The 113317-nt window shown below is 65.4% G+C and carries 104 protein-coding genes; 42 read left to right on the top strand and 62 right to left on the bottom strand.

Translation table 11 applies throughout. From position 1 onward, the window contains the following. Positions 1 to 52 precede the first annotated feature (52 nt). Positions 53 to 2020: an AAA family ATPase gene (locus GV068_RS19135; protein ID WP_159701490.1), complete on the bottom strand. Its 1968-nt coding sequence runs from the start codon at positions 2018 to 2020 to the stop codon at positions 53 to 55. 581 nt (positions 2021 to 2601) lie between these two features. Here GV068_RS19135 and GV068_RS19130 point away from each other — a divergent pair. Continuing rightward, entirely contained in the window at positions 2602 to 2871 is a 270-nt protein-coding gene (locus GV068_RS19130) for a hypothetical protein (protein ID WP_159701487.1), read from the top strand. A gap of 46 nt (positions 2872 to 2917) precedes the next feature. On the opposite strand, the gene GV068_RS19125 is transcribed toward GV068_RS19130, so the two are convergent. Together GV068_RS19125 and gstA are read right to left on the bottom strand one after the other, a co-directional pair. Then, the gene (locus GV068_RS19125) at positions 2918 to 3463 is read right to left on the bottom strand and encodes a DUF1697 domain-containing protein (RefSeq protein WP_159701484.1); all 546 of its coding nucleotides are present in this window, start codon (positions 3461 to 3463) and stop codon (positions 2918 to 2920) included. Between the two features lie 56 nt (positions 3464 to 3519). Beyond that, the gene (gstA, locus tag GV068_RS19120; RefSeq protein ID WP_159701481.1) at positions 3520 to 4125 is read right to left on the bottom strand and encodes a glutathione transferase GstA; all 606 of its coding nucleotides are present in this window, start codon (positions 4123 to 4125) and stop codon (positions 3520 to 3522) included. Positions 4126 to 4287: 162 nt separating this feature from the next. On the opposite strand from gstA, the gene GV068_RS19115 reads away from it, so the two are divergent. Then, on the top strand, positions 4288 to 4617 hold the full coding sequence (locus tag GV068_RS19115; protein WP_229464337.1) for a hypothetical protein: 330 nt from the start codon (positions 4288 to 4290) through the stop codon (positions 4615 to 4617). Continuing rightward, positions 4614 to 5471 (top strand): HDOD domain-containing protein, encoded by an 858-nt coding sequence (locus tag GV068_RS19110; protein WP_159701478.1) that lies wholly within the window; start codon positions 4614 to 4616, stop codon positions 5469 to 5471. Before GV068_RS19115 ends, GV068_RS19110 begins: the two co-directional genes overlap by 4 nt. Positions 5472 to 5611: 140 nt before the next feature. On the opposite strand, the gene GV068_RS19105 is transcribed toward GV068_RS19110, so the two are convergent. Continuing rightward, positions 5612 to 6010 carry a hypothetical protein gene (locus GV068_RS19105; protein ID WP_159701475.1) on the bottom strand — a complete coding sequence of 133 codons (399 nt, stop codon included), beginning with the start codon at positions 6008 to 6010 and terminating at the stop codon, positions 5612 to 5614. Positions 6011 to 6626: 616 nt separating this feature from the next. On the opposite strand from GV068_RS19105, the gene miaB reads away from it, so the two are divergent. The 10 genes from miaB to GV068_RS19055 all read left to right on the top strand — a co-directional run bounded on the left by miaB (position 6627) and on the right by GV068_RS19055 (position 17523). After that, a complete protein-coding gene (gene miaB, locus GV068_RS19100; protein ID WP_159701472.1) occupies positions 6627 to 7985 on the top strand; it encodes a tRNA (N6-isopentenyl adenosine(37)-C2)-methylthiotransferase MiaB in 1359 nt (452 codons plus the stop codon). Next, a complete protein-coding gene (locus GV068_RS19095) occupies positions 7982 to 9073 on the top strand; it encodes a PhoH family protein (protein ID WP_159701469.1) in 1092 nt (363 codons plus the stop codon). The genes miaB and GV068_RS19095 overlap by 4 nt, the downstream gene beginning before the upstream one ends. Then, entirely contained in the window at positions 9054 to 9521 is a 468-nt protein-coding gene (gene ybeY, locus GV068_RS19090) for an rRNA maturation RNase YbeY (RefSeq protein ID WP_159701466.1), read from the top strand. Before GV068_RS19095 ends, ybeY begins: the two co-directional genes overlap by 20 nt. A gap of 125 nt (positions 9522 to 9646) precedes the next feature. Next, positions 9647 to 10525, top strand: coding sequence for an HlyC/CorC family transporter (locus GV068_RS19085; RefSeq protein ID WP_159701463.1), 879 nt, complete (start codon positions 9647 to 9649; stop codon positions 10523 to 10525). After that, positions 10525 to 12099 (top strand): apolipoprotein N-acyltransferase, encoded by a 1575-nt coding sequence (gene lnt / locus GV068_RS19080; RefSeq protein WP_159701460.1) that lies wholly within the window; start codon positions 10525 to 10527, stop codon positions 12097 to 12099. The genes GV068_RS19085 and lnt overlap by 1 nt, the downstream gene beginning before the upstream one ends. Positions 12100 to 12194: 95 nt before the next feature. Continuing rightward, positions 12195 to 13109, top strand: a complete 915-nt coding sequence (gene glyQ, locus GV068_RS19075; RefSeq protein ID WP_027866669.1) for a glycine--tRNA ligase subunit alpha — start codon at positions 12195 to 12197, stop codon at positions 13107 to 13109. A gap of 17 nt (positions 13110 to 13126) precedes the next feature. After that, the gene (gene glyS / locus GV068_RS19070; protein ID WP_159701457.1) at positions 13127 to 15223 is read left to right on the top strand and encodes a glycine--tRNA ligase subunit beta; all 2097 of its coding nucleotides are present in this window, start codon (positions 13127 to 13129) and stop codon (positions 15221 to 15223) included. A 15-nt stretch (positions 15224 to 15238) separates the two neighbouring features. Beyond that, positions 15239 to 15793: a D-glycero-beta-D-manno-heptose 1,7-bisphosphate 7-phosphatase gene (gene gmhB / locus GV068_RS19065; RefSeq protein WP_159701454.1), complete on the top strand. Its 555-nt coding sequence runs from the start codon at positions 15239 to 15241 to the stop codon at positions 15791 to 15793. A gap of 90 nt (positions 15794 to 15883) precedes the next feature. Next, a complete protein-coding gene (locus GV068_RS19060; protein ID WP_201303400.1) occupies positions 15884 to 16576 on the top strand; it encodes a lysophospholipid acyltransferase family protein in 693 nt (230 codons plus the stop codon). Between the two features lie 44 nt (positions 16577 to 16620). Next, a complete protein-coding gene (locus tag GV068_RS19055; RefSeq protein ID WP_159701448.1) occupies positions 16621 to 17523 on the top strand; it encodes a M48 family metallopeptidase in 903 nt (300 codons plus the stop codon). 50 nt (positions 17524 to 17573) lie between these two features. On the opposite strand, the gene GV068_RS19050 is transcribed toward GV068_RS19055, so the two are convergent. The 6 genes from GV068_RS19050 to GV068_RS19025 form a co-directional block, all read right to left on the bottom strand. Further along, positions 17574 to 18122 carry a YcxB family protein gene (locus GV068_RS19050; protein ID WP_159701445.1) on the bottom strand — a complete coding sequence of 183 codons (549 nt, stop codon included), beginning with the start codon at positions 18120 to 18122 and terminating at the stop codon, positions 17574 to 17576. A 51-nt stretch (positions 18123 to 18173) separates the two neighbouring features. Continuing rightward, the gene (waaA, locus tag GV068_RS19045; RefSeq protein ID WP_201303315.1) at positions 18174 to 19442 is read right to left on the bottom strand and encodes a lipid IV(A) 3-deoxy-D-manno-octulosonic acid transferase; all 1269 of its coding nucleotides are present in this window, start codon (positions 19440 to 19442) and stop codon (positions 18174 to 18176) included. Positions 19443 to 19452: 10 nt separating this feature from the next. After that, positions 19453 to 20433 carry a lipopolysaccharide heptosyltransferase I gene (gene waaC, locus GV068_RS19040; RefSeq protein WP_159701442.1) on the bottom strand — a complete coding sequence of 327 codons (981 nt, stop codon included), beginning with the start codon at positions 20431 to 20433 and terminating at the stop codon, positions 19453 to 19455. Between the two features lie 16 nt (positions 20434 to 20449). Further along, entirely contained in the window at positions 20450 to 21832 is a 1383-nt protein-coding gene (locus GV068_RS19035) for a phosphomannomutase/phosphoglucomutase (RefSeq protein ID WP_159701439.1), read from the bottom strand. A 209-nt stretch (positions 21833 to 22041) separates the two neighbouring features. Then, positions 22042 to 22359: an H-NS family nucleoid-associated regulatory protein gene (locus GV068_RS19030; protein WP_159701436.1), complete on the bottom strand. Its 318-nt coding sequence runs from the start codon at positions 22357 to 22359 to the stop codon at positions 22042 to 22044. 79 nt (positions 22360 to 22438) lie between these two features. After that, entirely contained in the window at positions 22439 to 23539 is a 1101-nt protein-coding gene (locus GV068_RS19025) for a glycosyltransferase family 4 protein (RefSeq protein ID WP_159701433.1), read from the bottom strand. 309 nt (positions 23540 to 23848) lie between these two features. On the opposite strand from GV068_RS19025, the gene GV068_RS19020 reads away from it, so the two are divergent. Further along, positions 23849 to 24706 carry a symmetrical bis(5'-nucleosyl)-tetraphosphatase gene (locus GV068_RS19020; protein ID WP_159701430.1) on the top strand — a complete coding sequence of 286 codons (858 nt, stop codon included), beginning with the start codon at positions 23849 to 23851 and terminating at the stop codon, positions 24704 to 24706. A gap of 30 nt (positions 24707 to 24736) precedes the next feature. On the opposite strand, the gene ilvD is transcribed toward GV068_RS19020, so the two are convergent. From ilvD to GV068_RS18985, 7 genes are all read right to left on the bottom strand, one after another. Beyond that, positions 24737 to 26599: a dihydroxy-acid dehydratase gene (gene ilvD, locus GV068_RS19015; protein ID WP_159701427.1), complete on the bottom strand. Its 1863-nt coding sequence runs from the start codon at positions 26597 to 26599 to the stop codon at positions 24737 to 24739. Positions 26600 to 26692: 93 nt separating this feature from the next. Then, positions 26693 to 27430, bottom strand: coding sequence for a lysophospholipid acyltransferase family protein (locus GV068_RS19010; protein WP_159701424.1), 738 nt, complete (start codon positions 27428 to 27430; stop codon positions 26693 to 26695). Between the two features lie 30 nt (positions 27431 to 27460). Further along, complete coding sequence (locus GV068_RS19005) at positions 27461 to 28741, bottom strand: dihydroorotase (protein WP_159701421.1); 1281 nt, start codon at positions 28739 to 28741, stop codon at positions 27461 to 27463. Positions 28742 to 28752: 11 nt separating this feature from the next. Continuing rightward, entirely contained in the window at positions 28753 to 29730 is a 978-nt protein-coding gene (locus tag GV068_RS19000; RefSeq protein ID WP_159701418.1) for an aspartate carbamoyltransferase catalytic subunit, read from the bottom strand. Next, on the bottom strand, positions 29714 to 30250 hold the full coding sequence (pyrR, locus tag GV068_RS18995; protein WP_159701415.1) for a bifunctional pyr operon transcriptional regulator/uracil phosphoribosyltransferase PyrR: 537 nt from the start codon (positions 30248 to 30250) through the stop codon (positions 29714 to 29716). The genes GV068_RS19000 and pyrR overlap by 17 nt, the downstream gene beginning before the upstream one ends. Further along, positions 30237 to 30629, bottom strand: coding sequence for a Holliday junction resolvase RuvX (ruvX, locus tag GV068_RS18990; RefSeq protein WP_159701412.1), 393 nt, complete (start codon positions 30627 to 30629; stop codon positions 30237 to 30239). The genes pyrR and ruvX overlap by 14 nt, the downstream gene beginning before the upstream one ends. Before the next feature lie 15 nt (positions 30630 to 30644). Further along, positions 30645 to 31259, bottom strand: a complete 615-nt coding sequence (locus GV068_RS18985) for a YqgE/AlgH family protein (RefSeq protein WP_159701409.1) — start codon at positions 31257 to 31259, stop codon at positions 30645 to 30647. 288 nt (positions 31260 to 31547) lie between these two features. Between GV068_RS18985 and GV068_RS18980 the strand changes: the two genes are divergently transcribed. Beyond that, positions 31548 to 32999, top strand: a complete 1452-nt coding sequence (locus GV068_RS18980) for a deoxyribodipyrimidine photo-lyase (protein WP_159705240.1) — start codon at positions 31548 to 31550, stop codon at positions 32997 to 32999. A gap of 138 nt (positions 33000 to 33137) precedes the next feature. On the opposite strand, the gene GV068_RS18975 is transcribed toward GV068_RS18980, so the two are convergent. From GV068_RS18975 to GV068_RS18950, 6 genes are all read right to left on the bottom strand, one after another. After that, entirely contained in the window at positions 33138 to 38309 is a 5172-nt protein-coding gene (locus GV068_RS18975) for an Hpt domain-containing protein (protein ID WP_159701406.1), read from the bottom strand. 15 nt (positions 38310 to 38324) lie between these two features. Continuing rightward, positions 38325 to 40565, bottom strand: coding sequence for a methyl-accepting chemotaxis protein (locus tag GV068_RS18970; RefSeq protein ID WP_229464335.1), 2241 nt, complete (start codon positions 40563 to 40565; stop codon positions 38325 to 38327). A 51-nt stretch (positions 40566 to 40616) separates the two neighbouring features. After that, positions 40617 to 41156, bottom strand: coding sequence for a chemotaxis protein CheW (locus GV068_RS18965; RefSeq protein ID WP_159701400.1), 540 nt, complete (start codon positions 41154 to 41156; stop codon positions 40617 to 40619). Next, positions 41153 to 41545, bottom strand: a complete 393-nt coding sequence (locus tag GV068_RS18960) for a response regulator transcription factor (protein ID WP_159701397.1) — start codon at positions 41543 to 41545, stop codon at positions 41153 to 41155. Before GV068_RS18960 ends, GV068_RS18965 begins: the two co-directional genes overlap by 4 nt. A 26-nt stretch (positions 41546 to 41571) precedes the next feature. After that, on the bottom strand, positions 41572 to 41967 hold the full coding sequence (locus GV068_RS18955; protein ID WP_159701394.1) for a PleD family two-component system response regulator: 396 nt from the start codon (positions 41965 to 41967) through the stop codon (positions 41572 to 41574). Between the two features lie 143 nt (positions 41968 to 42110). Continuing rightward, complete coding sequence (locus tag GV068_RS18950; protein WP_029755924.1) at positions 42111 to 42263, bottom strand: rubredoxin; 153 nt, start codon at positions 42261 to 42263, stop codon at positions 42111 to 42113. A 91-nt stretch (positions 42264 to 42354) separates the two neighbouring features. Between GV068_RS18950 and GV068_RS18945 the strand changes: the two genes are divergently transcribed. Beyond that, positions 42355 to 43170, top strand: a complete 816-nt coding sequence (locus GV068_RS18945; protein WP_159701392.1) for a hydroxymethylpyrimidine/phosphomethylpyrimidine kinase — start codon at positions 42355 to 42357, stop codon at positions 43168 to 43170. 13 nt (positions 43171 to 43183) lie between these two features. After that, the gene (hemL, locus tag GV068_RS18940) at positions 43184 to 44476 is read left to right on the top strand and encodes a glutamate-1-semialdehyde 2,1-aminomutase (RefSeq protein WP_159701389.1); all 1293 of its coding nucleotides are present in this window, start codon (positions 43184 to 43186) and stop codon (positions 44474 to 44476) included. 71 nt (positions 44477 to 44547) lie between these two features. Here the strand turns inward: hemL and corA are convergent, their stop codons facing one another. The 8 genes from corA to mpl form a co-directional block, all read right to left on the bottom strand. Continuing rightward, the gene (gene corA / locus GV068_RS18935) at positions 44548 to 45513 is read right to left on the bottom strand and encodes a magnesium/cobalt transporter CorA (RefSeq protein WP_159701386.1); all 966 of its coding nucleotides are present in this window, start codon (positions 45511 to 45513) and stop codon (positions 44548 to 44550) included. 98 nt (positions 45514 to 45611) lie between these two features. Beyond that, positions 45612 to 46331: a monofunctional biosynthetic peptidoglycan transglycosylase gene (gene mtgA / locus GV068_RS18930; RefSeq protein ID WP_159705237.1), complete on the bottom strand. Its 720-nt coding sequence runs from the start codon at positions 46329 to 46331 to the stop codon at positions 45612 to 45614. 17 nt (positions 46332 to 46348) lie between these two features. Beyond that, complete coding sequence (aroE, locus tag GV068_RS18925) at positions 46349 to 47158, bottom strand: shikimate dehydrogenase (RefSeq protein ID WP_159701383.1); 810 nt, start codon at positions 47156 to 47158, stop codon at positions 46349 to 46351. Beyond that, entirely contained in the window at positions 47155 to 48009 is an 855-nt protein-coding gene (locus tag GV068_RS18920) for a TonB family protein (protein ID WP_159701380.1), read from the bottom strand. The genes aroE (GV068_RS18925) and GV068_RS18920 overlap by 4 nt, the downstream gene beginning before the upstream one ends. Before the next feature lie 134 nt (positions 48010 to 48143). Next, a complete protein-coding gene (locus GV068_RS18915; protein WP_159701377.1) occupies positions 48144 to 50195 on the bottom strand; it encodes a ribonuclease catalytic domain-containing protein in 2052 nt (683 codons plus the stop codon). A gap of 2 nt (positions 50196 to 50197) precedes the next feature. Next, entirely contained in the window at positions 50198 to 50779 is a 582-nt protein-coding gene (locus GV068_RS18910; protein ID WP_229464332.1) for a chorismate lyase, read from the bottom strand. After that, the gene (locus tag GV068_RS18905; protein WP_159701374.1) at positions 50776 to 51351 is read right to left on the bottom strand and encodes a YqiA/YcfP family alpha/beta fold hydrolase; all 576 of its coding nucleotides are present in this window, start codon (positions 51349 to 51351) and stop codon (positions 50776 to 50778) included. The genes GV068_RS18910 and GV068_RS18905 overlap by 4 nt, the downstream gene beginning before the upstream one ends. Further along, positions 51348 to 52715, bottom strand: coding sequence for a UDP-N-acetylmuramate:L-alanyl-gamma-D-glutamyl-meso-diaminopimelate ligase (gene mpl / locus GV068_RS18900; RefSeq protein ID WP_159701371.1), 1368 nt, complete (start codon positions 52713 to 52715; stop codon positions 51348 to 51350). Before mpl ends, GV068_RS18905 begins: the two co-directional genes overlap by 4 nt. Positions 52716 to 52911: 196 nt before the next feature. On the opposite strand from mpl, the gene GV068_RS18895 reads away from it, so the two are divergent. From GV068_RS18895 to GV068_RS18860, 8 genes are all read left to right on the top strand, one after another. After that, a complete protein-coding gene (locus tag GV068_RS18895; RefSeq protein WP_201303314.1) occupies positions 52912 to 53541 on the top strand; it encodes a hypothetical protein in 630 nt (209 codons plus the stop codon). Further along, entirely contained in the window at positions 53538 to 54098 is a 561-nt protein-coding gene (locus GV068_RS18890; RefSeq protein WP_159701368.1) for a TlpA disulfide reductase family protein, read from the top strand. The genes GV068_RS18895 and GV068_RS18890 overlap by 4 nt, the downstream gene beginning before the upstream one ends. A gap of 134 nt (positions 54099 to 54232) precedes the next feature. Further along, positions 54233 to 54670 carry a type II 3-dehydroquinate dehydratase gene (aroQ, locus tag GV068_RS18885; RefSeq protein WP_159705228.1) on the top strand — a complete coding sequence of 146 codons (438 nt, stop codon included), beginning with the start codon at positions 54233 to 54235 and terminating at the stop codon, positions 54668 to 54670. Between the two features lie 95 nt (positions 54671 to 54765). Next, a complete protein-coding gene (gene accB / locus GV068_RS18880) occupies positions 54766 to 55236 on the top strand; it encodes an acetyl-CoA carboxylase biotin carboxyl carrier protein (protein WP_159701365.1) in 471 nt (156 codons plus the stop codon). A gap of 106 nt (positions 55237 to 55342) precedes the next feature. Then, positions 55343 to 56758 (top strand): acetyl-CoA carboxylase biotin carboxylase subunit, encoded by a 1416-nt coding sequence (accC, locus tag GV068_RS18875; RefSeq protein ID WP_159701362.1) that lies wholly within the window; start codon positions 55343 to 55345, stop codon positions 56756 to 56758. Next, on the top strand, positions 56755 to 57711 hold the full coding sequence (gene prmA, locus GV068_RS18870; protein WP_159701359.1) for a 50S ribosomal protein L11 methyltransferase: 957 nt from the start codon (positions 56755 to 56757) through the stop codon (positions 57709 to 57711). Before accC ends, prmA begins: the two co-directional genes overlap by 4 nt. Before the next feature lie 3 nt (positions 57712 to 57714). After that, positions 57715 to 59025 (top strand): zinc-ribbon and DUF3426 domain-containing protein, encoded by a 1311-nt coding sequence (locus tag GV068_RS18865; protein WP_159701356.1) that lies wholly within the window; start codon positions 57715 to 57717, stop codon positions 59023 to 59025. A 10-nt stretch (positions 59026 to 59035) separates the two neighbouring features. After that, positions 59036 to 59977 (top strand): carbohydrate kinase family protein, encoded by a 942-nt coding sequence (locus tag GV068_RS18860; protein ID WP_159701353.1) that lies wholly within the window; start codon positions 59036 to 59038, stop codon positions 59975 to 59977. A gap of 84 nt (positions 59978 to 60061) precedes the next feature. Here GV068_RS18860 and GV068_RS18855 read toward each other — a convergent pair whose 3' ends face one another. The 3 genes from GV068_RS18855 to GV068_RS18845 all read right to left on the bottom strand — a co-directional run bounded on the left by GV068_RS18855 (position 60062) and on the right by GV068_RS18845 (position 63396). Next, positions 60062 to 60589 (bottom strand): YggT family protein, encoded by a 528-nt coding sequence (locus tag GV068_RS18855; RefSeq protein ID WP_159701350.1) that lies wholly within the window; start codon positions 60587 to 60589, stop codon positions 60062 to 60064. An 87-nt stretch (positions 60590 to 60676) separates the two neighbouring features. Beyond that, the gene (locus GV068_RS18850) at positions 60677 to 62011 is read right to left on the bottom strand and encodes a transcriptional regulator (protein WP_159701347.1); all 1335 of its coding nucleotides are present in this window, start codon (positions 62009 to 62011) and stop codon (positions 60677 to 60679) included. 488 nt (positions 62012 to 62499) lie between these two features. Then, positions 62500 to 63396 (bottom strand): LysR family transcriptional regulator, encoded by an 897-nt coding sequence (locus GV068_RS18845; protein ID WP_159701344.1) that lies wholly within the window; start codon positions 63394 to 63396, stop codon positions 62500 to 62502. A gap of 133 nt (positions 63397 to 63529) precedes the next feature. On the opposite strand from GV068_RS18845, the gene GV068_RS18840 reads away from it, so the two are divergent. Continuing rightward, entirely contained in the window at positions 63530 to 63964 is a 435-nt protein-coding gene (locus GV068_RS18840) for a DoxX family protein (RefSeq protein ID WP_159701341.1), read from the top strand. A gap of 42 nt (positions 63965 to 64006) precedes the next feature. Here the strand turns inward: GV068_RS18840 and GV068_RS18835 are convergent, their stop codons facing one another. Next, on the bottom strand, positions 64007 to 65653 hold the full coding sequence (locus GV068_RS18835; RefSeq protein ID WP_159701337.1) for a glycosyltransferase family 4 protein: 1647 nt from the start codon (positions 65651 to 65653) through the stop codon (positions 64007 to 64009). A 111-nt stretch (positions 65654 to 65764) separates the two neighbouring features. Here GV068_RS18835 and GV068_RS18830 point away from each other — a divergent pair, with 111 nt between their 5' ends. Continuing rightward, complete coding sequence (locus GV068_RS18830; RefSeq protein ID WP_159701334.1) at positions 65765 to 66109, top strand: outer membrane protein; 345 nt, start codon at positions 65765 to 65767, stop codon at positions 66107 to 66109. A 13-nt stretch (positions 66110 to 66122) separates the two neighbouring features. Here the strand turns inward: GV068_RS18830 and GV068_RS18825 are convergent, their stop codons facing one another. The 12 genes from GV068_RS18825 to GV068_RS18770 all read right to left on the bottom strand — a co-directional run bounded on the left by GV068_RS18825 (position 66123) and on the right by GV068_RS18770 (position 81801). After that, positions 66123 to 66854 carry a hypothetical protein gene (locus tag GV068_RS18825; protein WP_159701331.1) on the bottom strand — a complete coding sequence of 244 codons (732 nt, stop codon included), beginning with the start codon at positions 66852 to 66854 and terminating at the stop codon, positions 66123 to 66125. Between the two features lie 113 nt (positions 66855 to 66967). Continuing rightward, on the bottom strand, positions 66968 to 68665 hold the full coding sequence (locus tag GV068_RS18820; protein WP_159701328.1) for a PQQ-dependent sugar dehydrogenase: 1698 nt from the start codon (positions 68663 to 68665) through the stop codon (positions 66968 to 66970). A gap of 63 nt (positions 68666 to 68728) precedes the next feature. Further along, positions 68729 to 70063, bottom strand: coding sequence for a glycoside hydrolase family 5 protein (locus GV068_RS18815; RefSeq protein ID WP_229464330.1), 1335 nt, complete (start codon positions 70061 to 70063; stop codon positions 68729 to 68731). Between the two features lie 173 nt (positions 70064 to 70236). Beyond that, a complete protein-coding gene (locus tag GV068_RS18810) occupies positions 70237 to 71346 on the bottom strand; it encodes a ribonucleotide-diphosphate reductase subunit beta (RefSeq protein ID WP_159701325.1) in 1110 nt (369 codons plus the stop codon). Positions 71347 to 71460: 114 nt separating this feature from the next. Beyond that, positions 71461 to 74385, bottom strand: coding sequence for a ribonucleoside-diphosphate reductase subunit alpha (locus GV068_RS18805; RefSeq protein WP_159701322.1), 2925 nt, complete (start codon positions 74383 to 74385; stop codon positions 71461 to 71463). Positions 74386 to 74863: 478 nt separating this feature from the next. After that, positions 74864 to 76342 carry a sigma-54 dependent transcriptional regulator gene (locus tag GV068_RS18800; protein WP_159701319.1) on the bottom strand — a complete coding sequence of 493 codons (1479 nt, stop codon included), beginning with the start codon at positions 76340 to 76342 and terminating at the stop codon, positions 74864 to 74866. A 32-nt stretch (positions 76343 to 76374) separates the two neighbouring features. Beyond that, positions 76375 to 78027 (bottom strand): PAS domain-containing sensor histidine kinase, encoded by a 1653-nt coding sequence (locus GV068_RS18795; RefSeq protein WP_159701316.1) that lies wholly within the window; start codon positions 78025 to 78027, stop codon positions 76375 to 76377. Positions 78028 to 78035: 8 nt separating this feature from the next. After that, a complete protein-coding gene (locus GV068_RS18790) occupies positions 78036 to 78287 on the bottom strand; it encodes a PP0621 family protein (RefSeq protein WP_159701313.1) in 252 nt (83 codons plus the stop codon). Next, positions 78284 to 79087 carry an inner membrane protein YpjD gene (locus GV068_RS18785; RefSeq protein ID WP_159701310.1) on the bottom strand — a complete coding sequence of 268 codons (804 nt, stop codon included), beginning with the start codon at positions 79085 to 79087 and terminating at the stop codon, positions 78284 to 78286. The genes GV068_RS18790 and GV068_RS18785 overlap by 4 nt, the downstream gene beginning before the upstream one ends. 66 nt (positions 79088 to 79153) lie before the next feature. After that, on the bottom strand, positions 79154 to 79972 hold the full coding sequence (locus tag GV068_RS18780) for an ABC transporter ATP-binding protein (protein WP_159701307.1): 819 nt from the start codon (positions 79970 to 79972) through the stop codon (positions 79154 to 79156). A gap of 1 nt (position 79973) precedes the next feature. Continuing rightward, positions 79974 to 80822, bottom strand: coding sequence for an ABC transporter permease (locus GV068_RS18775; RefSeq protein ID WP_159701304.1), 849 nt, complete (start codon positions 80820 to 80822; stop codon positions 79974 to 79976). A gap of 7 nt (positions 80823 to 80829) precedes the next feature. Next, the gene (locus GV068_RS18770; RefSeq protein WP_159701301.1) at positions 80830 to 81801 is read right to left on the bottom strand and encodes an ABC transporter substrate-binding protein; all 972 of its coding nucleotides are present in this window, start codon (positions 81799 to 81801) and stop codon (positions 80830 to 80832) included. A gap of 250 nt (positions 81802 to 82051) precedes the next feature. On the opposite strand from GV068_RS18770, the gene ffh reads away from it, so the two are divergent. Together ffh and GV068_RS18760 are read left to right on the top strand one after the other, a co-directional pair. After that, positions 82052 to 83419 carry a signal recognition particle protein gene (ffh, locus tag GV068_RS18765; RefSeq protein WP_159701298.1) on the top strand — a complete coding sequence of 456 codons (1368 nt, stop codon included), beginning with the start codon at positions 82052 to 82054 and terminating at the stop codon, positions 83417 to 83419. Between the two features lie 234 nt (positions 83420 to 83653). Then, the gene (locus GV068_RS18760; RefSeq protein ID WP_159701295.1) at positions 83654 to 84031 is read left to right on the top strand and encodes an SWIB/MDM2 domain-containing protein; all 378 of its coding nucleotides are present in this window, start codon (positions 83654 to 83656) and stop codon (positions 84029 to 84031) included. Positions 84032 to 84303: 272 nt separating this feature from the next. Here GV068_RS18760 and GV068_RS18755 read toward each other — a convergent pair whose 3' ends face one another. From GV068_RS18755 to GV068_RS18740, 4 genes are all read right to left on the bottom strand, one after another. Further along, on the bottom strand, positions 84304 to 85668 hold the full coding sequence (locus tag GV068_RS18755; protein ID WP_159701292.1) for an alkaline phosphatase: 1365 nt from the start codon (positions 85666 to 85668) through the stop codon (positions 84304 to 84306). Between the two features lie 10 nt (positions 85669 to 85678). Continuing rightward, a complete protein-coding gene (locus GV068_RS18750; protein WP_159701289.1) occupies positions 85679 to 87133 on the bottom strand; it encodes an alkaline phosphatase in 1455 nt (484 codons plus the stop codon). 82 nt (positions 87134 to 87215) lie between these two features. Beyond that, the gene (locus tag GV068_RS18745; protein ID WP_229464578.1) at positions 87216 to 87827 is read right to left on the bottom strand and encodes a lytic transglycosylase domain-containing protein; all 612 of its coding nucleotides are present in this window, start codon (positions 87825 to 87827) and stop codon (positions 87216 to 87218) included. 11 nt (positions 87828 to 87838) lie between these two features. Then, positions 87839 to 89557 (bottom strand): proline--tRNA ligase, encoded by a 1719-nt coding sequence (locus tag GV068_RS18740; protein ID WP_159701283.1) that lies wholly within the window; start codon positions 89555 to 89557, stop codon positions 87839 to 87841. Between the two features lie 204 nt (positions 89558 to 89761). Here GV068_RS18740 and GV068_RS18735 point away from each other — a divergent pair, with 204 nt between their 5' ends. The 3 genes from GV068_RS18735 (at position 89762) to GV068_RS18725 (ending at position 92553) form a co-directional block, all read left to right on the top strand. Further along, on the top strand, positions 89762 to 90415 hold the full coding sequence (locus GV068_RS18735) for an RNA pyrophosphohydrolase (RefSeq protein ID WP_159701280.1): 654 nt from the start codon (positions 89762 to 89764) through the stop codon (positions 90413 to 90415). A 105-nt stretch (positions 90416 to 90520) separates the two neighbouring features. After that, a complete protein-coding gene (locus GV068_RS18730) occupies positions 90521 to 92056 on the top strand; it encodes an aspartyl protease family protein (protein ID WP_159701277.1) in 1536 nt (511 codons plus the stop codon). 68 nt (positions 92057 to 92124) lie between these two features. Further along, positions 92125 to 92553: a DUF1841 family protein gene (locus tag GV068_RS18725; RefSeq protein ID WP_159701274.1), complete on the top strand. Its 429-nt coding sequence runs from the start codon at positions 92125 to 92127 to the stop codon at positions 92551 to 92553. A 59-nt stretch (positions 92554 to 92612) separates the two neighbouring features. Here GV068_RS18725 and GV068_RS18720 read toward each other — a convergent pair whose 3' ends face one another. The 3 genes from GV068_RS18720 to GV068_RS18710 all read right to left on the bottom strand — a co-directional run bounded on the left by GV068_RS18720 (position 92613) and on the right by GV068_RS18710 (position 94917). Further along, positions 92613 to 94085 (bottom strand): SulP family inorganic anion transporter, encoded by a 1473-nt coding sequence (locus tag GV068_RS18720; RefSeq protein ID WP_229464574.1) that lies wholly within the window; start codon positions 94083 to 94085, stop codon positions 92613 to 92615. Between the two features lie 135 nt (positions 94086 to 94220). After that, positions 94221 to 94559 carry a cytochrome c gene (locus GV068_RS18715; RefSeq protein ID WP_159701269.1) on the bottom strand — a complete coding sequence of 113 codons (339 nt, stop codon included), beginning with the start codon at positions 94557 to 94559 and terminating at the stop codon, positions 94221 to 94223. Positions 94560 to 94569: 10 nt separating this feature from the next. After that, entirely contained in the window at positions 94570 to 94917 is a 348-nt protein-coding gene (locus GV068_RS18710) for a cytochrome c (protein WP_159701266.1), read from the bottom strand. A gap of 176 nt (positions 94918 to 95093) precedes the next feature. Here GV068_RS18710 and GV068_RS18705 point away from each other — a divergent pair, with 176 nt between their 5' ends. From GV068_RS18705 to GV068_RS18685, 5 genes are all read left to right on the top strand, one after another. After that, the gene (locus GV068_RS18705) at positions 95094 to 95948 is read left to right on the top strand and encodes a MoxR family ATPase (protein WP_159701263.1); all 855 of its coding nucleotides are present in this window, start codon (positions 95094 to 95096) and stop codon (positions 95946 to 95948) included. Next, positions 95945 to 96535 (top strand): GNAT family N-acetyltransferase, encoded by a 591-nt coding sequence (locus GV068_RS18700; protein ID WP_159701260.1) that lies wholly within the window; start codon positions 95945 to 95947, stop codon positions 96533 to 96535. Before GV068_RS18705 ends, GV068_RS18700 begins: the two co-directional genes overlap by 4 nt. 2 nt (positions 96536 to 96537) lie before the next feature. Continuing rightward, positions 96538 to 97707, top strand: a complete 1170-nt coding sequence (locus GV068_RS18695) for a VWA domain-containing protein (protein WP_159701257.1) — start codon at positions 96538 to 96540, stop codon at positions 97705 to 97707. Between the two features lie 93 nt (positions 97708 to 97800). After that, positions 97801 to 99003 (top strand): cation:proton antiporter, encoded by a 1203-nt coding sequence (locus GV068_RS18690; protein ID WP_159701254.1) that lies wholly within the window; start codon positions 97801 to 97803, stop codon positions 99001 to 99003. After that, positions 98993 to 100132, top strand: coding sequence for a YbdK family carboxylate-amine ligase (locus GV068_RS18685; protein ID WP_159701251.1), 1140 nt, complete (start codon positions 98993 to 98995; stop codon positions 100130 to 100132). The genes GV068_RS18690 and GV068_RS18685 overlap by 11 nt, the downstream gene beginning before the upstream one ends. Here the strand turns inward: GV068_RS18685 and GV068_RS18680 are convergent. Next, positions 100129 to 100473 (bottom strand): antibiotic biosynthesis monooxygenase, encoded by a 345-nt coding sequence (locus GV068_RS18680; protein ID WP_159701248.1) that lies wholly within the window; start codon positions 100471 to 100473, stop codon positions 100129 to 100131. The two genes, GV068_RS18685 and GV068_RS18680, sit on opposite strands and share 4 nt — an antisense overlap. Further along, a complete protein-coding gene (locus GV068_RS18675) occupies positions 100454 to 100801 on the bottom strand; it encodes an NIPSNAP family protein (protein WP_159701245.1) in 348 nt (115 codons plus the stop codon). The genes GV068_RS18680 and GV068_RS18675 overlap by 20 nt, the downstream gene beginning before the upstream one ends. 72 nt (positions 100802 to 100873) lie before the next feature. Here GV068_RS18675 and GV068_RS18670 point away from each other — a divergent pair, with 72 nt between their 5' ends. Both GV068_RS18670 and GV068_RS18665 read left to right on the top strand, forming a co-directional pair. Beyond that, positions 100874 to 101554, top strand: a complete 681-nt coding sequence (locus tag GV068_RS18670; RefSeq protein WP_159701242.1) for a helix-turn-helix transcriptional regulator — start codon at positions 100874 to 100876, stop codon at positions 101552 to 101554. Between the two features lie 75 nt (positions 101555 to 101629). Next, entirely contained in the window at positions 101630 to 102607 is a 978-nt protein-coding gene (locus GV068_RS18665; RefSeq protein WP_159701239.1) for a bifunctional 2-polyprenyl-6-hydroxyphenol methylase/3-demethylubiquinol 3-O-methyltransferase UbiG, read from the top strand. 12 nt (positions 102608 to 102619) lie between these two features. On the opposite strand, the gene GV068_RS18660 is transcribed toward GV068_RS18665, so the two are convergent. After that, positions 102620 to 102955 (bottom strand): hypothetical protein, encoded by a 336-nt coding sequence (locus GV068_RS18660; protein WP_159701236.1) that lies wholly within the window; start codon positions 102953 to 102955, stop codon positions 102620 to 102622. A 192-nt stretch (positions 102956 to 103147) separates the two neighbouring features. Here GV068_RS18660 and aroE (GV068_RS18655) point away from each other — a divergent pair, with 192 nt between their 5' ends. Genes aroE (GV068_RS18655) through GV068_RS18645 form a run of 3 tightly spaced genes read left to right on the top strand, consistent with a single transcriptional unit; the run spans position 103148 to position 105623 of the window. Next, positions 103148 to 103966: a shikimate dehydrogenase gene (aroE, locus tag GV068_RS18655; protein WP_159701233.1), complete on the top strand. Its 819-nt coding sequence runs from the start codon at positions 103148 to 103150 to the stop codon at positions 103964 to 103966. 33 nt (positions 103967 to 103999) lie between these two features. After that, positions 104000 to 104725, top strand: a complete 726-nt coding sequence (locus GV068_RS18650; protein ID WP_159701230.1) for a ribonuclease activity regulator RraA — start codon at positions 104000 to 104002, stop codon at positions 104723 to 104725. A 1-nt stretch (position 104726) separates the two neighbouring features. Further along, positions 104727 to 105623: an SMP-30/gluconolactonase/LRE family protein gene (locus tag GV068_RS18645; RefSeq protein ID WP_201303313.1), complete on the top strand. Its 897-nt coding sequence runs from the start codon at positions 104727 to 104729 to the stop codon at positions 105621 to 105623. Here GV068_RS18645 and GV068_RS18640 read toward each other — a convergent pair whose 3' ends face one another. From GV068_RS18640 to GV068_RS18620, 5 genes are read right to left on the bottom strand one after another with little or no spacing between them, the layout of a single operon-like run. Then, positions 105624 to 106472 carry a fumarylacetoacetate hydrolase family protein gene (locus GV068_RS18640; protein WP_159701196.1) on the bottom strand — a complete coding sequence of 283 codons (849 nt, stop codon included), beginning with the start codon at positions 106470 to 106472 and terminating at the stop codon, positions 105624 to 105626. It abuts the gene before it with no gap. Continuing rightward, entirely contained in the window at positions 106469 to 108715 is a 2247-nt protein-coding gene (locus GV068_RS18635) for an alginate lyase family protein (protein ID WP_159701193.1), read from the bottom strand. Before GV068_RS18635 ends, GV068_RS18640 begins: the two co-directional genes overlap by 4 nt. 3 nt (positions 108716 to 108718) lie before the next feature. Next, the gene (locus GV068_RS18630; protein WP_201303312.1) at positions 108719 to 110974 is read right to left on the bottom strand and encodes a polysaccharide lyase 6 family protein; all 2256 of its coding nucleotides are present in this window, start codon (positions 110972 to 110974) and stop codon (positions 108719 to 108721) included. A gap of 25 nt (positions 110975 to 110999) precedes the next feature. Then, entirely contained in the window at positions 111000 to 112277 is a 1278-nt protein-coding gene (locus GV068_RS18625; RefSeq protein WP_159701187.1) for an MFS transporter, read from the bottom strand. 46 nt (positions 112278 to 112323) lie between these two features. Beyond that, on the bottom strand, positions 112324 to 113295 hold the full coding sequence (locus tag GV068_RS18620; protein ID WP_159701184.1) for a sugar kinase: 972 nt from the start codon (positions 113293 to 113295) through the stop codon (positions 112324 to 112326). Between the last annotated feature and the right edge of the window lie 22 nt (positions 113296 to 113317).

Raw genomic sequence — 113317 nt, 5'->3', positions numbered from 1 at the left:
CCGCCGGCTTGCGCACGGCGGGTTAAAGAACAGCAAGGAAAATCGTCAGTAATTAAGCGGCAACCTCTTCCACGCACAGCTTGAGGTTGGCGTGGCGGCCATGCAGCTGCGAGTGGATCAGCTCGCTGCGCTCTTCCAGCAGATCGAACACCGCATCCTTCGACAGCACGTACTCGTCCATCAGGGTGTCCTTCAGCGATTCGATCACCAGCTTGTAGTCGCGGATCGCGTTCAGGGTGTAGCTGTACAGTTCGTCCGCTTTCTCTTCCACCAGGCGCAGGGTGTGCTCGCCGCCCATGTCCTTCTGCAGCTGCGAGTAGTCCAGCTTCGAGCGCGAATACATCGACAGGCGGCCGACCATCAGGTTCAGCATCTTGGTGATCTTCTCGATGTCGTTCTGGCTGCCCACCGAGATGCCGCGCGGGCCGTAGAACAGCTCTTCCGCCGCCACGCCGCCGTACAGGCCGACCACGTCGCGCTCCAGCTCTTCCAGGGTGCGTAGCGACATGTCTTCACCCGACTGCAGCACGTAGCCCAGGGCGCCGATCTTCGACACGGCTTCGGTGCTGATCTTCAGCAGGTGCGACTTTTCCTTCACTTCGGCCAGGCTCATGCCGGCGCGCAGGTAAGGGTCGATCTGCATGAAGAAGTGACCCAGTTCGTGCAGGGCGATGCGCTCGCGTTGCTTGGTCTTCTCGGCCGTGGTCGCGCGGTCGGTCAGGCCGATGGTGGCGCGCTCGTAGGCACGGAACAGCAGGTTGGTGTTGATGATCGCCTTTTCCTGGATCGACAGCATCGACGCACGTTCGACCACGGTTTCCAGCAGCGCCGGGCTCAGGTTCTGGGTGATTTCCGCCACCTGGTCCAGGTTGGTGTCGTTCCAGTCCACCAGGCCATCTTTTTTACGCGACAGGAAGCTGCGCAGCAGTTCCTTGCGCTCGCCCTTGTTCGGCAGGCGGAAGTTGATCTTGACCGAGAAGCGGCGCAGCATCGCTTCGTCCATCTCGGTGTTCGAGTCGTCGAAGTTCGATGCGACCACCCAGATCACGCCCTGGCCCTTGTCGCTCTTCACGCCGTCCAGCAGGCCCAGCAGGGTGTTGGCGGTGTCGTCTTCCCACTTCTTTTCGCTGCGGCCGCGCGGCATGAACAGGCTCTGGGCTTCATCCAGGAAGATGATGCACTTGCCCTTGGCGCAGGCCTTCTTGTACAGCGCGTTCAGCGCTTTCGAACCGCCGCCGACGTAGCCCGATTCCAGGGCCGAACCCGAGGCCGAGATCAGCGGCATGTCCAGGCGCTTGGCCAGGTAGCCGACCAGCTTGGTCTTGCCGGTACCGGCGGGGCCGGTCAGCATTACGTTGAACGGCTTGTCGATGTTGTGCGACTGGTATTCATCGCGGTTGCGGATCATGTCTTCCAGGTGCAGGACTTCCTGCTTGATGTCTTCCATGCCGATCAGGTCGTCCATGCTGCCCTTGAGCTTGTCCGGGGTAATGACCGAGGCGCTCGCGCCCATGCCCGGGACGCCGAACTTCAGCAGGTAGAGCACCAGCAGCACGACGGCGATGTTCAGGCCATGGTTCTTGAAGAAGGTGCCGGTCTTGTCGAGGAAGCTCTCGCCTTCGTCCATCACGGCCTTGTGAGTGGCCAGGAATTCGTCCTGGGCGATCGAATAGGGAATCGCGTTCTTCAGCAGCACTTCGCGCTCGAGCGACAGGTGCGAGGTGCTCGGCACCTTGACCACGTGCAGGGCGTCGGCGCCCTTGTACTTGTAGACATAGCGCGGCGATTCGGACAGCGGCTTGGCGATCACCAGGTATTCCAGGCGGTCTTTATTGGCAGCCAGGTCGGTGATCTCGGCGATATTCTGCGAATGCACGACCGGATTCATCTCCTGGGGCACATTCGACTTCCAGATTGCCACAGCCGCGATCACGCCCAGCAGCGCCGCCAGGGCGATGCGCACGTAGATACTCTTGAACGCGTTCTTGAAAGCAACTTGGAGTTGGGCGAAATTAGGCATCGTTTGATCTCTTGCTAAGTTTGAGTCGGACAGCGCTACTTCTGGGTTGCCGTACCGTCGTGGTCTCGCGGGATCGGCTTGCGGCGCGTGGCGGCCGCTCAGTGTCCAAACGTGTGCGTTTGGTATTGTTTTGATGCCCGAAGGCAATGGGATAAGGAGACTATACCCTCAAAAAAAACCGAGGTGTATACCGTGCGTCGAAAAAAATGACGATCGCGACGATAGTAGATAAATGAATAATGGAATTTATTGGCAGATTATTAGGAAAGATTATCGAACATTTAAATTATTTCGAGTTTTTGTCAAAACGGCATGGCAAAGCTGGCATCAACTTGCAATAATGTCAGGGACGGACGAGGTTAATTCGCGACACTGAAAGATTCTTTGATTGATCGCAACATGATCCGATCTGCCAGTATCCTGATGACTTCTTTAAGCAACTCAGCAGTTTCAATTGAACGCGGCAATTCGTTCGGTTTTGATATGCTGAATCCATCAGGTGCCCTAACGCGACCATTCTTATATGTGCGCGCATGGGCCCGATGCAAGTCTCGGCAAGAGCAACAGCAAGAGGAATGGCCATGAAAAGATATGCACTGGCAGCGGCTGCGGCAATATGCCTCGGCAGTCCCGCCCAAGCCGCCGTAATCGATCTCGCCACCAGCAGCCAGGCCGCAGTACGCGTGCAGGCGCCGGTGCGCAGCCTGTCCGTCACCCAGCGCCAGGACGTCGTACTTCCACCGGCGAACATGTCGGAATTGCCGGAACCGGAAGTCTTCGCGATGATGCTGCTGGGCCTGATCCTGATCGGCTACAAGGCGGGTCGCGACAGCAGCGAAAAGTTCAAGTGATGTAGTAGTAAGGCCGGGCGCCCTGCCCGGCCGTGCCGGCAGACCCTCAGGTCGCGGCGCACAGGGCCTGCAGCTTTACCAGCGAATTCCAGTTGCGGGACGTGGTCCCATCTCCAAGAAGTTTCCCAAGCGCCGTAGCCGCTGCGCTATCCAGCATCCCTTCCGGACACCAGACATAGACCGCGCTGTCGCCCACCTCCAGGCGTTCGCCGCCCCAGTCCCGACCGTCGAGCGCGGCCAGCTTGTCGCGCTGCGCCGCGTCGCCCAGCAGGAACACGTAGAGGCGCGAATAGTCGCTCGCCACCTCCACCAGCGGGTTGGCGGCCATGACGGCGGACAGCTCCTCGTGCGCGAGCACGAACACGCGCGCCGCCACGCCCAGCTTGAGCACCAGCGCTTCCTCGATCGCCGCGGCGGCTTCCTGGGCCGTGGAGCCGGCGGCGCGGAACACCACGTTGCCGCTGTTGAGCAGGGTGCGCACGCCCGTATAGCCGAGGCTCTCGACCAGCGCGCGCAGGTCCGCCATCGCGATCCGCTTGGCGCGTCCAACATTGATTCCTCGCAAAAATGCGACGTAGCATTGGCTGTTCATGGCGGAGATCCTAGCTGAGGCGTTGTGGGCGTGGCGCAATCTTTACACGGCCTGTGTCAGGCCAGGCCTTCGGCGCGCAGCGCTTCCTGCACGAAGGGGATGGCGCCGACGCGCGCCTGGTAGGCCTGCAGCGCCGGCCAGTCGTCCAGGCTGAACTTGGCGAACTGGGCCCAGTTCAGCACGGTAAACAGATAGGCGTCGGCAATGGTAAAACCGCTGCCGGTAAGGAACTCGCCACCTTCCAGCTTGCCGGCCACATAGCCCAACGGACGCGCCAGCGCGGCCCAGGCGGCGTTGCGGCCTTCCTCGGTCACGCCCGGAGTGAAGATCGGCGTGAAGCGCTTGTGCAGTTCCATGGCGGTGTAGTTCAGCCATTCCAGCACCTGGTAGCGCTCGAAACTGCCGTGCGCCGGGATTAGCTGCGCGCCCGGTGCCTGGTCGGCGATGTATTGCAGCAGCACCGCGGCTTCGGTCAGCACCTTGCCGTCGTCCAGCAGCAGGGCCGGCACCGAACCCTTGGGGTTGATCTCGCGGAAGTCGCCGCCGCTGGCGATGGCCTTGGTTTTCAGGCTGACGCGTTCGATCGAGAACGGCAGGCCGGCGGCGGTCAGGGCAATGTGCGGCGCAAGGGAGCAGGCGCCGGGGCTGACATACAGTTTCATGGTGTCCTTGTGATGAGGCGATGGAGGTCGCGAATTGCAAGCGTACAACATTTGTCGCGTCCGCTGCACGAACGCCACAGTTCCTGCGCCAGCGCGTACCGGCCAAGGAAGCGGGTGTTAAGATCGAGCGCTCATTGAAAGAAGGAAATAAGAGGAAAGAACATGAGCGATAGCTACGAACTGGTAGCGCTGGCGCACCTGTATCCAGGCATGGTGCTCGCCGATGCGCTGCTCGACGCGCACGGGAACGTGCTGCTGGCCGAAGGCATGGCGCTGAATGAGGCGACCATCGGGTCGCTGGCCCGGCACGGCATCGCCGCGGCGCCGATCGTGCGCGCGGCGCCGGTGAGCGCGCCGGATCCGGCAGCGATCCAGGCTAGGGTCGATCATGTGTTCCGCCACAACGACCGCGACGACCACGGCGATTGGGCCACCGGCCTGCTGCGCCGCTACGTCGAGGATTACCGCCTGCGCCGCGAGGTGGCGCCATGAACGTCCCGGACACGAGCAAGCTCGACAGCGCCGACATCCTCGGCGGCGTCGACGACCTGCCCTCGTTGCCGGCCGTCGTCATGGAACTGCTCGGCAGCATCGAGCAGGAAGACATCGACATCGGCGTGCTGGCCAGGAAGGTGGCGAACGACCCGGCGCTGACCGCCAAGACCCTGCGCCTGGCCAATTCTTCCGCCTACGGATTGCAGGTAAAGGCGACCACCATCCAGCAGGCCATGACCTTCCTCGGCTTCCAGGCCACGCGCAACCTGATCACCACGGCCGCGCTGACCGGATGCTTCCCGGCCGGCCGCTGCCCGGGCTTCAACGACAAGGCCTTCTGGCGCCATTCGATCGCGACCGCCGCCTGCGCCCGCGCGCTGGCGCGCCGGGTGCGCTTCAACGCCGACTACGCCTTCACCGCCGGCCTGCTGCACGACATCGGGCGCCTGGTGCTGGTGGCGCGCTTCCCGGAGCGCTACCAGGCGGTGCTGTCGCTGCGCGACAAGAATGACGGCGAGCTGATCGACGCCGAACGCACCCTGCTGGGCCTCGACCACGTCGATGCCGGGGTGGCCCTGGCCGCCCACTGGAATTTTTCCGACACCATGCGCCAGGCGATCGCTTATCACCACACGCCGGAAGCGGCGGGCGCCGGTTTCCTGGCGACCATCGTGCACGTGGCGAGCGGCGTCGTGCATGCGCTGGACCTGGCCGGCAATCCGGACGAGCTGGCGCCGCGGGTGTCGTCGGTGGCCTGGACGGCGCTGGGGCTGACGGAAGAAGCGTGGCTGCAGGTCTTCCACGAGACGGAGCTGCAGTACGAGGAGATGTCGGCCATCCTGATGGCCTGATGGGATGCAAGGAACGCCAAAATGCGCAGCGAGGCGCATGATGGAAAGCCGGTCGAGCCGGCGCGGCAGGCGCTCAGGGCGCCGTGCCGCAGCCCGCTGGCACCGAAGGCATGACAGTCGCGGCCGTCATGCCCACGGCATCAGTGGGCATAATTGCCGGTCGACGGATTGGCTTCGTTACCCTGCTGTTGCGTTTGCTGCTGTTGCTGCTGTGCTGCGGCTGCGGCTGCCTGAGCTGCCTTCTCTTCTGGCTTCGGGCGGCCTTGTGCGTCCGACAGGCGGTACTTGGTGCGGCGATCGCCCATCAGGTCGCGCAGGTCGCGGATACTCATGCCGGTCACTTCGTGCATGCGGATCAGCAGCGAAGCGCCGACCGGCAGGCGGTGGTGGCGAATCTTGCTGATCACTGGCGGGGCCACCTCGAGCATGCGCGACAGCGCAGCATCGTTCTTCAGTTGCATCTTGCCGAGCAGGATGTCGAGCAGGTGGTTCGGATTGTAGCTTTCTTGCGAAGACAGAGCATGATGTTGTTGTGCCATGATGTTTACCTCTTCAGTTTGGTTAAAATAGTTCCTTCACGAACTTTTGTTAAAGACTACATTTCGTCAACTTAAGTTCCCGGACTACCTTTAGGAAATTAAACAGGCTCAGCCTGAAGAACCCCTTAAGACGCGTACCGGACTGCATGCCCCCGCGTACCCCCTCCGCATGCGCACTTGTCTTTCAAACAAATTATCAGCCTCATACATCGACAGTACATCCGAGCCGCGCATGTGACTCATTGTCAGAAATCAAGCTATCGTGCGGAAAGCTTGTCACATAGGCATTTCAGCACATGGGGATTATTTGTGGCGCACGCAAGAGATTTCTTTAATAAATTTTCCTGATTAGAAGTTAGCCCAAAGCTCTTGATTTACAAGAGGAAAATCTTGAGTTCCACATGACAATTTTTAATGGATGGAGACGATCCGGTAGCCATCCTATATTTAACAATCTGAGCAAGCTTGCAATTACTTTAGGTTAAGAAACGCTTCGTTCCGGCCGGCACCAAAAATGGGCGGCAAGATGTCCTTTGCGGGGCCGAAACGGGATTTACGGTAAACTGGCCCTCTGTTCTTCCCAAGCACCCGCTCTCCCCTTTCCATACAGCACTTCATGCAGAAAAAAGTATTCATCAAGACCTTCGGCTGCCAGATGAACGAATACGATTCGGACAAGATGGCGGACGTCCTCAGCGCGTCCGACGGGCTGGTCCGTACCGACTCGCCCGAAGACGCCGACGTCATCCTGCTGAACACCTGCTCGATCCGTGAAAAAGCGCAAGAAAAAGTGTTCTCCGACCTGGGCCGATTCAAGGCGCTCAAGCGCGACAAGCCCGAACTGGTGATCGGCGTGGGCGGCTGCGTGGCGTCGCAGGAAGGGGCTGCCATCGTCAAGCGCGCGCCGCACGTCGACGTCGTCTTCGGTCCGCAAACCCTGCACCGCCTGCCCCAGCTGATCCGCGAACGGCGCAGCAGCGGCGCGACCCAGGTCGATATCAGCTTCCCGGAAATCGAAAAGTTCGACCACCTGCCGCCGGCCAAGGTGGAAGGCCCGGTGGCCTACGTGTCGATCATGGAAGGCTGCAGCAAGTACTGCAGCTATTGCGTGGTGCCCTACACCCGCGGCGAGGAAGTCTCGCGCCCCTTTGGCGACGTGCTGACCGAGTGCGCCGGCCTGGCCGCTCAGGGCGTGCGTGAAATCATGCTGCTGGGCCAGAACGTGAACGCTTACCGTGGGGCAATGGAGAACGGCGAGGTCGCCGACTTCGCCCTGCTGCTGGAATATATTGCCGACATCCCGGGCGTGGAGCGCCTGCGCTACGTCACCAGCCATCCGAAGGAATTCACCCAGCGCCTGATCGACGCCTACGCGCGCATCCCGCAGCTGGTGAACCAGATCTACCTGCCGGTGCAGCACGGCTCCGACCGCATCCTCGGCGCCATGAAGCGCGGCTACACCGCCCTGGAATACAAGTCGATCATCCGCCGCATCCGGGCGGTGCGCCCGGAGATGGTGTTCTCGTCCGACTTCATCGTCGGCTTCCCGGGCGAAACCGATGCCGACTTCGAGGCCATGATGAAACTGGTCGAGGACGTCGGTTTCGACAACAGTTTCAGCTTCATCTTCAGCAAGCGTCCGGGCACCCCGGCCGCCAATCTCGAGGACGATACGCCGCACGAAGTGAAACTCGCGCGATTGCAGCGTCTGCAGGCCTTGATTGACGCGAATACGCGCAAATATAGTGCAGCAATGGTCGGTAGCGTGCAGCGCGTCCTGGTCGAGGGTCCCTCGAAGCGATATCCGGAGCAGCTGCAGGGCCGTACCGAAAACAACCGCGTGGTCAACTTCATCGCCGACGCCGGCGCCAGCCTGATCGGCCAGCTCGTCGACGTGCGTATCAGTGCGAGCCATGATTACTTCCTGCGCGGCGAACTCGTCGCCAACCTAGACACGATTGCCAAAGCCAGTTGAAAAACACACCACAACAGCCTTCCTATTTCATCCCCGATCCGCTCGACAACACGCGGCTTGCCCACCTGTGCGGCCCACTCGACGAGAACCTGCGCCAGATCTCGGCCGCGCTTGACGTCACCGTCTTCCGGCGCGGCGAAAAATTCATCGTCAGCGGCAGCAATGCCGAGCGCGCGGTCGAACTGCTCGAGCGCTTCTACGCCGTGGCCAACAAGGTCGTACCGATCGAGGAAGTGCAGCTGGCCCTGGTCGAGCAGCGTTCCGGCCTGAAGCCGCGCAGCCCGCCTGAGGCGGAGGCGCCGGCGCCCGCGGAGAAGGAAGTCAAGGACGGCGACATCGATGCGGACAGCACCGAGGCGTCCGAACTGGTCAGCCCTACCCTGAAGACCCGCCGCAGCGACCTGCGCGGGCGCACCCCGCACCAGATCCAGTACCTGAAGTCCGTGCTCGAACACGACATCAGCTTCGGCGTCGGCCCGGCCGGCACCGGCAAGACCTACCTCGCGGTGGCCTGCGCGGTCGACGCGCTGGAGCGCGACGCGGTCAAGCGCATCATCCTGACCCGTCCGGCGGTGGAAGCGGGCGAGCGTCTCGGCTTCCTGCCTGGCGACCTGAGCCAGAAGGTCGATCCCTACCTGCGCCCGCTGTACGACGCGCTGTACGACCTGCTCGGTTTTGATCGCACCCAGAAGCTGTTCGAGAAGCAGGTGATCGAGATCGCCCCGCTGGCCTACATGCGCGGGCGCACCTTGAACCACGCCTTCGTGATCCTGGACGAAGCCCAGAACACGACCGTCGAGCAGATGAAGATGTTCCTGACCCGCATCGGCTTCGGCAGCAAGGCCGTGATCACCGGCGACGTGACCCAGGTCGACCTGCACAAGTCCCAGCGCTCGGGCCTGGTGGACGCGATCCACGTGCTGAAGAACGTGCGCGGCATCGCCTTCACCCATTTCGCCAGCGAAGACGTGGTGCGCCACCCGGTGGTGGCGCGTATCATCGACGCCTACGAAAAGAATTCCTCGATCGAGGAACTGGCCGCCCTCCCCAAACCGCTACCTGTGAAAAATGCAAGAAAAAAAACATAAGCTCGATCTCGACGTCCAGTACGCCGACACCCGCCTGGAACAGGAGATCACGCAGGACATGCTGCAGCGCTGGGTGGAAGCGGCGCTGCTCGGTCCGGCCGAACTGGCGATCCGCTTCGTCGATCTTGATGAAGGGCAGTCGCTCAACCGCCAGTACCGCGGCAAGGACTACGCCACCAACGTGCTGACCTTCGCCTACAACGAAGGCGAGGAACTGGGCGAGGACGACCCGACCCAGGCCGACATCATCCTGTGCACCGACGTCCTGCAGCGCGAAGCCGAGGAACAGGGTAAAACCGTCGAGGAGCACGCGGCCCACCTGGTGGTGCACGGCGTGCTGCACGCCCAGGGCTACGACCACGAACACGACGAGGAAGCCGAGGAGATGGAGCAGTTCGAGAGCGACATCATGGAAGTGCTCGGCTACCCGGATCCGTACGCCGACTGAAACACGGGGGCGGGCGCGATCCCGCCCTTTCCGTACGTCAACATGCCGTGATCGGCGTGCATTGTGGGCCATCGCCCCTTTTGGTGTATCCTATACCCCATCGTAACAACGGCTTCACGCCAACTATGCCCGAGTATCCCAGTGACGTCCGATCGGACGCCAAACCCCACCGGTCGCTGTTCGAACGGCTGACCGCACTCATCTCCCCCGAGCCTGAAAACCGCGCGGAACTCCTCGAAGTCCTGCACGAAGCCCACGAGCGCAACCTGATCGACGCCGACGCACTCTCGATGATCGAGGGCGTGTTCCAGGTCTCCGACCTGTCGGTGCGCGACATCATGGTGCCGCGTTCGCAAATGGACGTGATCGACATTACCGACCCGATCGAGCAGTGGCTGCCGATCGTGCTCGAAACCCAGCACTCGCGCTTCCCCGCCATCGAGGGCGAGCGCGACAAGGTGGTCGGCATCCTGCTGGCCAAGGACCTGCTGCGCTACTACGCCGAGGACTCCTTCGACGTGCGCAAGATGCTGCGCCCGGCGATCTTCATCCCGGAATCGAAGCGCCTGAACGTGCTGCTGCGCGACTTCCGCGCCAACCATAACCACATGGCCATCGTCGTCGACGAGTACAGCGGCGTGGCCGGCCTGATCACCATCGAGGACGTGCTCGAGCAGATCGTCGGCGACATCGACGACGAGTACGACGTCGACGAGGACGAAGACAACATCCTGTCGATCAAGGAGGGCCAGCTGGGCCCGCGCTGGCGCGTCAAGGCGCTGACCGAGATCGAGCAGTTCAACGAAGAGGTCGGCGCCGACCTGTCCGAAGACGACGCCGACACCATCGGCGGCCTGGTGGCCAGCCACCTCGGCCGCATGCCGCACAAGGGTGAAGTGTTCGACCTCGAGAACCTGCGCTTCGAAGTGCTGCGCGCCGACGCGCGTCAGATTCACGTGCTGCTGGTCGAAAAGCTGCCGGACCGCGACGACAACCACGACTGATGCTGCGCCGCCGTACCCAGCCCGTAACGACTCCTGACCCGGCACTGCGCGGCACCAGGCCTTCCCCGAAGGCCCTGGTACTGATGGCGCTCGCGGGCAGCACCTCCCTGCTGTCCTTCGAGCCCTTCGGCTGGTGGCCGGTGCAGTTCCTGGCCCTCGCCTGGTTCTTCTACCAGGTCGGCATGGGCACATCAAGCCGCCGCGGCGCCTGGCTCGGCTGGGCCTTCGGCTTCGGCTGGTCGGTGGCCGGCATGCACTGGCTGTACATCGCCATCACCCGCTTCGGCGGCCTGCCCGCTATTCTTGGCGCGATCGCCATCGCCGTGCTCGGCCTGTACATGGGCCTCTTCGGCGCCTTTGCCGGCGGCGTGTCCAGCTGGCTGCGCCGCAAATGGTCGCTGCCCGTGTCCAGCTTCGTGCTGCTGGTGCTGCCCGTCGCCTGGGGCGTGTCGGAATGGATGCGCGGCTGGGTCTTCACCGGTTTCCCCTGGGCGTCCGCAGGTTACGCCCACAACGTGTCACCGCTCGCCGGCTACGCGCCGCTGGTCGGCGTCTATGGCCTCGGCGTGCTGGCGGCCGTCTGCGCGGGCTGCCTCGTGATGCTGACCCAGCGCGCGCGCTGGCCCGCCATCGGCCTGTTCGCGGCGCTGATGGCGGCCGGCTTCGGCCTGAAGCAGGTCGCCTGGACCCACGAGGTCGGCCAGCCGCTCAGCGTGCGCCTGCTGCAGGGCGACGTCGCGCAGGACCAGAAGTTCGACATGGCCTACCTGACCGACATCGTCACGCGCTACCACGGCATGATCACCGCCGCCCCGGCCGACCTGATCGCCACGCCGGAGACCGCGATTCCCGTCACGCCGCAACAGCTGGCGCCGGACTACCTGCGCGGCCTGCAGTCGTTTGCCAAGCAGACCGGCAGCCACCTGATGCTCGGCATCCCGATGATGGACAGCCCGACCAACTACGGCAACAGCGTGATCGCCTTCGGTCCGGGATCTGCGCCCTACCGCTACGACAAGCACCACCTGGTGCCCTTCGGCGAATTCATCCCGCCGGGCTTCCGCTGGTTCACCGACCTGATGCACATCCCGCTGGGCGACCAGACCCGCGGCGCAGCGCTGCAGGCCCCCTTCCCGATCAAGGACCAGCTGGTGCTGCCCAACATCTGCTACGAGGACGCCTTTGGCGAAGAGATCGCGGCCCAGCTGCGCAATGCGCCGCGCCCGGCGACCCTGCTGCTGAACGTATCGAACCTGGCCTGGTATGGCGAATCGGTGGCGATCCCGCAGCACCTGCAGATCTCGCAGATGCGCGCGATCGAGACCGGCCGCCCGATGCTGCGCTCGACGAACAACGGCGCCACCGCCGTCATCGATGGCCGCGGCAAGGTCGTCGCGCGCCTGCCCTTTTACCAACGCGGCGTGCTGGCGGCGACGGTGCGCGGCACCGAAGGGCTGACGCCCTACGTCCGCGCCGGCAACCTCGCCTTCCTGCTGCTTGGCGCCCTGATGCTGCTCGGCGCCTGGCTCGCCGGCCGCCGCTACAAAAATAACAGCGCCAAATCGAATGGCTGAGTCGAATCGGCCCCAGAGGGCCGTGAAAATTCAGTAGAATTGGTCATTTGGCAAATTTAACCGCGCGCGGCGGCCTCGCCGCAGCGCCCTCAACCATGCTCACATTCCAACAAATCATCCTCACCCTGCAGACCTACTGGGACAAGCAGGGTTGCGCACTGCTGCAGCCCTACGACATGGAAGTCGGCGCGGGCACCTTCCACACCGGCACCTTCCTGCGTGCGATCGGACCGGAACCCTGGCGCGCCGCCTACGTGCAGCCTTCGCGCCGGCCGAAGGATGGCCGCTACGGCGAGAACCCGAACCGCCTGCAGCACTACTACCAGTACCAGGTGGTGCTGAAACCCGCGCCGGAAAACATCCTGGATCTCTACCTCGGATCGCTCGAGGCGCTTGGCCTGGACCTCAAGAAGAACGACGTGCGTTTCGTCGAGGACGACTGGGAAAGCCCGACCCTGGGCGCCTGGGGCCTCGGCTGGGAAGTCTGGCTGAACGGCATGGAAGTCACCCAGTTCACCTACTTCCAGCAGGTCGGCGGCCTCGATTGCAAGCCGGTGCTGGGCGAGATCACCTACGGTATCGAACGTTTGGCCATGTACCTGCAGGGCGTCGAGAACGTGTATGACCTGGTGTGGACCGAGTGGGAAGAAAACGGTGTGAAGAAGACCCTGTCGTATGGGGACGTGTTCCACCAGAACGAAGTCGAGCAGTCGACCTACAACTTCGAGCACGCGAACACCGAGCTGCTGTTCCAGGCCTTCTCGAACCACGAGGCGGAAGCCAAGCGCCTCGTCGAGCTGCAGCTGACGCTGCCGGCCTACGAGCAGATCATGAAGGCCTCGCACAGCTTCAACATGCTCGATGCGCGCGGCGCCATCTCGGTGACCGAACGCGCCGCCTACATCGGCCGCGTGCGCACCCTGTCGCGCCTCGTGGCGCAGGCCTACTACGATTCGCGCGAGAAGCTGGGCTTCCCGATGCTGCCTGGCGCCGACAAGGCCGCTGCCTGAACAGACAAGACTAGAATATGAACCAGACTCTCCTCGTCGAAATCCAGACCGAAGAACTGCCGCCGAAAGCGCTCGTGAAGCTCGGCGCCGCTTTTGCGAACGGCATTGCCAATGGCCTGAAGGCGCGCGACTTCCTTGAAGCCGACAGCGTCGCCACCGCCCATGCCACCCCGCGCCGCCTGGCGGTCACGATCACCAATGTGCGCGGCACCTCGCCCGACAAATCGATCCGCGAAAAAGTGCTGCCGGTGTCGGTCGCGCTGGACAAGGACGGCAACCCCAGCGCGCCTTTAGCCAAGAAGCTGGCCGCACTGGGCTTCCCAGACTTGAAGATCAGCGACCTCGAACGCGCCCAGGACGGCAAGGCCGAATCCTTCTTCTACACCTATACTGCCAGCGGCAGCCAGCTGGCCGCGGCCCTGCAGGAGGTCCTGCAGGACACCGTCGGCAAGCTGCCGATCCCGAAGGTCATGAGCTACCAGCGCCCGGATGGCGCCACCGTGCAGTTCGTGCGCCCGGTGCACCTGCTGCTCGCGCTGCACGGCGAGCAGGTGCTGCCATTGTCGCTGCTGGGCCTTGAAGCAGGCCGCCAGACCATGGGCCACCGCTTCCTGTCGCACGGCGGGCAAATCGCCGTCGCACACGCCGACCAGTACGCGCAGGTGCTGGAAAGCGAAGGCAAGGTGCTGTCCTCCGCCGAAGCGCGCAAGGAAAGCATCCGCCAGCAGCTCTTGGCGAAAGCGGGCGGCGACCAGGTCCTGATGCCGGAATCGCTGCTCGATGAAGTGGCCGCGCTGGTCGAATGGCCGGTCGTGTACGAATGCCGCTTCGAGGAAGAGTACCTGGCGGTGCCGCAGGAATGCCTGATCCTGACGATGCAGACCAACCAGAAATACTTCGCCCTGACCGATGCAAACGGCAAGCTGCGTTCGCGCTTCCTGATCGTGTCGAACCTGGAGACAAGCGATCCGTCCGCCATCATCGGCGGCAACGAGCGCGTGGTGCGCCCGCGCCTGTCGGACGCCAAGTTCTTCTTCGAGCAGGACAAGAAGAAGACCCTCGAGTCGCGCCTGCCGCAGCTCTCGAACGTGGTCTACCACAACAAGCTGGGCACCCAGGCCGAACGTTCGGAGCGCGTTACCAAGCTGGCCACCAGCATCGCCAAGCGCCTCGGCTTCGACGTGGCGCTGGCCGAACGCGGCGCGCGCCTGTCCAAGGCCGACCTGCTGACCGACATGGTCGGCGAGTTCCCCGAGCTGCAGGGCATCATGGGCACCTATTACGCCCGCCATGACGGCGAGCACGAGGAAGTGGCCAAGGCCGCCTCCGAGCACTACCAGCCGCGCTTCGCCGGCGACCTTCTCCCGTCGACGAATACCGGCCTGGCGGTGGCGCTGGCCGACAAGCTGGAAACCCTGGTCGGCATCTGGGCCATCGGCCTGCAGCCGACCGGCGAGAAGGATCCGTTCGCGCTGCGCCGCCACGCCCTGGGCGTGATGCGCATGCTGGTCGAGAAGCGCCTGCCGCTGTCATTGTCGGAACTGCTGGGCGATGCGAGCGCCGTGTTCGCAGGCCAGGCCGCGTTCAAGGATCCGACCGCCGAGGTCAAGGACTTCATCCTCGACCGCCTGCGCGGCATGCTGCGCGAACGCGGCTTCTCGCCGAACGAGGTCGAAGCCGTGCTGGCCCAGAACCCGGACCGCGTCGACGACGTCGTCCAGCGCCTGGAAGCGGTGCAGGCCTTTGCCGCGCTGCCGGAATCGAGCTCGCTGGCCGCCGCCAACAAGCGCATCACCAACATCCTCAAGAAGAACGAGGACGCGATGCCGCAGGATGCGTCGATCAAGCAGGATCTGCTGGTCGAGCCGGCCGAGAAGAACCTGGCCGCCAAGATGACCTCCCTCGAGGGCGAGGTCACCAGTGCGTTCGAGAAGAGCGACTTCACCGGCGCGCTCAAGACCCTGGCGCTGATGAAGGAAGAAGTCGACGCCTTCTTCAACGACGTGATGGTGATGGCGGACGACGTCAACCTGCGCAACAACCGCCTGGCGCTGCTGTCGCAGCTGCACGGCATGATGAACCGCGTGGCCGACATCTCCAAGCTCGCGGCCTAAGGGCAAGGCTCCACCATGAAACTCATCATCCTCGACCGGGATGGGGTCATCAACCACGACTCGCCGGACTTCATCAAGTCGCCGGCGGAGTGGATTCCCATTCCCGGCTCGCTGGAAGCGATCGCCCGCCTGAACCAGGCGGGCTACCGGGTCGTGATCGCCTCGAACCAGTCGGGCATCGCGCGCGAACTGTTCGACATCACGACCCTGAACGCGATCCACCAGAAACTGCACGCCAGCGCCCAGCTGGTGGGCGCCGACATCGACGCCATCTTCTTCTGCCCGCATGCGGCGGTCGATAACTGCGACTGCCGCAAGCCGAAGGCCGGCATGTTCGAAGAGATCAGCAAGCGCTTCAAGCTGAGCCTGAAAGGCGTGCCGACTGTCGGCGACTCGCTGCGCGACCTGCAGGCCGGTTTCAAGATGGGCTGCGTGCCCTACCTGGTCCTGACCGGCAAGGGTGAAAAGACGCAGCAGACCGGCGGCCTGCCGCCCGGGACCCAGGTGTTCCCCGACCTCGCGTCGATGGTGAACTCCTTCCTCAAGACCGCGGCACAGCGGCCTGAGTAGACAAGACGACCTTCCAAAACCAGCATATTGTCCGGAGCCCCTTTGCGTAACTTGATCCCGTTCCTGCGTTCCCTGCTCTTCACGATCATCATGATCGTCTCCACCGTGGTGTGGGCCTGCGTGTGCTTCCTGGCCGCGCCCCTGCCCTACAACAAGCGCTTCTGGGTGACCTCGCGCTGGAACGTCTTCATCATCTGGTGTGCCAAGGTGATCTGCGGGATCCGCTACGAATTCAAGGGCTACGAGAACCTGCCCGACGCACCGGCCGTCGTGCTGTCCAAGCACCAGTCGGCGTGGGAGACCATCTTCCTGCTGCCGAACCTCACGCGCCCGCTGGTCTTCGTCTTCAAGAAGGAAATCCTCTACATCCCCTTCTTTGGCTGGGCGATGGGCCTGCTGCGCATGATCCCGATCGACCGCAAGCAGGGCAAGAATGCATTCGCGCACGTGGTCCGTCACGGCAAGCGCCGCCTGGCGGACGGCCAGTGGATTATCATGTTCCCGGAAGGTACCCGCATCCCTGTTGGCCAAAAAGGCAAGTACAAGAGCGGCGGTACACGCCTGGCTGTCGAAACCCAAACGGTGGTCGTCCCGATCGCGCATAATTCAGGTGAGTGCTGGCCGAAGAATTCCTTCATCAAGCGTCCCGGCTTGGTGACGGTCTCGATCGGAAAACCGATTTCGCCAGAAAACCACACCCCCGACAGCATGATGCAAGAGGTCGAAAATTGGATAGAATCCGAAATGCGCGTTATCTCGCCCCACGTCTACAGAGGTGGCTGAGCGACGTCAGCGCCCAGATCAGGAATTCGAAACCGCAGCACGACATGAGCACCTCCAAGATCGACGGGCACCAGCTGGAACTGTTCGCACAGGACTTCTTCGCTGCGCTCAGGCCTTCGGATAAACCGGCGCCGCCCTCGCAACCCCTCTTCAAGGCGCCGCCTCCGGCGCCCCGCAACCTCTTGCCGTCCCCGCCCGTGGCCGCTGGAGAACCGCCACTCAAGCGCATCGTCCTCGGGGCGCACCACGTCGACTACGCCCTGCGCCGCTCCTCGCGCCGCTCGATCGGCTTCATGATCGACGACGACGGCCTGCGCGTGACCGCGCCGCGCCGCTGCACCCAGGTCGACATCGACAACGCGATCCGCGCCAAGCAGCGCTGGATCCTGACCAAGCTGCTGGAGCGCGGCGAGCGCCGCGCCAGGCACCAGGAACGTCCGCCGGTCGAATGGAAGGACGGTGCCCGCCTGCCCTACCTGGGCGGCGAGATCACCTTGCGCCTGGAAGAAGCCGCGCGCAGTCACTGCCAGTTCGACGCCGTGGGCGGCGAACTCTGGATCGGCGTGGTGCCCGGCTTGTCGGAATGGCAGCTCAAGGAGCGCGTCAAGCTGTGGTTCCAGGCCGAGGCCAGGAAGCTGTTCAAGGAACGCCTGGATTTGTTCGCGCCGCAGCTCAACGTGAGCTACCGCGAGTTCTCGCTGTCGTCGGCAGGCACGCGCTGGGGTTCGTGCACGATCGAAGGGAATATCCGCCTGAACTGGCGGCTGATCCACTATCCGGCCTCATTGGTGGACTACGTCGTGGTTCACGAGCTGGCGCATCTGCGCGAGATGAACCACAGCCCGGCCTTCTGGGCGACGGTGGCTGAGGTGTATCCGGATTACGACGGGGCGCGGCTGGGGCTCAAGAAGCGGTCGCACGAGATGCCGGTGCTGTTCGCAGACTGATTAGCGCGTGGGCGTAATTCCGGGCGTTGCCCGAAATGAGCCCGCCCACCCTACAAGAGCGAGTCCCGGCGTGCAGCCGCCAACTCTTTCATCGCCTCCATCTGCGCCTCCGACAGCGCCCGATACGGAATCGGCAGCGTCCCACGCTTCAATATCATCATGAACCCGCGCGAGTAGGTGCGCACGCCGATCACGTCTTCCCACCCGATCAGGGTAACGCCGCCGCTGGTGCGCACGATGCCGTGCTGGTCGATGGTGAACTCGTAGGTGCGCCTTCCGCGCCCGAGCGCGATGAAATGGAGCGCCGCGCCCAGGGTGCTTTTCAGGCGAAGGTAGAGGCTGGTAGGGAAACGGATGCGCCGGCGGCGGATCAGGAAGCCGCCATGCTCCCACATGAAGCTGGTGTACTCGCCCAGCGAATAGCGGACGAAGAAATGCAGTTCGGATAAAGGAATGGGAGGCGCAGCGGCTGGCGCCGGTGCGACCGCCGGTCCATCACTCACAGGCACGTGCAGCACTTTGTCGTCGTCCTGCTCTTGCACCAGCACGGCGACGGGTTTATTGCTGTTGACCGGCCTCGGGTGATTAAACGACAACATAGCGCATCCCCTGGTTATTATCCGAGCTCGAACCGCCAATGGTAGCAAAACCTACCCGATTAGTTGTCGCAAGAGTTCAACAGTGCGCAGGGTCGCGCCGCGGTGCCGGCCCGCGAAGGCGAGCGCGTGGCGACCCATGTTGGCGCGCGCGGCCTCGTCGTCGAGCAGGCGCAGGGCGGCCGCGATGAGCGCGTCGGCGTCATGCACGCGCAGCGCGCCACCATCCGCCACCGCTTCATCGGTCGCCTGGGCGAAGTTGAAGGTGTGTTCGCCCACCAGCACCGGTTTGCCGAGCGCGCAGGCCTCGATCAGGTTCTGGCCGCCCAGCGGCATCAGGCTGCCGCCGATGAAGGCGCAGTCGCAGGCGGCGTAATAGGCGAACATCTCGCCCATCGAATCGCCCAGCAGCACGTCGGCCTTCCCGATGCCGTTCTCGAGACGCGAGCGGCGCAGCACGGCCAGGCCGCGCGCCGCCACCATCTTCTCGACCTCATCGAAACGCTGCGGATGGCGCGGCACGATCGCCAGCAGTGCTTGGCGCGGTTTGTCCGCCACGCGCTGCCAGGCATCCAGGATCAGCGCTTCCTCGCCCTCGCGCGTGCTCGCACACAGGAACACGGGACGGTCCTTGCACTGCGCGCGCAGCCAGGCGCCCTTCTCCAACGCCGCCTGCGGCGGCACCACGTCGAACTTGATGCTGCCGGTGACCGCCACCTGCGGGGCGCCGAGCGAGCGGATACGCTCGGCGTCGGCATCGGTCTGCGCAGCGACCAGCGTGATCGCCTGGGCGGCGTCCATCATCAGGGCGCCCATCTTCTGGCCGCGCCGCAGCGAGCGCTCCGACAGGCGCGCATTCACCAGGGCCACCGGCACGCCGGCGCTCTTGCAACTGTGGACCAGGTTCGGCCACACCTCGGTCTCCATCAGGATGCATACGCGCGGATTGAAACGGCGCAGGAAGCGGCCGACCATGAAGCCGGTGTCGTAAGGCAGATAGGACTGGACCACGCGCTCGCCGTGGTGGCCGAACAGCGACTTGCCGGTGGCGCGCCCGGTCGGCGTCATGTGGGTCAGCAGGATGCGCGACTTGGGCCAGGCGGCGAGCAGCGCCTCGACCAGCGGTTCGCTGGCGCGGGTCTCGCCGACCGAGACGGCGTGCACCCACAGGGTCAGGCGGTTTGAGGCCGGGACGTCGGGAAAGCCCAGGCGCTCGGCCCAGTGCATGCGGTAGCCGGGCTCCTTGCGCCCGCGCCACCAGAGACGCCCGAACACGAGCGGCAGCGCCAGCCACCAGGCCAGCGAGTACAGGACACGACTCAAGGTTTCACCTTCACCGCGCCTCCAGCAGGCGGCGTGCCGCCGCGATGACTTCCGAAGCGGATGGCGGGGCCCCCAGGTCGCCCAGGTTGACGATGCGATCGGACCAGTTGCCCTCGGTCTTCCACTTCGGCGAATCGCAGTAGATTTCGACCGTCGGGCGCACGAAGGCGGCCGCGATGTGGGTCAGGCCGGTATCGACGCCGACGGCGAGGCGCGCGTGCTGGGCCAGCGCCACCGCATCCATCATCGACAGCTTCGGCAGCACGCGGGCGTTCGGCAGGCCGGCCGCCATCGCTTCGGCCTCCTGCTGCTCCTGCGGCGAACCCCAGGGCAGCAGCACCGGCATCGGCGCCAGCGCCTGGCCGAGGGCAATCCAGTTCTCGCGCGGCCAGCGCTTGGCGTCGCGCGCGGTCCCGTGGAAGAACACGGCGTAGTCCTCCGCCGGCAGGAAGCCTGGGCGCGCGGCCGCCTGCGGCGCCGGCAGGCCGAAATCGGGCGCGACGTCGACCTTGTAGCCGAGCGCCGCTCCCGCCACCATGCGGCCGCGCGCCACCGCATGGGTGCGCGGGCTCAGGGGAATGCTGTGGGTATGGAAGATGCGCGAGATGCCTTCGTAGCCCGAGCCTTCGCTGCCGTTGGCCAGGCCCACCTTGCGCCCGCCGCGCACCGTGCGCGCGGCGCCCATGATGATGCCGGTCTTGAGCAGGCCCTGGGTGTCGAACACGACATCGTATTCTTCCTCGCGCAGGGTACGGAAGAAGGCCTTGATCTCGGCCCGCGTGTCGGCCTTGCCCAGGCTCTTGCGCCAGCGGCGCAAGCCCCACGGGATGATTTTGCGGACGTGCGGGTTCAGGCGCACCAGGCTGGTATAGCCCTCTTCCACCACCCAGTCGATGGTGGCGCCGGGATGGTGGCGCAGGAGGTCGGCCACCATCGGCAGGTTGTGCAGCACGTCGCCCAGCGACGACACGCGCACCAGCAGGATCTTCAAGTGCTTTTCCCGGGAATCAGAACGGCAGCTCGGCGTCCGGCTTGGCAGCCAGGATCACCTTCTTGAATTCGCCCTGGATGCGCGCCAGCGCTTCCGGGTTCTCGCCCTCGAATCGCAGCACCACCACCGGGGTCGTGTTCGAAGAACGCGCCAGGCCGAAGCCGTCCGGGTATTCCACGCGCAGGCCGTCGATCGGGTTGATCTTTTCCGAGGTCGGGAAGGTGGCGTTGGCGCGCAGGCTGTCGATCAGGGCGAAGTTCTCGCCTTCCTTCAGGTGCAGGTGCAGTTCCGGGGTGCTGCTGGCGATCGGCAGGCTGTTGAGCAGGGCCGATGGATCCTGCTCCTTGGTCAGGATTTCCAGCATGCGGGCGCCGGCGTACAGGCCGTCGTCGAAGCCGTACCAGCGGTCCTTGAAGAAGATGTGGCCGCTCATCTCGCCGCCCAGCGGCGAACCGGTTTCCTTCAGCTTGGCCTTGACCAGCGAGTGGCCGGTCTTCCACATCAGCGGCTTGCCGCCGTGCTTTTCGATCCAGGGAGCGAGGTGGCGGGTGCATTTGACGTCGTAGAGGATCTCGGCGCCCGGGTTGCGCGACAGGACGTCGCCGGCGAACAGCATCATCTGGCGGTCCGGGAAGATGATCTGGCCATCCTTGGTGACGATGCCGAGGCGGTCGCCGTCGCCGTCGAAGGCCAGGCCGATCTCGGCGTCGGTGTCCTGCAGCGCCTTGATCAGATCCTGCAGGTTTTCCGGGTGCGCCGGATCCGGGTGGTGGTTCGGGAAGTGGCCGTCCACTTCGCAGAACAGTTCGACCACCTCGCAGCCCATGCCGCGGAACAGGTCGGGAGCAAATGCGCCGGCCACGCCGTTGCCGCAGTCGACCGCGATCTTGATCGGGCGCGCGATCTTGACGTCGCCAATGATGCGCTCGAGGTAGGCGCTGCGGATGTCGTGGGTGCCATAGGCGCCGCGCTGCTCGGCGACCTTGCCGTCATAGCTTGCGATGCTGTCGTGCAGGGCCAGGATGGCGTCGCCGTAGATCGCCTCGCCTGCCATCACCATCTTGAAGCCGTTGTAGTCCGGCGGGTTGTGGCTGCCGGTGACCATGATGCCCGAACGGGTGTCGAGCACGTTGGTGCCGAAATAGACCATCGGGGTGGCGACCATGCCCAGGTCGATCACGTCGACGCCGGCGTCGCGCAGGCCTTCGGCCAGCGCCGCGGTCAGGCCGGGACCCGACAGGCGGCCGTCGCGGCCGATCACGACCTTGCGCTCTCCCTTCGCCAGCGCAGCGGCGCCAAAGGCGCGGCCGATGTGGCGTGCAATGCCTTCGTCCAGCGTCTTGTCGATGACGCCGCGAATGTCATAAGCCTTGAAGATCGTTTTGGAGAGAGCAACCATGATGTCCTTGGAAAAGCGGAGGCGCGGCGTGCAGGAGCAGCCGTGGGACGCGGGCACTTGGTGCGCGGCGTCGGCGCCGAATTAGCGGGATGACAACTTAAGGGAATGACAAATGCGAGTATTGTAGCGGCAAGCGGCGTCCTTGGGGAATCGGACGGGCCGCTTGCGCGGGCACGGCAGGGCCGGAATTTACCGGCCGTGAGAAAGGCTCAAACGCGCAGCTTGTCGAGCGACTTGCCGCCTTCGACCCATTCCTTGACCCATTTCGGCTGGCGGCCACGGCCGGTCCACTGCTGCGAAGCATTGTCCGGATGGCGATAACGCACTGCCACCGAATTACCCTTGGTCGAGTTGCCGCGGCCAGCGGTAGCCAGCAGGTCCTTGAGGGGCAGGCCGACGCCCTGCGCGATCGCCAGAATCTGTTCGCGCGCCTTTTGCACTTCTTGCGCTTCGCGCTTCTTCATCTCCTGCTTGATTTGTTCCTGCAGGTTGCGCAAATCGCCTACGGACATATTAGACAGATCCATCTTGATTCCCTCGTAAGTAAAGGTTAAAACAGCACGGCGAGATACTCACCAAATCTCGCAGCATATTAACACCAATATTTTAATTCCGCTTTTTCTTGTGCAGGAAAAGCCAACGGGGCGACTTAAATCGAACGATACGCGCATATAACCAGAGGTAACTGATTATAAACAACAAGCTGAAGAAAATGAGCACGCCGGTGTTTTTCCAGAACACGGTCGCCGGAATGACCGCCATCAAGGAAAACAGCCATAAATATGGTGACGTGCGCGCGTTCCGTTTCATCAGTGCGCGCGCTTCGCGTGGCCCCACCGTCCATTGCACGATGCGGCGGAATATCAAACTGTGCAGATGAATTCCATCCGGCAGCGCCGGCGATTTACCGCGCACGAACATGCGGCGGTATGCGGAGAATATCGTTTCGAATGCGGGATAAAGCAGCAGCAGCGCGGCGTACCAGGTGGACACGCCGGGATTGCGCATCACCAGCAGCAGCGCCAGTTCGCCCAGCATGAAGCCGATGAAGTAGGCGCCGCCGTCGCCGAGGAAAATCAGGCCCACCGGATAATTCCAGATCAGGAAACCGGCAGTTGCGCCGGCGACGATCAGCGCCGTCACCAGCACGAACATATCGCCCACCTGCAGCGCGACATAAGCCAGCGACAGCAGCATGCAAATGCTGACCATGCTGGCGAGCCCATTGAATCCGTCGATGATATTCACGGCATTCGCAATACCGGCGACAGCGAGCACGGTCAGCGGCAGCACCACCCAGTTCAATTGCAGCGGCAGCACGCCCCATGGCAGATCGAGGCGCACCAGTTTTGCGCCGAGCAGGTAATACGCGAATAAGGCCGCGAGCATCGTGAGCAGCAGGCGGCGCGCTGGTGAAACGTGGCCCGTGTAGTCTTCGACGATACCGCCCGCCATCGCAATGCAGGCGCATCCGAGCAAAGGTCCGAGCCAGGGTCCGAGCGATGGTTCGCGCCATGCCGAAATGGCGGCGGTGATTAAGACCGCGAGATAGATCGGCACGCCGCCGATACGCGCGACCGGATGCGTGTGGAACTTCTGGACGCCGCCATAATCCATGTCGAGCGCCGTACCATTGCGCTTCGCATACTTAATCACTAGCAGAGTCAGCAGCGCACAGGATACGAAACTGACGAAAAAGGAGAACATTTATTATTCTTTCGGTGCACACTGTGAGTCTTTTTCCGCAGTCGACTCCGCAGAAAAAATGACGGCACTCTTATCGTTGGAATGGTGGCCCATTGTACCGGATTAAGCGAGCGGATCAGGAGCGAAATGCGATTCTGCACCGGGCCTTCAACTGGATCAAATTCGCGCTGCATCGATTGGCGTATCGCGCGCAGTTTCGCGCGCGCGGGCGGCGTCTAATATGTCCGCGTCGCTGCGTCCCTGCGCGAAATCATTTAGTATCCGCAAATGCCCGCGGCATCCCGCACCACCGAACCAGATAAGAACAACATGAGAACTTACGCCATCGGCGACCTGCAGGGCTGCGCCCACGAAGCCCAACTCCTGATCGAACGCATCATCGAAGACGCGCATGGCCACGGCCCCGCCGAACCGCGCATCCTTTTTGTGGGCGACCTGATCAACCGCGGTCCCGATTCCTTGACCGCGCTGCGCCGCATGAAGGCGCTGTCCGAAGCGCATCCCGGCCGCGTCGAAGCGCTGCTCGGCAACCACGACCTGCACCTGATCGCGGTGGCGGTCGGTGCGCAGCGCGCCAGCCGTTCCGATACGCTGGAGGACATCCTCGCCGCGCCCGACCGCGATGAGCTGATCGCCTGGCTGCGCCAGCGCCCGCTGGCGATGTTCGTCGACGCCCACCTGCTGGTGCACGCCGGCGTCGCGCCGCAGTGGGATGCGCAGCAGACGATGGCACTGGCGCACGAAGTGGAAAGCACGCTGCGCGGCGACGGCTGGATCGATTTTCTCAGCCAGATGTACGGCAACGAGCCGAACCAGTGGGACGACAGCTTGAGCGGCATCGCGCGCCTGCGCTGCATCGTCAACGCGCTCACCCGCATGCGCCTCTGTGCGCCGGACGGCAGCATGGATTTCCTGCACAAGGAAAGCGAGCGCGGTCCGGAGGGTTCCGGCCTGGTGCCGTGGTTCGACCTGCCGCAGCGGCGTACCAGCGACGTCACCGTGGTGTTCGGCCACTGGTCGGCGCTGGGCCTGGTGCTGCGACCGAATCTCGTGGGACTCGACAGCGGCTGCGTGTGGGGAGGGAAGCTGACGGCGGTGTGCCTGGACGACCGCTCGCTGCTGCAGGTCGATTGTCCCGAGTACCGGGAACACAGCGGGAAAAAGTGAAACGGGCGGCGACGCCGCCCGTCCGTGGATTTATCGCTTGAGCTGGGACAGGTCGCGCACCGCGCCGCGGTCCGCCGACGTGGTCAGCGCCGCGTAGGCCTGCAGCGCCTGCGACACGTAGCGCTCACGTCCCACCGGCTGCCACGCGTCCGCGCCGCGCTCTTCCATCTTCGCGCGGCGGTGCGCCAGTTCCTCGAAACTGACGCGCAGGTTGATGGTGCGCGCCGGGATATCGATGTCGATGATGTCGCCCTCTTCCACCAGCCCGATCGCGCCGCCTTCGGCCGCTTCCGGCGAGGCATGGCCGATCACCAGGCCCGATGAGCCGCCCGAGAAGCGCCCGTCGGTGAACAGCGCGCAGGCCTTGCCCAGCCCCTTGGACTTGATGTACGAGGTCGGGTACAGCATTTCCTGCATGCCAGGACCGCCCTTGGGGCCTTCGTAGCGGATGATGACGACGTCGCCTGCGTGCACGGTGTCGCCCAGGATGCCTTCCACCGCCGCGTCCTGGCTTTCGAACACGCGCGCCTTGCCGGAGAACTTCAGGATGCTCTCGTCAACACCGGCCGTCTTCACGATGCAGCCCTTCTCGGCGATGTTCCCGTACAGGACCGCCAGGCCGCCGTCCTGCGAGTAGGCGTGCGCGCGGTCGCGGATGCAGCCATTGCTGCGATCCAGGTCGTTGGTGTCAAAACGCTCGGACTGCGAGAAGGCGACCTGGGTCGGCACGCCGCCCGGCGCGGCGCGGAACAGCTGGTGCACGCTTGGATCGTCGCTGCGCTTGATGTCGTATTTTTCGATCGCCTCACCCATCGTGGCGCTGTGCACGGTGGGGAGCGAGGTGTCCAGCAGCCCGGCGCGCGCCAGTTCGCCCAGGATGGACACGATACCGCCGGCGCGGTGCACGTCCTCGATGTGGTACTTGTCGGTCATCGGCGCCACCTTGCACAGGCAGGGCACCTTGCGCGAGATGCGGTCGATGTCGGCCATGGTGAAGTCCACCCCCGCCTCGTGCGCCGCCGCCAGCAGGTGCAGCACGGTGTTGGTCGAGCCGCCCATCGAGACGTCCAGCGCCATTGCGTTTTCCCAGGCGGCCTTGGTGGCGATCGAGCGCGGCAGCACCGAATAATCGTCCTGTTCGTAGTGGCGCTTGGCGACTTCCACGATCAGGCGGCCGGCGCGCAGGAACAGTTCCTTGCGGTCGGCGTGGGTAGCGACGATGGTGCCGTTGCCGGGCAGCGACAGGCCCAGGGCCTCGGTCAGGCAGTTCATCGAGTTCGCGGTGAACATGCCCGAGCAGGAGCCGCAGGTCGGGCAGGCCGAGCGCTCGATCTCCGCCACGTCGGCGTCCGACACGCTGCTGTCGCCGGCCTTGATCATGGCGTCCACCAGGTCCAGCTTGATGATCTTGCGGTCGTTGTTGACCACCTTGACCACCTTGCCGGCCTCCATCGGGCCGCCGGAGACGAACACCACCGGGATATTCAGGCGCATCGCGGCCATCAGCATGCCCGGCGTGATCTTGTCGCAGTTCGAGATGCAGACCATGGCGTCGGCACAGTGGGCGTTCACCATGTACTCGACCGAGTCGGCGATCAGATCGCGCGAAGGCAGCGAGTACAGCATGCCGCCGTGGCCCATGGCGATGCCGTCGTCGACCGCGATGGTATTGAATTCCTTGGCCACGCCACCGCTTGCCTCGATCTCGCGTGCGACCAGCTGGCCCAGGTCCTTCAGGTGCACGTGGCCGGGGACGAACTGGGTGAAGGAGTTCACCACGGCGATGATCGGTTTCTCGAAGTCGCCGTCCTTCATCCCGGTGGCGCGCCACAGGGCGCGGGCGCCGGCCATGTTGCGGCCCTGGGTGGTGGTGCGGGAACGGTAGGTGGGCATATTGGTCTCCTCTGGACGGCACGAAGCAAAGCACCAGCGTGCCGCCTCTGCTGTGAGTTGTCCAATATATGATTTATTGCTCTGTGATACGTTTTACATATCAGAGCGCAGCGCGGCCGCCACGGCGTCCTGCGCCGCCTGCGCCAGCTCGCGGCGGTGTGCGCCGGCGGCATCGATCGGCGCCAGGCATTGCAGGCGAGCGGCCACGGGCGGCCCTTGCAGGATCGTGAACAGACTGTCCACGAAGGTGGTCTCGCCGACGTAGTCGACCGACGGGTGGAAGGCGCCGGCCGCGTCGACGTAGGACAGCGCATAGGGCTGCACCGCCACCCTGGCGTCGACGGCGGCCTCGAACAGGTTGGCGTGGAAGGGCAGCACCTGGCCTTGCTGGGCGGTGGTCCCTTCCGGGAACAGGGCGACGCGCTGCCCCTCCTGCAATACCGTGACCAGGCCCTTGAAGATGTGGCGCAGCTCGCGCCGGTTGCCGCGCGCAATGAAGACGGTGCCGGCGGCGGCCGCCAGCCAGCCCAGCACCGGCCAGGAGCGGATCTCGGCCTTGGCCACGAAACGGCAAGGGTGCAGCGCGTTGATGACGAAGATGTCGAGCCAGGAGACGTGATTGGCGACGATCAGCGCATGCTCGAGCACGGGGGCGCCGGACGTCTGCTCGACGCTAACGCGGCACAGCCCGAGGAGTTTACGCGACCAGCGCCGCGTCAGGCGCTCGCGCGTGCGAAGCGAGACGAGCGGGAAAGCCAGCGCGCTCGTCGCCAGGCCCGCCACCAGGTGGACCACGACGCGCGCCAGGCGCAGAGCTAGCCGGATCTTCACGACAGGCGAACGACGAGCGGCCCGCCCTGCTTAACGCTGGAAGGCCACGCGGCCGCGCACGACCGTGGCGCGCACCTGCCCGGCCAGCTCGTAGCCGAGGAAAGGCGTGTGCTTGCCCTGGCTGGCCAGTGCCTTGCGCTCGACCTTCCAGCGCGCGTCCGGATCGAACAGCACCACGTCCGCCGCGGCGCCGACCGACAGCGTACCGGCCGGCAGGCCGGCGATGCGCGCCGCCTCGACCGTGACCTTGGCCAGCGCCTGCGACAGCGCTTCACTGCTCTTCTGCTCTTCCGCCCATTTCAGGCTCAGGGCCAGCAGCAGCTCCAGGCCGGTCGAGCCCGGGGTCGCCTCGGCGAAGGGCAGCAGCTTCTCGTCGTCGTCGACCGGGGTGTGGTCGGAACAGACCGCGTCCACGGTGCCGTCCAGCAGCGCATTGCGGATCGCGTCGCGGTCGCGCTGGCTGCGCAGCGGCGGGTTGAAGCGCGCATTCGGGTCGAAGAAGCCGATATCCGCGTCGGTCATGTGCAGGTGGTGCACGCCGACGTCGCAGCTGACCGCCAGGCCTTCCTTCTTGGCCGCGGCCACCAAGGCCAGGCCGGCTGCGGAGGACATGCGGCACAGGTGCACGCGGGCGCCGGTGGCGCGCATCAGCTCGAAGATGGTGTGCAGGGCGATGGTCTCGGACATCACCGGCACGCCCGACAGCCCCAGGCGCGAGGCCAGCGGGCCGCTATGGGCCACGCCGCCGCGGCCGATGTGGGCGTCCTGCGGACGCAGCCAGACGGTGTAGCCGAAGGTCTTCGCGTACTGCATGGCGCGCAGCAGCACGGTGGTGTCGAGCACCGGTTCCTCGGCCTGCGAGAAGCCGATGCAGCCGGCCTCCGTGAGCTCGGCCATCTCGGTCAGCGCCTGGCCCTTCAGGCCCATGGTCAGCGCGCCCAGCGGGTGCACATTGGCCTGGTCCAGGATGCGCGCGCGGTGCTTGAGCATCTCCACCAGGCCCGGCTCGTCCAGCACGGGATCGGTGTCCGGCGGGCACACCAGGGTGGTCACGCCGCCCTGCATTGCCGCCTTCATCTCCGATTCGAGCGTCGCCTTGTATTCGTAGCCCGGCTCGCGCAGGCGCGCGGACAGGTCGACCAGGCCGGGGGCGACTACCAGGCCGCTCGCATCGATGGTCTGGTCGGCGCTGAAGCCGTCAGGGGCAGTGCCGAGGGCGGCAATCACGCCGTCGGCAATGAACAGGTCCTGGGTGGCGTCGATGCCGTTCGCCGGGTCGATCACTCGCCCGTTCTTGATATGAAGTTTCATCCGTGCGATTTTCAAGTCCTGCCTCCCGCCAAAATACTCATCACAGCCATGCGCACCGCAATGCCGAAGGTCACCTGGGGCAGGATCACCGCCTGGCTGCCGTCCGCCACCGCCGAGTCGATCTCGACGCCGCGGTTCATCGGGCCCGGGTGCATCACGATCGCGTCCGGCTTGGCCAGCGCGAGGCGCTCCGGGGTCAGGCCGTAGCTCTTGAAGTATTCCTGGGCCGACGGTAGCAGCGCGCCGCTCATGCGTTCGTTCTGCAGGCGCAGCATGATGATGACGTCGACGTCCTTCAGGCCTTCGTCCATGTTGGTGAAGGTGCGCACGCCCATCTCGGCCAGGCCGCCCGGCAGCAGGGTGTGCGGGCCGATGGCGCGCACTTCCGGCACGCCGAGGGTCGTCAGCGCGTGGATGTCCGAACGCGCCACGCGGCTGTGCAGGATGTCGCCGACGATCGCCACCCGCAGGTTGGTGAAGTCCTTCTTGTAGTGGCGGATCGTGTACATGTCGAGCAGGCCCTGGGTCGGGTGCGCGTGGCGGCCGTCCCCGGCGTTCACGACGTGCACGTGCGACTGGTTCGTCTCGATCAGGTGCTTGGCGATCAGGTAAGGCGCGCCCGACTGCGAGTGGCGCACCACGAACATGTCGGCGTGCATGGCCGACAGGTTGTCGATGGTGTCCAGCAGCGACTCGCCCTTGCTGGCCGAGGAGGCCTGGATGTTCAGGTTGATGACGTCGGCCGACAGGCGCTTGGCCGCGATCTCGAAGGTGGTGCGGGTGCGGGTGCTGTTTTCGAAGAACAGGTTGAACACGCTCTTGCCGCGCATGAGCGGCACCTTCTTGACCTCGCGGTCCGAGATGCCCACGAAGCTCGACGCGGTGTCGAGGATGTGGTTGATCACCGACTTCGGCAGGCCCTCGATGGTGAGCAGGTGCTGCAGCTCGCCGTTCTTGTTCAGTTGCGGGTTGTTAAACAGTTTCGGCATTGTCGGACGAGTCTTCTTCAATGGTCAGCGAGAGTTGGCCGTCGTCGCCGCGCTGAAGGCACAGCGACTGGTGCGGGGCCAGTTCGGCGCGGGTGCCGACGTAGTCGGGCGCCACCGGCAGCTCGCGCCCGCCGCGGTCGGCCAGGGCCGCCAGCCGGATGCAGCTTGGCCTGCCGTAGTCGAACAGCACGTTGATCGCAGCGCGCACGGTGCGGCCGGTCTGCAGCACGTCGTCCACCAGCACCACGGTGGCGCCATCCACCGCGAAGCGGATGTGGGTCGGCTTGACGTCCGGATGCAGGCCCTTCTTGGCGTAGTCGTCGCGGTAGAACGAGACGTCGATGGTGCCGAAGCGGGCGGTGAGATCGAGGTCGCGCGCGAGGCGCTCGGCCAGCCAGGCGCCACCGGAGTGGATACCGACGATGGCGGCGTCGGGCACGCCGTCCAGGCCCGCGCGGACCTGGCCCAGCAGCTCGCGGTACAGCGCTTCCGCGTCGTACGCTTGATTAGATGTTGGCATGGGAGTCAAAGTATTGTTGCAAAATGATGGCGGCCGCCTTGGCGTCGATGATCTCGCCGCGCTTTTGCGGGATGACGACGGACGAATAGCGCTCGTCGACGAGTTCGACGGGCAGGCTGAAGCGGCCGTGGAGCTGGTTGGCGAAGCGCCGGCTGCGCAAGGTCATGTCGTGCTCGGCGCCGTCGGGATGGAAGGGCTCGCCCACGATGAGGCGGGCCGGCTTCCATTCATTGATCAGGTCGCCGATGACCTGGAAACGGGTGGCGTTGTCGATCGCCTTGATGACGGTCAACGGTTGGGCTTGCCCAGTCAAGGTGTTGCCCATGGCAATACCTATACGCTTGACTCCAAAATCGAAGCCAAAAACAATTTCGGCCATCAGGGCATGCACCCCTTACGCATGGCCGGCTTCGGTCGCGAGCATGAGCGGGTCGATTCCCAGCAGTTTGATGGCGGCGGTATAGCGTTCCTCGATCGGCAGGTCGAACAGGACCTTGGCGTCGGCGCCCACGGTGAGCCAGCCGTTGCGCAGAATTTCTTCCTCGAGCTGGCCCGGGCTCCAGCCGGCGTAGCCGATCGACACCAGCATGCGGTGCGGGCCGCTGCCGCTGGCGACGGCTTCGAGCACGTCGATCGAGGTGGTAAAGGCGACGTCGTCGGTGACGGTGACCGAGGACGAGTAGCGTCCGCTGGGCGTGTGCAGGACGAAACCGCGGTCGTCCTGGACCGGGCCGCCGAACATGATCGGCTGCTCCACCACCGAGGAACGCAGCCCCGGCGCCAGCTTCAGGTCGACGCGATCGAACAGGACTTCCATCGTCATGTCGGTCGGCTTGTTGATCACCACCCCGAGCACGCCCTTTTCGTTGTGCTCGCAGATGTAGACGACGGTGCCGCCAAAGATCGGATCCTGGATCGAGGGCATCGCGATCAGGAAGTGGTTGGCAAGGTTCAGTCCGGAAGAAGCCGGGCTGATGTTACCGAGCGTATCGTCGTGTTCCGGTGGCATGCCGGGCATCGGTAGAGTACTGCCAACTTTGCTTTTTTTCATACGCTTACTCTCACATGGGCCCACTCTGGTTGATAACCGTTTGAAACGTCCAAGTGTCCACAAAACAACATTACGCTTTTCGATAGTTTACACCGAATCGCACCGAGACCTCATGGAAGCGCCCCGATACGCTCCCGGTGCACGCCCGCGGGCGTCCCGTCTCTGTCCCGCCAAGCTGCATCCCGGGTCGGTTAGGAAGAATCCTACCCAGTAAAATCGGCCGCCACTTTGACCCTGCACACGATGATGAATATGAGCAATTCTTTGGTCTGGTTCCGGCGCGACTTGCGGGCATTCGACCATGCAGCCCTGCACCGGGCTTTGACGTCGTCCAATCGTGTGTATTGCGTTTTCGTGTATGACAGCGACATTCTGGACCGGCTGCCCCGTGACGACCGCCGTGTGCGGTTCATCCATGCCAGCCTGGCCAGCCTCGACGCCGAACTCCGTCGGCTCGGCGGTTTTCTGATTGTGCGGCAGGGCCGCCCGCTTGAAGTGATCCCGGCGCTCGCCACCGAACTGGGTGTCGACGCGGTGTTGGTATGTACCGATTATGAACCCGACGCGGTGGAACGCGACGCACGGATGAAAGACCGGCTCGGTGCGGATGGCCGGACATTCCAGAGTTGCAAAGACCAGGTGATTTTCGAACAGGACGAGGTGCTGACCCTGGCCAAGGGGCCGTTTTCGGTGTTCACGCCCTACAAGAATGCCTGGCTCAAGCGCCTGGCGGCGATGCCGGAGACGCTGGCGGCCTACCCGGTCGATCCCTACGCCCAGGCCTTCGCGCCGCCCCCGGGTCCGCCCGCCCTACCCTCGCTCGCGGACATCGGTTTCGAAGCGGGAGAACCGCCGCTGCCGGCCGGGATGGAGGGAGCGGAAGAACTGTTCGAGCGCTTCGTGTCGCACATGGCGGACTACGGCCGGGCGCGCGACTTCCCCGCGGAGGACGGCACTTCGCGCCTGTCGACCCACCTGCGCTTCGGCACCACCTCGATCCGCCACCTGGTGCGTACGGCGCGGCAAATGGCGGAGAACGGCGCCGGCGGCGCGGGCGCCCCGGTATGGCTGTCGGAACTCATCTGGCGCGATTTCTATTCGATGATCCTGGCGCGCAATCCGCAGCTAGTGACCCAATCGTTCAAGCCGGCCTTCGACGTGCTGGCCTGGGAGAGCGGTGACGAGGCGGAGGAACTGTTCGCGGCCTGGTGCGAGGGGCGCACCGGCTATCCGCTGGTGGATGCGGCGATGGCGCAGCTGAACCGGACGGGCTTCATGCACAACCGGCTGCGCATGGTCACGGCAAGCTTCCTTACCAAGGACCTCGGGATCGACTGGCGGCGCGGCGAGCGCTATTTCGCGCTCAAGCTGAACGACTACGAGCTGGCCTCGAACAACGGCGGCTGGCAGTGGGCGGCGTCGACCGGGTGCGACGCGCAGCCGTGGTTCAGGATCTTCAATCCGGTGGCGCAGTCGCAGCGCTTCGATGCGCACGGGGAGTTCATTCGGGAGTGGGTGCCGGCCTTAGAACGGCTCAGTTCTAAAGAGATTCATGCGCCGTGGTTGGTGGATACCGGGGTGCTGGCGGACAAGGGCGTGGTACTGGGACGCGACTATCCGATGCCGGTGGTTGACCATGATGTGGCGAGGAAGCGGACGCTGGAGAGGTTTGCGGTGGTGAAGAAGGCAAGTAGCTGATCACACTAAATTGGATCCCGGCCTTCGCCGGGATGACGTTGTTTTTTGTACGGTTGATCAGCGGCGGTGACTTCGAGAGCGCTAGCTGAAAAACCGTCGTCCCGGCGCAGGCCGGGACCCAAGTTCGCCGAGCAGCCTTCAGCCCTTCGCCTTCTCCAGCAGGCTCTCAATCGCCGCCACCAGCACCGGCTCCTGATACGGCTTGCCGAAATAGGCATTCACCCCCAGCCCCAGCGCATAGTTGCGGTGCTTGTCCGCCGTGCGCGAAGTGATCATGATGATCGGGATCGCCTTGGTCGCCTCCTTGCTGCGCACCTCGCGCGTCAGGTCGAAGCCATCCATGCGCGGCATCTCGATATCGACCAGCATCAGGTCCGGCTTTGCCTCCTCGATCTGCTCGAGCGCGTCGATGCCGTCCTTGGCCAGCATCACCGCATAGCCTTCACGCTCCAGAAGGCGCTGCGTCACGCGGCGCACGGTGATCGAATCGTCCACCACCATGATGGTCGCGCGCTGTACCGGCTGCGCTTCCTCGACGCCGACGACCACCGGCGCTGCCGGACGCTGCGCCAGCGCCACCGGATCGAGAATCAGCACGATCTCGCCCGTACCCAGCACGGTCGCCCCGGCGATGCCCGGCACCCTGGAGAGCTGCGGGCCGATGTTCTTGACCACGACCTCCCGGTTACCCAGCACCTCGTCCACGCGCAGCGCGATGCGGCCACTGGCGCCATGCACGACCAGCACCGGGTTCAGGCGCTGCACGTTGCCGCCATTGCCTTCTCCCAGCAGCACGTCGAGCGCATGCAAGGAATGTGGCTGACCCGACACCGGGATCGACCCGGCGGCCTGCGCCGCGCTTAGCTCGGTATCGCGCACCTGCATCACCTGCTCGACCAGGGTCGAAGGCAGCGCATAGGTGCGGCCGCTGCTGGCGACCAGCACCACCTGCGCCACGGCCAGTGTCAGCGGCAGGTGGATCGAGAAGCGCGTGCTTCTACCCGGCTCGGTCGAGATCACCACGCGTCCGCCCAGCGCTTGCGCTTCGGAACGCACCACGTCCATGCCGACGCCGCGGCCGGCCAGCTCGGTGAGGGTGTCGGCGGTCGAGAAGCCCGGCTCGAAAATCAGTTCGGCGGCGTCGATGTCGGACACGACAGCGTCCTGCCCCACCAGGCCGAGTGCACGCGCCTTGGCGCGGATGCGGTCCAGGTCCAGGCCGGCGCCGTCGTCGCTGAACACGATCGCCACTTCGTTGCCGTGCTGGCTCACCTGCACCAGCACTTCGCCGGTTTCGGGCTTGCCCTGTTCGACGCGGGCGGCGCGCGCCTCGATGCCGTGCACGATGGCGTTGCGCAGCAGGTGTTCGAACGGCGCAGCCATCTGTTCCAGCACGCTGCGGTCGATTTCCACGGCGCCGCCGCGGATGTCGAGGTTGACGCGTTTGTCGGTTTCTTTCGCGGTCTGGCGCGCCACGCGGAACAGGCGCTCGGACAGGCTGGCGAAGGGCACCATGCGCACGCGCATCAGGTCGCGCTGCAGGTCGCGCGTCATGCGCGACTGCGCCGCCAGGTCCTCGGCCGCGCTGTCCACCGTGCGCGACAGGCCTTCGTGGAAGGTTTCGACGTCGTTCACGCTCTCGGCCATCATGCGCGTCAGTTCCTGCAGGCGCGTGAAGCGGTCGAACTCGAGCGGGTCGAACCGCTCCTCGCCGGCGATCGACAGGGTGGAGGCGATCTGCGATTCGGCCTGCATCTCGATTTCGCGCATCTGGCGGCGCAGGCGGTCGAGGTTTTCCGAGAAGTCGGACAAGGCGCCCTTGAGCGAGCCCACCTGGTTTTCCAGGCGCGAGCGCGTAATCGAGACTTCGCCGGCCTGGTTGACGACACGATCGAGCAGGTCGGCGCGCACGCGCACCAGCGGCGCACGCGTGCCCGCCGGCTCGGCGGGCGCAGGCGCCGCGGTCTGCGGCGCCGGGCGCGAGGGCTGCTGCAGCTGTTCGAACAGCAGCAGGGCCTGGTCGTAGTTGGCCAGCAGTTCGTCGAACGCCGCCGCGCTTGTGGCAAATGCGGTGGTCCCGGCATGCACCATGTTCTCGATCTGGGTTTCCAGCTCGTGGGTGTGCTGGCCGAGGCGCATCGCGCCGGCCATGCGGGCGCTGCCCTTCACGGTGTGCAGCGCGCGCTGCAGACCCTGGGCGATGGCGTGGTCCTGCGGGTTCTGCTGCCACTGGCGCAGGCCGTTGCCGATTTGCGGGAACAGGTCGGCGCCCTCTTCCAGGAAGACCGGCAGCAGGTCCGGGTCGAGTTCGTCGGTGAAGACCGGGCCACCGGCGAGCACGCTGTCGTCCGTGACAGGCGCCGGGACAGGCTCCGGCTCCGGCTCAGGTTCCGGCTGCGGCGCCACGGCTTCCTCTTCCATCACCATCTCGTCCGGCGTGACCGGCACGAATTCGGCTACCGCAGGCCCCGCCTGGTCGAGCTCCGGCGCGGCGAACGGGTCGTCCAGGAAGGTATCGAACAGGTCGTCGATCTCGCTGACCGCGCTCGCCTTTTCTTCCGCCTCCAGCATGGCCGGCGTCTGCACCAGCACCGGAGGCGATGCCAGCAGTTCGTCGTAGGCGGTGGCGAACAGTGCGTCGAGCTTCTGGGCCAGGGCCGGGTCGGCTTCGCCGTACACGGACGCCGCCTGCTCGCTGGCAAGGCGCGCCAGCAGCGCCTCCATCTGGGCAATCAGCTCCGGCTGGGCGGGGGCCAGCTCGCCCAGGGCGAACACCTGCAGCATGGTGCGCGCGCGCGACAGCGTGGCGTCGAGCAGCTCGCGGCCGTTGTCGTCGAGGACCGGGCCCGGCGTCGCCAGTTTTTCCAGTACCAGTTCCAACGCGTGGGCGACGTCGCGCAACGCGGCGTAGCCGACCGTGGACGAGGTCCCGGCCAGCGTGTGCGCCGCCTTCAGCGCGTCGAGCGAGGCGAGGCGCTCGGCTTCGCCGCGCCAGGCGTCGAAATCGTCGGCCAGCGCCTGCACCAGGGTGTCGGCTTCTTCCAGGTAGATCGTGTACAGACCGAGCGGAATGGCCAGGTCGCCGATGTGCTTGGTGTCCGCAGGCGGCGTTTCCTCCGCTGGCGCCTCCTCCACAGCTTCCGGCTCGGTGCCTTCCTGCACGTGCGTCGCGGCCGCCACCAGGGACGCGCTGTCGCGCGCCGAACTGCCGCTCGCGACCAGGTCTGCCACCCAGTCGGACAGTTCCGCATGCGCGCGGCGCAGCAGGGCCAGGAGTTCCGGCGTGGCGCTGCGCGCCTCCGCCAGCCACCCGTTCATCACGCGCTCGACCGCGGCCGCGCCTTCGGCGAAGCGCTCGAGGTTCACCATGCGGCTGCTGCCCTTGAGCGTGTGGAAGGAGCGGCGCAGCAGGGTCAGGGTTTCCTGGCTGGCCGGGTTGTTCTCGGCCAGCGGCAGGGTCTCCGCAACGAAACCGAGCACTTCCTGCGCTTCCAGGATGAAGATCTCGAGCAGCTCGGACTCGATCGTGGCTTCTTCCGGCGTCGGCGCTTCTTCGAGGGCGGCCACAGCTTCCGGCGCCGTCTCGACGAATTCGAAGGGCAGCTCGCGCAGCAGGCGCTTGTCCAGGTCGAACGTGAAGCGGCCCTTGGCCGCTTCGCTGTTCTGGGCCAGCAGGTCGGTGAAGAAGCCGAGCGCGCCGATGTTCTGGGCGATGTTGTGCAGAACGCTCGATTGCGCCGTCACGTCCCCGTCGCTGCTCGCCAGCAGGCGCACCTCGCCCGCGACATGGCGCGCGGCTTGCACCGCTTCGTCCTGGTCGAGGATGGCGAGCGCGCCCTGCAGCTGGTGCAGCACCGGCTCGGCCTGGACCAGCACTTCGCGCTTGCCCGGCTTGTCGTAATAGTCGTCGAGCAGCTTCTCGACCTGGCGCAGCCCGGCCTTGATTTCATTGGCCAGCACCGCCACGGTCTGGCCCTGCTGGATCTGGCGCGCCAGCTCGCCCTGCCACTGCGGCGCGTCCGGCGGGGTTTCCCCGGCCGCCAGCGCGAGCAGGCGCGCGCCGACCGCTTCCGCGTTCTCCGCGAAATCCTCGGGCAACTGGCGCAGCTGGTCCAGGCCGTTCTCGACGAACAGCATGGCGGTCGCCATCTCCAGGCCGAAGTCGTCGCTGCGGCCGGCCTGCATGGCGTCGGTCGCGGCGCGGCCCAGTTCGCGCATCAGCTGGGCCAGCGCGGGCGCGCCCAGCTTCTCGCTGGCGCCGGCCAGGCGCGACAGCTGCTGGTTGAAATCTTCCTTGACCCCGAGGTCGCCCTCGCTGGCGATGCGATCCCAGTCCGACTTGGTGCGGGCCAGCGCCTCGCGCGCTTCCTGCAGTGCGGCCGGGTCGATGCGGCCGTAGCGGCGCGCGGCGTAATCGTTCGGCACCAGGCCGTCCAGGCCGCAGGCCTGGCGCAGGCGCTGCGCATCCGCGTTGGGCTCATTTTTGGCACCTTCGGCCGCAGCCACGAAAAACAGCGCATCGCGCAGCATCGCATCCGGCGTGCCGCCCTGCCCCTGCGACAGGCGGCGCAGCTGCAGGTTGACCTGGCCGAGCAGCTGTTTCACGTACAGGTCGCTCTCGACCTGGCCGTCGGCCACCACGCCGGCAAAGGCGTGCATCGCCTGCCAGAACAGGCGCGCGCGCGCTTCGGTTTGCGCGCCGGCGATCGGTTCGAGCGCATCGCGCATGCCGGCCGCGTGCTGCGCCTCGCCGCTCTTCAGGTAAGGCAGGAGCGATTTTTCAAAGCGCGCGCGGCAGGCCGCGATGTCCGGCGCCTTGCCGGCCACCGGCGCCTGCAGTTCGACGTCCTTGCCCAGGTCGCCCGGCAACAGGTCGGACGGGTGGATGCGTTCGACGCCCAGCTTTTCCTGCAGGTCGCGGTAATAGGGGAACAGGCGCGCCGGCTGCTGCGGGCTGCCCGCCAGCAGTTCATCGAGGTACTCGACCAGGGCCTGGTAGGCGTCCTGCACCACCTTCACCGATTCCGCGGTGCAGGGCAGCGCGCCATCCTTGAAGCGGTCGATCAGGCGCTCGGCCGCGCCGCCCAGCACGGCGACGCCCTCGACGTCCACCAGCTGCAGGGCGCCGTGCGCCTGATGCAGATGGGTCTTGGCGTGCAGCAGCAGGGTCGGCTGCGCCTCGGGACTGCGGTTGGCGGCGTCGCGCAGAGCGGTGCCCGACCTTCCCAGCGCGTCGCGGATCTCGCCGATCACCCAGGACAGGGGACCGGTATCGAAGGCTGGCATGCGTTGGGAGGCAGGGTTCGTCATGGGTTCTTTATCAGGTTATGCAGCCACGCGGAAGCGCGACACCGAATCTTTCAGTTCCTGCGCCAGCAGCGCCAGTTCGCGGATCGACTGCGCCGTCTGGCGCGTTCCGCCCTGGGTATGCTCGGTCACCGACAGGATGTGCTGCATATTATGGGCCACACCGTTGGCGGACGTCGCCTGCTGTTCAGCTGCGCTCGAAATCCCCTGGATCAGCTCCGCCAGGCGGTTCGAGACGCGCGAGATGTCGCTAAGGGCGGCGCCGGCCGCGTCGGACAGGCGCGCTCCCTCGACCACGCCCTGGGTCGACTTTTCCATTGCCGCGACGGCGTCGTGGGTGTCGGCCTGGATGGTGCGCACCAGCGCGCCGATGCCCTTGGCCGCTTCGGCCGAGCGTTCCGCCAGGCGCTGCACCTCTTCCGCCACCACCGAAAAGCCGCGCCCCGCCTCGCCGGCCGACGCGGCCTGGATCGCGGCGTTCAGCGCCAGCACGTTGGTCTGTTCGGTGATGTCCGAGATCAGGTCGGTGATCTCGCCGATCTCCTGCGAGGATTCGCCCAGGCGCTTGATGCGCTTCGAGGTTTCCTGGATCTGTTCGCGGATCTCGTTCATGCCGAGGATCGCGTTCTGCACCGCCTGCGCGCCCTGCTCCGCCGCCGCCACCGACTGGCGCGCGACGTCGGCCGATTCGGTCGCCGAGCGCGACACGTCGGCGATCTGGGTCGCCATCTGCAGGATGGTGGAGGAGGCGTCCTGGATCTCGCGCGACTGAGCTTCGGCCGCGCCCAGCAGCTCGGTCGACACGGTCTGGGCGCCGTTCGAGGCGCGCGTGACCTGCTCGGTGGTCTTGATGACGCGCAGGACCAGGCCGCGCAGTTCCTCGACCGTGTAGTTGACCGAATCGGCGATCGCGCCGGTGATGTCTTCCGAGACGGTGGCGTGCACGGTCAGGTCGCCGTCCGCCACTTCCTGCAGTTCGTTCATCAGGCGCAGGATCGCCGCCTGGTTCTGGTCGTTGGTGGCTTTCGCCTCTTCTTCCTTGGCCTGGGCCAGTTGGCGCATCGCCTCGGCTTCGCGGCGGCGCGCCTCGGCGCCGCGGGTGCGGTTGCGCGAATCCTGCAGCATCACGCGGCTGAGGCTCCCGCCCATCACGAGGGTAAAGACGGAGGCGCCGACCAGCAGCCAGAACCAGTTGCTCTTTTGGCCCATCTGCTTGCGGTACTCCGCCTGCACCTTGGTGAGCGCGGAGCGCAGGCCCTCGTTGTCGCGCGCGATCACCGATTCGGCGCTGCGCGCGGCGCTGAAGTTGTGCAGGTTGGTCGACAGCGGCGCCAGGCCTTCCTGCCAGGTCTTGAACGCGGTGCGGGCATCCTGCAGGCGTTCGCGCAGGATTGCGTCGGGCAGTGCGCCCGGGCCTTCGGACAGCCCGTCGAGCAAAGCGCCCAGCTCGGCGCTGTCGCGCGCGACCGCGCGCGCGGCGTCGCGGTAGGCGGCGCCCGGGCTCATGAAGGCGTGCACGCTCACCGACAGGCGGTCGGTCAGCGCCGCCAGGCGGCCGAGGGCGGCATTGCCCGGCTGCTTCTCGACGATCGACTGCAGTTCGGTGGCGAGCGGCTCGAACTTGTCCACGCTGGCGCCGAAGCCGACCAGGTGGCGCTTGTTGCCGACGATGGTCGCGGCGGCGGCGTTCGAGGCCGACCAGCCCGAGCGCGCCTTGCCCATCATCGGCACCAGCTGGCCGGAAGCGGCGGGAATGGCCTGGCCGCCAGACTGGCCGCCGCGCGCCAGCAGCGTGAGCAGGCGGCCGACTTCAGCGCGGCTGTCATCCAGCTCGCTGAAGGCGCTGCTCTCGCCGCCCAGGGCGAGCGGCGCCGACCTGGCCACGCGCTGCGCATGCATCAGCGCGTCGGCCGCGATCTGGCCCTGGGTCGACACCACGTCGGTGTGGGCGGCGTTCTGCCACATCGCCAGCACGGTCAGGAGGATGCCGGCGACGAAAGCGGCCAGCACCAGGCGCAGCTGGCGCGACAGCGACAGGTGGCCGATCAGCGGCAGGCGCAGGTCGTCACTCTCCGGCGCGGCATTCAGCGGTTTGCGCGGACGGGTATTGCCGAGACGGCGCGCGGCGGCGTCGGCCGAACCGTGCAGCGGCGCCGCGTCGTTCGAAGGATGCTGGGGCAGCACGCCCGGGCCGAATTCGGTGTCGGGCGCGGCCAGGACGGTATCGTCGTCCTCGCTGTCCTTCGAGAATACGTTCATGCTGAGTTTCGAGGCGAATCCCATACCGGCTCCTGGTCCTGCTGTGTTGGTTTAGCGTTGGTCTTGTGCGACCGCTTGGGCCACATCCTGGAAGCGCGCTTCCCGCACCAGGGCTGCAAGCGACAGCGGCGTCCATATGTTGTCGTCGGCGTCGACCAGGGTCTCGCCCTCGCGCCGCATGCCCGAGGCCTGGCGCAGGCCGTACACGCGGTCGGCCAGCAGCGCGCAGTTGAAGCCGAGCGTGGGGGAGAAGGTCACCATGCGCGCCGCCGGACCCGACGGGGGCGGTCCGTCCTCGCCCAGGTAGCGCGCCAGGTCGACCACGCCGACGAGAACGCCGCGCACGTTGGCCAGGCCCAGGTACCAGGGCAGGGTCAAGGGCACGCGCGTGAGCGGCGCCAGCGGCACGATCTCGCCCGCCTCCACCAGGTCGAGCAGGTAGCGGGTGGCGCCCACCTGCATGCCGAGCTGCTGGATCGGGGCGCCGCCGCCGCCCTTGGCCGCCTGCATGCGTTCCAGGAGCTGGTCCTGGTAGTCGCGCAGGCGCGCGCGGCGCGCGGCCGGGTCGAGCCTTTCGCCGTCGGCGATCATGCCGCCGCCGCGGTGGCCGGTTTCTGGTCGAGCGAGGCGATGCTGGCCAGCAGCAGCGCCGGGTCGACCGGCTTGATCAGGTAATCGCGGGCGCCCTGGCGCATGCCCCAGATGCGGTCGGTTTCCTGGTTCTTGCTGCTGCAGATGATGACGGGGATCGCCGCCAGCTCCGGGTCGCGCGCGATCGAGCGCGTCACCTGGAAGCCGTTCGCGCCGGGCATGACGACGTCCATCAGGATCAGTTGCGGGCGCTCGGCGCGGATCTTGTCGATCGCCTCTTCGCCGTTGACGGCGGTGCTCACGGCATAGCCGGCGCGCACCAGGATGTCGGTCAGGTAGAAGCGCTCGGTCGGGGAATCGTCGACGATCAGGATGTTGTGAATGGCCACGTTGGACTCGGTTCGGTAAATCGGATTCAGGCCTTCACTGCCGTGTGCTCGCGCACCGCGGCCAGCAGGCTGTCCTTGGAAAACGGTTTGGTGAGATAGGCGCTGGCGCCGACCATCGCGCCGCGCGCGCGGTCGAACAGGCCATCCTTGGACGACAGCATCAGCACCGGGGTCGCGTGGAAGCGCGCGCTCTTCTTGATCAGGGCGCAGGTCTGGTAGCCATCGAGGCGCGGCATCAGGATGTCGCAGAACACCAGTGCGGGGTGGTGGTCGTTGATCTTGGCCAGCGCGTCGAAGCCGTCGTCGGCCAGTACCACGTGGTAACCGGCCTGGGTCAGGAAGATTTCGGCGGAGCGGCGGATCGTGCTGCTGTCGTCGATCACCATGATGGTCAGGCCGGTTTGGTGCGGCGTTATCGTCATTTTCGTTTCACTTCAGCATGAAGCGCCACGATAGCACAGGGCATATGCCTTGTGCGTGATGTGTTGCAGTACGTCAACTGTTACGCGTAGATTGACGTAGCAATTTGCAAACTCAGCTGACGTTACGACAACTCACGCCGGGTTCAGATGGCGGTCATCTCGAAATCGTCCTTGCGGGCGCCGCATTCCGGGCAGGTCCAGTTCATCGGCACGTCGGCCCAGCGGGTGCCGGGGGCGATGCCGTCGTCCGGCGCGCCGGCTGCCTCGTCGTAGACCCAGCCGCAGATCAGGCACATCCAGGTCTGGAATGGGGCCGTCGAATCGTTACTCACAATATGCTTCCTCGGTAAAGTAAAATGGAGAGTCGCGTATATTAATGCAGCCGTCGTGCAAAACCAATCGTTCCCCCTCATCCTGACATTTGGCGTGTCCGACCCGGTCGGCGCGCTCGGCGTGCAAGCCGACCTGGCCGCCTTCGCCGCGCATGGGTGCCACGGGCTGTCGGTCGTCGCCGGCATTCTCGTGGCCGACAGCGCCAAGGTCGAAGAACTGCATGAAGTCGACAGCGACTGGATGGCCGACCAGGCCCGGGTCCTGCTGGAAGACATGCCGGTAGCCGCCTTCAAGGTCGGCGCCGTGGCCACCGTGCTGCAGCTGGCCGCCATCGCCGAGATCGTGTCCGACTACCCGGACGCTCCGCTGATCCTCGATCCCTTCCTCACCGCCCTGCCCGACTCCGGCCTGGCCGACGAGGAGATGCTGTCGGCGATCCGCTCGATCCTGGCGCCGCAGACCACGGTGCTGATGCTGTCGCAGTCGGAGCTGGGCCGCATGGCCGAGACCTGGCGCGAAGTGGATCCAATGAGCGGCACCGAAGGCTCGCTGCTGGAGGACGTGGCCGAACTGACCAATGCCGGCTGCCAGTACGTGCTGGTGACCGGCACCCGCGACGAGAACGGCACCTGCTCCAACACCCTGTTCGACGCCGACGGCGTGGTCGCGCAGGTCGAATGGCAGCACCTGCCCGGTCCGTTCGTCGGCGCCGGCAACACCTATTCGGCCGCCTTCACCGCCCTGATGGCCCACGGCATGGAAGCGCCCCAGGCGCTGTTCGCCGCCCAGGAATACACCACCGGCGCCCTCGAACACGCCCAGCGCTTCGGCATGGGCAAGTTCATTCCCAATAAATTCTATCGGGGCTGACCCGAACACCACCATGACTGACACCACTTCGAAGAACGACCAACTGTTCGCCCGCGCCCAGCAAACGACGCCGGGCGGCGTGAATTCGCCGGTGCGCGCCTTCCGCTCGGTGGGCGGCACCCCGCGCTTCATCACCCGCGCCGAAGGCCCGTACTTCTGGGACGCGGACGGCAAGCGCTACATCGACTACATCGGTTCCTGGGGCCCGGCCATCGTCGGCCACGCCCATCCGCAGGTCATCAAGGCGGTGCAGGACGCTGCCGCCAACGGCCTGTCCTTCGGCGCCCCGACCGAAGGCGAGATCGAGATCGCCGAAGAGATCTGCCGCCTGGTGCCGTCGATCGAGCAGGTGCGCCTGGTTTCTTCGGGCACCGAAGCGACCATGAGCGCGCTGCGCCTGGCGCGCGGCGCCACCGGCCGCGACAAGATCGTCAAGTTCGAAGGCTGCTACCACGGCCACGCCGATTCGCTGCTGGTCAAGGCCGGTTCCGGCCTGCTCACCTTTGGCAACCCGACGTCCGCCGGCGTGCCGGAAGACTTCGTGAAGCACACCCTGGTCCTCGACTACAACAACGTCCCTCAGCTGGAAGACGCCTTTGCCTCGATGGGCGACACCATCGCCTGCGTGATCGTGGAGCCGGTGGCCGGCAACATGAACCTGATCCGCGCCACGCCGGAATTCCTGACCCGCATGCGCGAGCTGTGCACGGAACACGGCGCGGTCCTGATCTTCGACGAAGTGATGTGCGGCTTCCGCGTCGGCCTCGGCGGCGCCCAGGAGATGTACGGCATCACGCCGGACCTCACGGCGCTCGGCAAGGTGATCGGCGGCGGCCTGCCGGTAGCGGCTTTCGGCGGCCGCGCGGACCTGATGCAGAAGATGGCGCCGATCGGACCGGTCTACCAGGCCGGCACCCTGTCGGGCAACCCGGTCGCGGTGGCGGCGGGCATGACCACGCTGAAGCTGGTCCAGGAGCCGGGCTTCTACGATCGACTCGGCGCAGCTAGCCAGCGCCTGGTGACTGGCCTGACCGAGGCTGCGAAAGAAGCCGACATCCCCTTCTGCGGCGACGCGGTGGGCGGCATGTTCGGCTTCTACTTCAGTAACAGCATCCCGTCGACCTATGGCCAGATGATGGCCGGCGACAAGGAGCGCTTCAACCGCTTCTTCCACGGCATGCTGGACGAAGGCGTGTACTTCGCGCCGGCCATGTTCGAAGCAGGCTTCGTCTCGGCCCAGCACACGGACGCGGTGATCGACGAAACCATCGAGGCGGCGCGCCGGGTGTTCCAGCGCATCGCTTAAACAGGTCTGGATACAAAAACGCCCGGTGAAAGAATATTTCACCGGGCGTTTGTTTTTGAAATTTTATTTCATCAGCGCAGCCAGCCGCGGCGCTGGAAGTACACCAGCGGCGCCGCGATCGCCGCAACCATCAGGCCGAGCGCGAACGGGTAGCCCAGGGTCCAGTCGAGCTCCGGGAAGCGCTTGAAGTTCATGCCGTAGATGCTGGCGATGAGAGTCGGCGGCAGGAAGGCGACCGAGGCCACCGAGAAGATCTTGATGATCTTGTTCTGGTTAATGTTAATGAAACCGACGGTGGCATCCATCAGGAAGTTCACCTTGTCGAACAGGAAGGACGTGTGGCCGTCCAGCGATTCGATGTCGCGCAGGATCTGGCGCGCTTCCTCGAACTGGTCGCTGTTCAAGAGCCGGCCGCGCATCAGGAAGCTGACCGCGCGCCGCGTATCCATCATGTTGCGGCGGATGCGGCCGTTCAAGTCTTCCTCGTGCGCGATCGCATTCAGCGCGGCGGCCGCGTCCTGGTCGGTGAATTCCTTCTGCAGCACGCGGGTCGAGACTTCTTCCAGCGCCTCGTAGATGCCCTCCAGCGCGTCCGCCGAATACTCGGCGTCGGTCGCGTACAGGTCGAGCAGCACGTCCATGTAGTCTTCGATCGAACCGGGACGCGAGCGCGCGCGCAGGCGCACCAGGCGGAATACCGGCAGGTCGTCGTTGTGCACCGAGAACAGGATTTTCCCGGACAGGATGAAGGCCACCGTGACCACGCGCGAGGGGCCGTCCTCTTCTTCCAGCAGGAAGTCGGTGCGCAGGTGCAGGTCGCCGTTCTCGGCTTCGTAGTAGCGGGCCGAGGCCTCGATGTCCGACACTTCGTCTTCGCCCGGCAGCGTCACCCCATAGGTCGTCTTGACCAGGATACGCTCCTCGTCGGTGGGCTCGTTCAGGTCGACCCAGACCGGCGTCACGTTCTCCAGGTCCTCGCGCGAGTCGACGCTGACCTGGTTCAGGCGGCCATTTTGTAGGACAAATACGTTGATCATGCGCTTTTCTCGGCCGGGATTCGAAAACTGCGGCAAGTGTAACCGAGAGGCCGCACGCGCGGCCACCCCGTAACGACAATTTTCGTGCCTGCCGACGCTTACGGCAGGTCGGCGAAACGCATGCGGCGCTGGATCAGCGCGGTGCGGCGCATCAGGTAATTGGTGGTCCGGTGCTTGTCGTAGTAGCGCGGATTGGGCAGCATCACCGCCAGGCGCGCGGCCTGCTGGGGGTTCAGGTTGGCGGCCGAGGTGCGGAAATAGTAGCGCGCCGCCGCTTCCGCGCCGAACACGCCGCGGCCGTATTCCACCACGTTCAGGTAGACCTCGAGGATGCGGCGCTTCGACATCACCGTCTCCAGCATGAAGGCGATGATCATTTCCTGCCCCTTGCGCAGGTAGCTGCGCGAGCCGGACAGGAACAGGTTCTTGGCCAGCTGCTGGGTGATGGTGGAACCGCCGCCAACCACCTTGCTGCGCTTGTTGTTGCGCTCATAGGCCGCTTCCAGCGCTTCCCAGTCCACGCCGCCGTGTTCGGCGAAGCGCGAATCTTCCGAGGCCACCACGGCCTTTTTCAGGTTGACCGAGATGCGTTCATACGGCACCCACTCGTGCTTGAGCTGGGCCTTGGGGTTCTTTTCGCGCAGTTCGGACAGCTGCTGGCGCATGAAGCTGGTCGAGCCGGGGTTGAACATCGAATACCAGCAGACCATGGCGAAGAAGTAGAGCTGCACCAGCAGCACCAGGAGAATCGGACCGAGGATCAGCCACTTGAGCCAGCGGCGCGACGTCTTCGCGCTTGCCTTCTTCGCCTTACCCATTGCCATCGTGGCTGTGCTCATGGTCGCATCTTCCTGAATACGTCGGCGGTATCGGGCCGCACGCCGCGCCAGATGGCGAAGGCTTCGGCGGCCTGCTCGATCAGCATGCCCAGGCCGTCGCGCACGGTGGCGCCGTGGCTTACGGCGAACTCCATGAACACGGTCGGCTGGTTCCCGTACATCATGTCCAGGGCGAGGGTGTCGGGACCAAAGACACTGGCCGGCACCGGCGGCAGGTCGCCGGCCAGGCTGCTCGAGGTGCCGTTGACGACGATGTCGAAGCTGCCCTCGATGCCGTCGAAACCAGTAGCGCTGATCGGCACGCCGTACTTGGCGAAGTCGCGCGCCAGCGCTTCGGCCGTGGCCACGGTGCGGTTGGCGATGACGATCTCGCGCGGTCCCTGCCCGATGATGGGCAGCAGTGCGCCGCGCGCGGCGCCGCCGGCGCCCAGCAGCAGGACGCGCTTGTCCTTGATCGCGCGGCCGGCATTACGGGTGATGTCGGCCACCAGGCCGGGGCCGTCGGTGTTGTCGCCGATGATCTCGCCGTTCGCGAACACCAGGGTATTGACGGCGCCGGCGGCTTTCGCGCGTTCTTCCAGGCGGGTGCAGACCTGCGCCGCCTCGATCTTGAACGGCAGCGTGACGTTGGCGCCGCGGTAGCCGTCCGCTACCAGCTGCTTCACGGTGGCGGCAAAGCCGTCGAGCGGCGCCAGGCAGCGTTCGTAGACCAGCTCCTGGCCGGTCTGGCGCGCATAGACCGGGTGGATCTCGGGCGATTTGCTGTGGGCGATCGGGTTGCCGATCACGCAGTATTTATCTGTCATCCTTCACTGCCTCGCAGTTCGGTTTGCATTTTTTCTTCGCGCGTGAAGCGGAACCGCGTGATCACTTCCCACAGGTCGTCCTTGCCGCGGGTGCGCATGTTCGTCGGGAAGTTCCCGAAGGGCGCGGCGCGGCGCACGATCTGCAGGGCCGCCGCATCGAGCGCGCGATTGCCCGAGCTCTGTTCGATGCGCGGGCCGCCGTCTCTCATATAGATGGTCCCGTCCTGGAACACCGGGATGTAGACCACCAGTTCGCCGTACAGCTTCTTGCCGTTCTGCTGCGGGAAGTTGAGCGTGCCGACTTCCTCGATCCGCTTCTGCATCTCTTTATAGTAGAGCGCATAGCCGACCTGGCGCGTGCTGGGCGTGATCTGGGTGCGCTTGGGACGCTTGTTCTGGTCTTCGATGCGCTCGATGACTTCCGCCGCGGTGCGCGAGATGGCGCGGCTGGTGTCGAGGGCGTCGCTACCCGTGCGGGTGGGATCGGGCTTGTCCTGTTCGGTCTTCGGCGGCGCCGCGAAATCGGACTTGCGCACGCGCGTCAGGACGTTCTGCTGTTGCTGCTCCAGTTCGGCGATGCGGCGCTGCAGCGCCTTGATGCTTTCGCCATTCTCGGTCTTGCGCAGGTCGGGCAACGGCGATTTGGCGCGGCCGGCGTCGGCCGTACCGCCTCCTTCCAGGTTGGCCTGGGCCAGCGCATCGGCCTTGGCCGGGGCGTTGGCATGCTTGGCATTGACCAGGATGACTTCGAGCCCGGGGTCGGCCGGCTTCTGGCGGAAGGCGTCCGGCGCGGCAAAACGCACCGCCAGCAGCGCCGCGTGCGCAAGCACGGAGACACCGAGGGCGATCATCAGGGGACGGTTATCTTGCAAATACTTCACTGCGCGTGCCCGGACGGGCGGTTGGATCAGGGATGGGGCATTCTAACCTGCAACTGCGCTTGTGGGTGGGTTCGTTGGGCGGGCGGAAAACCCGCCCAACGGTATCATGCGGTTCCGGCGTTGGCGGGCACTTCGACACCTTCTTCGGTCGTGACCGCGGCGACAACACCTTCCGCTTCCACCACTTCCGCCAGCGCCGCTTCCCCGGTATCGCCCTCTTCCTCTTCCTCGAGTTCGAGCGACGCATCCGGCGCCACCGCCGCCACTTCGAGCAGGCGCGCTTCCAGCGACAGGTCGACTTCGTCCCAGCGCACGATATCCAGCTTGACCTGCGCTCCACGCGCCAGCTGCGGCATGCCGGCCAGGCGGGCCACCAGCGGGATCTCGACCAGGCGCACCACTTCGTCCTTCAGCACCACGGCATCGACCTGCTTGGCCTGTTCCTGGCCCAGCCAGCGCAGGCACCAGTAGCGTTCCATGTTCTGCTGGAAGTCGTTGTAGGCGGCATAGGCCGCATCGAAGCTCGAGACGATCGCGAACAGCGTGGCGTCGCGGTGCTTGAACGGGGCCACCAGCGGCGCGGTCACGCCGTTGGATGCACAGGCCAGGATCTGCCACTGGTTCACCAGGTCGGTGTAGCGGCGCAACGGCGAGGTGCTCCACGCGTACTGGTCCACGCCCAGGCCCTGGTGCGGCGCCGCGTGGGTCACCATGCGCACCTGGATCTTGGCGTTCCAGCCGCCCGCGCCCGGTCCCTGTGAGCGGTAGATGCCCGGCACGCCGGAATCGTGCAGCAGCTTGCCCCAGGTGCTGTTCGCGAAGATCATGAGCTCGGCCACGATCTTGTCGAGCGGCGCACCGCGCTTGCGGCGCACGATGCTCACCACGTCGTCGTCGACGTAGAAGTTGAAGTCGACGCGATTGGCCTGCTCCGGCTTGAGGCCGAAGGCTTCGCGCTTTTTCATGCGGCCGGCTTCCAGCTGCAGCGCCCACTGCCACAGCAGGCCAAGCTCTTCCTTGTGCGGATACTCGCCTTCGCCGCTGGCGAGGGTCTCTTCGTTCACCAGCGCGTCCAGGTCGTTGTGGCGCAGGTTGCTCTTGATCGGCACGCGCTCGGCGCGGGTGGAGGTCGAGATTACCGTCCAATCGGCGGGGTTAAGCACCGCGTACAGCGACAGCGCCGGGCAGTCATTGCCTTCGGCGAGCGTGAACGCGTTCACCACCTCGTCTGGCAGCATGGTGATCTTATCGCCCGGCATATATACAGTGGACATGCGCGCGCGGGCGATCTTGTCGATCGCGTCATCGGGACGGATGCCCAGGCCTGGCGCCGCAATGTGGATACCCACGCGCACCGTGCCGTCCTCCAGCTTGACCACCGAGAAGGCGTCGTCGATCTCGGTCGTGGTCACGTCGTCGATCGAGAAGGCGGCGACATCGGCCAGCGGCAGGTCGCCGGGCGCCTTCGGCACCTCGACTTGCGGGAAGCCGGCGCCGCGCGGGAAGTGCTCGAACAGGAAGCGCGACATGTGCAGGTCCTTGGGCGACGCCAGGCCGCCCGTACTCAGCATCAGGCGCTGCGGAGTGGTCTGCAGCTCCGAGGCGGCCGCTTCCAGCGCCTTGTATTCGATGGTGTTCTTGTCCGGCTTGAACAGCAGCTGCAGCACGATCGACTGCATCGAGCCCGGGAGCTTGCCGCCCTTGAGTTCCTCGACGTAGCCGGCCTGGATGATGGCCTGCTGCTTCTTCTTTTCGATGCCGGCCAGCGCAGCTTTGAGGGTCTGTTCCGGCGCGGCCTTGTAGCGTCCCCGACCCTTTTTATGGAAGTAGATCGGCGCGGCATGCAGCGCCAGCACCAGGCCGGCCGCCTCAAACGGCAGCGGCGCGTGGCCGAAGTATTCCGCACCCAGCTCGGCGAAGCCGAATTCTTCCTGGCCCGCGACCTCCCACAGGAAGTCGAGGTCGACTTCCGCGGCGATGCCTTTCGCGGCGCTCATCAGGCTTTCAGGTTCCGGCTTGTCGAACTGGATCAGCACGTCCTTGGCCTTGACCTTGCTGCGCTTGCCGCTGGCCAGCTCCACCTGGTAGGCCTCGCCGGCCTGCGACAGGATGCTGCCGACCTTGAAGTCGCCCGACTCTTCAAAAAATACGTTCATATTTATTTCGTGTTCTGTAATGGTGCGGCCGTTTGTAGATCCAGCACCGCAGGCAAGAATACCTCAGTGACCAGGAGCAGGCCTTGATGGCGGCGATAGACGCAGCGCCGCGCATAATAAAGTGTTTCGTCGTGCCCACCGAGCGCCGCGCGCACGCGCGCAAACAGCGGATGGCCCGCGCGGATGCGCGCGTATTCCAGCTGGCCACGGCGCACCAGCGGGTCGTAGAACAGGGTGGTGCCGAGCGAGCGTTCGCCCAGCGCCGAAAACAGCGGCCAGTCGCTGGCGGTGCAGCTGGCCGGCACTACCGTGTGGCCGAACACCCTTGGCACCCCGTCGCACTCCAGCAGCACTTCGCGTTCCCACACCCGGCCTGGGCGCGGCAGGCCGATCGCACGGGCCTCGTCGGACAGGCAGGTGGCGGCGTTCTGGTGCAGCCGGCGCACGCGAAAACGCTCGCTGTGCGCCATCAGGCGCGCGGTCAGCGAGCCTTCGGTGGTGAGCCAGTCGCGCATGTTGTCGGGCGCGCGCACGGCCCCGGCGTGCGGCTGCCACGCCGCCATGCGCAAGGAAGCCTTCCTCACTGCGCCGTGCCTGTACAGAAGGCCAGCACTTCGTCCACGTACTGCGGGAATTCCGAGATCGCATGGTCGCTGCCCTCGATCACGTGCTGCTTCGCGCCCGCGTAGTGCGCCACCATGTCGCGGTAGTCCAGGACTTCGTCGCCGGTCGCGGCTACTAGGTAATAGCGCTCCGGCCTGGTGATGTTCTCCACGCGCAGCGCCGCCAGTTCGTCGATGTACTCGCGCAAGAACTCGAAGGGTTCATCCGAGTGCCAGGCCGTGGTGACGCCGACGTGGTGTTCCAGGTTCTTCAGGGGATTCACGGACGGGTTGATCAGCACCGCCGGCACGTCCAGGCGCTCGGCTAGATAAGTGGCGTAGAAGCCGCCCAGCGAGGAGCCGATGATGGACAGATTGTCCGGCGCATAGCGTTCGGCCAGCAGCAGGCTGAGTGCGATCGCCTCCTTCGGCGAAGCCGGCAGCTGCGGGCAGATCAGCTCATTGGCGCGCCCGGCGTCTGCCAAAGCCTTCTGCACCACCCGCGCCTTGAAGGACTTCGGCGAGGAGCGGAACCCGTGCAAATACAGAATCATGGGGCCAGCGCGTCCAGCAGTTTCTGGTGCACGCCGCCGAAGCCGCCGTTGCTCATCACGAGGATGTGGTCGCCCGGCTGGGCCGCCTGCACGATCGCCTGCACCATGTAGTCGAGCTGGTCGAAGCTGTGGGCGATGGCGCCCAGCGGCTTCAGGGCATCGGCCAGCGACCAGCCCAGCGCCTGCTGGCTGCCGAAGCCGAACACCAGGTCGGCATCCTTCAGGCTGCCCGGCAGCGCATCCTTCATGGCGCCCAGCTTCATGGTGTTCGAGCGCGGCTCGAGCACGGCCAGGATCCGGCCCGAGGTGCCGATCTTCTGGCGCAGGCCGCCGACGGTCGTGGCGATCGCGGTCGGATGGTGGGCGAAGTCGTCGTACACGGTGATGTTGTTCACGGTGCCGCGCACTTCCATGCGCCGCTTGACGCTCTGGAAGCGCGACAGCGAAGCGATCGCCTGCGAAGTCGGCACGCCGACGTGGCGCGCGGCGGCGATTGCGGCCAGCGCGTTCGAGCGGTTGTGGTGGCCGGTCAGTTCCCAGTGCACGGTGCCCTGGACGTCACCATTGAAGACGACGTCGAAGCTGCCGCCCTGGTGCTCGACCAGGCTCCAGTTCACGCCCTCGGAGATGCCGAAGCTTTCCTTTTCGCTCCAGCAGCCGCGTTTCAGCACGCGCGCGAGCGAGGCTTCGTCGCCATTCACCACCAGGCGGCCCACGCCCGGCACGGTGCGCACCAGGTGGTGGAACTGGGTCTCGATGGCGCCGATGTCCGGGAAAATGTCGGCGTGGTCGTATTCCAGGTTGTTCAGCACCGCGGTCTTGGCGTGGTAGTGGACAAATTTACTGCGCTTGTCGAAGAAGGCGGTGTCGTATTCGTCCGCCTCGATCACGAAGAAGTCGCTCGGCTTGTCGCCATGCAGGCGCGCCGAGATGCCGAAGTTCATCGGCACGCCGCCGATCAGGAAACCCGGCGCATAGCCCGCGTCTTCCAGGATCCAGGCCAGCATCGAGGTGGTCGTGGTCTTGCCGTGCGTGCCGGCCACGGCCAGCACCCATTTGTCGCGCAGGATGTGTTCGCCGATCCATTGCGGGCCGGAGACGTAGGGCAGGCCGCGGTTCAGGATCTCTTCGATCAGCGGATTGCCGCGGGTCATGACGTTACCGATCACATACAGGTCCGGGTTCAGCGATACCTGCTCCGGGCCATAGCCCTGGATCAGCTCGATGCCCTGGGCTTCCAGCTGGGTGCTCATCGGGGGATAGACGTTGGCGTCGCAGCCGGTGACGCGGTGGCCCGCTTCCTTGGCCAGGACCGCCAGGCCGCCCATGAAGGTGCCACAGATACCGAGGATGTGAATGTGCATGGTCGAAAAGAAATAGCTTAGGGTGGGACCGAAAGCGCGATTCTACCCGACCCGCGGTCATTTTCCGCGCAAAGAGCGTCTAACAAAGCTCCCAGGGCAAGGCGCAACGTCGAAGACAGTACGTTAGTACGGCGAGACGATTGCAACGCAGCAATGGGAGTTTTGTTAGACGCTCTAGGAGTATGATTCAGGCATCATGCCTATACCGAATAATGATGTGCTCCAGTTGCGCGCTGAAATCGCTGCCAATGCGGCGCGCATGATCGCCCAGGATGGCGCCGACTACGATACCGCGCGCCGCAAGGCAGCCCGCCAGGTGCTCGGGGTCGACCGGCCAACGCCCAACCTAATGCCGGACAACCTGCAGATCGAGGACGAAGTCCGTAAATACCAGCAGCTGTTCGGCGGCGCCGGCCAGGCCGCGCGCCTGCAGGCCCTGCGCGAGTGCGCCCTGCAGGTGATGGACCAGCTGGCCGATTTCCGCCCCTACCTCACCGGAGCCGTACTCAACGGCACCGCGGGCGAGCACGACGACATCCACCTGCAGCTGTTCGCCGACAGCGCCAAGGAAGTCGAGATCTACCTACTCAACCGCAACGTCAATATAGAGATCTCCGAAACCTCCCATTTCAAGGGCGGACGGCACGATCCGGTTGAAACAGTCAGCTTCATGTGGCATAAGGAAACTATTCATGCCGAGTTGTACGACTTTCATGATATGCGCGGTGCACTCAAACCGCGCGCCGATGGCCGCCTGCAGCGGGTCGACGCAGCCGGGCTGCGCGCGCTGATGGCGAATGACGAAACACTGGAACAGGACGAATGAATAAAAAGCATGTGGCTGCGTATGCAGCCGTTGCCGCGATGTTCGGCATCATGGGCGCCCTGGTGGCGGTCAACAAGAAAGAAGTGCCTCCCTACACCACGACGATTGCACCGACCGGCGGCAAGCCGCACACGGCGGTGGACAAGCTGTACCAGCAGTCGCTCAACGACCTGCAGGGCAAGCCCCAATCCCTGGCCCAGTGGCGCGGCAAGCCGCTGGTGGTCAATTTCTGGGCAACCTGGTGCGCGCCCTGCGTGCAGGAGATGCCGGAACTGTCCGAACTGGCGCATACGGACGGCGGCAAGACCTTCAATGTAATCGGCATCGGCATCGATTCGCCCTCCAACATGAACGAATTCGCGGCCAAGCTGAAGATTGCCTACCCGCTGTACGTGGGCGGCATGGGCGGCACCGAACTGTCGCGCGACTTCGGCAACAGCGCCGGCGGCCTGCCCTACACCGTCCTGATCGGCGCCGACGGGCAGGTCCGCAAGACCTACCTGGGCAAGCTGAAGTTCGACGAACTGCGCGCCGACCTCGCGAAACTGAACGGCTGAATACGGGGTCTGCGAACGATCGTTCTTTTCCGAACTGCGCCGAACATGCCCCTATCGCCTGACAATTTTACTGCTTGCCAATAGTCGAGCTTGGCGGCACAATGCCTTCCTTTCGGGCGTTCAGACTCTTCAACATGGCGAAAAAGCTACTGCTGCTTAACGGCCCCAACCTCAATTTATTGGGGACCCGGGAGCCGGCGGTGTACGGCGCGACGACGCTGGCCGACATCGAGCAGGCAGCCAAGGCACAGGCTCAGGCAGGCGGCGCAAGCCTCGATTGCTTCCAGAGCAACCATGAAGGAGCCCTGATCGACCGCATCCACGCCGCCCGCGGCGAAGGCGTGGAGGCGATCGTCATCAATCCGGGTGGCCTGACCCATACCAGCGTGGCCCTGCGTGATGCGCTTGCCGCGGTGGCGATCCCGTTTGTGGAGGTGCACATCTCGAATGTCCATGCCCGCGAACCCTTCCGGCATCACTCGTACTTGTCTGCAATTGCGCAAGGCGTGATCTGCGGCCTGGGTCCGGACGGATACCGGTTTGCCATCGACTTTGCGCTTAAATCGCGTTAATCTACGTCAACTTCATGTATCAGCGGCCGCAGGGCACCCCGCCATCGCGTTGCCAGCTCTCTTAAAAACGAATAAAACATTCCAAGGGGTTTCACATGGATCTCAGAAAACTCAAGACTTTGATCGACCTGGTCGCCGAATCGGACATCGCTGAACTCGAAGTGACCGAAGGCGAAAGCAAGGTTCGCATCGTCAAGTCGTCCGCAAACCCGCAGAACGGGATGATGATGGTGCCGCAACAGGCAGTGCAGCACTACGCCGCGCCGGCCCCGCACGCCGCCGCCCCGGCTCCGGCCGCAGCCCCTGCCCCGGCGGTCGCCGCCGAGCCGACCGGCCACGTCGTCAAGTCGCCGATGGTCGGCACCTTCTACCGCTCGTCGGCCCCGGGCGCCCCGGCTTTTGTCGAAGTCGGCCAGAGCATCAAGTCGGGCGACACCCTGTGCATCATCGAAGCGATGAAGCTCCTGAACGAGATCGATGCCGACGTCGCCGGCACGGTCACCAAGATCCTCGTCGAGAACGGCCAGCCGGTCGAATTTGGCCAGCCGCTGTTCGTCATCGGTTAAGAACCCTTCGGCCCGGCGGCGTCCTGCCGCCAGCCCCAATTCATGACGTGTCCGGCGCGTGCTTATATCAGGCTGCGCCGGTTTTCACTGAAACACCGAACCTACCATGTTTGAAAAAATCCTTATCGCCAACCGTGGTGAAATCGCGCTGCGTATCCAGCGCGCCTGCCGCGAGCTGGGCATCAAGACGGTCGTCGTTCACTCCGAGGCGGACAAGGACGCCAAGTACGTGAAACTGGCGGACGAATCCGTCTGCATCGGGCCGGCCCAGTCGGCGCTCAGCTACCTGAACATGCCGGCCATTATCAGCGCCGCCGAAGTGACGGACGCCGAGGCGATCCACCCTGGCTACGGCTTCCTGTCGGAGAACGCCGACTTCGCCGAACGCGTCGAAAAGTCGGGCTTCGTCTTCATCGGCCCGCGCTCGGACTCGATCCGCCTGATGGGCGACAAGGTCTCGGCCAAGCAGGCGATGATCAAGGCCGGCGTGCCTTGCGTGCCGGGTTCGGACGGCGCCCTGCCGGACGATCCGAAGGAAATCATCCAGACCGCGCGCCGCGTCGGCTACCCGGTCATCATCAAGGCCGCCGGTGGCGGTGGCGGCCGCGGCATGCGCGTGGTGCACACCGAAGCCGCGCTGCTGGGCGCCGTGCAGATGACCAAGACCGAAGCCGGCAGCGCCTTCGGCAATCCGGAAGTCTACATGGAGAAGTTCCTGGAAAATCCGCGCCACGTGGAGATCCAGATCCTCGCCGACGAACACAAGAACGCCGTCTGGCTGGGCGAACGCGACTGCTCGATGCAGCGCCGCCACCAGAAGGTGATCGAGGAAGCACCGGCGCCGGGCATCCCGCGTAAACTGATCGAGAAGATCGGCGACCGCTGCGCCGAAGCCTGCCGCAAGATCGGCTACCGCGGCGCCGGCACCTTCGAATTCCTGTACGAGAACGGCGAGTTCTACTTCATCGAGATGAACACCCGCGTGCAGGTCGAACACCCGGTCACCGAAATGATCACCGGGATCGACATCGTGCAGGAACAGATCCGCATCGCCTGCGGCGAGCGCCTGCGCTTCAAGCAGCGCGACATCATGCTGTCGGGCCACGCGATCGAGTGCCGCATCAATGCCGAAGACCCGTTCAAGTTCACCCCGTCGCCGGGCCGCATCACCGGCTGGCACCCGCCGGGCGGTCCCGGCATCCGTGTCGATTCGCACTCGTATGCAGGATATTATGTTCCACCTCATTACGACTCGATGATCGGCAAGGTAATTTCCTACGGTGCGACGCGTGAACAGGCCATCCGCCGCATGCAAATCGCGCTCTCGGAAATGGTGGTTGAAGGTATTCTCACCAATATCCCGCTGCACCGTGAGCTGATGGTCGATGCCCGCTTCATCGAGGGCGGCACCAACATCCACTACCTGGAGCACAAGCTGGCTTCCAAGCCGGATCTGCCGAAGGAAACGGGACTCGGCGCCAAATCGGAAACCAAGGTAGCGGACGTTAAGGCTGATCTATGAGCTGGACGGAAGTCGTCATCGAAGTAGCGCGTGATTACGCGGAGGCCCTGTCGGACGCCCTGATGGAAGCGGGCGCCCTGTCGGTCTCGGTGGAAGACGCGGACGAAGGCACCGAGGCGGAAAAGCCGCTGTTCGGCGAGCCGGGCATGGAACCGACCGAAGCCGCGTGGGACCACTCGCGCGTCGTCGCGCTCACCGAAACGGACGCCGACCAGTTCGCGATCGTGCAGGAAGCCGCCAATGCCATCAAGCTCCCGGTCGTGCCCTCGTTTACCACCCGCGCGGTGGCGGATGCCGACTGGGTGCGCCTGACGCAATCGCAGTTCGAGCCCATCCACATCGGCAAGAACATCTGGGTCGTGCCGAGCTGGCACGAAGCGCCGGACCCGAATGGCCTCATCCTCGAGCTCGATCCGGGCCTGGCGTTCGGCACCGGCAGCCACCCGACCACCCGCCTGTGCATGGAATGGCTGGAAGCGCACCCGGCGCCGGGCAAATCGGTGCTGGACTACGGCTGCGGCTCGGGCATCCTGGCGATGGTCGCTAAAAAGCTCGGCGCGGGCGACGTCGCCGGTGTCGACATCGACCCGCAGGCGATCGAATCGGCGCGCGCCAATGCCGAACGCAATCACTGCGCGATCGACTTTTACGTGCCGGACGACCTGGCCGTGACGCCCAACGAGCGCCACGCGAAAGGTCAGTTCGACATCGTGGTGGCCAACATCCTGTCGAGCCCATTGAAGCTGATGGCGCCGATGCTGTCCGGCCGCGTGGCCCCTGGCGGCTCGCTGGTCCTGTCGGGCGTGCTGGCGCGCCAGGCGGAAGAAGTCACCGCCGCCTACGCACCTTTCATCAAGCTGGGCGTCTGGGCCGAGCAGGACGGCTGGGTTGCCCTTCACGGGACGCTCGGCCAGGACACCGCACCCGCGCCGCGCTCCGCCATTCCCGGCTGACGCATGGCGCTCGCCACCCAATGCCCCCACTGCGGCACCATGTTCCGCGTCGCCGCGGACCAGCTGAAGCTGCGCGGGGGCATCGTACGCTGCGGCGCCTGTACCGAAGTCTTTGACGGCAACGCCGCGCTGGTCGACATGGCCAGCGCCGCGGCTGCCCCTGCCGCCTCCCCTCGTCCTTCTCCACGCAGCCGCCGCGCGACCGATGCCGACACGCCGGCGCCGCAGCCGGCCGCAGCGCCGAGCGAGGAGTCGGCCGACGATCCCATCTACACCCTCGAGTTCGACCGCACCTTCGCGCACCACGGCATCCTGCCGGAAGTCAGCCGCGAGGACGAGCAGGCAGAGCCCGAGACGCCGCCGCCCGCGCCTCCCGCTGCGCCGGTGACCGAGGAAGCAGAACCCGCAGCCGTAGTGCAGCCGGAACTCGAGCCGGTTGCGGAGCCGGCCCCGGAACCTGAACCCGAACCAGAGCCGGCGCCAGTTGCATCCGTCGCCGAACCACAGGTTGACGAGGCGCTGGTCGCCGCCCCGGCGCCGGACCACTATGACGAGCCGGACGAACCGGCCCCCACGCCGGCGCTGCCACGGCCATCCGCGCGCAGCGCCGGCACGGTCCCGCCACTGCTGCTGCGTGAATCGGGCCCGGCCACCGTCACCATGCCGCAGCCGCCCAGCGCGCCACCGGTCGCGCCGCGCACGCCGCGTACCAAGGCGGCGGAAGCGCGCGTGCGCCGCTCCAAGCTCACCCCGACCAAGATCGAGCCGCCCAAGCTGCGCGTGCCGGAACCAGACGAGCCGGAATTCGTGCGGCGCGGGCGCCAGCGCGAACGCTCGGGCAAGGCCATGCGCATTGCCATGATCGCCGGCAGCCTGCTGCTGCTCCTGCTGGCGGCGGCCCAGGCCGTACGCAGCTTCCACAATCCGCTGGCGGCGCGCTACCCGGGCCTGAAACCGGCCCTGGTCTCGCTGTGCGGCGTGCTGGGCTGCCGCGTCGAGCTGCCGGCGCAGATCGAACAGCTGGTGATCGATACCGGCGAACTGACCACGCTCGGCGGCAATGCCTACACCTTCAGCACCCAGCTGCGCAACCAGGGCGACGCCACCCAGGCCTGGCCCAGCATCGAACTGACCCTCTCCGACGTGGAAGACAAGCCGCTGGTGCGGCGCGTGTTCGGCCCGCGCGACTACCTGCCGGCCGGTCCGCTGCTGGCAGCCGGTTTTGCCGGGCACGCCGAACAGTCGATCAAGCTCCACTTCCGCGTCGAGGAACCGGCGCCGTCCGGTTACCATATCGCCGTCTTCTACCCTTGAAAGTCCATCCATGACCAAAACCGCCCTGATCTGCGGATCGATCGCGTTCGACAAGATCATGCAGTACCACGGCCGCTTCGCCGAGACCCTGCTGGCCGACCAGCTGCACCGCGTGAACGTGTCCTTCCTGGTGCCGACCATGCGCCTCGAGTACGGCGGCTGCTCGGTCAACATCGCCTACAACCTCAAGCTGCTGGGCGGCGAACCGCTGATCATGGGCACCATCGGCCAGGATGGCAGCGACTACCTCGAACGCATGAAGAAGCAGGGCCTCGAGACGCGCGGCATCCGCACCATCGGTGACGCCTACACCGCGCAATGCTTCGTCACGGCGGACCAGGACAACAACCAGATCAATGCCTTCCACCCGGGCGCGATGCAGTACTCGCACGAGAACAACGTGGCCGACCAGGGCCCGCTGCGTGTGGCGATCATCTCGCCGGACGGCCGCGACGGCATGATCAAGCACGCCGCCGACTGCGCCGCGCACAAGATCCCCTTCATGTTCGACCCGGGCCAGCAGCTGCCGATGTTCTCGGGCGAAGAGCTGATCCGCTTCATCGACCAGGCCAGCTACCTGGCCTGCAACGACTATGAATTCGAAGTGGTGATGGACCGCACCGGCCTGAGCCTGGCGGACATCGCCGCGCGCCTGGATGCGCTGATCGTCACGCGCGGCGGCGAAGGTTCGGACATCTACGCGGGTGGCGAGCACCACCGCATCCCGGCGATCAAGGTCGACAACATCGCCGACCCGACCGGCTGCGGCGACGCCTACCGCGCCGGCCTGCTGTACGGGATCACCAATGGCTTCGACTGGCCCGCCACCGGCCGCATCGCCAGCCTGCTGGGCGCGATCAAGATCGGCTCGGTCGGCGGCCAGAACCACACGTTCACGCCGGAAGAAGTCGAGCAGAAGTTTGAGGCGGCGTTCGGGTACAAGTTCCGCTAATCGCACGCGCGCAAGCTGCGCACAAGAAAATGGGTCCTCGCGAGGACCCATTTTTTTTGGTGCAGCAGAACAGCGTCGATGCCGTCAGCCGTAGAAGACCTGCCTCAGCACGAACAGCAGAATCTGAATCAGCATCACCGCCACCAGCACCGACAGATCGATCCCGCCGATCGGCGGCACCACGCGCCGGATCGGGCGCAGGATCGGCGTATTCAGCGCGTGCACGAAGGGCGCCAGCGGCGCATGCGGGTTCACCCAGCTGAAGATCGCGTCGATGATCAGGAGCGCCATGAAGCCGTACAGGATCCAGGTCAGGAAGCGGTGCAGCGCGTGCAGCAGCACCATCTCCCCCGGCGCGCCGGCGACCAGCAGCAGCGAGCTGGCAAGCAGCACCACCAGGAAGGCGCCGATCAGGCTCGCCCAGTCATAGCCGCCCATGCCCGGCACCAGGCGCCGCAACGGCAGCACCATCCAGTCGGTCAGGGTGAAGGTGAACTGGCCGATCTGCTGCGGCGGGCGCACGCGGGTCGCCTGCATCCAGAAGCGCAGCAGGAGCAGCGCGCCAAGCAGGCCGGCAGCGGTATCGACGATAAACTGGAGAATGGACAGCACGTAGGCTCCTCAAAAAAAAACCGCCGTGTGAAAGATCACACAGCGGTATTTTGCCTGATCCAGGCAAGACTCGCTATCGAGCCGGAATTACGGGCGGCTGCTGGTCGGGAAAGGCCAGGCTGCTGCCGGCGACAGCGTGGTTTTCGCTGCGGTAGCCGGTGCGGCTGCCTTGCTGTCACCCTTGCTGTCCGATTTCGAATCGGTCTTCGAATCGGCTTTCGAATCCGACTTCGAATCGGCTTTCGAATCCGCCTTGGTGTCGGCCTTGCTATCGGCTTTCACTTCCGGCTTGGCTTCGGCCTTGGTTTCCGGCTTCGATTCGGCCTTCACTTCCGGCTTGGCTTCCGCTTTTGCGGCCGGCTTTGCAGCAGGCTTGGCGGCGGATTTGGTAGCGGTCGATTTGGCAGCAGTCGATTTGGTCGCAGCAGTTTTGGTAGCAGCGGTTTTAGCCGGAGCAGCCGATTTTGCCGGAGCAGCGGCTTTAGCTGGAGCAGCGGCTTTTTTGGCAGCCGGTTTAGCAGCGGCTTTCTTTGCTGCCGGCTTGGCGGCCGATTTGGCCGGTGCGGCGGCTTTCTTTGCAGCAGGTTTAGCGGCGGTTTTGGTCGCGGTCGCTTTCTTTGCTGCCGGCTTTGCAGCCGATTTGGTCGCTGCGGTTTTGGTCGCGGCTGCTTTCTTGGCTGCTGGCTTGGCGGCGGCTTTTGCTACCGGTTTAGCTGCGGCTTTCTTGGCTGCCGGTTTTGCAGCTGCCTTTTTAGCGGCTGGTTTAGCGGCTGCCTTCTTAGCGGCCGGCTTAGCAGCGGCTTTCTTGGCGGCCGGTTTAGCAGCGGCTTTCTTTGCTGCTGGCTTGGCTGCCGATTTCGCTGCCGATTTGGTAGCTGCCTTGGCTGCCGGCTTTGCAGCGGCTTTCTTAGCTGCCGGTTTAGCAGCGGCTTTCTTTGCTGCAGGCTTGGCTGCCGACTTGCTTGCCGACTTGCTTGCAGCTTTTGCTGCCGGCTTAGCGGCTGCTTTCTTTGCTGCTGGTTTAGCAGCGGCTTTCTTTGCTGCCGGTTTAGCGGCTGCTTTCTTCGCTGCCGGCTTTGCTGCCGGTTTAGCAGTTGCTTTCTTTGCAGCAGGCTTAGCCGCCGGTTTCGCTGCAGCTTTCTTCGCTGCCGGCTTTGCTGCTGGCTTAGCAGTTGCTTTCTTTGCAGCAGGTTTAGCTGCCGGTTTCGCTGCAGCTTTCTTTGCTGCCGGCTTTGCCGCCGACTTGGTGGCGGTGGTCTTGGTTGCTGCAGCTTTCTTTGCAGCAGGCTTAGCGGCTGGCTTGGCGGCCGCCTTTGCCGGCGCCTTGGCCGATGCGGCCTTGGCTGCAGGTTTAGCGGCGGCTTTCTTTGCTGCCGGTTTTTCAGCTGCAGCCTTTGCTGCTGGTTTCTTAGCGGTTGCCATTTTGATTCTCCTTCATCTGCGATGAGAAATACGCTCAAGTTTTAAAACCCGCCCACCCAAACTGTGGCGGGCGAATTATTCATCGGACCAAACCGTCAGGCGATTTGGGCCAATGAATCCGGCACCGGCTGAACTGCTGCAACTCCTCACAGTTGCAGCGCTTCAGCCAACGTCGCTAGGTAACCGACTCAACGCGTTTTCACATCGCTACCCTTGCGGGCGCGAAAAGAAAAAGCCGCCTTGCCTGAACTCGGTCAGGCAGTGCGGCTTGTTCTTTTCGCTTCGCTTAAGTGCATACTGATTGAATCAGTGTCCTATTATTCGATCGATTACTGCCCGGATGCACGCGACAATATCACATGTTCACGTTTTGACAAATTCAAACACGTAAATTACACGAAAACTTTGTGAGTGCGCAACCCGAACACCTCAAAACAAATCATGTTTTTCGCACTTAAACATGCGATTGCGCATTCGTCCGTTAACTATCACACGGAACCGCATTTCAACTGATCGACAAACCACCTTCCCGCCGGTCCCGGCGGCTGGTCTTTGAGCCAGATCGCATTCATTGAGAACGCCGTTCCCAACAATGGATGCGCTTTCAATCGCAGTCGCTGCAAGCCGCCATCGGCGAGATCGTCCGCCACCATATGCAGCGGCATGCTGCCCCACCCGAGGCCCGCGCGCAGGAACGCGTGCTTGGCGCCGAGATCCGCCAGCCGCCACACCAGCGGCGACAGCACGCCGAACTCGCGGCCCGCAGTCAGCGACGAACGGTCGGTGAGTACCAGCTGCACATGCTTTGACATCTCGATGCGCGAGACAGTGCCCTTTATTTTTGAAAGCGGGTGTCCCGGCGCCGCAACGGTGGCCGAAGGGATCGCGGTGAGGTATTCGGAGGCGCATCCTTGCGGGATGTCGGGCAGCGATCCGACCACCGCGATGCGGCAGCGGCCATCGAGCAGCGGCTGCACCACCGCGCCCAGCGCTTCCACGTACAAACGCAGCGGCGTGGTCGGGAACTTGCGATGGAAGGCCTGCACCGCATTGGTGAGCGTCGCGATCGGGAACATGACGTCGACCGCGACCGCGAGTTCGGGCTCGAGTCCCTCCGCCAGCGTGCGCGCCCTGGCCTTGAAGGCGTCCATGCTGTCGGCGGCCTCGCGCGCCTGCTCCAGCAGCGAGCATCCGGCCTCGGTGAGCTGCGGATAGCGTCCGCTGCGGTCAAACAGCGCGAAGCCCACCTGCAGCTCCAGGTTAGCCAGCGTGTGGCTGACCACCGACTGCGCACGCCGCAGCTTGCGCCCGGCCGCCGAGAAGCTGCCTTCGTCCGCCGCGGCGATGAAGGTGCGCAGCTGGTCCATGGTGAGCCCGTCGAGCATCCATCTACTCCTTCGATAGGTGATATCGAATTATATAGGCTTCCTCGATTGGTCTCGACTGCCTAAGATGACTCCATCGCAGCGACAAACCACTGCGCCAGACAAACCACACAGTCACTCATAAGGAGCTGCCATGAACACCATCGCTACCCAATCGTCCTCCAGCCAATCCGCCGTGCCGGCCATCGGCCGCGTGCTGCTCGCCGCGATCTTCGTCTTCAGCGGCATCGGCAAGGCACTGGCCCCGGCCGGCACCATCGGCTACATCGAGTCAAACGGACTGCCCTTCGCCACGCTCGGCCTGATCGCCGCGGTGGCGATCGAACTGGGTGGCGGCGTGATGCTGGCGCTGGGCATCAAGACGCGCCTGGTGGCCGCCGTGCTGGCAGCCTTCTCGGTGGTGACCGCACTGGTCTTCCATAATGCGCTGGGCGACCAGAACCAGCTGATCCACTTCATGAAGAACATCGCGATGGCCGGTGGCCTGCTGCAGGTGGTGGCGTTTGGCGCCGGCGCCTACAGCATGGATGCAGCCGCGGCTCGCAAGAGCCTGCCGCAAGCCGCGTAAGCGCAGTACGGATAGTCCGGGCCGGCGGCCCGGACACGCGCATCATTCGACGACGCGCAGCAGATCCATCTTGCACAGCCAGGCCAGCCCGCGCAGCAGCGTCGGGCGGTCGCACGGCCCCAGCGTGTCGATCAGTTCCTCCACCTCCACCGGGCGCGGCCCGATGGCGCCGAACAGGCGGCCGAAATCCTCCAGCGTCGGCAACGAGGCGGCGGCGAAGCGGTTGATCGCCAGTTCGCGGTACTGGTTCACCAGCGCCAGCGAGGAATCCGGCGTCAGCTCCACCAGCGAGGCCGCCGTCAGCGGCCGCGTCGCATAGCTCGCGAACAGCTTGAAGGGATCGGGACGGTCCGGTGCGCGCGCGGGCAACGGCGGCGCCAGTACCGGGTCGGCGCGCCGCCGTTCGGCTAGCTCGTCCCACAGCGCGCGGTAGCGGCCCAGGATCACCTGCCAGTCGAATTCGGTCTGTGCACGGACGCGCGCCTGCTCTCCCAGCCGGCGCCGCAGGCCGGCGTCGCACACCAGGCGGCCATAGGCCTGCGCCAGCAGCGTGCCGTCCACCGCCACCGCCTGGCTGGTGTGGCCGCAGTACATGTCGAAGCTGTCCACCCCGTCGTCGTAGCGCAGCGCCAGGTCGAGCCCAGCGCCCGCGCCCGGCATCACGGTCGGGATGCGGTAGCCGTCGACGCCATCGCGCACCGTGTCGCGGTAGCCGTTCCAGTCCGAGACCACGCAGGGCAGTCCGGCCGCCATCGCCTCGACCGGCGTCAGGCCGAAGGTTTCCTGCACGTTGTCGGATAGCGAGGTGAAGACGTCGGCGGCGGACCAGGCGTCCAGCTGCGATTCAGGCACCCGGCCATCGAGTTCGATCAAGCGCACCGAGGGGGACAGCAGTGACGCTGCTTCGCGAAACGCGGTCTCGATGGCCTCGCCCGCATACCAGCCGGCGATGATCAGGTGCACCTGCCGCCCGCCCTTCTCGGCGCGTTCCAGCGCGCTGAACATCTGTTGCGGGTGCGACTTGGCGTGCAGCGACAGGCGTCCCAGGTAGAGGAAGGCGACATCGTCCGCGCCGATGCCGAGGCGCGCCCGCGCATCGATGCGACGCGCTGGGTCCGGGGCCAGGCCCGCGCTGTGCACGCCGAGCGGAATCAGGGGCAGCTGCGGCAGTTCGAAACGCTGGGCGGCCAGGCGCGTGCGCAGGTAGTCGGCCTGCTCCTCGATCAGCACGCGCAGGCTGTCGCGCACCACGCGCGAGGTGCAGATGATCGCATCCCAGCTGCGCACGGGCGCCACCAGCAGCGCAGTCACCATGCTCATCATCTCGTGCGAAGCGGTGGCGTGGGTGATGCCGCACAGGCTGTAGCGGTGCTCTCCCGCCGCCAGCCGGCGCCAGGCCAGGCGCTCGATGCCTGGAGCGGGATGGTACAGGCAGCCGAAGCGCTCGAGGTGCTGCGGCGCCGATGGCGGCACCCACTCGACCGCGCCGCCATAGCCATGCACGCGCAGCGCCGCCTCGAAGACGTCCGCGTGGGTGCGGTCGGCGGCAAAGCATCCGAGTTCGGCGAACCCATCGTGGCGACCGATCGCCTGCACCAGGCCGACACCGGCCGACTGCCGGCCCATCAGCTTCTGGCCGGCCACGGAAAACGATTCTGGAATGTAGTGCATCGCAAAACGGTCGGGCATGTGCTCTCCTGCGGCCAGCTATTGCGGACGATGGACACCGCTGACCTGTGCTCGCCATGATAGCGGCGGCGCCAGGAGCATGGCGCGAGCAAGACCCTGGGCGGCGACGCGATGGCCCAAGGCCGCTACCAGGCGCTGTTCGCGAATGCCTACCGCCTCGAGCAACTGAGCGAATCGATCGATGGCTTCGCCGGCGCAGGCATTGGCTGGGGACGCGCCACCATGCCGCGGGTGGGCCTGGGGGATGGTTGCAGTTGCTTCGGGCCGGCCTCGAAGAGCGGTTTCGCATGGCAGCTGCGCGCCGGCCTGGGCTACCGTGTCTCCGCCGGGTCCAGCGTGTCGCTGCAATATACCTGGCTCGCCCTGCCGCGCCCGGAAGCAGACGGACTGCCCAGGGTCCGCTACGAGCGCATGCGCTTCGGCGCGCTCACACTGGGCTATAGCTTTCAGTTCTGAGGAGCGTCGGCGCCTAGCCGCCGCAGTCGCCTGCCGCGCAGGCGGGGCCGCCGCCGCAGGACGCGGCCCCGTCGCCATCGCCGCTGTCGCCATCGAAGGCGTTCGGCGCCACGGCCTCGTATTCGTCCCGGCTGACCAGGCAAGCCTGCAGCAGCGCCTGCGGCCTGAGCGCCCGTGGGAACACCACCTCGTCCTCCAGATTGCCGAATTCGTCCAGCGGCGAGCAGGCGACCAGGCCGCCGATCACGCGGTAGCCGACGCCGCGCGGCATACCCAGCTGGGCATCCAGCGTGAACAGCCTTGGCAGATGCGGCCCCGCGGCCGGCTGCGACACGCGGCGGCGCGCCTGCACCAGGCAGGCGGCGAGCGCGGCGTCCATGCCGCCCTCCATGCGCGCCCGCTCGAGGTGCGGGATGGGGCAGCCGAAATGGCGGATGCAGAAGCGCTCGAGGCCGGGCGCGTCCATGCCAGCCCAGGCATGCCAGACCGAGTCGGCCGCGCGCGAGGGCAGCGCGCAGGTCCTTGCGGCCGCCGACACGCAGTCGAAGAACATCATCAAGCCTTCCGCCGCCGGGGCGTAGAAGGATGCGTCACGCGGGATGCCGGGGAAGTCGCGGCGCGCATGCTCGGCCCACCAGGTGAACAGCGCGGCCGGCACCTCGGCCAGCACGTTGGCATAGGTGGACTGGGCGAACTCCCACTCCACGATGCGTGCCAGCGCACGCGGGGTTTCCCGGACATTCATCGCGTTCCCTCGGTCATGGCCATCCGCCAAGCTTAGTGCGCGCTTGCCGCCGGGATGCTGAGCGAGCTCAAGCAATAAAAAACCCGTCTTGCGACGGGCTTCTCTAGGACGCTTCAGCGCTGCGGCGCGATCCGCCACACGGTGCCGCCCGCGTCGTCGACCACCAGCAACGCACCGTCCGCCGCCACCGCCACGCCGGCCGGGCGGCCCCAGACCTCACGGTCGCTCAGCACCATGCCGCTCATGAAGTCCTGGTACTGCCCGGTCGGCACGCCGTTCTTCATGAACACGCGCACCACCTTGTAGCCGGTGCGTACGCCGCGGTTCCAGGAGCCGTGCAACGCCACGAAGATGTCGCCCTCGTACTCTTTCGGGAAGGCGTTCTTCGCACCCTTCGGCGCCTGGTACACGGCCATGCCCAGCGGCGCCGAGTGCGACTGGATCAGCACGTCCGGCACGATCGCCTTGCCCTTGAGGTCCGGGCGCTGGCCCTTCAGGCGCGGGTCTTCGTTGTCGCCGATGTAGTACCACGGCCAGCCGTAGAAGCCGCCCTGCTTCACGCGGGTGAGATAGTCCGGCGGCAAGTTGTCGCCCAAGGCGTCGCGCTCGTTCACGTTGCACATCACGTCGCCGGTGCCTGGATAGACCAGCATGCCGACGCAGTTGCGCAGGCCGGTCGCGTAGGTGCGGCGGTTCTTGCCATCCACGTCGAAGGCCATGACGGTGGCGCGGTCGGTCTCCACGCCCCAGGCGCCGCCGACGCCGTGCTTGGCTTCCCACTGCGCCAGCGGTTCCGGCGGCGTGGCGCCGATCTCGGTGGCGACGTTGGTGGCCGAACCGATCGACAGCAGCATGGTCTTGTCGTCGTTCGAGAAGGCCAGGGTGCGGGTGGTGTGGCCGCCGCTGGTGTCGGACAGCTCCGGCACGACGACTTCCGCCGCGCCGCGCGCCTTCAGGTCGCCGTTGCGGTAAGGGATGCGCACGATCGAATTGATGTTGGCGACATATAAATACTGCGGATTGGCGCCGGACGGCCAGAAGGCCATGCCGTAGGGACGGCTCAAGCCAGTGGCGAAAACCTCGACACCGTCGGCCGACTGGCCGTTCTTTGAACGCGCGATTTTGATCTCACCCTTGGCGGTGGCGGCCAGGAAGATGTCGCCGTTCGGCGCGCGCAGCGGCAGGCGCGGCTTGTCCGCGTCACTGGCGAAGACGCTGACCGCGAAGCCCTGTGGCACGGTCGGCATGCTGCCGTTCGGGCGCGCTTCCACGCGCGGGCCGTTGCCGGCGCTGCTGGTGGCGAAGGGCGGCGGCAGGTCGCTCAGCTTGATGTGGTGGATGCGGCCGGGCTGGTTGTCGTCCCAGGAACCATTACGCTCGGCGGGCGTGGCGGCTTTTGCCGGCGCCGGCGCCGCTGCCGTGACGGGGCCCTGCAGGGTGGCGAGGTAGTCGACCAGCGCGGCGCGGGTCTGCTTGTCCGGCACGCCGACCGGCATCGTGGTGCCCGGCACGTTCTTCGTTGGGTCGGCCAGGAACAGGTCCAGCTCTTCGCGCGTCCAGGTCTTGCCGGCGGCGCCGGCCTTGGTCATGGCCTGCGAGTAGTTATAGCCGGGGACGGAAGCCGCCTTGCGCCCGAGAACGCGGAACAGGCCGGGACCGGCGCGCGAGGACAGGTTCGCATCCACGCTGTGGCAGCTCGCGCAGTTGTTCTGGAAGGTCGTCTGGCCGGCGGTCGGCGCGGCATGGGCAGCAGGCAGCGCGGCCAGGCCGGCAAGCAGCGCGGCATGCAGCGTCAGGGTCTTGGCTTGCAAGGGGTTTCTCCTATTGTTCGTACTGGACAGTTCGACATCATAGGGCATTTGCCGCGGCCTGCCCTATCGTGCTCCGGGCGCGAACGGATCCGGCGGCGCCGGGCTGGTCATCCAGCGCTGCAGGGGGCCATGGGGCTCGTAGCGCAAGGTCCCGAACAGCCGGAACAGCGCCTCGATGCGCGCCTTTGAGGCCGTATTGAAATCCAGCGGCGGCACCAGCGCTCCTGGCGCATTCGTCACCATGCCCCAGGTGCCTTCGCCATGTCCGCCCTTGTTGCTGACATATTTATAGGACCACGCGGTGGCGGCCCAGCCGAGCTTCGCGTAGGTGTCGAAGCTGGCGCGCGCCACCTGGCCGCCCAGTTCCAGGCCCATGCTGGCCCAGGGCTGGATCTCGCCCAGGTAGAAGGGTGTGTCGAGCGCCAGGATGCGGCGGTCCCATTCGCACACCGTGTTCGTGCTGCCGGGGTCGCAGCGCAGCCAGGCGCGGTGCACCTCGCGCCCGACCGTGCTCCAGCCGAAGTGGCCGGGATACGGATGCATCTCGAAAGCGACGTTGCGCATGCCTTTCTCAAGCGGCTTGCCATAGGCCTGGATGTCGTCCTTCACGTGGCCGGGCAGGATGATGACGTGGTTCGGATCCACTTCGCGCACGGCTTTGTACAGGGTCTCGACCACCGCCGCCATGTTGGCGGAGTCGGTGCCCCAGGGCTCGTTCAGCAGACTGTAGCCGGCGACCGAGGGCCGGTCGCGGTAGCGGCCCGCCACCTGCTGCCACAGCCACACGGTGCGTTGCTGGTATTCGGGCACGCTCCAGTACTGGTTGCGGCCGGCGCAGCCGCTGTGGTGTTCCCAACCCTGGCTGCCGGCGGCGCCGTGCAGGTCGAGGATCACGTAGATACCGCGCCGTTCGGCCTCGATGATTGCCCAGTCCAGGTAATGCCAGGCATCGGCGCGCAGGGTGCCGGGCTTCTTCTCGTCTTCGACCACCGTGTGGATGAAGGGGATGCGCACCAGATTGACGCCGAAGGCGGCCAGGCGGTCCCAGTCTTTCGTGGTCATCCAGCTGTCGCGGAACAGCTTCATCAGGCGCTCGCGCTCGGGGTAGCCGAAGCGCCGGTCCAGGGTAGCCTCCAGCTTGCACTGGTCGTCGATGCCGTTGCTGCCCTGCCCCATCATCCAGAATTCATTGATCAGCCAGTTGCCGAGGTTGGCGCCCTTGAGCGTGACCGGCTTGCCGTCGGCGGTGATCCAGCGGGCGCCCTCAGCGCGGACCATCTGGCCAGGTTCGGTGATCTTGGGGGCAGCCTGCGCTGCCATGGCGGGCGTGACCGCCGCCAGCATTGCCGTCACTACTGCACGCGCCAGGCGCGGCCCCATCCACGTACCGGTTTGCATTGCCGTCTCCTGTCATGGGTGGCGACGTTTCGAACAATTTGGAAACGTTACCATTTTATACAGGAAACTATACCATTCCCTCGTCGACCTCGACGAATTTCGTCAGTCCAAAAAAAATGCCCATCACAAGGACGGGCATTGTCGATCATCCGGCAAACGCCGGAGATGCCGTGTTAATCCCAGCTCAGCGCGCCGCCGGTCTGGTACTCGGTCACGCGGGTCTCGAAGAAGTTACGCTCCTTCTTCAGGTCGATCATCTCGCTCATCCACGGGAACGGGTTCTCTTCGTTCGGGAACAGCGGATCCAGGCCGATCTGCACGGCGCGGCGGTTGGCGATGAAGCGCAGGTAGCCCTTGAACATCGGGGCGTTCAGGCCCAGCACGCCGCGCGGCATGGTGTCTTCGGCGTAGCGGTATTCGAGGTCGACGGCCTGCAGGAACAGAGCTTTCAGCTCTTCGCGGAACTCTGGGGTCCACAGCATCGGGTTTTCCATCTTGATCGTGTTGATCAGGTCGATGCCGAAGTTCACGTGCATCGACTCGTCGCGCAGGATGTACTGGTACTGCTCGGCGGCGCCGGTCATCTTGTTCTGGCGGCCCAGCGCCAGGATCTGGGTGAAGCCGACGTAGAAGAACAGGCCTTCCATCAGGCAGGCGAACACGATGATCGACTTCAGCAGCTGCTGGTCGGTTTCCAGGGTGCCGGTCTTGAACTCAGGATCGGTCAGCACGTTGATGAACGGGATCAGGAACTGGTCCTTGTCGTGGATCGACGCGATCTCGTTGTAGGCGTTGAAGATCTCGCGCTCGTCCAGGCCCAGCGACTCCACGATGTACTGGTAGGCGTGGGTGTGGATCGCTTCCTCGAACGCCTGGCGCAGCAGGTACTGGCGGCATTCCGGCGCGGTGATGTGGCGGTAGGTGCCCAGCACGATGTTGTTGGCGGCCAGCGAGTCGGCGGTGACGAAGAAGCCGAGGTTGCGCTTGACCAGGCGGCGCTCGTCTTCCGACAGGCCGTTCGGGCTCTTCCACAGCTCGATGTCGCGCTGCATGTTCACTTCCTGCGGCATCCAGTGGTTCGCGCAGCCGGCCAGGTACTTGTCCCATGCCCACTTGTACTTGAACGGGACCAGCTGGTTCACGTCGGTCTGGCCGTTGATGATGCGCTTGTCGTCGGCGTTGACGCGCTTCGCGACTTCGGCGGCGGCGGGTGCGGCCTCGCCGGCGGCTTGCGGAGCACGTGGGGCTGGTGCGGTGCTTTGTTCGTCGTCCCAAGAGAGCATGGTGGTCTTCCTTCTTTCGTGACTGCGTCCGCACGAGGCGGACGGTCGATTCGGTTGATTCGGTAGTGAACGGTGCAAGCCGGCGTTCCGGCCGGCTTGCACTTCAGGTGGTGATTACTGGCAGGCTTCGCATTCGTCGAAGCCGGCGTCGCCCGGACGCAGGTAGCAGGCGGCGCCGTCCACCACTTCCGGTGCGGCCGCAGCAGGAGCTGCCGCCGGAGCCGCCGCTGCCGGAGCCGCATGGCCGCCCGACAGGCCGCCCGAGACCGGGACTGCGTTCAGCGCGCCGGTGCGAGTGGTCGACTTCTCCATGTGCGTCGCGGCGATGGTGCGCAGGTAGTAGGTGGTCTTCAGGCCGCGCAGCCATGCCAGCTTGTAGGTCTCGTCCAGCTTCTTGCCCGATGCGCCGGCCATGTAGATGTTCAGCGACTGGGCCTGGTCGATCCACTTCTGGCGGCGCGAGGCGGCTTCCACCAGCCACTTCGGCTCGACTTCGAAGGCCGTCGCGTAGATGTCGCGCAGGTCTTGCGGCACGCGGTCGATCTTGCTCAAGGACCCGTCGAAGTACTTCAGGTCGGCGATCATGACTTCGTCCCACAGGTCGCGTGCCTTCAGGTCGCGCACCAGGTAGGAGTTGATCTCGGTGAACTCGCCCGACAGGTTCGACTTCACATACAGGTTCTGGAAGGTCGGCTCGATGCAGGCCGACACGCCGATGATGTTCGAGATGGTCGCGGTCGGGGCGATCGCCACGCAGTTCGAGTTACGCATGCCGAACTGCTTGATGCGCTCGCGCACCACGGTCCAGTCCATCGACTCGCTGGTGTCCTGCTCCAGGTAGCCGCCGCGTTCTTCGGCCAGCAGCTTGATCGAGTCCTGCGGCAGGATACCGCGGTCCCACAGCGAACCTTCGTACGACTCGTAGCGGCCGCGCTCTTCGGCCAGTTCGGTCGAGGCCAGGTAGGCGTAGTAGCAGACGGCTTCCATCGACTTGTCGGCGAATTCCACGGCCTTGTCCGAGGCGAACGGCACGCGCATCATGTGCAGGCAGTCCTGGTGACCCATGATGCCCATGCCGACCGGGCGGTGGCGCATGTTCGAATTGCGCGCCTTGTCCACGGCGTAGTAGTTGATGTCGATGACGTTGTCCAGCATGCGCATCGCGGTGCGGATGGTCTTCTGCAGCTTGGCGTGATCCAGGCCGTCACCCTTCATGTGCTGCGGCATGTTCACCGAGCCCAGGTTGCAGACGGCGATCTCGTCGGCGCTGGTGTTCAGCGTGATCTCGGTGCACAGGTTCGACGAGTGCACGACGCCGATGTGCTGCTGCGGCGAGCGGATGTTGCACGGATCCTTGAAGGTGATCCATGGGTGGCCGGTTTCGAACAGCATCGACAGCATCTTGCGCCACAGGTCGAGCGCTTCGACCTTCTTGTACACGGTCATTTCGCCGCGTGCGGCCTTGGCTTCGTAGGCGACGTACGCTTCTTCGAAGGCCTTGCCGACCTTGTCGTGCAGGTCCGGGGTTTCGCTCGGCGAGAACAGGCTCCAGTAGCCCTTCTCCATCACGCGCTTCATGAACAGGTCCGGAATCCAGTTCGCGGTGTTCATGTCGTGGGTACGGCGGCGGTCGTCGCCGGTGTTCTTGCGCAGGTCGAGGAATTCCTCGATGTCCATGTGCCAGGTTTCCAGGTAGGCGCAGACCGCGCCCTTGCGCTTGCCGCCCTGGTTCACCGCGACGGCGGTGTCGTTCACCACTTTCAGGAACGGGACCACGCCCTGCGACTTGCCGTTGGTGCCCTTGATGCGCGAGCCCAGTGCGCGGACCGGGGTCCAGTCGTTACCCAGGCCGCCGGCGAACTTCGACAGCAGTGCATTCTCTTTGATCGCGTCGTAGATGCCTTCCAGGTCGTCGCCGACGGTGGTCAGGTAGCAGGACGACAGCTGCGAGCGGCGGGTGCCCGAGTTGAACAGGGTCGGGGTCGAGCTCATGAAGTCGAACGACGACAGCAGGTTGTAGAACTCGATGGCGCGCGCTTCACGGTCGGCTTCGCGCAGGGCCAGGCCCATCGCGACACGCATGTAGAAGGCCTGCGGCATTTCGATGCGGGTTTCGCGCACGTGCAGGAAGTAGCGGTCGTACAGGGTCTGCAGGCCGATGTAGCCGAACTGCAGGTCACGGTCGGCCACTAAGGCTTTGGCCAGGCGCTCGAGGTCGTACTTGCCCAGTTCTTCGTCCAGCAGTTCGTTCTGGATGCCCTTGGCGATGTACTGCGGGAAGTAGGTAATGTATTCAGCAGCGGCGCCGGCTTGCGGCACTTCGTGGCCGAAGACTTCCTTGCGGATGGTGTGCAGCAGGATGCGAGCGGTGACCTGGCTGTAGGCCGGGTCGGTTTCCATCAGGGCGCGGGCGGCCAGGATGGCCGACTTGTGCAGTTCTTCGACCGGCACGCCGTCGTACAGGTTCTTCAGGGTCTCGGCGACGATCGCGTCGGCGTCGACGTGCTTCTCCAGGCCCGAGCAGGCGGCATTCACGAGGGCGTGGACGTCATTGACGTCCAGCGGGCGGCGCTCGCCGCCGTCGACCACGTGGATTTGCGGTGCGGCCGCGGCGGTGGCGCCCGAGGCTTCCTTGGCGGCCTTGCGCTCTTCCATGCGCTTGGCGCGGTACAGCACGTATTCGCGCGCGACGTCATGCTCGCCCGAGCGCATCAGCGACAGTTCGACCTGGTCCTGCACGTCTTCGATGTGGAAGGTGCCGCCGTTCGGCTGGCGGCGCACCAGCGCGGCCACCACGTTGTTGGTCAGCTGCTCCACCAGCTCGCGGATGCGGGCCGAGGCAGCGCCCTGGCCACCGGCCACGGCGAGGAAGGCCTTGGTCATCGCGACCGAGATCTTGTGCGGCTCGAACGCGACCACGGCGCCGTTGCGGCGGATGACGCGGTAGTCGCCGCGCGCGGCGATTTCCGCAGGCGTGGTCGTGGCCGGCGCACCCGGGTTGACGTGCGGATTGATCGAAATGTCTTGTGCTGTTTGCATTGAGCCTCCAGTGAGCAGCCTATCTGCCGTCGTTTGTCTTAGCCGAACTCGTCGAGCCGGCCAAATTTTAAGCAAAGCGATACCCCGCCAGCTGGAGCACCACACTGGCAACCAGACACGCAGGGTTAGAAAATCGCTGATGAATCAGGAGCTTGCAGAGCAAGCTTCAAGTCGAAAGTGAATCTAGTTGCTTCCTGTCCACTACCACTATATCTAGTGTTCGAACTTGATATGAGACTAATTGTAGTACCTGACCCAGGTCACGGCAAGTGAAGAAGTCTTGATATTTTTGCGTTTTTTTTGGTGCACAGGCTTGACAAGTCAGTATGGCTGGAACGACGGGCAGTATGCGGTTAGCGAGTACTAACCTCGTTCCACAACTCTGCACAAGGCTTAATCAGGCACATGCGCGACGCATCATTCTTGTGCATTTTGCACTGGCGAAAAGACAACAGGATCTCTGGCTTTTGTGGGGTGCTCACGCGTTGTCGTCCGGCGCGACGATCTCCAGCTTCTGCATCTGGTAGCGCAGCTGGCGCACGCTGATGCCGAGCAGGCTGGCGGCCTGGGTGCGGTTGAACTGGGTCTGCTGCAGCGCGCGCTGGATGATGTCGCGCTCCACCTGGATCAGGTAGTCCGGCAGGTTGCTGGGCAATCCGTTGGGGCCGAGCATGGCCGGGCCCGGCGCCGGGGCCTGTACCTGCGCCGGGGTCGACTGCGGTAGTTCCGCTTCCAGCGCAGGCTGTGGCTCGGGCGCCGCCACCGGCACCGGCGCCGCCGGTTCGCGCGCCGGGGTCTCGCCCGGCCGCGCCGCCTTGAGCGACAAATCCCCCACCTCGATCACGCCGTCGTTGGCAAAGGCCAGCGCCCGCTCCAGCACGTTCTCCAGCTCGCGGATATTCCCCGGGAAGGAGTAGGCGCGCAGCGCCTCTAGCACGCCCGAGCCAAGCGCAGCCTGTCCGGGCCCGGCCAGCCGCGCCAGGATCGCATCCACCAGCGGCGCCAGGTCGTCGATCCGCTCGCGCAGCGGCGGCAGCGACAGCTCGATCACGTTCAGGCGGTAGAACAGATCCTGCCTGAACCTGCCCTGCTCGACGCAGCGCGCCAGGTCCTGGTGGGTGGCGCTGATGATGCGCACGTCCACCGGCTCCTCGACGGTGGCGCCGATCTTGCGCACGCGCCGCTCCTGGATCGCGCGCAGCAGCTTGACCTGCATCGGCAGCGGCAGGTCGGCCACTTCGTCCAGCATCAGGGTGCCGCCGTTGGCCGCCTGGAAGAAGCCCTCGCGCTCCTCCGCGGCGCCGGTGAAGGCGCCCTTTCGGTAGCCGAAGAACTCCGCTTCCATCAGGGTTTCCGGGATGGCGCCGCAGTTCACCGCCACGAAGGGCTTGCTGGCGCGCGAACTCTGGGCGTGGATCTCGCGCGCGGCGAGTTCCTTGCCGCTGCCCGATTCGCCGGTGATCGAGATCGGCGCATTCGAACGGGCCAGGCGGCCGATCTGGGCGCGCAGCGCCTGCATGGCGGCGGAAGCACCGATCATGCGCGAGCCGGGCACCGCGCCGTCCGGCGCTGCGGCGGGGGTCTCGGACAGTTTCAGGGCCGAGCGCACCATCACGCGCAGCGCGTCCAGCGCCACCGGCTTGGAGATATAGTCGAAGGCGCCGGCCTTGAGGGCGACCACCGCGTTCTCGGCGCTGCCGTAGGCGGTGATGACGGCGATCGGCGTGCCCTTGGTATCGGGAGACGACGTCACCTCGCGCACCAGCTCCAGCCCGAGGCCGTCCGGCAGGCGCATATCGGTCAGGATCAGGGCGTAGTCGTGCTCCTCCACCAGGGCCCGCGCCTGGCGCAGGGTGGCGGCGCTGTCGACGTCCAGCCCCATCTTGAGCAGGGTGATCTCGAGCAGTTCGCGCAGGTCGGCTTCGTCGTCGACCACGAGGATGCGGGGTGCGGTCATGGCGTTCTCTATCTATATGGTGTGCTTGGGCGTCAGGACGGCTGCGAAAAGCTGATCACGAAACGCCCGCTCGCGCGGCGCGGTCCGCTGCCGGCGGTGTCGAAGCGGTATTCATAGTCCAGCTTCGCCTCATTGTTCAGGCACAGCTCGCGCGCCAGGTACAGGCCTAGTCCCGTTCCCTTGCTCGACGTAGTATAGAAGGGCTCGAACAGGTGGGCGCGCACTTCCGGCGTGATGCCCGGGCCGTCGTCCTGCACGTGCAGTTCGATGCGCCCTGCGGCGTCGCGCGCCGGGAAGATCCGGATGCTGTTCGGCTCGCGGCTGGCGTAGCGCACCGCGTTGTTGAGCAGGTTGAGCAGCACCTCGTGCAGGTGCAGCGGGTCGAAACGCACCGTGTTAGTCCCGGCGTCGCCGATATAGACGATGTCTTCGGCCAGGCCGTGGGTTTCGCAGAACTCCGCTTTCAGCTCGGAGAGGAAGTTTGCCAGCTGCAGCGGCTCGCCGTTCGGCTGCACCTTGCGCGACAGCTGCAGGATGTCCTCGACCATGCGGTTCACGCGCGCCACATTGTCGCCCACGATTTTCAGGAGCCGCACCTCGGCCGGGCCGTGCAGGTCTTCGGCCAGCAGCGCGGTGGCGTGGCCGATCGCCGACAGCGGGTTGCGCACCTCGTGCGCGATGCTGGCGGTGAGGCGTCCCATCGAGGCCAGTTTGAGTTGCTGCGCCTGGTTTTCGATGGCGCTGACGTCCTGCATGAACACCACGCTGCGCCCGAGCGCCGTGCCTGCCGTGTCGACCCGCGCGAAGCGCAGCTTGAGGTGCACCGGCTGGTCGCGCCGGCCGCGCAGCGGGCCGCTGTCCTCGCGGTAGGGCTTGACGGTGACAAAAGCCGCGCCTTCGATCGGCGCGCGCAGCCAGGCGCCGAAGGCCTGGGCCACCGGTTCCAGCCCCGGCGCCTCGCCTAGGCTGAAGCCGGCCGCCTCCCCTTCCAGGCCGAGCATGCGGCGCGCCGCCGGGTTGCCGGTGAAGACCGCGCTGTCGTCGCCGACCACCAGGATGCCGTCGCCGACGTCGGCGATCACGATCCCGTTGATCAGCTGCTGGATGCGCAGGTCGGCGCCGCGCTGCGCGGCCAGTTCTTCCTGCTTGATCAGGCGCGCCGCCAGCCGGTTCACCAGCAGCGCGCCGGCGAAGAAGGCGGCGCCGTACAGGCCGGCCTGCATCAGCGAGGGCTGGCGCTCCTGCATGAAGACCTGCCAGGTGCTCTCCGCCAGCAGGAACAGGGTCGCAACCGCGCTCGAGAACAAGGCCAGCGTGAGCGGCGCCAGGATGGCGGCGCCGGCCAGCGGGAACAGGTAGAGGATGGCCAGGCCGCTGCGCATGCCGCCCGCTTCCACGTACAGCAGCGAGATCACGACCAGGTCGACCGCGATCTGGGAGCCCAGCTGCACGGCGAAGCGGTGTCGCCACCAGGTGCCGAAGGCGCCGAACACCAGCGCCGCGGCCAGGTAGAACAGGCAGGTACGGGTATTGGCGGCGTCCAGGCGCAGGCCGCCGCCGGTGATGCTCACGCCCAGGTAGAGCAGCAGCACCAGGGCGATGACGATGCGGGTGACGGTGAAGGTCTGCAGCGAACGCCACAGGGTCGTGCGTGCTTCGCGGGACAGTACCGCTTGTGGCGCCATCGTCCGGCTTACTGCGGCGGCAGGCGCACGTGGCCCGGCGAGCAGTAGTCGTGGCCGTCGGCGTGAACCGCTTCCGACGCCGGGAAGTGGATGCCGCAATGGGCGCAGCGGGTCATGCTTTCGATTTCCGCGACCGGTTGCTGGCGGCGCGGCTCGTCATGCAGGGGCGGCTGCTGGCGCGCGTCCAGGCCCTTGAGCTTGGAACGGATGGCCATCACGACCAGGCCGATCAGAAGAATCCAGAACAGGATGCGGCTCATGCGACACCCCGGTGCAGGACGACTTCGAGGACGAAGCGGCTGCCGACGTAGGCCAGCGCCAGCGTGGCGAAGCCCGCCAGCGTGAAGCGCAGCGCGGTCTTGCCACGCCAGCCTTGATAACGGCGGCCAGCCAGCAGCGCGGCGAACAGCAGCCAGGACAGCAGCGCGAACACGCTCTTGTGGTCGAAGCGCAGCGCGCGGCCGAACAGCTGTTCGGAGAACACCACGCCCGACAGCACGGTAAGGCTGAGCAGGATGAAACCGATCCAGATCACGCGGAACAGCAGCTTTTCCATGGTCAGCAGCGCCGGCAGCTGGTCCAGCGCGCTGCCCAGCCAGCCTCCCGTGGCGGCGCGCGTGTGCAGCCGCGCTTCCTGCAGGGCCATCAGCACCGCGTGGAAGGCGGCGATGGTAAGGGTGCTGTAGGCCAGCACGGCAACAAGCACGTGCCAGCCGAAGGCCGGCGACTGGCCGTCCAAGGGCAGCAGGCTGCCCGGGAAGATCACCGGCAGCAGGCTTGCCGCAAAGGCGAAAGGCATCACCAGGCGGCGCATGCCGTCGAGGGCGAAATTGCGGTTTTCCAGCCAGTAGGCGGCCACCGAGACCCACAGGGCGCTCGACAGCATGATGGCGAAGCCGACGCGCAGGCGGCCGGGCGCGATCACGTCGAGCCCGAGCGCGGCGCCGTGCACCGCCCAGGCCACGGCGGTGACGCCGGAGATGACGGCGCCCCGGCGCGACGGCAGCAGGGCGCACACCGCGTAGAGCAGGGCCGCGGCGAGGAAGAGGGAGTTCTGCATACTAAGAGTCTACACCATCGGGAAATGGTGGGGCAGGCTCCCTGCTGCCGGCCGCCGGCCGGACACTCAATCCACCGCCGCCACCCTCAACTCCTCCGTGTGATAGCGCTGCTGCTCCTCCATCACCATCAGGCCCAGCTCCCTTTTCAGGGCATTGAACTCGCTCGATGCCGGGTCGCGCATGCGCGGCAGGTCCACCAACAGGTCGCGCTTGACCGTGCCGGGCCGGTAGGTCATCACCACGATGCGGTCGGCCAGGTAGATCGCTTCCTCGATGCTGTGGGTGACGAACAGGATGGTCTTCTTCAGCCCCGACCAGATGCGCAACAGTTCCTCCTGCAGGTTGCGGCGGGTGAGCGCGTCCAGTGCGCCGAACGGCTCGTCCATCAGCATGATGGGGGAATCGAGCGCCAGCACGCGCGCAATCGCCACCCGCTGGCGCATGCCGCCCGACAGGTCCTTGGGAAAGCGCTGGCGGAAATCCGACAGAGAGAGCATGAACAGCAGTTCCCCTACCCGGTCGCGGATCGCGGCCTTGCCAATACCCTTGATGTGCAGGCCGAAGGCGATGTTGTCCTCGACCGTCATCCAGGGGAACAGGGCGTATTCCTGGAACACCATGCCGCGGTCCGGCCCCGGCGCGCAAACCGCCTTGCCGTCGACCGTGATGCTGCCGCTGCTGGGCAGCGAGAAGCCGGCCACCGCGTTGAGCAGGGTCGACTTGCCGCAGCCCGAAGGCCCTAGCAGGCAGGTGAACTGCCCGTGCGGGATTTCCAGGCGAATGTCCTGCAGCGCGGTGACGGTGCGCCCGCCAGTCTCGAAGATCTTGTTGACGCCGTCGATGCGGATGTGCGGCGCCAGATGCGGGGTCTGCGGTGCATTCATGTCAGTGCTCCAGGCCGCGGTGCCAGCGCAGCAGGTAGTTGTTCAGGCGGTTCATGGCGAGGTCGATCAGGAGGCCCAGCAGGCCGATGGTGATCATCCCGGCGATGATCTTGTCGGACCAGAAGTACTCGCGCGCTTCCAGGATGCGGAAGCCCAGGCCGTTGTTCACGGCAATCATCTCGGACACGATCACCACGATGAAAGCGGTGCCGATCCCGATCCGCACGCCCGACAGGATGTAGGGCACGGCGGCCGGCAGGATCACGCGCAGGAACATGGTGACCTTGCCCGCCCCCAGGTTGCGCGCCGCGCGCAGGTAGATGCCGTCCACGTGGCGCACCCCGGCGATGGTGTTCATCAGGACCGGGAAGAAAGCGCCCAGCGCGATCAGGAATACCGCCGGCGGATTGCCCAGCCCGAACCACAGGATGGCCAGCGGGATATAGGCGATCGGCGGGATCGGCCGCAGGATCTGCACCAGGGGGTTCATCCATGCATACACCACGCGGCTCGCCCCCATCGCCAGCCCGAGCGGCAGCGCCAGCCCGGCGCCGATCGCAAAACCCACCACCACGCGCACCATGCTGGTCCAGATGTCCAGTGGCAGCTCGCCCGACAGCGCCCACGACCACCAGCCGCCGTCCGTATAGTCGGCGAACGGCGCCAGCGGCAGTAAATAGGCCACCCACTTGCGCCACACGTCGAGCGGCGCCGGCAGCACCTGCGGGTTGACCCAGCCGTTCATGGCGACCCACTGCCACAGCCCGATGGCCAGCACCGGCACCACCGCGCCGACCGCCATTTCCTTCCAACGCTCGCGCGCGTGTTTGCGCCTGTCCTGTTGGCTCATGCTCGCCTCACTTCACGTCCAGGCTTTTCTTGGCCGCCGCCAGCAGGTCGGTGCGCACCCAGTCCGTTGCCAGCGGCGGGCGCGCCATGCGCCCCACCCCGGTGCGCGCCATGATGTCGGTGGTGACCTGGATGTGCTCCGGCGTGATGTCGTAGGAATACGGCGAATTGCGGATCGCGTCCTGGAAGTCGTCGCTCGTGATCTGGTTCTTGAAGATCACCTCGCGCACGTATTTCTCGGCCACGGACGGGGTGTCGATGAAGGTCCGGGTGGCCTCGACGAAGCAGCGCATGAATTTTTCCGCCACGGGACGCCGTTCGCGGTAGAACTTCTCGGTCATGACCAGGGTGCGCACCGGCTCGCCGATCGCGGTATCGTAAGGCTTCAGCACCTCGACGCCGAAGCCCTTGTTGATCGCCTGCGAGGACTGCGGCTCCGACTGCATCATGGCGTCGATCTGCTTGCCGAGCAGCGCCTGGTTCAGGTCCGGGTAGCCCAGGTAGACCAGCTGCACGTCCTTGCCTGGCGCGGCATCGCCCTTCAGGCCATGCTTGGCCAGTTGCGCCATCAAGAGCACTTCCTGGATCGCGCCGCGCGTGACGCCGACCCGCTTTCCTTTCAGCTGGGCGACGCTGCGGATCTCCAGATCGGGCCGCGCCACCAGGCGCGCGCCGCCGCGGGCGAAGCCGGCCACCACCACGATCGGGGCGCCGCCGGCGCGTCCAGAGATCGCCGCCTCGGACGCCGTCGCGCCCACGTCCAGTTCCCCGGCGATGATCGCCTGCATCACGTCCAGCCCCTTGGCGAAGACCTTCTCCTCGACCCGGATACCGCACTTCGGCGCGATCTCCTTGATGTACGACACCGCGCCGAAATGCGCGAGCTTGAGATTTCCAAGCCGGACGACCTCCTGGGCCCCGGCTCCACCTGCTGCCAGCAGGGCGGATGCGACGAGGATGCTACCGAATAGCTTGACCATGCCTGTTCTCCATTTATGCGGTACACGTAGCGTGCGGCGCATGCGGAGGCGCGGCACAGACAACGATGCTGACGGGAAATGGCCTGTTAGTACGTGAGATGTGTCAAGTTCGACAAGGTTTCCATATGATTGAACGCATCACAGCTGATGAAAAAGTGCGCTATATCGCTGCCGCGGTCGAACTCGGCGGCCCGCGCAAGGTAGAATGCTGGTTTGTCCGAATGCCGTCGTATATATAGTCAGGTAGAACATGCTAGATAACCTTACCCAACGCCTAGCCAAGGTCGTCAAGACGATGCGCGGCGAGGCGCGCCTTACCGAGGCGAATACCGCCGAGATGCTGCGCGAAGTGCGCATGGCCCTGCTCGAGGCCGACGTGGCCCTGCCGGCGGTGCGCGAATTCATCGCCAAAGTGAAAGAAAAAGCGCTGGGCGAAGAAGTCATCGGTTCGCTCAGCCCGGGCCAGGCCCTGGTGGGCGTGGTGCAGCGCGAGCTGGCGGCCCTGATGGGCGCCGACCTCGGCCCCGACGCCACCCAGCTGTCGTTTGCACAGCAGCCGCCGGCGATCATCCTGATGGCCGGCCTGCAGGGTGTCGGTAAGACCACCACCACCGGCAAGCTCGCCAAGTACCTGAAAGAGCAGAAGAAAAAGAAGGTCCTGACCGTCTCCGCCGACGTCTACCGCCCGGCCGCGATCGCGCAGCTGGAATCGGTGACCAAGCAGGTCGGCGCCGACTTCTTCCCGTCCACGGCCAACGACAAGCCGGTCGACATCGCGAAGAATGCGCTCGATTGGGCCAAGAAGCACTACCACGACGTCCTGATCATCGACACCGCCGGCCGCCTCGGTATCGACGAAGCGATGATGCAGGAGATCGCCGCGGTGCACGCCGCCGTGAATCCGGTCGAGACCCTGTTCGTGGTCGACGCCATGCTGGGCCAGGATGCGATCAACACCGCCAAGGCCTTCAACGACGCCCTGCCCCTGACCGGCGTGGTGCTGACCAAGCTCGATGGCGACTCGCGCGGCGGCGCCGCGCTGTCCGTGCGCCACGTGACCGGCAAGCCGATCAAGTTTGCCGGCGTGTCCGAAAAGCTGGACGGCCTGGAAGCCTTCGATCCGAGCCGCATGGCCAACCGCGTGCTGGGCATGGGCGACATCCTGGCGCTGGTCGAAGAAGCGCGCAAGGGCGTCGACGCCCAGGCCGCGACCGAGCTGGCGAACAAGATCAAGGGCGGCGGCAAGTTCGACATGAACGACTTCAAGGCGCAGCTGACCCAGATGAAGAAGATGGGCGGCATGTCCGGCCTCCTCGATAAACTGCCGGCCCAGTTCCAGCAGGCCGCCGCGGGCGCCAACATGGACCAGGCCGAGAAGCAGGTGCGCCGCATGGTCGGCATCATCGACTCGATGACCCCTGGCGAGCGCGCCAAGCCGGAGCTGATCAAGGCCAACCGCAAGCGCCGCATCGCGGCCGGCGCCGGCGTCCAGGTCCAGGAAGTGAACCGCATGCTGAACCAGTACGATCAGATGCAGACCATGATGAAGAAGCTCAAAGGCGGCGGCCTGATGAAGATGATGCGCGGGATGAAGGGCATGATGCCCGGCCTGCGCTGATCCGATCCAGCGCTTCTCCAAAAACCGCGCGGGCACTGGCCTGGCGCGGTTTTTTACATTCGGCGGCCCGGTTTTTTCATTTGAAGCGCGCCGAGTGTGCGATAGCTCGCATTTTGGGGCTTATCAGAGTGAAAAAATTTCGAAAAAGACTTGCATGAACAGTAAAAGGCCACCAATATAAGCCCGTGCGTCAATAACGCAACTTTCCCTGTGATCGTTTTAGGAGGCTAGAAGATGGCAACAGCCAAGAAATCCACCGCAGCGCCAGCCAAGAAAGCAGCAGCCAAGCCGGCCGCAGCGGCCAAGCCTGCAGCAAAAAAAGCAGCTCCAGCAAAAGCAGCAGCGAAGCCGGCAGCAGCACGCAAGCCGAACGCCGCTTTCATGAAAGAGATGACGCCGTCGGACAAACTGGCCGCAGTCGTGGGCAACAAGCCGCTGCCACGTACCGAAGTCACCAAGAAAGTCTGGGACTACATCAAGGCCCAGAACCTGCAAGACGAATCGAACCGCCGCATGATCAACGCCGACGACAAGCTGAAAGCTGTCTTCGGTGGCAAGGCCCAGGTCTCGATGTTCGAAATGACCAAGCTCATTTCGGACCACCTGAAGTAAACACTGGCCGGCTGTCCAGTAGCCTTGCAAATGAAAAGCCCCGTCGGATGACGGGGCTTTTTGTTTTGGGGGCGGTCTGCAGGCTGCTGTCTACGTTTTGACCACCAAACTTTGAATCGTCATCCCGGCGCAGGCCGGGATCCAATTTTGCGTGCGCCGCCAAAAGCGCATGCGTTCTCACTGTACGACGGAATTGGGTCCCGGCCTTCGCCGGGACGACGTTGGTAGAGGTTGCGGCAATCTTGCGGCCGCGACTTCGATCACGTCCCTGATCAAAGCCCCGCCGCCGCCTTAATCAGGTGGAACACCTGCGTATTCTCGATCGTCCCCTTGAACGGCGCCGATCCCGCCCCGGTCGCATACAGCTTCACGTCCCCGCCCCCGTGCGACTCGTACACCGTGCGCACGCCCGCTTCCTGCAGGTAGTCGTCGCCCTGGGCGGTGGCGCTGTCCACATCCGCGCGCACGTCGGGACGCACCTTGCCGTTGCCGAAGACGAGCGCGGTAAAGGTCTTGCCGTCGGCGTCCTTCTTCGGTTCGCCGGTGGCGTAGTCGTGCACGATGTCCAGCACCTTGCTGCCGCGCTTCGGGTAGCCGTTCAGGACCATGGTGTGGTCATGGTCGGCCGTCACCACGATCAGGGTGTTCTCCAGCCCCGGGTCGATCTGGCGCATCCGTTCGATCGCGGCCTGGATCGCCTCGTCGAAGGCCACCGTGTCCGCCAGCGCGTTCTTGGCGTTGTTGTCATGCAGGGCGTGGTCGATCTTGCCGCCTTCGACCATCAGGAAGAAGCCATCCGGATCTTTCGACAGCAGTTCGATGGCTTTCAGCGCCATTTCGCTCAGCGTCGGCTGCTCAGGGCGGCGCGCCAGTGAATAGTCCAGGTGGTCGTCGGCGCTGTAGATGCCGACGAACTTGCGGCCCGGGCGCGCCGACATCATGTCCGCGCGCGTCGCGCCAACGGCATAGCCCTGCGCGGCGAATTCCTTCAGCAGGTCGCGCCCATCCGCGCGGCCCTTGGGATTGCTCGCCTTGTCGAAGGGCGTGAAGTAGTTGCGCGCGCCGCCCATCAGGACGTCGACGCCGTCGCCCAGCGCCGTGTTGTAGCCCGCGCCGCCCGGCACGATCTGGCGCGCGATGCTGTAGGCCGCGTCGCGGTGGCACACGTGCGAGAAGGTCGACGCCGGCGTGGCGTGGGTCAGCGCGGTGGTGGTCACCGCCCCCACGGCACGACCAGCGGCCTTGGCCAGTTCGAGGATGGTCGGCACCACCTGGCCATCGACGCACTTGTCGACCGAGCGGTTGCCGTTAGCGTCCTTGTCCGGGTCGATGGCGCGCGCATCCTTGATCGAGATGCCGTCCTGGTTGATCTTCACGCCGGTCATGTAGGCGCCCATCGACGGCGCGCTGTCGGTGGTCTGGAAGTCGTTCGAATAGGTCTTGATGCGCGCGGTGCGCTCCAGCTTTTCGAAGCCGAGCAGGCCGTCCTCGCCGTGCTTGTAGATGCGCGCGGCGGTGATCGTGGTCGGGCCCATGCCATCGCCCAGGAAGAAGATGATGTTCTTGGCCTGCGGCGCGGCCAGGGCGGCGCTGCTGCAGAAGGTGGCGGCCAGCAGGAGGAAAAGTCGTTTGTTCATGGTGGTCTCCTTACAGGCCGGCGGCGGTCTTGATCAGGCTGAAGACGCGGGTGTTGTCGATGGTCCCGCGGAACAGCTCCGCACCGGCGCCGGCGGCGCCGAGGTAGACGTCGGTGCCGCCATGGGTCTCGGCGCCGACGCGGGTGCGCACCACCGCTTCCTGGTGGTAGTCGTCGCGCGTCACGATCTCGTCGGTCAAGGCTGGCTTGCTGCCACGACTGCCGTTGGTGCGGTTCTCGCCGGTGCCGAAGCCGATGATGGTGAACGGGCGGCCCTCTTTATCCAGCTTGAGGCTGCCGTCGAGGTTACGCACCAGCCCCAGGACGCCCGGATTGGTCGGGGTGGTCTTGCCGGTGCGGACCGTGTAACCGTTCAGGAGCAGCGTGTGGTCATGGTCGGCGGTGGCGACGATCAGGGTGTTCTTCAGGCCGGGATCCAGCGCTTCCATTTTCTCCAGCGCGGCCTGCATGGCGGCGTTGTAGGACACGGTTTCCTGCAGCGCGCGTTTGCCGAGCGTGGCGTGCAGCGCGTGGTCGATCAGGCCGCCCTCGACCACCAGGAAGAAGCCCTTGCCTTGCGGGCCGGCGTTCGGCGCCAGCAGCTCGATGGCCTTGCGCGTCATCTCGCTCAAGCTCGGCTGCTTGGCCGGGTCGCGCGCCGCGTCGTAGTCCATGTGGTTCTGCGCGAACAGGCCGACGGCCCGCTGCTGCGGATTGGCGGCCAGAGTATTCAAGCCCGCGGTGTCGGAGACCACACGGAAGCCCTGGGCCTGCATCTCGGCCAGCAGGTCGCGGTTGTCGGCGCGCTTGCCGCCGCGCGCAAAGGGCGTGAAGAACTGGGCGCCGCCGCCGAACAGCACATCCAGGCCACGGCTTCCCAGGGCGCTGTTGTAGCCGGCGCCGCCCGGCACCAGCATCGCGGCGAAGTCGGTCTCCAGCTTGCGGTGGCAGCCATGGCCATAGGCGGACGCGGGGGTCGCATCGGTGACGCTGGTGTTGGTGACGACCCCCGCCGCCATGCCGCGGCTGCGCGCCAGTTCCAGCAGGGTCGTCGCCGGCGAACCGTTCTCGCATTTGCTGACCAGCGCATTGCCGTTGGCGTCCTTGCCGGGGGCGATCGAGCGGGTGCCGAAGGACATCGAGATCACGCCGTTGTTGTGCTTCACGCCCGTCATGTAGGCGGCCATGCCGGCGGCGCTGTCGGTGACCATCGCGTCGTTCGAGAAGGTCTTTACGAAGGCCGATTCGGGCAGGCGATCAATGGTGAGTTCGCCCTCTTCGCCGGCGTGGAAGATGCGGGCGGCGGTGAGGGTGTTCAGGCCCATGCCGTCGCCGAGGAAGAAGATAACGTTCTTCGCGCGCGCTTCGTTCTGTGCGGGGGCAGGTAGCTGGGAAGCCGGCGGCACGGCCGCGCAGCCGGCCAGCGTCGCAATCAGGATGGCGCCGGCAAGGGTGGACAATCGCATGGAGACCTCGAGGTCGGGAAAGCGAAGAGTTTACACCTTGCCAAGTACATATGGCAGATTGAAATGTTTCGGGATTGTAGGCTCAGGCCGCAGGCCCGAACTCCCACTTCTTCCAGGCCGAGAGCACGGCATTGGGATACTGCGGCTTGCCGCGGCTGCCGTTGTAGCGGCCCAGCGCCAGGTAGAGGTTGCCCTTCTCCATGTCGATGTACATGCGCAGGATCGAGCAGCCGTAGCGCAGGTTGGTCTGCATGTGGAACAGCATGCGGCGGTCGCTGTCGCCGATCACCTTGGTCCAGAACGGCATCACCTGCATGTAGCCGCGCGCGCCGGCAATCGAGATGGCGTACTTGCGGTAGGCCGACTCGACCTGGATCAGGCCCAGCACCAGTCCCGGATCGAGGCCGGAGCGGGTCGATTCGTACCAGACCGCTTCCAGGAACTCGGTGCGCGACTGCAGGTCCGGGACGCGCTTGGCGAGCCGGCGCGACATCTCGTCGAACCAGGCCTGGTAGCGCGCCCGCGCCGCCTCGTCGCGCAGGACGGGCTTGGGCGGGCGGCTGTCGTGGATGGCGTTGGCCAGGGCCAGGCGCACCGCATCGGCCAGCTGTTCTTCTTTCTGGTTGCCGGCCTGCGCCGAGCCACCGAACAGCAGGCCGGCGGCGAGCAGCGCGCTCGCCGCCCAAGGGAACAGCGTCACCAGGTTCACTTGCCCAGCTTGCCCTTGATGAAGGCGACCATGCCGTCGACCGGCACGCTGGTGGCGGCTTCGTCGCGGCGGCCCTGGTATTCCAGGTTGCCTTCCTTGAGGCCGCGCTCGCCGATCACGACGCGGTGCGGGACACCGATCAGTTCCCAGTCGGCGAACATGGCGCCCGGGCGCAGGCCGCGGTCGTCGACGATCACGTCGATGCCGGCCGCCTGCAGGTCGGCGTACAGCTTTTCGGTCTGCTCCTTGACCATCTCGCTGCGGTCCAGGCCCATCGGGCACAGTACCATCTCGAAGGGAGCGATCGAATCCGGCCAGATGATGCCCTTGTCGTCGTAGTTCTGTTCGATCGCCGCGCCCAGGATGCGGGTCACGCCGATGCCGTAGCAGCCCATCTGCAGCGGCGCCGGTTTACCGGCTTCGTCCAGGAAGGTGGCGTCCATCGCTTCCGAGTAGGCGGTACCGAGCTGGAACACGTGGCCCACTTCGATGCCGCGCTCGATCGCCAGCACGCCCTTGCCGTCCGGCGAAGCATCGCCTTCGACCACGTTGCGCAGGTCGGCCACCAGCGGTTCGGCTGCGTCACGGCCCCAGTTGGCGCCGGTGTAGTGATAGTCGGCTTCATTGGCGCCGCAGACGAAGTCGGCCATGTTCGCGACGCTGCGGTCGGCCACCACGGTGACCGGCTGCTTGGTACCGATCGGACCGAGGTAGCCCGGCACGGTGCCGTAGACTTCCTGGATCTCGGCTTCGGTCGAGAAGCGGAATTCTTTCAGGCCCGGGACCTTGTTGACCTTGATCTCGTTGAGCTCGTGATCGGCGCGCAGCAGCAGCAGGAAGTAGCTCTTCTTGCCTTCGTTCTCGACGGTCAGGGCGATGCTCTTGACGTGCTTTTCCAGCGGGATGCTCAAGAGTTCGGCCACGGCTTCGCATTTGGTCTTGCCAGGCGTGGACGTCTTGGTCAGCTGCTGCGTGGCCGCGCCACGCTCGCCGGTGGCCAGGGCCTCGGCCGCTTCGATGTTGGCTGCGTAGTCGGAAGTCGGGCAGTAGACCAGCGCGTCTTCGCCGGTGCTGGCGATGACGTGGAATTCATGCGAACCGGTGCCGCCGATGGCGCCGTTGTCGGCCGCCACCGCGCGGAACTTCAGGCCGAAGCGGGTGAAGATCTTGGTGTAGGCGTCGAACATGGTCGCGTAGGACTTCTGCATGCCCTCGACGTCGCGGTCGAAGGAATAGGCGTCCTTCATGGTGAACTCGCGGCCGCGCATCAGGCCGAAGCGTGGACGGCGCTCGTCGCGGAACTTGGTCTGGATGTGATAGAAGTTGATCGGCAGCTGGCGGTAGGACTTCAGTTCACTGCGCACGACGTCGGTCACGACTTCTTCCGAGGTCGGCTGGATGGCGAACTCACGGCCATGGCGGTCTTTGACCCGCATCAGCTCCGGGCCCATCTTGTCCCAGCGGCCCGTCTCCTGCCACAGTTCGGCCGGCTGCACCAGCGGCATCAGGAGCTCGATGGCGCCCGCCTTGTTCATCTCTTCGCGGATGATGTTCTCGACCTTGCGGATGATGCGCAGGCCGGTCGGCATATAGGTATAGATACCCGAACCGAGGCGCTTGATCATCCCGGCGCGCATCATCAGCTGGTGGCTGACGATTTCGGCGTCGGAAGGCGCTTCTTTAAGAGTTGAAATAAAAAATCGTGAGGCGCGCATATCCGTGAATTCTTTTTAAAAAGAGAGAGTTATAATCGACCTAATTTTAAAGGATTAGCTGGCTGATGCGTCCAATCTTTCTACAAATGGGTCCGGAACACGCAGCACCTACCTCATCGGCAACTTGCCGATCCGGTGGCGATGGCAATTTGTGGGTAAAAATATAAGGATCGTACGGCCGGCAGAAAGTTTCGAGGTGCACTTATGCTCGATCGTGAAGGGTTCCGCCCCAACGTCGGCATCATCCTGCTGAACGCCAACAACGAGGTGTGGTGGGGCAAGCGGGTGCGCGAGCACTCGTGGCAGTTTCCGCAAGGGGGTATCAAATACGGCGAAACGCCGGAGCAGGCGATGTACCGCGAGCTCGAGGAAGAAATCGGCTTGCGCCAGGAGCACGTCAAGATCGTGGGCCGTACCCGCGACTGGCTGCGCTATGAAGTGCCCGACCACTTCATCAAGCGCGAGATCCGCGGCCACTACCGTGGCCAGAAGCAGATCTGGTTCCTGCTGCGCATGATGGCAAGGGACAATGACGTCAACCTGCGCCTGACCGACCATCCCGAGTTCGATGCCTGGCGCTGGCACGACTATTGGGTGCCGCTGGACGTGGTCATCGAGTTCAAGCGCGATGTCTACCAGCGCGCGCTGCAGGAGTTGTCGCGCTTCATCACCTGGCCGGCCAAGGGCCCGAACGGCGAGCGCCGCCATACTGCGCGCTATCTGCGCCAGCCGCATGCGCGGGCGCAGGGCGGCGGCAAAGGTGGCCAGCAGCAAGCGGCCAGCACGGCATCGACCGCCACGGCAAGCGCTGCCGCGCCGGCGGCGCCGGACTCGCTGCTGCTGACGCCGGGCGAGTAAGCAGCCCGCAGGAAAAACCCGTTCACCGGCTTCGCGCAAGCCGGCGGATGGGTATTTTTATGCCCGGTGAATTGGCAATCCTACAAGCCCGCTCCACAATGGGGCATGCGCTCCCCCACCTTTCTCCATGTCCTCACCGCGGCCGTCCTTGGCTACGCCCTCCTTGCGCCGGCCCACGCCCAGCAGGAAGATGATCCCAAGCGTTGTCGCTACGTCAAGATCGAGACCATCCCGATCCGCTACGCCGGCACCGGGATGAACATCACGATGGAAGGCCGCATCGACGGCAGCCCGGCCTCGCTGCTGGTCAACCTGGGCGCCGACCTGACGGCGCTGACCCACACCGGCACCTCGCGCCGCGACCTGACGCTGTGGTCGACCGGGGCGAGCGCGCGCGGCGTCGGCGGCTATTCCCGCCTCTACTCCGCCAAGCTCAAGGAATTCGTCGCCGGCCCCACCCGCAGCACCAGGCTCACGATGCCGGTGATCGGCGACTTCGGCTCGCCGCCCTCCTACGACGCCATGGTGGGCGCCCCCTTCCTGCTGCAGGCCGACCTCGAGTTCGACCTGGCCAACAAGAAGCTCAACTTCTTCCGCCCGACCAACTGCCGCGATACCTTCCTGGCCTACTGGGACCCGGCCGCGGTCGAAGTGCCTTTTGAAACCAGCTGGTCGGACAGTCCCAACCCGCGCTTCACAGTCCGGCTCAACGGCAAGAAATTCCGGGCCATGATCGGCAGCGGCTCCGGCGTCAGCGCCATTACGCGCAGCGCCGCCGAGGAAATCGGCCTGAAGCTGGACGGTCCCGGCGTGGAGCGCCTGAACGACATCACGGGCGTCGGCGACGACCGGGTGGCCCGCTTTGCGGTGGTGGTCGACAAGCTGGAGATCGCCAATGAGACCATCACCAACGCCCGCATCGGCGTGCTCGACACCGGCAATCTCGGGGCCGACGTCATCCTCGGCGCCGACTTCCTGCGCTCGCACCGGGTGCTGTTCGCGATGAGCCAGCAAAAGCTCTACATTTCCTGCACCGGCGGCGCGCCGCTGGGCCACAACAAGGTGGTCGAACCCTGGCTGGCCCAAGAAGCCGACGAAGGCAATGCCGACGCCCAGATGTCGCTCGCGCTGCGCTACCGCTTTGGCTACGGCGTGGCGCAAAACATGGCGCTGGCGCGTTCCTGGCTGGAACAGGCGGCCGCCAACGGCAGCCCGGAAGCTAACCAGGCGATGGGACAGAGCCTGCTGTCGGCCGGGCGCTATGCCCCGGCCGCGGCGCACCTGCGCCGCGCGCTGGACGCGCGGCCCGGCGAACGCCACGGCGCCCTGGCGCTGCACGCGGCGCGCCTCGGCAGCGGCGAAGGGGAACTGGGCAAACGCGAATTGGCGCAGGCCTTCGCGCGCAACGACGACGAGTGGCCGGGCCCGATCGCCCGTTATTACCTGGGCAAGATAAACCGCGACAAGCTGCTCGAGGAAGCGCGCGACGACCGCAAGCTGGGCCAGGCCCGCACCTGCCTGGCGCTGCTGCACATCGCCGCGCAGCTCAGGAGCCAGGGCGACGAGGCCGGCGCCAAGGCTGCGCTGGAGCAGCGCAGCAACTGCCAGCCGCGCCCCGCGGCTGCCGGCGCCGCTCCTTGAGGCAGCTCCGGCAAACGGAGCGGCATCGCGTTACAATGCCGCCTTCGTCCCTTTTGCCCCTCCCCGCCATGTTCACACCGTCCTCGCACGACGTGCGCCGCTTTTTCTGCGAAGCCCTGCGCAAGCAGCGCAACGGCGAGATCCTGACCCCAATGGACGCCATCGCGGCCGACTGGATCGTCCAGCATCCCGAATACCACGCCGAGCTGGAGGACGTGGAAGAGGCCATCGCGCGCGACTATTCGGTCGAAGGCGGCAAGCCGAATCCTTTCCTGCACCTGTCGATGCACCTGTCGATTGCCGAACAGGTATCGATCGACCAGCCGCGCGGCATCAAGGCCGCGCACGACGCGCTGGTGGCCCGGCGCGGCGAGCACGACGCCCACCACGAAATCATGGAATGCCTTGGAGAGATGATCTGGGCCTCGCAGCGCAATGGCGTGCCGCCGGATACCGAGGCGTACATCGAATGCGTGCGCCAGCGCGCCTCTCGCTAGTTTCCGCGTTACGGATGTGATTCAAAAATGCGGCCCAGGCCGCATTTTTTGTATCATGTTCAGCCGAGTTTATCGTCCGCCACCCGGTAGCGCGGGTCTTCCACCAGGTTCACCTCGATCATGTCCTTCGCCTTCTCCAGTACCTCGCGGCAGTCGGGGCTGAGGTGGCGCAGGTGCAGGCGCTTGCCCAGCGCGCGGTAGCGCTCGGCCAGGGCGTCGATCGCCTGGATCGCGGAGTGGTCGGCCACGCGCGCGCAGCGGAATTCGATCACCACGTCCTGCGGGTCGTCCTTGGGCGTGAACAGGGCCTGGAAGCCGGTCACCGAGGCGAAGAACAGCGTGCCTTCCAAGTCGTAGACCTTCCAGCCGTGTTCTTCGAAGCCGGTCGCGACGCGGATCTGCTTCGCATGCTGCCAGGCGAACACCAGCGCCGACACGACCACGCCCGCCAGCACCGCCACCGCCAGGTCGAAGGCCAGGGTGATGCCGGCCACCAGCACGATCACCAGCGCGTCGGCGCGCGGCACCTTGCCGAACAGGCGGAAGGTGCCCCACTCGAAGGTCTTCTCGCACACCACGAACATCACGCCGATCAGCGCCGCCAGCGGGATCTGCTCGATCCACCGCGAGCCCACCAGGATGAAGGAGAGCAGGAACAGCGAGGCCGTCACTCCCGACAGGCGCCCGGTGCCGCCGCTGTTCACGTTGATCATGCTCTGGCCGATCAGCGCGCAGCCGCCCATGCCGCCGAAGAAGCCGGTGACGACGTTGGCCGCGCCCAGCGCCAGGCACTCGCGGTTCGGCTGGCCGCGGGTGTCCGTGATCTCGTCGATCAGGGTCAAGGTCAGCAGCGACTCGATCAGGCCGACGCCGGCCAGCACCAGCGCATACGGGAACACGATGCGCAGGGTCTCCAGGTTCCACGGCACGTCGGGCAGTGCGAAGCTGGGCAGGCCGCCCGCGATCGAGCCGAGCTCGCCCACGGTCTTGCTGTCGATGCCCAGCAGGGCGCAGCCGGCAGTGGCCGCCAGGATGCCGACCAGGGTGGCCGGCACCGCCTTTGTCACGCGCGGCGTCAGGTAGATGACGGCCATGGTGGCGGCCACGATGGCCAGCATCGTCGCCAGCTCGGCGCCTGCCATCCAGTGCACGGCGCCGTCCGCGCCGCGGGTCTTGAAGTGGCCAAACTGGGCCACGAAGATCACCAGCGCCAGGCCGTTGACGAAGCCCAGCATCACCGGATGCGGCACCATGCGGATGAACTTACCCAGCCGGGCCGCGGCGAACAGCAGCTGCAGCACGCCCATCAGCACCACCGCCGCGAACAGGTATTGCGCGCCATGCTGCACCACCAGCGCAGTCATCACCACCGCCAGCGAACCGGCGGCGGCCGAGATCATGCCGGGGCGGCCGCCGAAGCTCGACGTGATCAGGGAGACCAGCACCGCCGCGTACAGGCCGGTAAGCGGCGAGACCTGGGCCACCAGGGCAAAGGCGATGGCTTCGGGGACGAGTGCGAGGGCAACCGTCATGCCGCTCAGCAGATTGGTTTTGATGTGGGACGGGGACAGCACGCGATCTCCTAGCGAAAACAAAATCCCCCCGCCGGTTGCCCGGTCGGGGGGATCGGCAGTTTACCAGCTCGGGGCTGGAACCGCTTAATGCTGTTACTTGCTGACGACCAGGTTCGACGGCAGGCTCGAGAGATACGCGCCGATGTCGGCCATGTCCTGGTTCGACAGCGGCTGCACCTGGGCGGCCATGATCGGGTTGGTGCGGCCGTTGGCGCCGGCGCCGCGCTTGTAGGCGCGCAGGGCGTGGGCCAGGTAGTCCGGGTGCTGGCCGGCCAGCTTCGGATAGCTCGGGTCGATCGGCTTGTTGAAGTCGGCGCCATGGCAGGACGCGCAGTTGTATTTCTTGACCAGCGCCTCGCCTTTCGAGACGTCGGCGGCGGCGGCATTCAGGGCAAACGCGCCGGCGGCCAGCGCGAAGAACAGTTTTTTCATCGGCTAGTCCTCAGCGTTTGGCGGTGGCGGGAGTCTGCTGCGCGTAATAGGCAGCGACGTCGGCGATGTCCTGGTCGCTCAGCGACTTGGCGATGCCGACCATCGACGGATGCTTGCGATCGCCCTTGCGGTAGGACTTGAGCGCGCTCTCGATGTACTTGGCCGACTGGCCACCGATCATGGGAGCCTGGTAGACCTCCGGGAAGGCGGTCTTGTAATGCGGGATACCGTGGCAGCCGATGCACATCTCGATCTTGGCCGGTGCTGCTTTCGGATTGCCGACAACTTCCGCCGCGGCGGCAGGGGTGGCGCTGGCGGCAAACGCTGCCAATACCAGTAGTGCTAAAGATGTTTTCATGGGTGTGGCTCGTTAGTTGTAATTCGAATACCGCAAACGCACAAAAAGTTAGCAAATGGACTACCAACCTGTCGATTCTATCTGAAGAGTTGTCACCAGTCTACAAACGTACGCACCTTCCGGGCGCCCGGTTCTGGCATATACTCGACCTCATTTCATCCGAATCCAGAACGCCCATGCACGCTTCCCCACGCTTCGAAGGCAGCGACAACTACGTCGCCACCGCCGACCTCAAACTGGCCGTCAACGCCGCGCTGACGCTCGGCCGCCCGCTCCTGATCAAGGGCGAACCGGGCACCGGCAAGACCATGCTGGCCGAAGAGGTGGCGGCCGCGCTCGACATGCCGCTGCTGCAGTGGCACGTGAAGTCGACCACCAAGGCCCAGCAGGGCCTGTACGAATACGACGCGGTGTCGCGCCTGCGCGACTCGCAGCTGGGCGACGAGCGGGTGCGCGACATCCACAACTACATCGTCAAGGGCGTGCTGTGGCAGGCCTTCACGGCGCCGGAGCCGGTGGTGCTGCTGATCGACGAGATCGACAAGGCCGACATCGAGTTCCCGAACGACCTGCTGCGCGAACTGGACCGCATGGAGTTCTACGTCTACGAGACGCGCGAGATGGTGGTGGCCAAGCACCGCCCGCTGGTAATCATCACCTCGAACAACGAGAAGGAACTGCCGGACGCTTTCCTGCGCCGCTGCTTCTTCCATTACATCAAGTTCCCGGACCGCGAGACGATGACCGACATCGTCAAGGTCCACTTCCCCACTCTGAAGCAGGACCTGCTGGCAAGCGCGCTGCAGAGCTTCTACGAGCTGCGCGAAGTCGCCGGCATCAAGAAGAAGCCCTCGACCTCGGAATTCCTCGACTGGCTCAAGCTCCTGCTGGCCGAGGACATCCCGGCCGAGGCCCTGCGCAGCAAGGATAGCAAGGCCATCGTGCCGCCGCTGCACGGCGCCCTGCTCAAGAACGAGCAGGACGTGCACCTGTTCGAACGCCTGGTCCATATGTCGAGGACCAATCGATGATCAAGGTGGCGCCGCTCACGCTCGAGTTCAACGGCCTGCGCCTGGAACCGCTGGCGCCGCACCACGAGGAGGGCCTGCGCGCGGCCGCTCTCGACGGCGAGCTGTGGAAGCTGCGCGTGACCAGCGTGCCGGAACCGCACAATGCGGCGCAGTACATTGCCACCGCGCTCGACACCCGCGACCGGGTCGCCTTCGCGGTGATCGACGCCTACACCGGGACGGTGCTGGGCAGCACCAGCTACCACGACATCCTGCTAAGCGTGGGACGCGTCGAAATCGGCTACACCTGGTACGCCAAACGGGTCCAGCGCACCCACGTGAACACCAGCTGCAAGCTGCTCCTGCTGTCGCACGCCTTCGACACACTCGGCTGCGGCGTGGTCGGCCTGCGCACCGATTGCGAAAACTTCGCCTCCCAGGCCGCCATCGAGAAGCTGGGTGCCCAGAAGGACGGCGTCATCCGCCACCACGCCCTGCGCCGCGACGGCACCGTGCGCGACACGGTCATGTACAGCATCCTGCGCAGCGAATGGCCGCCGATCAAGCGCGCCCTGCACGACCGGCTGGAGCGGCACGCGAGGGTTTGACGATGCTGATCGATTTTTTCTACGCGCTGCGCGACGCCAAGGTGCCGGTCACGATCAAGGAATTCCTGACCCTGCTGGAGGCCATGCAGCGCCAGGTGATCCTGCCTTCGCTGGACGAGTTCTACTACCTCGCGCGCCTGACCCTGGTGAAGGACGAGGCCCACTTCGACAAGTTCGATCGCGCCTTCGGCCTCTATTTCAAGGGCGTGGATGCGGTGTTCGACGAGAAGGCCGAGATTCCGCTCGACTGGCTGCTCAAGCGCTTCGAGCGCGAGCTCACGCCGGAACAGAAAGCGGCGCTGGAAAAGCTCGGCTACGACAAGCTGCAAAAGCGCCTGGAAGAACTGCTGAAGGAGCAGAAGGGGCGCCACGAAGGCGGCAACAAGTGGATCGGCACCGGCGGCACCTCGCCCTTCGGCAATGGCGGCACCAACCCCGAAGGCATCCGCATCGGCGGCCAGGGGCGCAACCGCACGGCCGTCAAGGTGTGGGAGCAGCGCAGCTACCGCGACTACGACGACGAGCGCGAGCTGGGCACCCGCAACATCAAGGTGGCGCTGCGCCGCCTGCGCCGCTTCGCGCGCACCGGGGCCGCCGAAGAACTGGCGCTGGACGACACCATCCGCGCCACCGCCAGCAACGCCGGCTACCTCGACATCCGCATGCAACCCGAGCGCAAGAACCGCATCAAGGTCGTCATGCTGCTGGACGTGGGCGGCTCGATGGACGACCACATCGAGCGCGTGGAAGAACTGTTCTCGGCCGCCAAGAGCGAATTCAAGAACATGGAGTTCTACTATTTCCACAACTGCGTCTACGACTACCTGTGGAAGAACAACCACCGCCGCCACAGCGAGCGCTTCCCGACCTGGGACGTGCTGCGCAAGTACCCGCCCGATACCCGCGTCCTGTTCGTGGGCGACGCGACCATGAGCCCCTACGAAGTGCTGGCCCCGGGCGGCTCGGTCGAGTACAACAACGAGGAAGCCGGCGCCGAATGGCTGGCGCGCTTCACCAATGCCTTCCCCAAGTTCGCCTGGCTCAATCCCGAGCCGGAACACCTGTGGGAATACCGGCAATCGATCGCGGTCATCCGCCAGATCATGAATCACCGCATGTTCCCGATCACCCTCGAAGGGCTGGAGCGGACCATGCGGCTGCTGTCGAAATAGGCGCCTTCCTACGTCAATCGTGCGCAGTAGGCCCTCTTGTAGAATTGGCAAAAAGACCACATGTCGTTTTGACCATCGACCGGAGGAGAACCGATGCCCGACCTGCTGCCCATCCTGACCAGCCTTGCGTGGCCGATCGCGCTCGCCGTGGCGTGGCTGGCCGGCGAATTCGGGCAGCGTTTCACCGGGCTGCCGCGCATCAGCTTCTACGGCCTGGTCGGCTTCGCGCTGGGCAGCTCGCAGATCGGCGTACTGCCGGCGCCGGATGCGGGGCCGGTGTCCCTGCTGGCCGACGTCGCCTTTGGCCTGATCCTGTTCGAACTGGGCTACCGCTTCAACCTGCACTGGCTGCGCAACAATCCCTGGCTGGGCGTGGCCGGGCTGGCGGAAAGCCTGCTCACCTTCGTGCTTGTTTACCTGGTGGCGATCGCCTTCGGCACCTCGCAGCTGATCGCGCTGATGATGGCGGCGCTGTCGATGGGCACCTCGCCCGCCACCATCGTGCGCGTTATCAATGAGCAGCGCAGCTCCGGCCAGGTGACGGAGCGCGTGCTGCACCTGACCGCGCAGAACTGCGTGCTGGCGGTGTTCGCCTTCAACGCCATCATCGGCTTCTGGATTTTCCGCACCTTCGACGCGGTGGGTGAGGCGATCTGGCAAAGCCTGGTGGTGGTGGCCGGGTCGGCGCTGGTCGGCGCGGTGTTCGGCGTGCTGGTGCCGGCCCTGCTGCGCGCCATCCACAATCCGCGCCAGGACGCCACCGTCGCCTTTGCGCTCGCCATCGTGCTCTTGGCGTCCATCTGCGACGCCGGCACGCTCTCGCCCTATATCGCGGCGCTATCCTTCGGCCTCACCGCGCGCCACCGCCGCGTCGCCTTCAGCCAGGCGCAGCGCAATTTCGGCGCGCTGGGCGAAGTGCTGACCGTGCTGCTGTTCGTCTACGCCGCCTCCACCCTCGACTGGCGCCAGATCGCCACCGGCAGCGCACTGGCCGTGCTCGTGGTGCTGGTGCGCCAAGTCGCCAAGACCGCAGGTGTGACGGCCTTCGCCCACCTGTCCGGCGTCTCGTGGCGCAAGGGCGCGCTCACCGGCCTGGGACTGGCGCCGCTGTCGGTGTTCGTGATCCTGCTGATCGAGCATGCGCGCCACGCCGGCGTGCATGTGGTGGAAGAACTGCGTGCGATGGCCGCCGTGACCATGCTGCTGGAAGTGTTCGGGCCGGTCATCATCCAGCGCGCCCTGGTGTGGGCGCGCGAGTCGTCCATCGAAGCGCCGGAGAGTTCCCATGCCGCTTGAAGCCTTCAACACCTCGCAGCCGCTCACCTTCGGCGTCGAGCTGGAACTGCAGCTGGTCAGCCTGTCGGACTTCGACCTGACCGCGGCGGCGCCCGACCTGCTGCACCTCCTGAAGCGCAAGCCCTTCCCCGGCAACGTCACGCCTGAGATCACCGAGAGCATGATCGAGATTAACTCGAGCGTGCACTCTTCTTACGGCCCGCTGCTGGCCGAGCTGCGCGAGATCCGCGACACCCTGGTGGCGGGCGCCGACATGCTCAACATCGGCATCGCGGGCGGCGGCACCCATCCTTTCCAGCACTGGTCGGAACAGAAAATCTCGAGCAAGCCGCGCTACGAATACCTGTCGCAGCTGTACGGCTACCTGGCCAAGCAGTTCACGGTGTTCGGCCAGCACGTGCACATCGGCTGCGCCAACGGCGACGACGCACTCTACCTGCTGCACGCACTGAACCGCTATCTGCCGCACTTCATCGCGCTGTCCGCCTCGTCTCCCTTCGTGCAGGGCGTCGATTCCGGCTTCGATTCGGCGCGCCTGAATTCCGTGTTCGCCTTCCCGATGAGCGGGCGTGCGCCTTTCGTGCTCACTTGGCAGGAGTTCACGGACGTCTATTTTGCCAAGATGGAGCGCACCAACATCATCAAGAGCATGAAGGACTTCTACTGGGACCTGCGCCCCAAGCCGGAATACGGCACCATCGAGCTGCGCGTGTGCGACACGCCGCTCACGGTGGAGCGCGCGGCGGCGCTGGCGGCCTACCTACAGGCGCTGTGCCGCCACCTGCTCACCCGCACCGAGGAAGCGCCCGCCGAGGACGATTACCTGGTCTACAACTACAACCGCTTCCAGGCCTGCCGCTTCGGGCTGGAGGGGTCGATCACCCATCCGAAGACCTACGCCAACGTGCCGATGCGCGACGACATCCTGGCCACGCTGGAAAAGATGATGCCGCATGCCGAAGCGCTAGGGAGCAGCGAGGCCTTGCAGCACCTGGCCGATGCGGCGCGCGAGGGCAGCGACGCCGCGCGCCTGCGCCGCTACCATGCGCGTGAAGGCAGTGTCGAAGGCATGGTCAACGCCGCCATCCAGCAGTTCCGCGGCGAGCGCCGCATGCGCCTGACGCGCTAGCCGTGCACGTTGCGGGCATCTAGCGGCGCCTCTTCGCGTTCGGTCATCCCGTAGTCGCGCAGTACCTGCGCCACCCGCAGCCGGTAGCCGCGGAACACGCCCGAGCGGCCGCGCGCCTGCGCCATCCGGTGCGCCTCGAGATTGCGCCAGCGCGCCACGGCTTCCTCGTCGCGCCAGAAGGACAGCGACAGGATGCGGCCTGGACGCGACAGCGATTCGAAACGTTCCACCGAGACGAAGCCGTCGATGGCTTCCAGCTGCGCGCGCAGGCTGGCCGCGATGTCGAGGTATTCCTGGCGCCGGCTGGGTTCGGGCTCGACTTCAAAGATCACGGCGATCATGCTGCGCCTCCTTTCCCAGCGTGCCCTCCACGACTTCGGTAAATGTGCGCTGCTCGCGCAGGATGAAACGCTGCTCCTGCGCCAGCGCGAAGTTGGCGCGTGCCTCGGGATCCGTTTTCAGGCGCGTGCGGTAGGCCTCGTAGGCGGCCAGGCTGTCGAAGGCGACCAGCCCCCATGCCTCGTCGTTCGTGCCCTCGTGCGGCAGGAAATAGCCGAGCAGGTGACCGCCGCAGCGCGGAATGATGCGCCCCCAGTTCTCGGCGTAGCGGCGGAAATTCTCGCGCTGGAAAGGATCGAGCTGGTAGCGGATGAAGCAGGTGATGGTCATGGCATTCCTCGTGTTGTCGGTAGGGCCACTGTATGCCTTCCGGCGCGCGAATGCTTCGGCTAAGATCGAAGCATGAACGACGGACCGAACATCACCAGCATCGCCGCCCTGATCGGCGACCATGCCCGCGCCCAGGCGCTGACCGTGCTCATGGCCGGCAAGGCCTTGACCGCGACCGAGCTTGCCGACGCGGCCGGCGTCACGCGCCAGACCATCAGCGGCCACCTGGCGCAGCTTGTAGACGCCGGCTTGCTGACAGTCGAGCCGCAGGGCCGCCACCGCTACTTCCGTATCGCCGACCCCGACGTGGCGCAGATGCTGGAGGCGCTGATGGGCGTGGCCTCGATCACCGGAACGGCCAGCCGGCGCCGCACCGGTCCGCGCGAACCGGCGCTGCGCAAGGCGCGGGTCTGCTACGACCACCTGGCCGGCGAGCTCGGGGTGCTGGTGTACGAGAAGCTGGCGCAGCGCGGGGCCTTTGCGGCCGGGCCGTCCGGTATCGGGCTCACGCCGCAAGGTGCGGCGCTGGTGGCCGAGCTGGGCGTCGATGCGCAGGCGCCCGCTTCCAGCCGCCGGCCCCTGTGCCGCACCTGCCTCGACTGGAGCGAGCGGCGCCATCACCTGGCCGGGGTGCTGGGCGCGGCGCTGCTGACGCGCTTCGAACACCTCGGATGGGCGCGGCGCGTACCGGAATCGCGCGTACTGGCCTTCAGCCCGGCAGGGGAAGCCGCCTTGCGCGATTGGCTTGGTTGAAGGGAACTCTCTTCCTTTTGGCCCATCCAACTTCTGCTCGTCCCTGCTAGTCTGAAAGATTGTCAAGGAGACGCTATGGGCCATCGTGAACACGAGACTCCACAAGCAGAGGCAACACCTTGTCCAGGCTGCGGCGCCGCCGCCGGCGCGCTCGTCGACAGCCTGCCAACCGCAGACCTGGCGGAGCTCTACCGCCGCCGCGGCATTGAGGTGAGCGCCTATTTCGAGACCACCGCACTGATCCGGCGCTTCCGCTGCCAGGCCTGCGACCTCGGGTATTTCTCGCCGCCCTGTCCCGGGGATGGCCCCTTCTACGAACAGCTGCAGACCCAGTCCTGGTATTACCAGGACGAAAAACCGGAATACGACTATGCGGCGCGCTTCATCCAGGCCGGGCAGCGCGTGCTCGAAGTGGGCTGCGGCAAAGGCGCCTTCCATGCCTGGTTGCCGAGCAAGGTTTCCTACCGGGGACTGGAGTTCAACATGGAGGCGGTGCAGAAGGCCCAGGCCGCCGGGCTCGACGTGCGCAAGCAGTCGATCGAGGAACACGCCACCCGGCATCCGGCCGCGTACGACCGCGTCTGTTCCTTCCAGGTGCTGGAGCACGTGCCCGAACCTGCCAGCTTCGTGCACGCCTGCGTGGATGCACTGGCCCCGGGCGGCCTCCTGATCATCGCCGTGCCCGCCGAAGACAGTTTCCTGGCGGTCGCGGCGAACGCTCCGCTCAACATGCCGCCCCACCACGTGCTGCGCTGGTCGGATCGGGCGCTCAGGAATCTGGCCAACCGGGAAGGACTGGTGCTCAAGGATCTCTGGCACGAACCGATCGCGCCCTTCCACCGCGACTGGCAACTGCAAGCCCTGGCCCACCACTACCTGGCCCGGCGTCGCGCGCGGCTGATCGATCACAGCCTGCGCTATCGCCTTGCCGCGCGCCTGCTGCAGCGCCAGTCCATCCGCGACTGGCTGGCGCAGCGCGCAGTGCGCGCCAGCCCGGATCTGGAGCGTGGGCACACCGTCATCCTCGTTGCCGAGAAGCCTGCCCTGACCTGAGAAGAAACTGCGTCAGGAAACAAGGGCAGCGCGGCCGGCCGGACGGCGGCCGATGAAGTGCTCGAGGATCGAGCGCTTGGCGGGCCGCGGCATCTGCTGGTCGACCAGGCCGGCCCAGCGCTCGGACAGCTGCTCGCAGGTAGCGCGCAGCACCGGATCGACGTCCGGCAGACGCGACAGCGCGCACAGGTGGCGCTCGATCACGGACGCCAGTTTCACGCATGGCTGCTCGCCGTCGTCGCGCGCGGTGTAGTGCGACATCAGGTGCAACAGCGAGGCCACCAGCAGCACGTCCTGGCTGCGCGCTGCCGCTGATGCCAGCGCCGGATCTGCGAAAGGAATAGTCATCCACACCCTCCTAGAAGCTTACATAATCAAATGAGAATAATTCTCATTCAATTATTGTCCCGCCGCCCGACGAAAGCAAGCGTTTTCGATCAGTTCACAATTCTTGATTGACATGCCGGAAGTAAAGCCGTAACCTCGAACCGCTCTACTAAATCGTTATAGTAAATCGTTGCAGTAATCCAAGGACAAGCGATGCATGCACCTGACCGTTACATCGTGATTGGCAATCCGGTCGCACACAGCAAGTCGCCACCCATCCATGCCGCGTTCGCCGGGCAGACCGGACAGAACCTGCGCTATGAGCGCCAGTTCGCCCCCATCGACGGTTTCAGCGCCGCCGTGCGTGATTTCATCGAACAGGGCGGTAAAGGCTTGAGCGTGACCGTGCCCTTCAAGCTCGAAGCGCATGCGCTGGCCGACGAACTGAGCGAGCGCGCCCGCGCCGCCGGCGCGGTGAATTCCCTGAAAATCGTGGACGGGCGGATTTTTGGCGACAACACCGATGGCGCGGGACTGGTCAGCGACATCGAGCGCAACGCCGGCGTGCCGCTGCGAGGCAAGAAGATTCTGTTGCTTGGTGCGGGAGGCGCGGCACGCGGCGCCATCCTGCCCCTGTTCGAGGCGGGCGTGGCCTCGATCACGATCGTCAATCGCACGACAGCGAAAGCACAGGCATTGGCCGACGTGTTTTCTGCGCAAGGCAAGATCCTGGCCCAGGACATCGAGACGCTCGACGGCAGCTTCGATATCGTCATCAACGCCACCTCCGCCAGCATCGAGGGTGAATTGCCGGCGGTGCGTCCGGACATCTTTGCGCCCGGCGCCCTGGCCTACGACATGATGTATGGGAAGGAGCCGACTGTGTTCCTGCGCTTTGCGGCCAGGCATGGCGCTGCCACACGAGATGGCCTGGGCATGCTGGTCGAGCAGGCCGCGGAGGCCTTCCTGCTGTGGCGCGGCGTGCGTCCCGACACGGCGCCGGTGTATGCCGCCATGCGCGCCGGCGAATAATAAGTGACATCCAATAGACAACCGGAGAAAACAATGAATCAAGCAGTCGCCCCCAGCACGCTGGAAACGCTGAAGACCGTCAGCACCGCCACCCTCACCTCGCTGCTGTACAAGCGTGGTTTCCGCAATGTGTTCATCCAGGGAGCCCGGCCGCTCAAGTCCGGGCAGCGCCTGGCCGGACCGGCCTTCACCCTGCGCTATATTCCTTCGCGGGAGGACCTGGACGGCATCGAAGTGTTCCGCGATCCCCGTCACCCGCAGCGCGTGGCGGTCGAAGAGATTCCTGCCGGCGCGGTGCTCGTGATGGATTGCCGTGGCGACGTGTCGGTGGCCTCGGCCGGCAGCATCCTGGCTACCCGCATGCAGGTGCGTGGTGCGGCCGGCATCGTCACCGATGGCGGTCTGCGCGACGCTTCTGGCATCGCCAAGCTGGACATGCCGGCCTGGTGCTCAGGCGCGTCGGCGCCGACCAACCTGATCCGCCACCATGCACTGGACATCAATGCGCCGATCGGCTGCGGCGGCGTGCCCGTGTATCCGGGCGATATCATGGTCGGCGACGACGACGGCGTGGTCTGCATCCCGGCGCACCTGGCCGAGGAGATCGCGCGCGACGCGGTCGAAATGGAGCGCTTCGAGGACTTCGTACTGGAAGAAGTGACGCAGGGCGCATCGATCATCGGCCTCTACCCCGCCACCGCGCCGGAAACCCGGACCCGTTACGAAGCCTGGCTGGCGCGCCGTGCCGCTGCCGAATAAGATGCGCGATTCCTACAGCCTGGAACGGGTCGGCGACATCCGCTGCAGCGTGGGCGAAAGCCCGCTGTGGTGTGCCGAGGAGAAGGCCTGGTACTGGGTCGATATTCCGGCCCGGGCCATCTGGCGCCTGGATGCCGCATCCGCCAAGCTCCGTACCTGGCAGACGACGGAAATGGTCGCCTCCATCGCGCTGAAAGAGAGTGGCGGCCTGATTGCCGGCATGGAAACCGGCATTTTCAGCCTGAGGCTGGACGATGGCCCGATGGCGCTGGAAGAAAAGCTGGGCGCTCCTGCCGAGGGCCTCGGCCCCGGCATGCGCTTCAATGACGGCCGTTGCGATCGCCAGGGACGCTTCTGGAGCGGCACCATGTTCGCGGACATCCCGGCCGCGCGCCCGCTCGGACGCCTGCATCGCTATACCACGCGACACGGGGTGTCGGCGCCCATCGTCTCCGACTTGCTGGTACAGAACGGCCTGGCCTGGTCGCCCGACGGGCGCACCATGTACCTGTCCGATTCGCATCCTGCGCGGCAGCTGGTCTGGGAGTTCGACTACGACATCGACGAGGGGGCGCCGACGAACCAGCGCCTGTTCGTCGACATGAATGCATATCCCGGCCGGCCCGATGGGGCGGCGGTCGATAGCGATGGCTGCTACTGGATCTGCGGGAATGACGGTGGCTGCATCCTGCGTTTCACCCCCGATGGGACGCTCGACAGGCGCATCGACGTGCCGATGGCCAAACCGTCGATGTGCAGCTTCGGCGGCGAGGACCTGGGCACCCTGCTGGTCACGTCCATCGCCGCCGGCGCACCCGCCGGCGACGAGTGGGCCGGCGCGGTGCTCATGATGCGTCCCGGCGTCACCGGCCTGGCGGAAGCGCGTTTTCGCGGCTGACTAGCGGTCGGCCATGGTCACGCGCTGGGTCTGCGTTCCCAGAGCGTCCATGGCCAGGTGCAGCACGTCGCCCTGCTTGAGATAGCGCGGCGGCTTCAAACCCATGCCTACGCCGCCCGGCGTGCCGCTGACGATCACGTCGCCCGGCAGCAAGGTCATGAACTGGCTCACATAGGACACCAGCTCGGCGACGCTGAAAATCATGTCGGCGGTGCTGCTGGCCTGCATGCGCTCGCCGTTGACGCTCAGCTCCATGTTCAGTAGATGCGGGTCAGGAATATCGTCGGCCGTGACCAGCCAGGGACCGATGGGGCCGAAGGTATCGAAGCTCTTGCCTTTGTTCCACTGGCCGTTGCGGAAGTTCTGCCAGTGCCGTTCCGACAGGTCGTTGGCCAGGCAGTAGCCCGCCACGTAATCCAGAGCCGCAGCGACCGGCACGCTGCGTGCAGTGCTCCCGATCACGATACCCATTTCGATTTCCCAGTCGCTGTGCTCGGAACCGGGCGGCATGACGATGTCGTCGTTGGGTCCGCTCAGCGAGGTGATGGCCTTGGTGAAGACGATTGGTTCCGAGGGAATCGCTTGCCCGGATTCCTCAGCGTGCTTGCGGTAATTCAGGGCGATCCCGATGAACTGGCGGATGCCGGCCACCGGCACCCCGATGCGGGTCGCCGGATCGATCGCCGGCAGGCGCGCCAGGTCGACCGCCGCCAGCGCCGCCAGGCGTTCCGGCGCCAGCCAATCCGGCGTCAGGTCCGGCACCAGCGCGGCCAGGCTGCGGATCGTTCCCTGCGCATCGATGGCGGCAGGGACTTCGGCGCCTGGGGCGCCCACGCGACATAGTTTCATTGCTTGCTTTCTGTTGCTTTGGCCTGGGCGAGCGCGATCAGCTTGAAGCGGCCCTGGAAGGGGTAGTCCTTGCCCTCGAAGCGGGCCAGGCTGGTCTGTTTCGGGTCGAAGCTGCTGCTGTTATTCAGGAGCAGCAGCCACTCCATGCCGTTGGCAAAGGCCAGGTGGACCGCGTCGATGTCGCCAGTTCGGCTGTGCCGGATCTGCTTGACCGCGCTGTCGGCATTGCTGGTCATCTCGCTGACCGGATCGTGGCCACCGTGCGGCTCGAGCACGCTGACAAAGGCCGCGTTCTGCGCAGCAGGAATGCGCAGCACGAAAGCATTCTCGTTACGCAGGTTAAAATTCGGATCGTTCGCTCCGATCTGGGTAAACAACACCTGCATCCCCGGCTCGGCCAGCGTGCTGAGCGTATAGAAACGGCCATTGTCGTTGAGCCAGGTGATCTGGCTCAGCGGCGCTGCCGCCGCGGCGCGCGCCTTCAGCCACAGGTACTGGTAGCCGTTGCGCTTGCCCAGCGGCGCCATCGACTGGGTAGCGCTGTCCAGGGCAAAGTTGGTCTCGATCAGATGGCCTTTGTAATGCAGCGGCAAGTCGAACTGGTGCTTCTTGTCCGACTGCACCGTCAGGACGTCGAGCACGATCGGCAGACGCAGCCTGGCGTCGCTCAGCTGCGCCATGGTGCGCACAAAACTCACGCCCGGGTAGGCCTGGTCGACCCGCGCCGCCGAGATTTTCAGCCCGTCCTTGTCCGAGAAATACAGCAACTCGGGATGATTGGCCTCGGCGAGCTCCAGCTTGCCGCCATAGTGGCTGCCTTCGTCGACCACCAGGGTATTGTGGGCAATGGTCTGGTTGGCGTAGGTCTTGTTTTCAGGCAGGTAGCGGCCGCCAAATTTGGCTTCGATGTTCAGGAAGCGCGCCGCACCGTAGTCGGACACGATTTCCGCGCCCTTGTCGTAGAACAGCCAGTTCAGCTTGTCGAAATGGCCGTGCCCCATGCCCTGGGCGGTGGCCTTGAGCACCAGCGCCTGGTCCTGCTCGCGCATGACCACCAGGCCGCCTTCCTTGCCCTGTGGACCGTCGTGGAAGATCCTGGACGTGAAGCGGAAGGGCTGGTCGCGGCGCGCATCGAGCGCCTGCGCCACCCGCATGCCGTCGCCGGTCAGGAGCACCCGGTCCTGCCGTCGGGCGATGTCGAGCAGGCGGGCGTCGCCGGTCACCGAGTAGGCAATGGCGACACCAGCCACCAGTTCGACGGTGTCGATGCCCTTGTCCTTGATCGCATCGTTGATCGGGAAGAACAGCTTGTTGTAGCTGAGCTGGATCGTGGTGTCGACCGCCTTCAGGATGATGCCGTCGCGGTAGGAAAAGATTTTGCGCTGCGGCTCGTTCGTTTCGATGGCCTTGGCAAAGGTCACGAAGGGCAGCAAGGCGTAGCGCTGGTAGTATGGTCCCTCGTTGTAATAGCCGTCGGGCGAGAACAGCTCGTCCAGCTGGCGCAGGAAGCCGCCCTTGCCCGACTTGTCCGAGCCGTACAGGGCTTTCTCCACCCACTCGCGCTCGCCCAGCACGTAGCCGGTCATGCCCACCGCGGTGGTGGCCCAGGTCGCATGGTTGTGAATGGTGTTGAAGGTGTGCGGCGAGCCTTCCGACAGGAACAGCGCGACCGGACGGAGGATGCCGTTTTCGATCTTGCGCCGCTCTCCGTCCTGCAAGGCTGGCAGGACCGCGTCATAGGCCTGGATCACATAGACCAGCCACACCGATTCGTTCAGGTTCTGCCAGAACAGGCGGCCGGCCGAGATCACCGAATCGGTCTTGCGTTGCGGGTGCAGGGGCAGGGTCGGATACAGCTCGGCATACATCGACAGCATGTCGCGCACGAAATGCGCATATTTCCTGTCGCCGGTGAGCTGGTAAAGCACTCCTGCGTCGTACATCAGCTGGGAGTTGTTGCGGTGGATCTCATGGGTGACGCCGCCGCCGGCATCGCGCGGCACCGGCACCTGCATCGGCAAGGCGATCTTGCGGTCGACCTCGGCCTTCAGTTCCCGGAACGTACGCTGGAAGCGCCCGGGACGCGCGATCTCGGCGCGCATCCTGGTCACCTCTTGCGCCGTCATGACCAGGGCCGGATGCGCGGCCGCCCGCGCCTGCGCCGGCGCGCTCTGGGCCGGCATGGCGGAGCCAAACGCCAGCAAGGCCAACAGGCCCGTCCGGCAAAGCAGTTTCTTATTCATGGATCAATTCCTTCGCTCGTCCTGGTTCTCGAGGTAACGCACGGTGCTGGGGCCCTTGGCGTGCAGTTCGCTCGTCTTGAGCGCCGCAACGTTCTTGAAGATGTTGCCGCGCACTTCGGTATCGGGATCGCCCACGGTATGCTCGACCACGATGCCGGCGCTGTCGGCGAATTCATTGGCCGCGATGCGGGTCAGTTGCACGCCGTGCAGGTAGAGCGCCGCCTGGCGCTTGTTGCGCTTGCCTTGTCCGACGTGGTCGACGAGGTTGCGCGTCATCGCCAGGCGCGGGCCAAAGGTGCTTTCATCGGTCCCGCCGCGGTAGAGGCTGGCCAGCGCGCCTTCGACCTGCGCGAAGCGATTCCCTTCGAGTACCAGGGACTCGACGTTGTAGTTGCCCAGGTCATCGAGCTCCTTGTCCAGCCTGAGCACGTCGCCGCTGATCTTCACGAAGCGCGAGCCCGTGATGCGGATCTCTTCGGCCAGGCTGCGGTTGCCGGCGTCGAACACGTGATGCGAGTGGTTCACGTCCAGGTTCCGGACCTCGACGTTCTCCAGCACCAGGCGATAACTGAACAGCATCCCGCTCTTCTGCGTGCGGATCAGGACGTTGCCGGCCGAATCGGGGCTGTCGCTGCCGTCGATGTGCAGGCCGACCAGTTTGAGCGCGCCGCCATTGCGTATCTCGAACAGGGTCGTGAGTTCCGGCAGCAGCACCACGCTGCCGGCCTGCTTCGCCTCGATCGTCACGACCTTCTCGATGGCCAGCAGCCTGGGGATCGGGTAACGGCCCGGCGCCATCACCAGGCGGTCGCCGTCGCGCGCCTGCGCCAGGGCCTGCGCCAGGGCGTTTTCGCGCGCGCCGTCGACAAGGATGCTCCGGCCGGAATCGAAGGCCACCTGCGGCTCCTGTTTCGGGTACCAGGACGGTCCCGTTTGCGCCTTGGCGATCGGGCGCAGGGTAGCCGGGGCACCGCGCTGGGCCATCGCCTCGTCCTGCGGCATCAGGAGGCCGGCACTATTGCGCTGCAAGCCTGGCGCGGCGCGCTCGAAGCCCGCGGGCAGTTCCGCGTCCACGCCCTGCACGAGGTTGCCGGCGAAACGGATGCCGCGCATGTCGTCGAAGAACACGACGTTCTTCGTGCCGGTCCGGTGCAGGATCAGGTTGTTTTCCATACGGCTATCCGCGGGCGGCGCATTGCGCTCCACGTCCTTGCCGGCGCCGAACTGCATGTGGTCGACGTCGATGAAGCTGTTGTTGTGGATGTGCGCATTGAGCACCTGGCTGTAGCGGTTCAGCGGCGCGTCCACCCTGCCGTTCATGATCGCGAAGCCGCTGCCGAAACGGGTGCCGGTCAAGCCTTCCAGGTAATTGTTGCGGACGGTCTGGTCGCGGTTGATGACGCGGATGCCGCCGGTGTTCTCGACACCGTTTCCGAAGAAGACGTTACCCTCGACCAGGTTGCCATTCCCGTGACGGAGCGTCAGCGTGCCGCGCGATTCGAAGAACACATTGTTGCGGACGATATTGCGGCCGGACTTGATGGAAATGATCTCGACTTCGCCATTGCAGCGGTCGAAATAATTATCCTCGATGACGGTATGCGAATCGGTCAGGGAATAGGTGCTGGTGCCCACCCGCAGGGTTTCTCCGCCATTCGATCCGAGGATGGGGCGCGGGCCGAAATAGTTGTGGTCGATCCGGTGGTGGTTTTCCTGGCTGTCCTTGCCCTCGAGGCGCACCGCCATCGTCACCCCCAGGTTGCGCTTGCCGGCCAGGTAGTTGTGATCGAAGCGATTGTGCTTGCCGTACAGGGACACCCAGTAGTCGGAGGCATCACGGTCGGGATTGTTGAAGGCGTCGATGACGACTTCGGTCACCCGGGAATGGTTCGCCACCTGCCTGGCGTCGCGCCGGAAGGAAATTACTTCGGGCGTCGGCGTATAACCGTTCTTGAAGACCAGGCCGGATACGACCAGATAATTGCCGGCCAGGCGCAGGTTGGAGCGGCCGGACAGGATCACCTTGCCCGGCGTTTCGGCGCGCAGCGTAACCGGCTTGCCTTCCCTGCCCTCGGCAAAGAAACCGACCTCGAAATCCTGCCAGGTGCCGTTCTTCAGGACGATCGCGTCGCCCGGCGCCAGGCGCTTGAGCGTTGCCTCGAAGGCGCCCTTGTCCTTGACCACGAAATCCTTGGCCGCCAGGTGCGGGCTCAGCAATACACCGATCGTCAGGGCGCCCAGCGCTTTCGAAATGCTCATCATTGACATCCTTTGCTAACCGCGATTACGACGGGTCCTTGGCGGCCTGGACCTGCTGCACGGTGCCGCCCAGCCACACCGACACAAAGACCAAGGGCACCAACAGCGCGCCCAGCACGAAGAAGGGGGCGTAGTTGCCGTCCGCCGTCAGGACCGGCACCAGCTGCATGCAAGCGATCACGCCCAGCACCGCGGCGGTCCCGCTGATGCCGGCCAGCGAGCCGACCGTCTTGCCGGAGAAGAAATCGCTCGGCAGGGTCTGGATATTCGTGATCGCGGCCTGGAAGCCGAACAGGATCACGGCGATCGACAGCACCGCCAGTACCGGCGTCGCGGCGACCGCGCTGAACAGCAGGGACGGCAGCATCAGGGCCAGGCCCAGCGCGATCACCGACTTGCGCGCCCGGTTGACGCTCCAGCCGCGGGCAAGCAGGCGGCCGCACAGCCAGCCGCCGGCCAGCGCGCCGATCGCTGCGCCCACGAAGGGCACCCAGGCGAACAGGCCGATCTGCTTGACGTCGAAGCCGAAGCGCTCGTTCAGGTACAGCGGCAGCCAGGCCACGAACAGCCACCAGATCGGGTCGATGAAGAAGCGCGCGGCGATCACGCCCCAGCTCTGGCGGTGGCGCAGCAGCTGTCCCAGGGACGGCACGTACTCCGCCTGCTTTTCCGCCTTGCCGACCTGGCCGCTCAGGATGTAGTTGCGTTCTTCCTCAGTGATCCAGGGATGGGCGCCGGGCCCGGACTTGTAGATGATCATCCAGGGCACGATCCAGATGAAGCCGAGCACCGCGATCAGGACGAAGGTGGCCTTCCAGCCCACGAAGGCGTACAGGACTGCGACCAGCGGCGGCGCGACGATCGAGCCGAGCGAGGCGCCGGCGCCGAAGATGCCCTGCGCCAGGGCGCGTTCCTTGATCGGGAACCATTCGGCCGCGGCCTTGGTGGCGCCCGGCCAGTTGCCCGCCTCGCCCACGCCCAGCAGGACGCGGAACAGGCCGAAGGAGAAGGCCGAACGGGCCACGCAGTGCAGGCCGATCGAGATCGACCACACCACGATCGACAGGATGAACCCGACGCGTGTGCCGAGGGCGTCGAACAGCTTGCCGAACAGGGTCTGGCCGACCGCATAGCCGATCAGGAACACGGTCACGACGTTGGCATAGTCCTGCTTGTCCATGCCGAGCTCCTCGGCCATGCCCGGCCACATCACCGCCAGGGCGGAGCGGTCGATGTAGTTGATGATCGTCGCGGCGGCCACCAGCATCATGACCAGCCAGCGCAAACCTTTCCTTGTTTTCATGCCGGGTTCTCCATTCGTCTCTGTGTTGTTGTCGGTAATGTCTGGTTCAGCCCGCCGCGTCCAGCTGCACGCGGTTCGGCAAGCCTTCGCAATCGCCGCGGAACTGCACCACGCGCGCGCCGATCGCATTGCCGCGTGCGGCCGCGGCGCCAAGGGGCAGGCCGTCGAGCAGCGCGCTGATGACGCCGACGGCGAAACCGTCGCCGGCGCCCACGGTATCCACCACACGCTCGACGCGCCGGCCCGGCGCGATGCCGCTTTCATCGGCGCTGGCGTAATAGGCGCCCGCCGGCCCCAGCTTGACCACCACCTGGCGCGCGCCGCGCGCCAGGTAGAAGTCGGCAATGCCTTCGGCGTGCGCGCGACCGGTGAGAAGCTTGCCTTCGGCCAGGCCGGGCAGCACGAGGTCGGCCTGCGCCGCCAGTTCATTCAGTGTCGCGACCATCGCCGCCTGGCTGGGCCAGAGGCGCGGACGCAGATTGGGGTCGAAGCTCACCAGGCGTCCGGCGCTGCGCGCCTGCGCGGCCAGCGCGAACACCAGCTCGTGGCAGGCGCCGGACAAGGCAGGCGAAATGCCGGTGAGGTGAAGCAGTCGGGCCTGGCGCACCGCGTCGTCGGCCGGCAGGTCGCCCACCGACATGTGGCTGGCGGCGGAACCGCGCCGGAAGTATTCGATCTCGGGATCGCTGCCATCGAGTGCCATCGACTTCAGCATGAAACCGGTCGGGTAGCGGGCGTCCTCCTGCACATGGCGCAGGTCGATGCCTTCCGCCGCCATGAAGTCGAGCAGATGGCGCCCGAAGCTGTCGCTACCCAGCCGGCTGATGTAGCCGACCTTGAAGCCGAGCCGGGCCAGGCCCACGGACACGTTCAGCTCGGCGCCGGCGGTGGCCCGCTCGAAGCGGCCGACCTGGGCCAGCGGGAGCGGCTCGCAGGCCATCAGCAAGGCCATGGCTTCGCCGACGGTGAGCGCGTCGAGCTCTGGACGATCGCTCCCTGGGTTGACTGCGTGGTTCATGGCGTCCGGTTCCGTTTCATGC

The sequence above is a fragment of the Massilia sp. 9I genome (assembly GCF_902506415.1).
Lineage (GTDB): Bacteria > Pseudomonadota > Gammaproteobacteria > Burkholderiales > Burkholderiaceae_D > Telluria.
The sequence above is the reverse complement of the archived record's forward strand: the minus strand, read 5'-3'. Positions and strand labels throughout refer to the sequence as shown.

Bases quoted from the DNA above. Each gene is read 5' to 3' on its own strand.
- glyS (WP_159701457.1), top strand. From the start codon at position 13,127: ATGAACCAGACTCTCCTCGTCGAAATCCAGACCGAAGAACTGCCGCCG.
- GV068_RS19130 (WP_159701487.1), top strand. From the start codon at position 2,602: ATGAAAAGATATGCACTGGCAGCGGCTGCGGCAATATGCCTCGGCAGT.
- GV068_RS19115 (WP_229464337.1), top strand. From the start codon at position 4,288: ATGAGCGATAGCTACGAACTGGTAGCGCTGGCGCACCTGTATCCAGGC.
- GV068_RS18895 (WP_201303314.1), top strand. From the start codon at position 52,912: ATGCCTATACCGAATAATGATGTGCTCCAGTTGCGCGCTGAAATCGCT.
- accC (WP_159701362.1), top strand. From the start codon at position 55,343: ATGTTTGAAAAAATCCTTATCGCCAACCGTGGTGAAATCGCGCTGCGT.
- GV068_RS18730 (WP_159701277.1), top strand. From the start codon at position 90,521: ATGCGCTCCCCCACCTTTCTCCATGTCCTCACCGCGGCCGTCCTTGGC.
- GV068_RS18715 (WP_159701269.1), bottom strand. From the start codon at position 94,559: ATGAAAAAACTGTTCTTCGCGCTGGCCGCCGGCGCGTTTGCCCTGAAT.
- GV068_RS18640 (WP_159701196.1), bottom strand. From the start codon at position 106,472: ATGAAACTATGTCGCGTGGGCGCCCCAGGCGCCGAAGTCCCTGCCGCC.
- GV068_RS18815 (WP_229464330.1), bottom strand. From the start codon at position 70,063: ATGCAAACCGGTACGTGGATGGGGCCGCGCCTGGCGCGTGCAGTAGTG.
- GV068_RS18625 (WP_159701187.1), bottom strand. From the start codon at position 112,277: ATGAAAACAAGGAAAGGTTTGCGCTGGCTGGTCATGATGCTGGTGGCC.
- GV068_RS18685 (WP_159701251.1), top strand. From the start codon at position 98,993: ATGCCGCTTGAAGCCTTCAACACCTCGCAGCCGCTCACCTTCGGCGTC.
- pyrR (WP_159701415.1), bottom strand. From the start codon at position 30,250: ATGCCAACATCTAATCAAGCGTACGACGCGGAAGCGCTGTACCGCGAG.
- GV068_RS18620 (WP_159701184.1), bottom strand. From the start codon at position 113,295: ATGAACCACGCAGTCAACCCAGGGAGCGATCGTCCAGAGCTCGACGCG.
- GV068_RS18840 (WP_159701341.1), top strand. From the start codon at position 63,530: ATGAACACCATCGCTACCCAATCGTCCTCCAGCCAATCCGCCGTGCCG.
- GV068_RS18950 (WP_029755924.1), bottom strand. From the start codon at position 42,263: ATGTGCCTGATCTGCGGCTGGGTCTACGACGAGGCAGCCGGCGCGCCG.
- GV068_RS19125 (WP_159701484.1), bottom strand. From the start codon at position 3,463: ATGAACAGCCAATGCTACGTCGCATTTTTGCGAGGAATCAATGTTGGA.
- GV068_RS18735 (WP_159701280.1), top strand. From the start codon at position 89,762: ATGCTCGATCGTGAAGGGTTCCGCCCCAACGTCGGCATCATCCTGCTG.
- GV068_RS19135 (WP_159701490.1), bottom strand. From the start codon at position 2,020: ATGCCTAATTTCGCCCAACTCCAAGTTGCTTTCAAGAACGCGTTCAAG.
- GV068_RS18710 (WP_159701266.1), bottom strand. From the start codon at position 94,917: ATGAAAACATCTTTAGCACTACTGGTATTGGCAGCGTTTGCCGCCAGC.
- aroE (WP_159701233.1), top strand. From the start codon at position 103,148: ATGCATGCACCTGACCGTTACATCGTGATTGGCAATCCGGTCGCACAC.
- aroQ (WP_159705228.1), top strand. From the start codon at position 54,233: ATGGCGAAAAAGCTACTGCTGCTTAACGGCCCCAACCTCAATTTATTG.
- GV068_RS18750 (WP_159701289.1), bottom strand. From the start codon at position 87,133: ATGCGATTGTCCACCCTTGCCGGCGCCATCCTGATTGCGACGCTGGCC.
- GV068_RS18985 (WP_159701409.1), bottom strand. From the start codon at position 31,259: ATGCCACCGGAACACGACGATACGCTCGGTAACATCAGCCCGGCTTCT.
- prmA (WP_159701359.1), top strand. From the start codon at position 56,755: ATGAGCTGGACGGAAGTCGTCATCGAAGTAGCGCGTGATTACGCGGAG.
- GV068_RS18850 (WP_159701347.1), bottom strand. From the start codon at position 62,011: ATGGCAACCGCTAAGAAACCAGCAGCAAAGGCTGCAGCTGAAAAACCG.
- GV068_RS18890 (WP_159701368.1), top strand. From the start codon at position 53,538: ATGAATAAAAAGCATGTGGCTGCGTATGCAGCCGTTGCCGCGATGTTC.
- GV068_RS18770 (WP_159701301.1), bottom strand. From the start codon at position 81,801: ATGGTCAAGCTATTCGGTAGCATCCTCGTCGCATCCGCCCTGCTGGCA.
- hemL (WP_159701389.1), top strand. From the start codon at position 43,184: ATGACTGACACCACTTCGAAGAACGACCAACTGTTCGCCCGCGCCCAG.
- ffh (WP_159701298.1), top strand. From the start codon at position 82,052: ATGCTAGATAACCTTACCCAACGCCTAGCCAAGGTCGTCAAGACGATG.
- GV068_RS19030 (WP_159701436.1), bottom strand. From the start codon at position 22,359: ATGGATCTGTCTAATATGTCCGTAGGCGATTTGCGCAACCTGCAGGAA.
- GV068_RS19005 (WP_159701421.1), bottom strand. From the start codon at position 28,741: ATGAAACTTCATATCAAGAACGGGCGAGTGATCGACCCGGCGAACGGC.
- GV068_RS18860 (WP_159701353.1), top strand. From the start codon at position 59,036: ATGACCAAAACCGCCCTGATCTGCGGATCGATCGCGTTCGACAAGATC.
- lnt (WP_159701460.1), top strand. From the start codon at position 10,525: ATGCTGCGCCGCCGTACCCAGCCCGTAACGACTCCTGACCCGGCACTG.
- GV068_RS19110 (WP_159701478.1), top strand. From the start codon at position 4,614: ATGAACGTCCCGGACACGAGCAAGCTCGACAGCGCCGACATCCTCGGC.
- GV068_RS18695 (WP_159701257.1), top strand. From the start codon at position 96,538: ATGCTGATCGATTTTTTCTACGCGCTGCGCGACGCCAAGGTGCCGGTC.
- GV068_RS19050 (WP_159701445.1), bottom strand. From the start codon at position 18,122: ATGTTGTCGTTTAATCACCCGAGGCCGGTCAACAGCAATAAACCCGTC.
- GV068_RS18920 (WP_159701380.1), bottom strand. From the start codon at position 48,009: ATGATCGCCCTCGGTGTCTCCGTGCTTGCGCACGCGGCGCTGCTGGCG.
- ruvX (WP_159701412.1), bottom strand. From the start codon at position 30,629: ATGGCCGAAATTGTTTTTGGCTTCGATTTTGGAGTCAAGCGTATAGGT.
- GV068_RS18725 (WP_159701274.1), top strand. From the start codon at position 92,125: ATGTTCACACCGTCCTCGCACGACGTGCGCCGCTTTTTCTGCGAAGCC.
- GV068_RS18845 (WP_159701344.1), bottom strand. From the start codon at position 63,396: ATGCTCGACGGGCTCACCATGGACCAGCTGCGCACCTTCATCGCCGCG.
- GV068_RS18830 (WP_159701334.1), top strand. From the start codon at position 65,765: ATGGCCCAAGGCCGCTACCAGGCGCTGTTCGCGAATGCCTACCGCCTC.
- ybeY (WP_159701466.1), top strand. From the start codon at position 9,054: ATGCAAGAAAAAAAACATAAGCTCGATCTCGACGTCCAGTACGCCGAC.
- GV068_RS18740 (WP_159701283.1), bottom strand. From the start codon at position 89,557: ATGCGCGCCTCACGATTTTTTATTTCAACTCTTAAAGAAGCGCCTTCC.
- GV068_RS18810 (WP_159701325.1), bottom strand. From the start codon at position 71,346: ATGCTCTCTTGGGACGACGAACAAAGCACCGCACCAGCCCCACGTGCT.
- GV068_RS19105 (WP_159701475.1), bottom strand. From the start codon at position 6,010: ATGGCACAACAACATCATGCTCTGTCTTCGCAAGAAAGCTACAATCCG.
- GV068_RS18785 (WP_159701310.1), bottom strand. From the start codon at position 79,087: ATGCAGAACTCCCTCTTCCTCGCCGCGGCCCTGCTCTACGCGGTGTGC.
- GV068_RS18720 (WP_229464574.1), bottom strand. From the start codon at position 94,085: ATGACGGTTGCCCTCGCACTCGTCCCCGAAGCCATCGCCTTTGCCCTG.
- GV068_RS19000 (WP_159701418.1), bottom strand. From the start codon at position 29,730: ATGCCGAAACTGTTTAACAACCCGCAACTGAACAAGAACGGCGAGCTG.
- GV068_RS18650 (WP_159701230.1), top strand. From the start codon at position 104,000: ATGAATCAAGCAGTCGCCCCCAGCACGCTGGAAACGCTGAAGACCGTC.
- GV068_RS18835 (WP_159701337.1), bottom strand. From the start codon at position 65,653: ATGCCCGACCGTTTTGCGATGCACTACATTCCAGAATCGTTTTCCGTG.
- glyQ (WP_027866669.1), top strand. From the start codon at position 12,195: ATGCTCACATTCCAACAAATCATCCTCACCCTGCAGACCTACTGGGAC.
- gmhB (WP_159701454.1), top strand. From the start codon at position 15,239: ATGAAACTCATCATCCTCGACCGGGATGGGGTCATCAACCACGACTCG.
- GV068_RS18670 (WP_159701242.1), top strand. From the start codon at position 100,874: ATGAACGACGGACCGAACATCACCAGCATCGCCGCCCTGATCGGCGAC.
- GV068_RS19020 (WP_159701430.1), top strand. From the start codon at position 23,849: ATGAGAACTTACGCCATCGGCGACCTGCAGGGCTGCGCCCACGAAGCC.
- GV068_RS18800 (WP_159701319.1), bottom strand. From the start codon at position 76,342: ATGACCGCACCCCGCATCCTCGTGGTCGACGACGAAGCCGACCTGCGC.
- GV068_RS18825 (WP_159701331.1), bottom strand. From the start codon at position 66,854: ATGAATGTCCGGGAAACCCCGCGTGCGCTGGCACGCATCGTGGAGTGG.
- miaB (WP_159701472.1), top strand. From the start codon at position 6,627: ATGCAGAAAAAAGTATTCATCAAGACCTTCGGCTGCCAGATGAACGAA.
- GV068_RS18790 (WP_159701313.1), bottom strand. From the start codon at position 78,287: ATGAGCCGCATCCTGTTCTGGATTCTTCTGATCGGCCTGGTCGTGATG.
- aroE (WP_159701383.1), bottom strand. From the start codon at position 47,158: ATGACAGATAAATACTGCGTGATCGGCAACCCGATCGCCCACAGCAAA.
- corA (WP_159701386.1), bottom strand. From the start codon at position 45,513: ATGATCAACGTATTTGTCCTACAAAATGGCCGCCTGAACCAGGTCAGC.
- GV068_RS18955 (WP_159701394.1), bottom strand. From the start codon at position 41,967: ATGACGATAACGCCGCACCAAACCGGCCTGACCATCATGGTGATCGAC.
- mtgA (WP_159705237.1), bottom strand. From the start codon at position 46,331: ATGGGTAAGGCGAAGAAGGCAAGCGCGAAGACGTCGCGCCGCTGGCTC.
- GV068_RS18690 (WP_159701254.1), top strand. From the start codon at position 97,801: ATGCCCGACCTGCTGCCCATCCTGACCAGCCTTGCGTGGCCGATCGCG.
- accB (WP_159701365.1), top strand. From the start codon at position 54,766: ATGGATCTCAGAAAACTCAAGACTTTGATCGACCTGGTCGCCGAATCG.
- GV068_RS18675 (WP_159701245.1), bottom strand. From the start codon at position 100,801: ATGACCATCACCTGCTTCATCCGCTACCAGCTCGATCCTTTCCAGCGC.
- GV068_RS19035 (WP_159701439.1), bottom strand. From the start codon at position 21,832: ATGGTTGCTCTCTCCAAAACGATCTTCAAGGCTTATGACATTCGCGGC.
- GV068_RS18705 (WP_159701263.1), top strand. From the start codon at position 95,094: ATGCACGCTTCCCCACGCTTCGAAGGCAGCGACAACTACGTCGCCACC.
- GV068_RS18755 (WP_159701292.1), bottom strand. From the start codon at position 85,668: ATGAACAAACGACTTTTCCTCCTGCTGGCCGCCACCTTCTGCAGCAGC.
- GV068_RS18980 (WP_159705240.1), top strand. From the start codon at position 31,548: ATGAATATGAGCAATTCTTTGGTCTGGTTCCGGCGCGACTTGCGGGCA.
- gstA (WP_159701481.1), bottom strand. From the start codon at position 4,125: ATGAAACTGTATGTCAGCCCCGGCGCCTGCTCCCTTGCGCCGCACATT.
- GV068_RS18660 (WP_159701236.1), bottom strand. From the start codon at position 102,955: ATGACTATTCCTTTCGCAGATCCGGCGCTGGCATCAGCGGCAGCGCGC.
- GV068_RS18635 (WP_159701193.1), bottom strand. From the start codon at position 108,715: ATGAATAAGAAACTGCTTTGCCGGACGGGCCTGTTGGCCTTGCTGGCG.
- GV068_RS18865 (WP_159701356.1), top strand. From the start codon at position 57,715: ATGGCGCTCGCCACCCAATGCCCCCACTGCGGCACCATGTTCCGCGTC.
- GV068_RS18915 (WP_159701377.1), bottom strand. From the start codon at position 50,195: ATGAACGTATTTTTTGAAGAGTCGGGCGACTTCAAGGTCGGCAGCATC.
- GV068_RS18975 (WP_159701406.1), bottom strand. From the start codon at position 38,309: ATGACGAACCCTGCCTCCCAACGCATGCCAGCCTTCGATACCGGTCCC.
- GV068_RS19085 (WP_159701463.1), top strand. From the start codon at position 9,647: ATGCCCGAGTATCCCAGTGACGTCCGATCGGACGCCAAACCCCACCGG.
- mpl (WP_159701371.1), bottom strand. From the start codon at position 52,715: ATGCACATTCACATCCTCGGTATCTGTGGCACCTTCATGGGCGGCCTG.
- GV068_RS18680 (WP_159701248.1), bottom strand. From the start codon at position 100,473: ATGATCGCCGTGATCTTTGAAGTCGAGCCCGAACCCAGCCGGCGCCAG.
- GV068_RS18700 (WP_159701260.1), top strand. From the start codon at position 95,945: ATGATCAAGGTGGCGCCGCTCACGCTCGAGTTCAACGGCCTGCGCCTG.
- GV068_RS18665 (WP_159701239.1), top strand. From the start codon at position 101,630: ATGGGCCATCGTGAACACGAGACTCCACAAGCAGAGGCAACACCTTGT.
- GV068_RS19025 (WP_159701433.1), bottom strand. From the start codon at position 23,539: ATGTTCTCCTTTTTCGTCAGTTTCGTATCCTGTGCGCTGCTGACTCTG.
- GV068_RS18805 (WP_159701322.1), bottom strand. From the start codon at position 74,385: ATGCAAACAGCACAAGACATTTCGATCAATCCGCACGTCAACCCGGGT.
- GV068_RS18760 (WP_159701295.1), top strand. From the start codon at position 83,654: ATGGCAACAGCCAAGAAATCCACCGCAGCGCCAGCCAAGAAAGCAGCA.
- GV068_RS18630 (WP_201303312.1), bottom strand. From the start codon at position 110,974: ATGAGCATTTCGAAAGCGCTGGGCGCCCTGACGATCGGTGTATTGCTG.
- GV068_RS18775 (WP_159701304.1), bottom strand. From the start codon at position 80,822: ATGAGCCAACAGGACAGGCGCAAACACGCGCGCGAGCGTTGGAAGGAA.
- GV068_RS18970 (WP_229464335.1), bottom strand. From the start codon at position 40,565: ATGAACGTATTCTCGAAGGACAGCGAGGACGACGATACCGTCCTGGCC.
- ilvD (WP_159701427.1), bottom strand. From the start codon at position 26,599: ATGCCCACCTACCGTTCCCGCACCACCACCCAGGGCCGCAACATGGCC.
- GV068_RS18780 (WP_159701307.1), bottom strand. From the start codon at position 79,972: ATGAATGCACCGCAGACCCCGCATCTGGCGCCGCACATCCGCATCGAC.
- GV068_RS19060 (WP_201303400.1), top strand. From the start codon at position 15,884: ATGATCGTCTCCACCGTGGTGTGGGCCTGCGTGTGCTTCCTGGCCGCG.
- GV068_RS18905 (WP_159701374.1), bottom strand. From the start codon at position 51,351: ATGATTCTGTATTTGCACGGGTTCCGCTCCTCGCCGAAGTCCTTCAAG.
- GV068_RS19055 (WP_159701448.1), top strand. From the start codon at position 16,621: ATGAGCACCTCCAAGATCGACGGGCACCAGCTGGAACTGTTCGCACAG.
- GV068_RS18645 (WP_201303313.1), top strand. From the start codon at position 104,727: ATGCGCGATTCCTACAGCCTGGAACGGGTCGGCGACATCCGCTGCAGC.
- GV068_RS18965 (WP_159701400.1), bottom strand. From the start codon at position 41,156: ATGATCGCCGACGGCGAAAGGCTCGACCCGGCCGCGCGCCGCGCGCGC.
- GV068_RS18795 (WP_159701316.1), bottom strand. From the start codon at position 78,027: ATGGCGCCACAAGCGGTACTGTCCCGCGAAGCACGCACGACCCTGTGG.